At 62.9% G+C, this 113,138-nt stretch carries 110 protein-coding genes, 1 tRNA gene and 1 pseudogene (1 of these 112 running past the window's edge); 68 read left to right on the top strand and 44 right to left on the bottom strand.

Going from position 1 to position 113,138, the window contains the following annotated elements; genetic code table 11:
* From ACTJK4_RS22620 to tatC, 27 genes are all read left to right on the top strand, one after another.
* Positions 1-2,703, top strand: partial view of a glutamate synthase-related protein gene (locus ACTJK4_RS22620; RefSeq protein ID WP_440819029.1) — the 3' portion only. It extends 2,010 nt beyond the left edge of the window; 2,703 of the gene's 4,713 nt are visible here — the last part of the coding sequence; its start codon lies off the left edge, out of view; it ends in the stop codon at positions 2,701-2,703.
* Between the two features lie 141 nt (positions 2,704-2,844).
* Positions 2,845-4,308 carry a glutamate synthase subunit beta gene (locus ACTJK4_RS22615; RefSeq protein WP_045203035.1) on the top strand — a complete coding sequence of 488 codons (1,464 nt, stop codon included), beginning with the start codon at positions 2,845-2,847 and terminating at the stop codon, positions 4,306-4,308.
* A gap of 177 nt (positions 4,309-4,485) precedes the next feature.
* Entirely contained in the window at positions 4,486-5,535 is a 1,050-nt protein-coding gene (locus ACTJK4_RS22610) for a Bug family tripartite tricarboxylate transporter substrate binding protein (protein WP_440819028.1), read from the top strand.
* Positions 5,536-5,803: 268 nt separating this feature from the next.
* A complete protein-coding gene (locus tag ACTJK4_RS22605; protein WP_440819026.1) occupies positions 5,804-6,637 on the top strand; it encodes an ABC transporter ATP-binding protein in 834 nt (277 codons plus the stop codon).
* A complete protein-coding gene (gene mlaE, locus ACTJK4_RS22600; protein ID WP_045203038.1) occupies positions 6,634-7,401 on the top strand; it encodes a lipid asymmetry maintenance ABC transporter permease subunit MlaE in 768 nt (255 codons plus the stop codon). The genes ACTJK4_RS22605 and mlaE overlap by 4 nt, the downstream gene beginning before the upstream one ends.
* A gap of 37 nt (positions 7,402-7,438) precedes the next feature.
* The gene (gene mlaD, locus ACTJK4_RS22595) at positions 7,439-7,960 is read left to right on the top strand and encodes an outer membrane lipid asymmetry maintenance protein MlaD (RefSeq protein WP_024977847.1); all 522 of its coding nucleotides are present in this window, start codon (positions 7,439-7,441) and stop codon (positions 7,958-7,960) included.
* Between the two features lie 3 nt (positions 7,961-7,963).
* Complete coding sequence (locus ACTJK4_RS22590; RefSeq protein WP_232041172.1) at positions 7,964-8,767, top strand: MlaA family lipoprotein; 804 nt, start codon at positions 7,964-7,966, stop codon at positions 8,765-8,767.
* A 152-nt stretch (positions 8,768-8,919) separates the two neighbouring features.
* Positions 8,920-9,555 (top strand): MlaC/ttg2D family ABC transporter substrate-binding protein, encoded by a 636-nt coding sequence (locus tag ACTJK4_RS22585; protein ID WP_232041171.1) that lies wholly within the window; start codon positions 8,920-8,922, stop codon positions 9,553-9,555.
* 74 nt (positions 9,556-9,629) lie between these two features.
* Positions 9,630-9,941 (top strand): STAS domain-containing protein, encoded by a 312-nt coding sequence (locus tag ACTJK4_RS22580; protein WP_232041170.1) that lies wholly within the window; start codon positions 9,630-9,632, stop codon positions 9,939-9,941.
* Positions 9,942-10,191: 250 nt separating this feature from the next.
* Positions 10,192-11,157 carry an ABC transporter ATP-binding protein gene (locus ACTJK4_RS22575; RefSeq protein ID WP_232041169.1) on the top strand — a complete coding sequence of 322 codons (966 nt, stop codon included), beginning with the start codon at positions 10,192-10,194 and terminating at the stop codon, positions 11,155-11,157.
* Positions 11,154-11,942 (top strand): ABC transporter permease, encoded by a 789-nt coding sequence (locus tag ACTJK4_RS22570; RefSeq protein WP_112183459.1) that lies wholly within the window; start codon positions 11,154-11,156, stop codon positions 11,940-11,942. Before ACTJK4_RS22575 ends, ACTJK4_RS22570 begins: the two co-directional genes overlap by 4 nt.
* Before the next feature lie 59 nt (positions 11,943-12,001).
* A complete protein-coding gene (locus ACTJK4_RS22565) occupies positions 12,002-12,238 on the top strand; it encodes a BolA family protein (protein ID WP_440819023.1) in 237 nt (78 codons plus the stop codon).
* Positions 12,239-12,336: 98 nt separating this feature from the next.
* The gene (murA, locus tag ACTJK4_RS22560; RefSeq protein WP_440819021.1) at positions 12,337-13,602 is read left to right on the top strand and encodes a UDP-N-acetylglucosamine 1-carboxyvinyltransferase; all 1,266 of its coding nucleotides are present in this window, start codon (positions 12,337-12,339) and stop codon (positions 13,600-13,602) included.
* Positions 13,603-13,621: 19 nt separating this feature from the next.
* Positions 13,622-14,311, top strand: a complete 690-nt coding sequence (hisG, locus tag ACTJK4_RS22555) for an ATP phosphoribosyltransferase (protein ID WP_009241938.1) — start codon at positions 13,622-13,624, stop codon at positions 14,309-14,311.
* Positions 14,308-15,636 (top strand): histidinol dehydrogenase, encoded by a 1,329-nt coding sequence (hisD, locus tag ACTJK4_RS22550; RefSeq protein WP_316881430.1) that lies wholly within the window; start codon positions 14,308-14,310, stop codon positions 15,634-15,636. The genes hisG and hisD overlap by 4 nt, the downstream gene beginning before the upstream one ends.
* A gap of 16 nt (positions 15,637-15,652) precedes the next feature.
* Positions 15,653-16,777: a histidinol-phosphate transaminase gene (hisC, locus tag ACTJK4_RS22545; RefSeq protein ID WP_440819020.1), complete on the top strand. Its 1,125-nt coding sequence runs from the start codon at positions 15,653-15,655 to the stop codon at positions 16,775-16,777.
* The gene (gene hisB / locus ACTJK4_RS22540) at positions 16,774-17,364 is read left to right on the top strand and encodes an imidazoleglycerol-phosphate dehydratase HisB (RefSeq protein WP_004634601.1); all 591 of its coding nucleotides are present in this window, start codon (positions 16,774-16,776) and stop codon (positions 17,362-17,364) included. Before hisC ends, hisB begins: the two co-directional genes overlap by 4 nt.
* A 55-nt stretch (positions 17,365-17,419) precedes the next feature.
* The gene (locus ACTJK4_RS22535) at positions 17,420-18,043 is read left to right on the top strand and encodes a MarC family protein (RefSeq protein ID WP_440819018.1); all 624 of its coding nucleotides are present in this window, start codon (positions 17,420-17,422) and stop codon (positions 18,041-18,043) included.
* 8 nt (positions 18,044-18,051) lie between these two features.
* Positions 18,052-18,705, top strand: a complete 654-nt coding sequence (gene hisH, locus ACTJK4_RS22530) for an imidazole glycerol phosphate synthase subunit HisH (protein WP_440819017.1) — start codon at positions 18,052-18,054, stop codon at positions 18,703-18,705.
* Positions 18,706-18,781: 76 nt separating this feature from the next.
* Complete coding sequence (gene hisA / locus ACTJK4_RS22525; protein ID WP_004634607.1) at positions 18,782-19,525, top strand: 1-(5-phosphoribosyl)-5-[(5-phosphoribosylamino)methylideneamino]imidazole-4-carboxamide isomerase; 744 nt, start codon at positions 18,782-18,784, stop codon at positions 19,523-19,525.
* Positions 19,526-19,572: 47 nt separating this feature from the next.
* The gene (gene hisF / locus ACTJK4_RS22520; RefSeq protein WP_232041163.1) at positions 19,573-20,349 is read left to right on the top strand and encodes an imidazole glycerol phosphate synthase subunit HisF; all 777 of its coding nucleotides are present in this window, start codon (positions 19,573-19,575) and stop codon (positions 20,347-20,349) included.
* Complete coding sequence (hisI, locus tag ACTJK4_RS22515) at positions 20,346-20,768, top strand: phosphoribosyl-AMP cyclohydrolase (protein WP_232041162.1); 423 nt, start codon at positions 20,346-20,348, stop codon at positions 20,766-20,768. Before hisF ends, hisI begins: the two co-directional genes overlap by 4 nt.
* The gene (locus ACTJK4_RS22510; RefSeq protein ID WP_232041161.1) at positions 20,761-21,135 is read left to right on the top strand and encodes a phosphoribosyl-ATP diphosphatase; all 375 of its coding nucleotides are present in this window, start codon (positions 20,761-20,763) and stop codon (positions 21,133-21,135) included. The genes hisI and ACTJK4_RS22510 overlap by 8 nt, the downstream gene beginning before the upstream one ends.
* Before the next feature lie 31 nt (positions 21,136-21,166).
* Positions 21,167-21,541, top strand: coding sequence for a DUF4870 family protein (locus tag ACTJK4_RS22505; protein ID WP_102067507.1), 375 nt, complete (start codon positions 21,167-21,169; stop codon positions 21,539-21,541).
* 62 nt (positions 21,542-21,603) lie between these two features.
* Entirely contained in the window at positions 21,604-21,855 is a 252-nt protein-coding gene (tatA, locus tag ACTJK4_RS22500; protein ID WP_232041160.1) for a Sec-independent protein translocase subunit TatA, read from the top strand.
* An 18-nt stretch (positions 21,856-21,873) separates the two neighbouring features.
* The gene (tatB, locus tag ACTJK4_RS22495; protein ID WP_004634619.1) at positions 21,874-22,386 is read left to right on the top strand and encodes a Sec-independent protein translocase protein TatB; all 513 of its coding nucleotides are present in this window, start codon (positions 21,874-21,876) and stop codon (positions 22,384-22,386) included.
* A 61-nt stretch (positions 22,387-22,447) separates the two neighbouring features.
* The gene (gene tatC / locus ACTJK4_RS22490) at positions 22,448-23,251 is read left to right on the top strand and encodes a twin-arginine translocase subunit TatC (protein WP_260804105.1); all 804 of its coding nucleotides are present in this window, start codon (positions 22,448-22,450) and stop codon (positions 23,249-23,251) included.
* An 88-nt stretch (positions 23,252-23,339) separates the two neighbouring features.
* Here the strand turns inward: tatC and ACTJK4_RS22485 are convergent, their stop codons facing one another.
* The 5 genes from ACTJK4_RS22485 to ACTJK4_RS22465 all read right to left on the bottom strand — a co-directional run bounded on the left by ACTJK4_RS22485 (position 23,340) and on the right by ACTJK4_RS22465 (position 29,773).
* Positions 23,340-24,425 (bottom strand): ABC transporter ATP-binding protein, encoded by a 1,086-nt coding sequence (locus ACTJK4_RS22485; protein ID WP_252694997.1) that lies wholly within the window; start codon positions 24,423-24,425, stop codon positions 23,340-23,342.
* On the bottom strand, positions 24,418-26,229 hold the full coding sequence (locus ACTJK4_RS22480; RefSeq protein WP_232041157.1) for an ABC transporter permease: 1,812 nt from the start codon (positions 26,227-26,229) through the stop codon (positions 24,418-24,420). The genes ACTJK4_RS22485 and ACTJK4_RS22480 overlap by 8 nt, the downstream gene beginning before the upstream one ends.
* A gap of 87 nt (positions 26,230-26,316) precedes the next feature.
* On the bottom strand, positions 26,317-27,423 hold the full coding sequence (locus tag ACTJK4_RS22475) for an ABC transporter substrate-binding protein (RefSeq protein ID WP_232041156.1): 1,107 nt from the start codon (positions 27,421-27,423) through the stop codon (positions 26,317-26,319).
* Positions 27,424-27,545: 122 nt separating this feature from the next.
* On the bottom strand, positions 27,546-29,075 hold the full coding sequence (locus tag ACTJK4_RS22470; RefSeq protein ID WP_440819012.1) for a sensor histidine kinase: 1,530 nt from the start codon (positions 29,073-29,075) through the stop codon (positions 27,546-27,548).
* A complete protein-coding gene (locus tag ACTJK4_RS22465; RefSeq protein WP_440819011.1) occupies positions 29,072-29,773 on the bottom strand; it encodes a response regulator in 702 nt (233 codons plus the stop codon). The genes ACTJK4_RS22470 and ACTJK4_RS22465 overlap by 4 nt, the downstream gene beginning before the upstream one ends.
* A gap of 120 nt (positions 29,774-29,893) precedes the next feature.
* Here ACTJK4_RS22465 and ACTJK4_RS22460 point away from each other — a divergent pair, with 120 nt between their 5' ends.
* On the top strand, positions 29,894-31,036 hold the full coding sequence (locus ACTJK4_RS22460) for an ABC transporter substrate-binding protein (protein ID WP_433865446.1): 1,143 nt from the start codon (positions 29,894-29,896) through the stop codon (positions 31,034-31,036).
* A gap of 334 nt (positions 31,037-31,370) precedes the next feature.
* The gene (locus ACTJK4_RS22455; protein ID WP_232041152.1) at positions 31,371-32,477 is read left to right on the top strand and encodes a porin; all 1,107 of its coding nucleotides are present in this window, start codon (positions 31,371-31,373) and stop codon (positions 32,475-32,477) included.
* A 421-nt stretch (positions 32,478-32,898) separates the two neighbouring features.
* On the opposite strand, the gene ACTJK4_RS22450 is transcribed toward ACTJK4_RS22455, so the two are convergent.
* On the bottom strand, positions 32,899-34,113 hold the full coding sequence (locus ACTJK4_RS22450; protein ID WP_260804110.1) for a Do family serine endopeptidase: 1,215 nt from the start codon (positions 34,111-34,113) through the stop codon (positions 32,899-32,901).
* A 19-nt stretch (positions 34,114-34,132) separates the two neighbouring features.
* Between ACTJK4_RS22450 and ACTJK4_RS22445 the strand changes: the two genes are divergently transcribed.
* Positions 34,133-34,879 (top strand): Nif3-like dinuclear metal center hexameric protein, encoded by a 747-nt coding sequence (locus tag ACTJK4_RS22445; protein WP_440819008.1) that lies wholly within the window; start codon positions 34,133-34,135, stop codon positions 34,877-34,879.
* Positions 34,880-34,891: 12 nt separating this feature from the next.
* Here ACTJK4_RS22445 and mscL read toward each other — a convergent pair whose 3' ends face one another.
* On the bottom strand, positions 34,892-35,320 hold the full coding sequence (gene mscL, locus ACTJK4_RS22440) for a large conductance mechanosensitive channel protein MscL (RefSeq protein WP_232041149.1): 429 nt from the start codon (positions 35,318-35,320) through the stop codon (positions 34,892-34,894).
* Positions 35,321-35,565: 245 nt separating this feature from the next.
* On the opposite strand from mscL, the gene petA reads away from it, so the two are divergent.
* From petA to ACTJK4_RS22410, 6 genes are all read left to right on the top strand, one after another.
* The gene (gene petA / locus ACTJK4_RS22435; RefSeq protein WP_009241960.1) at positions 35,566-36,174 is read left to right on the top strand and encodes a ubiquinol-cytochrome c reductase iron-sulfur subunit; all 609 of its coding nucleotides are present in this window, start codon (positions 35,566-35,568) and stop codon (positions 36,172-36,174) included.
* Complete coding sequence (locus ACTJK4_RS22430; RefSeq protein WP_232043059.1) at positions 36,174-37,577, top strand: cytochrome b; 1,404 nt, start codon at positions 36,174-36,176, stop codon at positions 37,575-37,577. The genes petA and ACTJK4_RS22430 overlap by 1 nt, the downstream gene beginning before the upstream one ends.
* Before the next feature lie 37 nt (positions 37,578-37,614).
* The gene (locus tag ACTJK4_RS22425; protein ID WP_024977815.1) at positions 37,615-38,358 is read left to right on the top strand and encodes a cytochrome c1; all 744 of its coding nucleotides are present in this window, start codon (positions 37,615-37,617) and stop codon (positions 38,356-38,358) included.
* 150 nt (positions 38,359-38,508) lie between these two features.
* Complete coding sequence (locus tag ACTJK4_RS22420; RefSeq protein ID WP_004634649.1) at positions 38,509-39,120, top strand: glutathione S-transferase N-terminal domain-containing protein; 612 nt, start codon at positions 38,509-38,511, stop codon at positions 39,118-39,120.
* A 72-nt stretch (positions 39,121-39,192) separates the two neighbouring features.
* Positions 39,193-39,690, top strand: a complete 498-nt coding sequence (locus ACTJK4_RS22415) for a ClpXP protease specificity-enhancing factor (protein ID WP_232041148.1) — start codon at positions 39,193-39,195, stop codon at positions 39,688-39,690.
* A gap of 29 nt (positions 39,691-39,719) precedes the next feature.
* Positions 39,720-39,795: transfer RNA gene (locus tag ACTJK4_RS22410), tRNA-Thr, on the top strand.
* A 61-nt stretch (positions 39,796-39,856) separates the two neighbouring features.
* Here ACTJK4_RS22410 and ACTJK4_RS22405 read toward each other — a convergent pair.
* Entirely contained in the window at positions 39,857-40,288 is a 432-nt protein-coding gene (locus tag ACTJK4_RS22405; RefSeq protein ID WP_440819004.1) for a nuclear transport factor 2 family protein, read from the bottom strand.
* A 108-nt stretch (positions 40,289-40,396) separates the two neighbouring features.
* Positions 40,397-40,726 carry a hypothetical protein gene (locus ACTJK4_RS22400; protein WP_260804113.1) on the bottom strand — a complete coding sequence of 110 codons (330 nt, stop codon included), beginning with the start codon at positions 40,724-40,726 and terminating at the stop codon, positions 40,397-40,399.
* 467 nt (positions 40,727-41,193) lie between these two features.
* Between ACTJK4_RS22400 and ACTJK4_RS22395 the strand changes: the two genes are divergently transcribed.
* The 8 genes from ACTJK4_RS22395 to ettA all read left to right on the top strand — a co-directional run bounded on the left by ACTJK4_RS22395 (position 41,194) and on the right by ettA (position 51,164).
* A complete protein-coding gene (locus ACTJK4_RS22395; RefSeq protein ID WP_260804114.1) occupies positions 41,194-42,606 on the top strand; it encodes a carbohydrate porin in 1,413 nt (470 codons plus the stop codon).
* A gap of 224 nt (positions 42,607-42,830) precedes the next feature.
* The gene (locus ACTJK4_RS22390; RefSeq protein WP_260804115.1) at positions 42,831-43,037 is read left to right on the top strand and encodes a hypothetical protein; all 207 of its coding nucleotides are present in this window, start codon (positions 42,831-42,833) and stop codon (positions 43,035-43,037) included.
* 45 nt (positions 43,038-43,082) lie between these two features.
* Entirely contained in the window at positions 43,083-44,726 is a 1,644-nt protein-coding gene (locus tag ACTJK4_RS22385) for an NRAMP family divalent metal transporter (protein ID WP_440819002.1), read from the top strand.
* Between the two features lie 632 nt (positions 44,727-45,358).
* Positions 45,359-46,345, top strand: coding sequence for a ubiquinol oxidase subunit II (gene cyoA, locus ACTJK4_RS22380; RefSeq protein ID WP_232041142.1), 987 nt, complete (start codon positions 45,359-45,361; stop codon positions 46,343-46,345).
* A 9-nt stretch (positions 46,346-46,354) separates the two neighbouring features.
* On the top strand, positions 46,355-48,334 hold the full coding sequence (cyoB, locus tag ACTJK4_RS22375) for a cytochrome o ubiquinol oxidase subunit I (RefSeq protein WP_440818999.1): 1,980 nt from the start codon (positions 46,355-46,357) through the stop codon (positions 48,332-48,334).
* Between the two features lie 3 nt (positions 48,335-48,337).
* Complete coding sequence (gene cyoC / locus ACTJK4_RS22370; protein ID WP_232041141.1) at positions 48,338-48,979, top strand: cytochrome o ubiquinol oxidase subunit III; 642 nt, start codon at positions 48,338-48,340, stop codon at positions 48,977-48,979.
* A complete protein-coding gene (locus tag ACTJK4_RS22365) occupies positions 48,980-49,348 on the top strand; it encodes a cytochrome o ubiquinol oxidase subunit IV (protein WP_232041140.1) in 369 nt (122 codons plus the stop codon).
* Positions 49,349-49,496: 148 nt separating this feature from the next.
* Positions 49,497-51,164 (top strand): energy-dependent translational throttle protein EttA, encoded by a 1,668-nt coding sequence (gene ettA / locus ACTJK4_RS22360; protein ID WP_232041139.1) that lies wholly within the window; start codon positions 49,497-49,499, stop codon positions 51,162-51,164.
* Positions 51,165-51,281: 117 nt separating this feature from the next.
* Here ettA and ACTJK4_RS22355 read toward each other — a convergent pair whose 3' ends face one another.
* From ACTJK4_RS22355 to ACTJK4_RS22335, 5 genes are all read right to left on the bottom strand, one after another.
* Positions 51,282-51,506, bottom strand: a complete 225-nt coding sequence (locus tag ACTJK4_RS22355) for a CDGSH iron-sulfur domain-containing protein (protein ID WP_440818997.1) — start codon at positions 51,504-51,506, stop codon at positions 51,282-51,284.
* Between the two features lie 10 nt (positions 51,507-51,516).
* Positions 51,517-52,005, bottom strand: a complete 489-nt coding sequence (locus ACTJK4_RS22350) for an aminoacyl-tRNA deacylase (RefSeq protein ID WP_316881446.1) — start codon at positions 52,003-52,005, stop codon at positions 51,517-51,519.
* 169 nt (positions 52,006-52,174) lie between these two features.
* The gene (locus tag ACTJK4_RS22345) at positions 52,175-52,483 is read right to left on the bottom strand and encodes a hypothetical protein (RefSeq protein ID WP_045203072.1); all 309 of its coding nucleotides are present in this window, start codon (positions 52,481-52,483) and stop codon (positions 52,175-52,177) included.
* Positions 52,484-52,674: 191 nt separating this feature from the next.
* A complete protein-coding gene (mdoH, locus tag ACTJK4_RS22340; protein ID WP_440818996.1) occupies positions 52,675-55,263 on the bottom strand; it encodes a glucans biosynthesis glucosyltransferase MdoH in 2,589 nt (862 codons plus the stop codon).
* Positions 55,236-56,822: a glucan biosynthesis protein G gene (locus ACTJK4_RS22335; RefSeq protein WP_440819063.1), complete on the bottom strand. Its 1,587-nt coding sequence runs from the start codon at positions 56,820-56,822 to the stop codon at positions 55,236-55,238. Before ACTJK4_RS22335 ends, mdoH begins: the two co-directional genes overlap by 28 nt.
* Positions 56,823-57,132: 310 nt before the next feature.
* On the opposite strand from ACTJK4_RS22335, the gene ACTJK4_RS22330 reads away from it, so the two are divergent.
* Positions 57,133-57,873, top strand: coding sequence for a hypothetical protein (locus ACTJK4_RS22330; protein ID WP_232041135.1), 741 nt, complete (start codon positions 57,133-57,135; stop codon positions 57,871-57,873).
* A gap of 121 nt (positions 57,874-57,994) precedes the next feature.
* Entirely contained in the window at positions 57,995-58,165 is a 171-nt protein-coding gene (locus tag ACTJK4_RS22325; protein WP_175537192.1) for a hypothetical protein, read from the top strand.
* Positions 58,166-58,187: 22 nt separating this feature from the next.
* Here the strand turns inward: ACTJK4_RS22325 and ACTJK4_RS22320 are convergent, their stop codons facing one another.
* The 6 genes from ACTJK4_RS22320 to hemA all read right to left on the bottom strand — a co-directional run bounded on the left by ACTJK4_RS22320 (position 58,188) and on the right by hemA (position 63,263).
* Entirely contained in the window at positions 58,188-58,811 is a 624-nt protein-coding gene (locus tag ACTJK4_RS22320; protein ID WP_313903715.1) for a UbiX family flavin prenyltransferase, read from the bottom strand.
* A gap of 19 nt (positions 58,812-58,830) precedes the next feature.
* Entirely contained in the window at positions 58,831-59,142 is a 312-nt protein-coding gene (gene grxD, locus ACTJK4_RS22315) for a Grx4 family monothiol glutaredoxin (protein WP_024977796.1), read from the bottom strand.
* Positions 59,143-59,210: 68 nt separating this feature from the next.
* Positions 59,211-60,113 (bottom strand): peptide chain release factor N(5)-glutamine methyltransferase, encoded by a 903-nt coding sequence (gene prmC, locus ACTJK4_RS22310; RefSeq protein ID WP_440818993.1) that lies wholly within the window; start codon positions 60,111-60,113, stop codon positions 59,211-59,213.
* A 100-nt stretch (positions 60,114-60,213) separates the two neighbouring features.
* Positions 60,214-60,582, bottom strand: a complete 369-nt coding sequence (locus tag ACTJK4_RS22305) for a hypothetical protein (protein ID WP_440818992.1) — start codon at positions 60,580-60,582, stop codon at positions 60,214-60,216.
* A 181-nt stretch (positions 60,583-60,763) separates the two neighbouring features.
* On the bottom strand, positions 60,764-61,846 hold the full coding sequence (gene prfA / locus ACTJK4_RS22300) for a peptide chain release factor 1 (protein WP_440818990.1): 1,083 nt from the start codon (positions 61,844-61,846) through the stop codon (positions 60,764-60,766).
* 109 nt (positions 61,847-61,955) lie between these two features.
* Positions 61,956-63,263, bottom strand: coding sequence for a glutamyl-tRNA reductase (gene hemA / locus ACTJK4_RS22295; RefSeq protein ID WP_116576406.1), 1,308 nt, complete (start codon positions 63,261-63,263; stop codon positions 61,956-61,958).
* A gap of 222 nt (positions 63,264-63,485) precedes the next feature.
* Here hemA and ACTJK4_RS22290 point away from each other — a divergent pair, with 222 nt between their 5' ends.
* Positions 63,486-63,728: a GlsB/YeaQ/YmgE family stress response membrane protein gene (locus ACTJK4_RS22290; RefSeq protein WP_232041130.1), complete on the top strand. Its 243-nt coding sequence runs from the start codon at positions 63,486-63,488 to the stop codon at positions 63,726-63,728.
* Between the two features lie 32 nt (positions 63,729-63,760).
* Here ACTJK4_RS22290 and ACTJK4_RS22285 read toward each other — a convergent pair whose 3' ends face one another.
* The 4 genes from ACTJK4_RS22285 to ychF all read right to left on the bottom strand — a co-directional run bounded on the left by ACTJK4_RS22285 (position 63,761) and on the right by ychF (position 69,962).
* The gene (locus tag ACTJK4_RS22285; RefSeq protein ID WP_316881451.1) at positions 63,761-65,719 is read right to left on the bottom strand and encodes a hybrid sensor histidine kinase/response regulator; all 1,959 of its coding nucleotides are present in this window, start codon (positions 65,717-65,719) and stop codon (positions 63,761-63,763) included.
* A gap of 25 nt (positions 65,720-65,744) precedes the next feature.
* Positions 65,745-66,212: a response regulator gene (locus ACTJK4_RS22280; RefSeq protein ID WP_024972795.1), complete on the bottom strand. Its 468-nt coding sequence runs from the start codon at positions 66,210-66,212 to the stop codon at positions 65,745-65,747.
* A 26-nt stretch (positions 66,213-66,238) separates the two neighbouring features.
* Positions 66,239-68,527, bottom strand: coding sequence for an ATP-binding protein (locus ACTJK4_RS22275; RefSeq protein WP_440818987.1), 2,289 nt, complete (start codon positions 68,525-68,527; stop codon positions 66,239-66,241).
* A 340-nt stretch (positions 68,528-68,867) separates the two neighbouring features.
* On the bottom strand, positions 68,868-69,962 hold the full coding sequence (gene ychF / locus ACTJK4_RS22270; RefSeq protein ID WP_440818986.1) for a redox-regulated ATPase YchF: 1,095 nt from the start codon (positions 69,960-69,962) through the stop codon (positions 68,868-68,870).
* A gap of 524 nt (positions 69,963-70,486) precedes the next feature.
* Here ychF and ACTJK4_RS22265 point away from each other — a divergent pair.
* The 7 genes from ACTJK4_RS22265 (at position 70,487) to ACTJK4_RS22235 (ending at position 82,905) form a co-directional block, all read left to right on the top strand.
* The gene (locus ACTJK4_RS22265) at positions 70,487-71,272 is read left to right on the top strand and encodes a tyrosine-type recombinase/integrase (protein ID WP_440818984.1); all 786 of its coding nucleotides are present in this window, start codon (positions 70,487-70,489) and stop codon (positions 71,270-71,272) included.
* Positions 71,273-71,370: 98 nt separating this feature from the next.
* Positions 71,371-71,817, top strand: coding sequence for a hypothetical protein (locus tag ACTJK4_RS22260; protein WP_440818982.1), 447 nt, complete (start codon positions 71,371-71,373; stop codon positions 71,815-71,817).
* A 108-nt stretch (positions 71,818-71,925) separates the two neighbouring features.
* Positions 71,926-76,905, top strand: a complete 4,980-nt coding sequence (locus ACTJK4_RS22255; RefSeq protein WP_440818980.1) for a DEAD/DEAH box helicase — start codon at positions 71,926-71,928, stop codon at positions 76,903-76,905.
* Positions 76,906-77,382: 477 nt separating this feature from the next.
* The gene (locus tag ACTJK4_RS22250) at positions 77,383-78,294 is read left to right on the top strand and encodes an AbiTii domain-containing protein (RefSeq protein ID WP_440818979.1); all 912 of its coding nucleotides are present in this window, start codon (positions 77,383-77,385) and stop codon (positions 78,292-78,294) included.
* A 551-nt stretch (positions 78,295-78,845) separates the two neighbouring features.
* Positions 78,846-80,897 carry a phage NrS-1 polymerase family protein gene (locus ACTJK4_RS22245; protein WP_440818977.1) on the top strand — a complete coding sequence of 684 codons (2,052 nt, stop codon included), beginning with the start codon at positions 78,846-78,848 and terminating at the stop codon, positions 80,895-80,897.
* Between the two features lie 626 nt (positions 80,898-81,523).
* Positions 81,524-82,159: a hypothetical protein gene (locus ACTJK4_RS22240; RefSeq protein ID WP_440818975.1), complete on the top strand. Its 636-nt coding sequence runs from the start codon at positions 81,524-81,526 to the stop codon at positions 82,157-82,159.
* 146 nt (positions 82,160-82,305) lie between these two features.
* Positions 82,306-82,905 carry a recombinase family protein gene (locus ACTJK4_RS22235; RefSeq protein WP_440818973.1) on the top strand — a complete coding sequence of 200 codons (600 nt, stop codon included), beginning with the start codon at positions 82,306-82,308 and terminating at the stop codon, positions 82,903-82,905.
* On the opposite strand, the gene ACTJK4_RS22230 is transcribed toward ACTJK4_RS22235, so the two are convergent.
* Entirely contained in the window at positions 82,900-83,142 is a 243-nt protein-coding gene (locus ACTJK4_RS22230; protein WP_440818971.1) for a helix-turn-helix domain-containing protein, read from the bottom strand. The two genes, ACTJK4_RS22235 and ACTJK4_RS22230, sit on opposite strands and share 6 nt — an antisense overlap.
* Positions 83,143-83,267: 125 nt before the next feature.
* On the opposite strand from ACTJK4_RS22230, the gene ACTJK4_RS22225 reads away from it, so the two are divergent.
* The 5 genes from ACTJK4_RS22225 to ACTJK4_RS22205 all read left to right on the top strand — a co-directional run bounded on the left by ACTJK4_RS22225 (position 83,268) and on the right by ACTJK4_RS22205 (position 87,569).
* Entirely contained in the window at positions 83,268-84,266 is a 999-nt protein-coding gene (locus ACTJK4_RS22225; protein ID WP_440818969.1) for a lysozyme inhibitor LprI family protein, read from the top strand.
* A complete protein-coding gene (locus tag ACTJK4_RS22220) occupies positions 84,176-84,838 on the top strand; it encodes a YbjN domain-containing protein (protein WP_440818967.1) in 663 nt (220 codons plus the stop codon). Before ACTJK4_RS22225 ends, ACTJK4_RS22220 begins: the two co-directional genes overlap by 91 nt.
* 168 nt (positions 84,839-85,006) lie before the next feature.
* The gene (locus ACTJK4_RS22215) at positions 85,007-85,906 is read left to right on the top strand and encodes a hypothetical protein (protein WP_440818965.1); all 900 of its coding nucleotides are present in this window, start codon (positions 85,007-85,009) and stop codon (positions 85,904-85,906) included.
* Entirely contained in the window at positions 85,903-86,343 is a 441-nt protein-coding gene (locus tag ACTJK4_RS22210) for a hypothetical protein (protein ID WP_440818963.1), read from the top strand. Before ACTJK4_RS22215 ends, ACTJK4_RS22210 begins: the two co-directional genes overlap by 4 nt.
* A 155-nt stretch (positions 86,344-86,498) precedes the next feature.
* Positions 86,499-87,569 carry a restriction endonuclease gene (locus tag ACTJK4_RS22205; protein ID WP_440818961.1) on the top strand — a complete coding sequence of 357 codons (1,071 nt, stop codon included), beginning with the start codon at positions 86,499-86,501 and terminating at the stop codon, positions 87,567-87,569.
* On the opposite strand, the gene ACTJK4_RS22200 is transcribed toward ACTJK4_RS22205, so the two are convergent.
* The 3 genes and pseudogenes from ACTJK4_RS22200 to ACTJK4_RS22190 form a co-directional block, all read right to left on the bottom strand.
* Positions 87,547-88,200 (bottom strand): DUF6988 family protein, encoded by a 654-nt coding sequence (locus ACTJK4_RS22200; RefSeq protein WP_440818959.1) that lies wholly within the window; start codon positions 88,198-88,200, stop codon positions 87,547-87,549. The two genes, ACTJK4_RS22205 and ACTJK4_RS22200, sit on opposite strands and share 23 nt — an antisense overlap.
* 178 nt (positions 88,201-88,378) lie before the next feature.
* A pseudogene (locus ACTJK4_RS22195) lies at positions 88,379-88,477 on the bottom strand (GTPase); the annotation flags it as partial.
* A gap of 118 nt (positions 88,478-88,595) precedes the next feature.
* Positions 88,596-89,504, bottom strand: a complete 909-nt coding sequence (locus ACTJK4_RS22190; protein ID WP_440818957.1) for a DMT family transporter — start codon at positions 89,502-89,504, stop codon at positions 88,596-88,598.
* 358 nt (positions 89,505-89,862) lie between these two features.
* Between ACTJK4_RS22190 and ACTJK4_RS22185 the strand changes: the two genes are divergently transcribed.
* Complete coding sequence (locus tag ACTJK4_RS22185) at positions 89,863-90,240, top strand: flagellar protein FliT (RefSeq protein WP_232041125.1); 378 nt, start codon at positions 89,863-89,865, stop codon at positions 90,238-90,240.
* A gap of 29 nt (positions 90,241-90,269) precedes the next feature.
* Here the strand turns inward: ACTJK4_RS22185 and ACTJK4_RS22180 are convergent, their stop codons facing one another.
* Genes ACTJK4_RS22180 through ACTJK4_RS22170 form a run of 3 tightly spaced genes read right to left on the bottom strand, consistent with a single transcriptional unit; the run spans position 90,270 to position 91,503 of the window.
* Positions 90,270-90,743: a lytic transglycosylase domain-containing protein gene (locus ACTJK4_RS22180; protein WP_232041124.1), complete on the bottom strand. Its 474-nt coding sequence runs from the start codon at positions 90,741-90,743 to the stop codon at positions 90,270-90,272.
* A gap of 21 nt (positions 90,744-90,764) precedes the next feature.
* Entirely contained in the window at positions 90,765-91,103 is a 339-nt protein-coding gene (locus ACTJK4_RS22175) for a hypothetical protein (protein ID WP_232041123.1), read from the bottom strand.
* 10 nt (positions 91,104-91,113) lie between these two features.
* On the bottom strand, positions 91,114-91,503 hold the full coding sequence (locus ACTJK4_RS22170) for a hypothetical protein (RefSeq protein WP_316871586.1): 390 nt from the start codon (positions 91,501-91,503) through the stop codon (positions 91,114-91,116).
* A 366-nt stretch (positions 91,504-91,869) separates the two neighbouring features.
* Between ACTJK4_RS22170 and ACTJK4_RS22165 the strand changes: the two genes are divergently transcribed.
* From ACTJK4_RS22165 to ACTJK4_RS22145, 5 genes are all read left to right on the top strand, one after another.
* Positions 91,870-93,165: a UbiH/UbiF family hydroxylase gene (locus ACTJK4_RS22165; RefSeq protein ID WP_260804128.1), complete on the top strand. Its 1,296-nt coding sequence runs from the start codon at positions 91,870-91,872 to the stop codon at positions 93,163-93,165.
* A gap of 46 nt (positions 93,166-93,211) precedes the next feature.
* The gene (locus ACTJK4_RS22160; protein WP_045203090.1) at positions 93,212-93,958 is read left to right on the top strand and encodes a DsbC family protein; all 747 of its coding nucleotides are present in this window, start codon (positions 93,212-93,214) and stop codon (positions 93,956-93,958) included.
* Between the two features lie 78 nt (positions 93,959-94,036).
* Positions 94,037-95,053 carry an acrylyl-CoA reductase (NADPH) gene (acuI, locus tag ACTJK4_RS22155; RefSeq protein WP_316881458.1) on the top strand — a complete coding sequence of 339 codons (1,017 nt, stop codon included), beginning with the start codon at positions 94,037-94,039 and terminating at the stop codon, positions 95,051-95,053.
* A gap of 67 nt (positions 95,054-95,120) precedes the next feature.
* Entirely contained in the window at positions 95,121-96,977 is a 1,857-nt protein-coding gene (locus tag ACTJK4_RS22150; protein ID WP_440819061.1) for a M61 family metallopeptidase, read from the top strand.
* 18 nt (positions 96,978-96,995) lie between these two features.
* Positions 96,996-99,212 (top strand): FUSC family protein, encoded by a 2,217-nt coding sequence (locus ACTJK4_RS22145; RefSeq protein ID WP_232041119.1) that lies wholly within the window; start codon positions 96,996-96,998, stop codon positions 99,210-99,212.
* Positions 99,213-99,569: 357 nt separating this feature from the next.
* On the opposite strand, the gene ACTJK4_RS22140 is transcribed toward ACTJK4_RS22145, so the two are convergent.
* The 9 genes from ACTJK4_RS22140 to rpe all read right to left on the bottom strand — a co-directional run bounded on the left by ACTJK4_RS22140 (position 99,570) and on the right by rpe (position 107,288).
* Positions 99,570-100,361: a uracil-DNA glycosylase gene (locus ACTJK4_RS22140; protein WP_440818954.1), complete on the bottom strand. Its 792-nt coding sequence runs from the start codon at positions 100,359-100,361 to the stop codon at positions 99,570-99,572.
* Positions 100,358-101,017, bottom strand: a complete 660-nt coding sequence (locus ACTJK4_RS22135; RefSeq protein WP_440818952.1) for a CYTH domain-containing protein — start codon at positions 101,015-101,017, stop codon at positions 100,358-100,360. Before ACTJK4_RS22135 ends, ACTJK4_RS22140 begins: the two co-directional genes overlap by 4 nt.
* A 10-nt stretch (positions 101,018-101,027) precedes the next feature.
* Positions 101,028-101,831, bottom strand: coding sequence for an indole-3-glycerol phosphate synthase TrpC (gene trpC / locus ACTJK4_RS22130; RefSeq protein WP_232041116.1), 804 nt, complete (start codon positions 101,829-101,831; stop codon positions 101,028-101,030).
* Between the two features lies 1 nt (position 101,832).
* Positions 101,833-102,870: an anthranilate phosphoribosyltransferase gene (gene trpD / locus ACTJK4_RS22125; RefSeq protein WP_440476224.1), complete on the bottom strand. Its 1,038-nt coding sequence runs from the start codon at positions 102,868-102,870 to the stop codon at positions 101,833-101,835.
* Between the two features lie 13 nt (positions 102,871-102,883).
* On the bottom strand, positions 102,884-103,315 hold the full coding sequence (locus ACTJK4_RS22120) for a lysozyme inhibitor LprI family protein (protein ID WP_232041115.1): 432 nt from the start codon (positions 103,313-103,315) through the stop codon (positions 102,884-102,886).
* Positions 103,315-103,884, bottom strand: coding sequence for an aminodeoxychorismate/anthranilate synthase component II (locus tag ACTJK4_RS22115; protein ID WP_232041114.1), 570 nt, complete (start codon positions 103,882-103,884; stop codon positions 103,315-103,317). Before ACTJK4_RS22115 ends, ACTJK4_RS22120 begins: the two co-directional genes overlap by 1 nt.
* A gap of 16 nt (positions 103,885-103,900) precedes the next feature.
* Positions 103,901-105,433, bottom strand: a complete 1,533-nt coding sequence (trpE, locus tag ACTJK4_RS22110; RefSeq protein ID WP_232041113.1) for an anthranilate synthase component I — start codon at positions 105,431-105,433, stop codon at positions 103,901-103,903.
* 401 nt (positions 105,434-105,834) lie between these two features.
* A complete protein-coding gene (locus tag ACTJK4_RS22105; RefSeq protein WP_440818949.1) occupies positions 105,835-106,566 on the bottom strand; it encodes a phosphoglycolate phosphatase in 732 nt (243 codons plus the stop codon).
* Entirely contained in the window at positions 106,563-107,288 is a 726-nt protein-coding gene (gene rpe / locus ACTJK4_RS22100) for a ribulose-phosphate 3-epimerase (protein WP_004636669.1), read from the bottom strand. Before rpe ends, ACTJK4_RS22105 begins: the two co-directional genes overlap by 4 nt.
* A gap of 131 nt (positions 107,289-107,419) precedes the next feature.
* On the opposite strand from rpe, the gene apaG reads away from it, so the two are divergent.
* The gene (apaG, locus tag ACTJK4_RS22095) at positions 107,420-107,794 is read left to right on the top strand and encodes a Co2+/Mg2+ efflux protein ApaG (RefSeq protein ID WP_232041110.1); all 375 of its coding nucleotides are present in this window, start codon (positions 107,420-107,422) and stop codon (positions 107,792-107,794) included.
* 7 nt (positions 107,795-107,801) lie between these two features.
* Here apaG and ACTJK4_RS22090 read toward each other — a convergent pair whose 3' ends face one another.
* Positions 107,802-108,035: a hypothetical protein gene (locus ACTJK4_RS22090; protein ID WP_232041109.1), complete on the bottom strand. Its 234-nt coding sequence runs from the start codon at positions 108,033-108,035 to the stop codon at positions 107,802-107,804.
* Between the two features lie 74 nt (positions 108,036-108,109).
* Here ACTJK4_RS22090 and mltA point away from each other — a divergent pair, with 74 nt between their 5' ends.
* Positions 108,110-109,252 carry a murein transglycosylase A gene (mltA, locus tag ACTJK4_RS22085; protein WP_260804138.1) on the top strand — a complete coding sequence of 381 codons (1,143 nt, stop codon included), beginning with the start codon at positions 108,110-108,112 and terminating at the stop codon, positions 109,250-109,252.
* Between the two features lie 6 nt (positions 109,253-109,258).
* Here mltA and paaK read toward each other — a convergent pair whose 3' ends face one another.
* The 3 genes from paaK to paaG form a co-directional block, all read right to left on the bottom strand.
* Positions 109,259-110,563, bottom strand: coding sequence for a phenylacetate--CoA ligase PaaK (gene paaK / locus ACTJK4_RS22080; protein WP_440818947.1), 1,305 nt, complete (start codon positions 110,561-110,563; stop codon positions 109,259-109,261).
* Between the two features lie 203 nt (positions 110,564-110,766).
* Positions 110,767-111,234 carry a hydroxyphenylacetyl-CoA thioesterase PaaI gene (paaI, locus tag ACTJK4_RS22075; protein ID WP_343620772.1) on the bottom strand — a complete coding sequence of 156 codons (468 nt, stop codon included), beginning with the start codon at positions 111,232-111,234 and terminating at the stop codon, positions 110,767-110,769.
* Positions 111,235-111,238: 4 nt separating this feature from the next.
* Positions 111,239-112,027: a 2-(1,2-epoxy-1,2-dihydrophenyl)acetyl-CoA isomerase PaaG gene (gene paaG / locus ACTJK4_RS22070; RefSeq protein WP_440818946.1), complete on the bottom strand. Its 789-nt coding sequence runs from the start codon at positions 112,025-112,027 to the stop codon at positions 111,239-111,241.
* 83 nt (positions 112,028-112,110) lie between these two features.
* Between paaG and ACTJK4_RS22065 the strand changes: the two genes are divergently transcribed.
* Positions 112,111-112,887, top strand: a complete 777-nt coding sequence (locus ACTJK4_RS22065; RefSeq protein ID WP_440818944.1) for an enoyl-CoA hydratase — start codon at positions 112,111-112,113, stop codon at positions 112,885-112,887.
* Positions 112,888-113,138 lie beyond the last annotated feature (251 nt).

The following is a 113,138-nucleotide window of genomic DNA, read 5'->3' as shown; positions in this document are numbered from 1 at the left end:
CTGCGCACGAGCACGGGGCTGGTCGTCGAAACGGGCTCGGCCCGCGAAGTGCACCACTTCGCCCTGCTTGCCGGCTATGGCGCAGAAGCCGTGCACCCGTATCTGGCGATGGAGACGCTGGCCGAATTGGCGCCGGGCCTGGGCCTGACCGCCGAGAAAGCCATCTACAACTTCACCAAGGCGATCGGCAAGGGCCTGCACAAGGTGATGTCCAAGATGGGCATCTCGACGTACATGTCGTACACCGGCGCGCAGATCTTCGAAGCGATCGGTCTGTCGCGTGAACTGGTCGACAAGTACTTCCAGGGCACCGCATCGAACGTCGGCGGCATTGGCATCTTCGAGGTGGCCGAGGAAGCGCTGCGCCTGCACCGTGACGCCTTTGGCGATGCGCCGGTGCTGGCCAACATGCTGGACGCCGGCGGCGAATACGCCTACCGCGTCCGCGGCGAAGAGCACATGTGGACGCCGGATTCGATCGCCAAGCTGCAACATGCGACGCGCGCGAATTCGTACCAGACGTACAAGGAATACGCGAACCTCATCAACGATCAGAGCAAGCGCCACATGACGCTGCGCGGTCTGTTCGAGTTCAAGGTGGACCCGGCACGCGCGATTCCGCTGGAAGAAGTCGAACCGGCCAAGGAGATCGTCAAGCGCTTTGCGACCGGCGCCATGTCGCTCGGTTCGATCAGCACGGAAGCGCACACCACGCTGGCCGTGGCGATGAACCGCATCGGCGGCAAGTCGAACACCGGCGAAGGCGGCGAAGATGAGCGCCGCTACCGCAACGAACTGCGCGGCATTCCCATCAAGCAGGGCACGAAGCTGTCGGACGTGATCGGCCGCGAAGTGGTCGAGCGCGATCTGGAACTGCAAGAAGGTGATTCGCTGCGCTCGAAGATCAAGCAGGTGGCGTCGGGCCGTTTTGGCGTGACGGCCGAGTACCTGGCTTCGGCTGATCAGATCCAGATCAAGATGGCGCAGGGCGCAAAGCCTGGTGAAGGCGGTCAGCTGCCCGGCCACAAGGTGACGGATTACATCGGCAAGCTGCGTTACGCGGTGCCGGGCGTTGGCCTGATCTCGCCGCCGCCGCACCACGACATTTACTCGATCGAAGATCTGGCACAGCTCATTCACGACCTGAAGAACGTGAATCCGCGTTCGGACGTGTCTGTCAAGCTGGTGTCGGAAGTGGGCGTCGGCACGGTGGCAGCAGGTGTCGCCAAGGCCAAGGCCGATCACGTGGTGATCGCCGGTCATGACGGCGGTACCGGTGCCTCGCCGTGGTCGTCGATCAAGCATGCCGGCACGCCGTGGGAGCTGGGTCTGGCCGAGACGCAGCAGACGCTGATGCTCAATGGCCTGCGCAACCGCATCCGCGTGCAAGCCGACGGCCAGATGAAGACCGGCCGTGACGTGGCGATTGGCGCGCTGCTGGGCGCGGACGAGTTTGGCTTCGCCACCGCACCGCTGGTGGTCGAGGGCTGCATCATGATGCGCAAGTGCCACCTGAACACCTGCCCGGTGGGTGTGGCGACGCAGGATCCGGTGCTGCGCAAGAAGTTCTCGGGCAAGCCCGAGCACGTGGTGAACTACTTCTTCTTCGTGGCCGAAGAAGTGCGCGAAATCATGGCGCAACTGGGCATTCGCACGTTCAACGAACTGATCGGCCGCGCGGACCTGCTCGACACGAAGTCCGGCATCGAACACTGGAAGGCCCGCGGCCTGGACTTTGCGCGCATCTTCTACCAGCCGGCCAAGAAGGAAGGTGAGCCGTGCTACCAGGTCGATGTGCAAGACCACGGTCTCGATCGCGCACTGGATCACCAGCTCATCGAGAAGGCCAAGGCTGCGATCGAGAAGGGCGAGCGCGTGTCGTTCATCCAGCCGGTGCGCAACGTCAACCGCACCGTGGGCGCGATGCTGTCGGGCGAAGTGGCCAAGCGCTACGGCCATGAAGGTCTGCCTGATGACTCGATCCACGTGCAGATGCAGGGTACGGCTGGCCAGTCGTTTGGCGCGTTCCTGGCGCATGGCGTGACACTGGACCTGGTGGGCGACGGCAACGACTACGTGGGCAAGGGCCTGTCGGGCGGCCGCGTGATCGTGCGCCCGCCGCACGAGTTCCGCGGTGAGCCGACCAACAACATCATCGTCGGCAACACCGTGCTGTACGGCGCGCTAGCCGGTGAGGCGTTCTTCAACGGCGTGGCCGGCGAGCGCTTTGCGGTGCGCAATTCCGGGGCCACCACGGTGGTGGAAGGCACGGGCGATCACGGGTGCGAGTACATGACCGGCGGTACCGTCGTCGTGTTGGGTACCACCGGCCGTAACTTCGCGGCAGGCATGTCGGGCGGCGTTGCCTACGTCTATGACGAAGACGGCCTGTTCGACAAGCGCTGCAACACGGCGCAGGTCGCGCTGGAATCGGTGCTGTCGGCAGCCGACCAGGAGAAGGCGCATACCCCGTCGACCTGGCACAAGGTGAACGGCGAGCGCGTGCTCGACGAGCAACTGCTCAAGGCGCTGGTGGAAAAGCACTTCCGCTACACCGGCTCCGAGCGTGCCAAGGAGCTGCTGGCCGACTGGAACAACGCCCGTCGCCGCTTCGTCAAGGTCTTCCCGACCGAGTACAAGCGCGCGCTGGCCGAGATGTACGAACGCGAACAGGAAGCCGGCCGCGAACAGATCGCAGCCTGATTCCCGTCGATTTGGGGAATGGTTGATCCGCGCGATTGGCCATTCGCCACCACCGAATACAACGCAACCTCACAAGACAGGCTCGACTGCCTGGCTGGCGCGACTGTGCCGGCAGAGCAGCATCGGGTCAGGAAGGACACCATGGGCAAGGCGACCGGTTTTCTCGAATTTCCCCGCCAGAACGAGGCATACGAAGCGCCCGAAGCGCGCGTGAAGCATTACAAGGAGTTCGTGTTCGCGCTGGCGGACAACGAAGCCAAGATCCAGGGCGCGCGCTGCATGGATTGCGGCATTCCGTTCTGCAACAACGGCTGCCCCGTCAACAACATCATCCCGGACTTCAACGACCTGGTGTATCGCCAGGACTGGAAGACGGCGATTGAAGTGCTGCACTCCACCAACAACTTTCCCGAGTTCACGGGCCGCATCTGCCCGGCACCGTGCGAAGCGGCTTGCACGTTGGGCATCAACGAACTGCCGGTCGGCATCAAGTCGATCGAGCACGCCATCATCGACAAGGCGTGGAAAGAAGGCTGGGTCGCGCCGCAAGTGCCGAAGCACAAGACTGGCAAGACCGTGGCCGTGGTCGGCTCCGGCCCTGCAGGCATGGCTGCAGCGCAGCAACTGGCGCGCGCCGGTCACGATGTGACGCTGTTTGAAAAGAACGACCGCATTGGCGGCCTGCTGCGCTACGGCATCCCCGACTTCAAGCTGGAAAAGGCACAGATCGACCGCCGCATGCAGCAGATGGAAGCCGAAGGCGTGACCTTCCGCACCGGCGTGATGGTGGGCGACAAGACGGTGCCGGCCGGCATCACCAACGACGCGCGGGAGATGATCTCTGCCGACGACATCCTCAAGCAATTCGACGCTGTCGTGCTGACGGGCGGTTCGGAAGTGCCACGCGATCTGCCGGTGCCGGGCCGTGATCTGGACGGCGTGCATTACGCGCTCGAATTCCTCATCCCGCAAAACAAGGAAGTGGCCGGCGATGCGCCGAACCCGATTCGCGCCGATGGCAAGCACGTCATCGTGATCGGCGGTGGCGACACGGGCTCGGACTGCGTGGGCACGTCCAACCGCCATGGCGCCGCATCGGTCACGCAGTTCGAACTGCTGCCGCGTCCGCCCGAAGAAGAGAACAAGCCGCTGGTGTGGCCGTACTGGCCGATCAAGCTGCGCACCTCGTCGTCGCACGATGAAGGCTGCGAGCGCGACTGGTCGGTCGCTACCAAGGCGCTCATCGGCGAGAACGGTCGCGTGACGGGCCTCACCGCCGTGCGCCTGGAGTGGAAGGACGGCAAGATGGCCGAGGTTGCAGGCAGCGAGTTCACGCTCAAGGCCGATCTCGTGCTGCTCGCGATGGGCTTTACCAACCCGGTCGGCGGCGTGCTGGATGCCTTTGGCGTGACGAAGGATGCGCGCAACAACGCGCGTGCCGCCACCGAGGGCGACAACGCCTACGCGACCAACGTGCCGAAGGTCTTCGCTGCCGGTGATGTGCGCCGCGGCCAGTCGCTCGTGGTGTGGGCTATCCGGGAAGGCCGCCAGGCCGCCCGCTCGGTTGATGCGTTTCTCATGGGCCATTCGGAACTGCCGCGCTGACCACGCGGTTGACCGTCTGACTCAGGCCCGCCTGCCTCGGCGGGCTTTTTTGTTTGTGACACGCGTGTTGTGGCGGCAGCGTCATGCCTCATGGTTTACGTCGACATGGTTTACATGAGTGCAGGGCGGACGGGCGGATTTCTAGAATGAGATCTCCCCGTGATCCCCGACCACCTCATGCGACCTCGTGCCCGCAATGTGCGTGCAGATGTGCCCCACGCGCCGGATGAGCCGCATATGCCGGACCGGCAGCGGCGGCGCACGCTTGCGTGGCTGGGCGTGCTGCCGGCAATGCTGACGTCGCCCGCGCATGCATTGCTGCAAGGGTATCCCTCGCAACCGCTGCGTCTGGTCGTGCCCGCGGCGGAAGGCAGCGCGTTTGATGCGCTGGCCCGGGCACTGGCGACGCAACTGCAGCAGCAGGTCGGCCGCGAGGTGGGCGTCGAAGATCGCCCGGCAGCCAATGGCATGGCCGCCGGCGAGGCCGTCGCCCGCGCGCCGTCCGATGGCCATACGCTTCTGCTTCAACAGACCACGTTCGTCGCCCAGCCCGCGCTGGAACCGGCATCGTATGACCCGCTGCGCGATTTTCAACCGGTAGCGATGGTGGCTACGCTGCCGCTGTTTCTCGCCGTCGATGCGCGCTTGCCGATCTACTCCATCACCGATCTGCTTGCGCAGGCGCGCGGCGAGTCCGTCACGGTCAATTGCGGCTCGGATATCGTCGGCACGTGGTCGCATCTCGTCGCCGAGCAGTTTGTGCGCGACTACGCTTTCCACGCGCCGCACGTGGCCGTTCGCGGTGAAGCCGGGCTCGTGCAGCAGATTCTGGCTGGGCGCATGACGGCATGTTTCGCCTGCTATCCGAGCGTGGCGGCAGCCGCGGCCAATGGCCAGCTGCGGTTGCTCGGGGTGACAGGCGGGGCGCGCTCGCGCTTCGCGCCCGCTGTGCCGACGCTGCGCGAAGGCGGTCTCGCCGGATTCGATCGCAGCGCCTGGATCGGCACCTTCATGCCGGCGCGCACACCCCGGCTTCTGTCGATGCGCGCGGCGGCAGAACTGCGTCGCGCCGTCGCTTCCGGAGATGTCCACGCTACGTTGCGCGCAGGCGGCTTCGAGCCGGAATGGGATGCCCCCGACACGTTCGCCCAGGCCGTGCGCCGTGATGCCACGCATTGGCAAGGGGTGATTCGCCAAGCCGACCTACGCCTGGATAGCGGCGAATAGGGCACTTTCGTTTCTGCCCGCGCCGCCAAGACCGACTTCGCAGGCGCACCACTTTCAGCATCCCGCAAGACCCGAAAACCCATGGCGCGGCGAACAAGCCACACAAACTGTCGGTAAGAAAGGCGTGACTGACGGGCTACGCGGGTTTCCACCTATAATGGCGGGCCGCGCGAAGCCGCCCTTGTTGGCGGGTCTGCGGTCGTCAAGACAACGAGATGCGGCAGCATGAAGCCGCCAACCTGCCGAGCCCTCTGCACCGACCTCCACCGTGTCCACCCAGCCTTCCAACGCCGTTGTCGAACTCGATCAGGTCGATTTCGCCTATCAGCCAGGCGCGCGGCGCATCCTGTCCGGCCTGTGCATGCGCGTGCCCAAGGGCAGGGTGGTGGCCGTCATGGGCGGGTCCGGCTGCGGCAAGACGACGATTCTGCGGTTGATCGGCGGCCAGGTGAGCGCCGCCGCCGGCACTGTGCGCGTACACGGCCAGGACATCGGCGCCATGGACAAGCGTGCGCTGTACGCGGCGCGCCGCCAGATGGGCATGCTGTTCCAGTTCGGGGCACTGTTTACTGATTTGTCCGTCTTCGACAATGTGGCATTTCCACTGCGCGAACATACCGAGCTGCCCGAAGCCCTCATCCGCGATCTGGTGCTGATGAAACTCAACGCGGTCGGCCTGCGCGGTGCACGCGACCTGATGCCCTCGGAGATTTCCGGCGGCATGGCGCGGCGCGTGGCATTGGCGCGGGCGATTGCGCTGGATCCGTCGCTCATCCTCTACGACGAGCCGTTCGCGGGGCTGGATCCGATCTCGCTGGGTTTGACCGCGTCGCTCATCCGCAAGTTGAACGACGCGCTGGGCGCGACCAGCATCATCGTCTCGCACGACGTGCAGGAGACGTTCCACATCGCCGATTACGTCTATTTCATTGCCAACGGCGGTATTGCCGCCCAGGGCACGCCGGCAGAGCTGACCGCGTCGACCGATCCGTTCGTCCGCCAGTTCGTGCACGGCGAGGCGGACGGCCCCGTGCCGTTCCACTATCCTGGGGCGCCGCTGGCCGATGACTTCGGTCTGGGAAAGAGCGGAGGCGCGCAATGATTTCCGCCATCGGTCGCTTCGTTCTGGTGCTGATCAGCCGCTTCGGCTATGCGGCGCGCACGTTGATTTCGCTCATCGGTGCTTCCGGCGACGTGCTGCGCCGCCCGCGCCTGGTGATCGAGCAACTGCGCTTTGTCGGCAATGATTCGTTCATCATCATTGCCGTATCGGGGCTGTTCGTTGGCTTCGTGCTTGGCTTGCAGGGATACAACACGCTCAACCGCTACGGCTCCGAGCAGGCGCTGGGCCTGCTGGTGGCGCTGTCGCTGGTGCGCGAACTGGGGCCGGTGGTGACGGCGCTGCTCTTTGCCGGCCGCGCCGGTACCTCGCTCACGGCCGAGATTGGCCTGATGAAAGCCGGCGAGCAACTGATCGCCATGGAAATGATGGCCGTCGATCCGCTGGCCCGCGTGCTGGCGCCGCGCTTCTGGGCGGGCTTCATTGCCATGCCGCTGCTGGCGGCGATTTTCAGTGCGGTCGGTATTCTGGGCGGATACTTCGTCGGGGTCGGGCTGATTGGCGTAGACCCCGGGGCGTTCTGGTCGCAGATGCAGGCCGGGGTGGATGTCATGGACGACGTGCTTAACGGCGTCATCAAGAGTGTCGTGTTTGGTGTGGCGGTTACCTTCATTGCGCTGTATCAGGGCTATGAGGCCAAGGCCACGCCGGAAGGCGTCTCGCGCGCGACTACCCGGACGGTGGTGATCGCGTCGCTCACCGTGCTGGCGCTGGATTTCGTGCTCACGGCACTGATGTTCAGCTGAGCCGCCGGTTGTCGTTAGCGTTCAACGAGAAAAGATCATGCGTAAAAGCGTCCTCGATTTCTGGGTCGGCCTGTTCGTACTGGTGGGCATCATTGCGCTGCTATTCCTGGCGCTCAAAGCGGGCAATATGAGTTCGTTCTCGTTTGCCAAGACTTACCAGGTGAAGGCCGCCTTCGACAACATCGGCGGGTTGAAGGTGCGGGCTCCGGTCAAGAGTTCGGGGGTGGTGGTCGGCCGTGTGTCGCAGATCCTCTTCGACGACAAGAGCTACCAGGCCATCGCGGTGCTCGACATGGATCAGCGCTATCAGTTTCCGAAAGACAGTTCGGCCAAGGTCCTGACCTCGGGTCTGCTGGGCGAGCAATACATCGGTATCGAGCCGGGCGGCGACTCGGCCATGCTTGCTAGCGGCAGCAAGATCACGATGACGCAGTCGGCGGTGGTGCTGGAAAACCTGATCAGCCAGTTCCTGTACAGCAAGGCTGCGGATGCCGGTGCCGGCAGCGCAAATGGCAGCGCCGGCGGAGCCAAGCCGGCTGAGGGCAGTGGGAGCAAATAAACCATGAAAACAACGACATCCATCCGTACGCTGCGCAGCTTTGCGCTGGCCGTGGCTGCTGGCGCAACGCTGCTGGCTGGCTGTGCGACGGGGCCGAATGCCAATCCGGCCGATCCGATCGAGCCGTTCAACCGCGAAGTCTTCCGTATCAACGAGGACCTCGACAAGGGCGTGCTGAAGCCGGTCGCGCAAACGTATGTCGATGTGGTGCCGTCTCCGGCGCGCACGGCAGTGTCGAATTTCTTCTCGAACGCGGGCGATGTCTATTCGGCCGTCAACAATCTGCTGCAGTTGAAGGGCACGGCCGCGCTGGAAGACACCATGCGCGTGGCGATCAATACCGTGCTGGGTCTGGGTGGCCTGATCGACATTGCGTCGGACGCCGGCCTGCCCAAGCACAAGGAAGACTTCGGTCAGACGCTGGGTGTGTGGGGCGTGCCGTCGGGCCCGTACGTCGTTTGGCCGCTGCTCGGGCCCAGCACCGCGCGTGACACCGTGGGGTTCCTGGTCGACTGGCAGATGGATCCGCTCACGTACTGGCACGACAGCGCAGTCACTTACTCGCTGGCCGCGCTGCGCGTGGTGGACGTGCGCGCGAACCTGCTTGGGGCCAGCAATGTGCTCGAACAGGCCGCTGTCGACAAGTACACGTTCCTGCGCGATGCCTACCTGCAGCGCCGTCGCTACCTGATCTATGACGGCAACCTGCCGGAAGATCAGGACAACAAGACCTCGCCGGATACCGGTGACGCCACGGTCTCGCCGTACCAGCGCTTTACCCCCAACTGGCCGGTGTTCCGTCGCTGATCGACACACGTAACAAGGTCGCCTCAAAGGTGACAAGGCGTAAAACTGGCCGGCCCGCACGAACTTGCCTGCGGGCGGTCTGTTCTAATCGCCAACAAGATTGTGGCGAACGCGCTGCAAGCGACCCGAAAATCACACTATAAGGACGCGATATGTTGAACAAGCTCCTCCGCTCCCTGTTTGCCGGACTCACCCTGACGGCTGCCGTTGCAGCCGCGCCGGTCCACGCCCAAGAAGCTGATGCACAGACCACCGTCAAGACGGCAGTGGACGACGTGCTCACCACCATCAAGAGCGATCCGGAACTGCGCGGCGGCAACATGAGCAAGGTGTTCCAGCTCGTCGACCAGAAGATCGTGCCGCGTGCCGATTTCAAGCGCACCACGCAAATCGCCATGGGCCGATTCTGGAACCAGGCATCGCCGGAGCAGCAACAGCAGATCCAGGAAGGCTTCAAGACGTTGCTCATCCGCACTTACGCCGGCGCGCTGTCGAACGTGAAGAACCAGACCGTTTCGTACAAGCCGTTCCGTGCAGCAGCAGATGACACCGACGTGGTGGTGCGCTCGACCGTGAACAACAACGGCGAGCCGGTGGCCCTGGACTACCGCCTGGAAAAGACGGCCGGTGGCTGGAAGGTGTACGACATCAACATCAGCGGCCTGTGGCTGTCTGAAACGTACAAGAACCAGTTTGCCGATGTCATCAGCAAGCGTGGCGGCGTGGCCGGCCTGGTGAGCTTCCTGAACGAGCGCAACTCGCAGCTCGAGAAGGGCCCGGCAAAGTAAGCAGCCTTCCGGTAGAATCGATGCAGCGGTCAACTCTGGCCGCTGTTTCTTTTTCTGACGTATCCATTTCCACCATGTTGACCTTGTCCGGCCCGCTGACTCACCGCGAAGCGCCGCGCGTTCTGCGCGAGGGCGAGGCTCAGCTCGGCCAAGCGCGCGAAGCCGGCAATGCCGCGCTGCACGTCGATTGCGCTGGCTTGTCGCAGGTCGATTCTTCTGCGCTGGCGGTGCTGCTGTCGTGGCAGCGCACGGCACAGAGCGCCGGTATCGTGCTCGATATCGCAGGCGCTCCGCAGGCGCTGTCCAACCTCGCCACGCTTTACGGCGTGGAGTCTCTGCTGGCCGTCGCGCCAGCCCTTGCTGCCCCCCATCACGCTCGACATTGACGCGGCGTCCGGTGCGGGGCGCGGGGTGATGCCCCCGAACCCGTCATCGCGATGCCGCGCTCCGGCCGAGGCGTCGCGCGCGCCCTGGCATTCGCGGTTTGGCGTCGCAGGGTGCGGCGCCGTGAGTTGGTGCAGTTCCCCTATAATTCTGGGTTTGTCGCTCTGCCGCTGCCATGTGCGGCATCCGCGGCCGTCATGATCGTGTCGATCCACGGCCTCGATATGCGCAGAGTAGTTCACTTTGTCGGCCATGAAAGCCATCGAAATCGCTGACGTCCGCAAGCGCTACAAGTCGTTGCAAGCGCTAAAGGGCGTGAGCCTGTCTGTCGAGCAGGGCGAGTTTTTCGGCCTGCTGGGCCCCAACGGCGCGGGCAAGACCACGCTGATCTCCATCCTCGCTGGCCTGAATCGTGCCGATTCCGGCCACGTGCGCGTGCTTGGTCACGACGTTGTCACCGACTACCGCATGGCCCGCCGCAAGCTCGGCGTGGTGCCGCAGGAACTGGTGTTCGATCCGTTCTTCACGGTGCGCGAAACGCTGCGCCTGCAGTCGGGCTACTTCGGCCTGACCAAGAACGACGACTGGATCGACGAGGTCATGGCCAACCTGGACCTGACCAACAAGGCCGACGCCAACATGCGCGCGCTGTCGGGCGGCATGAAGCGCCGCGTGCTCGTGGCGCAGGCGCTGGTACACCGCCCGCCCGTGATCGTGTTGGACGAGCCGACCGCCGGGGTGGACGTCGAGTTGCGCCAGACGCTGTGGAAATTCATCTCGCGCCTGAATCGCGAGGGCCACACTGTCGTGCTGACCACGCATTACCTGGAAGAAGCCGAATCCCTGTGCGACCGCATCGCCATGCTCAAGTTTGGCGAAGTGGTGGCGCTCGATCGCACGGCGAATCTGCTGTCGCAATTTGCCGGGCTGCAACTGGTGCTGAGCTTTTCGAAGGGAGCGCTGCCCGCGTCGCTGGAAGGCCTGCGCTTGCCGGGCAACCACGGCGAGCGTGGCGTGCGCCTGCGCTTGTCGGGCTATGGCGAGGTCGAACAGATTCTCGCTACGTGCCGCCTCGCCGGCTGTGAGATCGACGACATGGAAGTCGCCAAGGCGGATCTGGAAGACGTGTTCGTGCAGATCATGCGCCGCGAAGGTGGCTTGCCCGTGGGGCCTCAGACGCCCGCCATTCCCGATTCTGCGCTGGAGCCCGCTGCATGAACGCCATTCCCGAGAGCTTGCCGGGCCGCTGGGTCGGTTTCCGCACGCTGTTGTACAAGGAAGTGCTGCGCTTCTGGAAGGTGAGCTTCCAGACCGTGGCCGCGCCGGTGCTGACCGCGCTGCTGTATCTCCTGATCTTCGGCCACGTGCTGGAAGACCGCGTGAAGGTGTTCGACCAGTTGAGCTACACCGCTTTCCTGGTGCCTGGTCTGGTGATGATGAGCGTGCTCCAGAACGCGTTTGCTAACAGCTCTTCGTCGCTCATCCAGTCGAAGATCACCGGCAACCTGGTGTTCATCATGCTGCCGCCCCTGTCGCACTGGGAGATGTTCGGTGCGTACGTGTGCGCGTCCGTCATTCGCGGTCTGGCGGTGGGTACGGGCGTACTGGTCGTGACGACCTTGTTTGCGCATCTGCACTTCGCGCAGCCGCTGTGGATCATCGTGTTTGCTGTGCTGGGCGCGAGCGTGCTCGGCACGCTGGGGCTGATTGCCGGTATCTGGGCTGAAAAGTTCGATCAGCTTGCGGCGTTCCAGAACTTTCTGATCGTGCCGGCCACCTTCCTGGCGGGCGTGTTCTATTCGATTCATTCACTGCCGCCGTTCTGGCAGGCGGTGTCCCACGCCAACCCGTTCTTCTACATGATCGACGGCTTCCGCTACGGCTTCTTCGGCGTGTCCGATGTGCCGGTGACGACGAGCCTCGGCGTGATGCTGATCGCGTTGGTCGTGGTGGGGGGAGTGGCCCTGCAGATGCTGCGCACGGGCTACAAGCTGCGCCATTGATGCGTCGATAACAAAACGAACGACGCTCACCCTAACGTTTTGCAGGAGAAGGGACGGCTATGTTGCCCACACCCGAACAAGTCAAGCAGTACATCGAAATCGGCCTGCCGTGCGAGCACCTCGAAGTCGAGGGCGACGGCCAACACTTTTTTGCCACCATCGTCAGCGCGCAATTTGAAGGCAAGCGGTTGATCCAGCGTCACCAGCTCGTTTATGCCGCGCTGGGTGAGCGGATGCGCGCGGAAATCCACGCGCTGTCCATGAAGACGCTCACCCCGGCGGAGTGGCAGTCCTGATGGCCGAGCTTGATCCCACCCCGGTTACCGTTTCAACCGATTCCGACCTTGCGCTCGCCGAGCGCTCTCCCCAAAGTGATCGACGAGACGTCTCGCTCATGGACAAACTGCTGATCGAAGGCAATGGCCCGTTGTCGGGCGAAATCCGCGTGTCTGGCGCCAAGAACGCCGCGCTGCCCATCATGTGCGCCGCGCTGCTGACGGCCGAGCCGCTGGCGCTGAGCAATGTGCCGAACCTGCAGGACGTGCGCACGATGCTCAAGCTGCTGCGCCAGATGGGCGTGGAAGGCGTGCTCGACGGTCACAACCTCACGCTCGACGCCGCGACCATCCACACGCCGGAAGCTTCGTACGACTTGGTGAAGACGATGCGTGCGTCGATCCTGGTGCTGGGCCCGCTGCTGGCGCGCTTCGGCCATGCGCGTGTGTCGCTGCCGGGCGGTTGCGGCATCGGTGCGCGTCCGGTCGATCAGCACATCAAGGGCCTGCAGCTGATGGGCGCCGAGATCGTCATTGAGCACGGTTACATCGAAGCCAAGCTGCCCGAAGGCGCCAAGCGGTTGCGTGGCGCGCGCATCGTCACCGACATGGTGACGGTGACGGGCACTGAAAACCTGCTGATGGCCGCCGCACTGGCCGACGGCGAAACGGTGCTGGAAAACGCCGCACGCGAGCCCGAGGTGACCGACCTCGCCAATCTGCTCGTGAAGATGGGCGCGCGCATCGAAGGCATCGGCACCGACCGTCTGGTGATCCAGGGCGTTGAAGCGCTGCACGGCGCTGCGCACACGGTGATTGCCGATCGTATCGAAGCTGGCACGTTCCTGTGCGCCGTGGCTGCGGCCGGCGGTGACGTGACGCTGCGCGGGGTGCCGCCTGGCATTTTGGATGCCGTGCTCGACAAGCTGCGCGAAGCCGGTGTGACGCTCACCACAGGCGACGATTGGATCCGCGTGCAGATGGCGGGCCGCCCCAAGGCAGTGAGCTTCCGTACGTCGGAATACCCGGCGTTCCCGACCGACATGCAGGCGCAGTTCATGATGCTCAACGCCATTGCCGAAGGCTCTGCCACGGTAACGGAGACCATCTTCGAAAACCGCTTCATGCACGTGCAGGAACTCAACCGCCTGGGCGCCAATATCGTGATCGATGGCAAGACGGCCGTGGTGACGGGCGTCGAGCAATTGTCGGGCGCAACCGTCATGGCGACCGACCTGCGCGCCTCGGCCAGCCTCGTCATTGCCGGTTTGATCGCGCAAGGCGAGACGCTGGTCGACCGCATCTATCACCTTGATCGCGGCTACGACCGCATCGAAGACAAGCTGTCCGCTGTCGGCGCCAAGATCCGCCGCATTCAAGCGTAAGGTAAGGAACCCGCCGGCCATGAACGCATTCCAGTCCGCCTCCAACCAGCTCACGCTGGCGCTGTCCAAAGGGCGCATCTTTGAAGAGACGCTGCCGTTGCTGAAGGCTGCCGGCATCGAGGTGACCGAAGATCCGGAAACCTCGCGTAAGCTGATTCTGCCGACCTCTGACCCGGCGTTGCGCGTGATCATCGTGCGCGCTTCGGACGTGCCGACCTACGTGCAATACGGCGCGGCGGACTTCGGCGTGGCCGGCCGCGACGTGCTGATGGAGCACGGCATGGCGGGCCTGTATGCGCCCATCGATTTGAACATCGCTCGCTGCCGCATGTCGGTGGCGGTGCCCAAGGGCTTCGATTACGCCAACGCGGTGCGCCAAGGCGCACGCCTGTCGGTGGCGACGAAGTATCTGAATACCGCGCGCGAGCACTTCGCCAAGAAGGGCGTGCACGTCGACCTGATCAAGCTGTATGGCTCGATGGAGCTGGGCCCGCTGGTGGGCCTGGCTGACGCCATCGTCGACCTGGTCAGCACGGGCGGCACGCTGCGCGCGAACAACCTCGTCGAGGTGGAAGAGATCGTGCAGATCTCGTCCCGACTCGTCGTCAACCAGGCTGCGCTGAAACTCAAGCGCGACCGGCTGGCGCCCATTCTCGACGCTTTCGAGCGCGCCTCTGCGACGGACGCGCGCGTTGGGGAAGCCGCATGAGCCTGACCATCCGTAAGCTGGATTCGGCCGACGCCGGATTCGCGGCGCAACTGCGCCAGGTGCTCGCTTTCGAGGCGAGCGAAGACGAAGCCATCGACCGCGCCGCCGCGCAGATCCTGGCCGACGTGAAGGCGCGCGGCGATGCCGCCGTGCTGGAAGCCACGCGCCGCTTCGACCGCATCGAAGCCGACAGCGTGGCCGCGCTGGAGCTGTCGCCGGCCACCCTGCAAGCCGCGCTCGATGGCCTGGAGCCCAAGCGCCGCGCGGCGCTGGAGGCCGCTGCCGCCCGCGTGCGTGCGTATCACGAAAAGCAGAAGCTTGAGTGCGGCACGCACAGCTGGGAATACGCCGAAGCTGACGGCACGGTGCTCGGCCAGAAGGTAACGCCGCTCGACCGCGTTGGCATTTACGTGCCCGGCGGCAAGGCGGCGTACCCGTCGTCGGTACTGATGAACGCGATTCCGGCGCGCGTGGCCGGCGTCAAGGAAATCGTCATGGTGGTGCCCACGCCAGGCGGTGTGCGCAACGAGCTGGTGCTGGCTGCGGCTTGCATTGCCGGCGTGGACCGCGTGTTCACCATCGGCGGCGCGCAGGCGGTGGGTGCGCTCGCTTATGGCACCGATACCGTCCCCGCCGTCGACAAGATCGTCGGCCCGGGTAACGCCTATGTGGCCGCTGCCAAGCGTCGCGTGTTTGGCACCGTTGGCATCGACATGATTGCCGGTCCGTCGGAAATCCTTGTCATCTGCGATGGCACGACCGATCCGGACTGGGTGGCGATGGACTTGTTTTCGCAAGCCGAGCACGACGAGCTGGCCCAGTCGATCCTGCTGTGCCCGAACGCCGAGTTCATCGCGCAGGTGGAAGCCAGCATCAACCGCCAACTCGAAGAGATGCCGCGCCGCAGCGTGATTGCAGAATCGCTGTCTGGCCGTGGTGCGCTCGTCAAGGTGCGCGACATGGAAGAGGCGTGCGACATCGCCAACGACATCGCGCCGGAGCATCTGGAGATTTCGGCAGAGAACCCGCGCCAGTGGGCTGAGCGCATCCGCCACGCCGGCGCGATCTTTCTCGGCAAGTACACCAGCGAATCGCTGGGCGATTACTGCGCGGGCCCGAACCACGTGCTGCCCACTTCGCGCACGGCGCGCTTCTCGTCGCCGCTCGGCGTGTACGACTTCATCAAGCGTTCCAGCCTGATCGAGGTGAGCGAAGCCGGCGCGCAGATGCTGGGTGAGATTGCGGCCGAGCTGGCCTACGGCGAAGGCCTGCAGGCGCATGCCCGCAGCGCCGAATATCGCCTGCAACGTCCCACGTCCGAATAACGCCCGCCGCACAACGATGACCGCCACCGCTCCGGCCCAAGCCTCTCTGGATGACCTGCTCGCCCGCATCGTGCGCGACGACGTTCGCGCCATGGGTGCGTACCACGTGCCCGACGCGACCGGCATGGTCAAGCTGGACGCGATGGAGAACCCGTATCCTCTGCCGGCAATGCTGCGCGACGCATTGGGCAAGCGCCTGGCCGAAGTCGCACTCAATCGCTACCCGGTGCCGACCGCCGACGCGCTCAGGGCACAGCTCAAGCAGGTGATGCACGTGCCGGCCGGCGCCGAGGTGCTGCTGGGCAACGGTTCGGACGAGATCATCAGCCTGATCGCCATTGCCGCGGCCAAGCCGGGCGCGACCGTGCTGGCGCCGGTGCCGGGCTTCGTGATGTACGCGATGTCGGCGCAGCTGCTGGGCCTGAACTTTGTCGGCGTACCGCTCAAGGCCGATCTGACGCTCGACCGTGAAGCCATGCTGGCCGCCATGACCGAGCACCAGCCTGCCGTCATCTACCTGGCGTATCCGAACAACCCGACCGGTAACCTGTTCGACGCGGCCGACATGGACGCGATCATCCGCGCGGCTCGCGGCCCGGTGTGCCAGAGCCTGGTGGTGGTCGACGAGGCCTACCAGCCGTTCGCGCAACACAGCTGGATGCCGCGCCTGCGCGATTTCGATCACCTTCTGGTGATGCGCACCGTCTCGAAGCTGGGCCTGGCCGGTATCCGCCTCGGCTACGTGGCAGGCCACCCGAAGTGGATCGCCGAGTTGGACAAGGTGCGCCCGCCGTACAACGTGAATGTGCTGACCGAGGCCACCGCCCAGTTCATGCTTGAACACGTGGACGTGCTGGATGCCCAGGCAGCGACCCTGCGCGCCGAGCGCACCAAGCTGATCGATGCACTGTCGGCCCAGCCCGGCGTGACGGTCTTCCCGAGCGCGGCAAATTTCATCCTGCTGCGCGTGCCCGATGCCGCCGCTTTGTTCGAGCGCCTGCTCAATCGGCGGATTCTGATTAAAAACGTCAGTAAAATGCACCCGTTGTTGACCAACTGTCTGCGCGTGACGGTCAGCAATCCCGAAGAAAACGCGCAATTTATCGATGCCTTTGCCGCATCGATGCAGGAAGCCCCATGAGCCGCCGTGCCGAGGTCACTCGCAACACCTCTGAAACGCAGATCCGCGTCGCCCTTGATTTGGACGGCACGGGCAAGCAGACGCTGAACACCGGCGTCCCCTTCCTCGACCACATGCTCGACCAGATCGCCCGTCACGGCATGGTCGATCTGGACGTTTCGGCCACCGGCGACACCCATATCGACGACCACCACACCGTGGAAGACGTCGGCATCACGCTGGGCCAAGCCGTCGCCAAAGCCATCGGCGACAAGAAGGGCATCGTGCGCTACGGCCACAGCTATGTGCCGCTGGACGAAGCGCTGTCGCGGGTGGTCATCGACTTCTCCGGCCGTCCGGGCCTGGAGTTCCACGTGCCGTTCACGCGCGCACGCGTCGGCAACTTTGACGTGGACCTGTCCATCGAATTCTTCCGCGGGTTCGTCAACCATGCCGGCGTGACGCTGCATATCGACAACCTGCGCGGCGTCAACGCGCACCACCAGATCGAAACCGTGTTCAAGGCCTTCGGCCGTGCGCTGCGCATGGCGGTCGAGATCGACCCGCGCGCTGCCGGCACGATTCCGTCGACCAAGGGCGCACTGTAAATCACTGCGTCGGCCTGGCCGCGCCTACCCGACTCCCAAACCGGCCGCCGATCCGATGGATCTGACAAAAAGCTTTTTCTCGCTGCTCGCCCTGATCAACCCGATCGGGGCGATCCCGTTCTTCATCAGCCTGACCGAGAGCCAGACAGACGAAGAGAAGCGCCGCACCATCAAGGTCGCGTCGATTTCGGTGGCGATCGTGATCGGCCTGTCGGCGTTGCTCGGCGAGCAGATCATCAGCTTTTTCGGGTTCTCGGTTGGCTCGCTCCAGGTTGGCGGCGGGATCATCATGATCATGATCGCGCTGAACATGCTCAATGCGCAGACCAGCCGCACCAAGGCCACGCCCGAAGAAGAGGACGAGGCCGGCGCCAAGGCCAGCATTGCCGTTGTGCCGCTGGCGATTCCGCTGCTCACGGGCCCAGGCTCAATCAGTACGGTCATCGTCTATGCCGGCAAGACCAAGCATTGGTGGGACCTGTTGCTCCTGGCGGGGGTCGGTGTTGCGATCGCAGTTGTGGTCTGGATCGTGTTGCGCGCGGCCGAGCCGATCGCCCGCGTGATCGGTCGCACCGGCATCAATGTCGGTACGCGGTTGATGGGCTTGATCCTGGCGGCGCTGGCCGTGGAATTCATTGTTGATGGGCTGAAAACCCTGTTGCCCGTACTGAGGGCCTAAGTTAAGTCATGACTAAGATCGCAATCGTCGATTACGGCATGGGCAATCTGCGCTCGGTAGCGCAAGCCCTGATGGCCGTTGCTCCAGAGGCCGATGTGCGCATCAGTGCGCAAGCGGATGAAATTCGTTCGGCCGACCGCGTGGTGCTGCCGGGGCAGGGCGCCATGCCCGATTGCATGGCCGCGTTCGACCAGTCGGGCCTGCGCGACGCTGTGCTGGAGGCATCGCGCAGCAAGCCGATGCTTGGCGTGTGCGTGGGTGAGCAGATGCTGCTCGAGCGCAGCACCGAGGCGCGCCCGGGCCAGCAGTTCACCGAGGGGTTGGGCCTCATCAAAGGCGATGTGGTCCGCTTTGACCTGGACGGCCAGTTGCAGCCGGACGGCTCACGGTACAAAGTGCCTCAGATGGGCTGGAACCGCGTGCACCAGAGTCGGGCCCACGCCCTCTGGGAAGGTGTGGCGGATCAGAGCTACTTCTATTTCGTGCACAGCTACTACGCCCGGCCTGCCAACGCCGACGAATCGGTCGGAGAGACCGAATACGGCGTGCGGTTTACCTCCGCCATCGCCCGGGATAATATTTTTGCAACACAGTTTCACCCGGAAAAAAGTGCGCAAGCCGGCCTGCAGATCTACCGGAACTTTGTGCACTGGAATCCGTGACGCCCGCCGTGGCGTCGCAATCGAATCCATTTTTCGCCCTTTTTAATCTTTTCCCCTCAACTCTGTCGTCACGCTTATGTTGCTCATCCCGGCCATCGACCTGAAGGACGGTCAGTGTGTGCGCCTCAAACAAGGCGATATGGATCAAGCCACCGTATTCTCGGAAGACCCTGCAGCCATGGCGCGGCATTGGGTCGAGCAGGGTGCGCGCCGCTTGCACCTTGTCGATCTGAATGGCGCTTTCGCGGGCAAGCCGCGTAACGAGGCGGCTGTAAAGGCCATCCTCGCCGAGGTGGGCGATGAGATTCCCGTGCAACTCGGCGGCGGCATCCGCGATCTGGGCACCATCGAGCGCTGGCTCGACGATGGCTTGTCGTACGTAATCATCGGCACGGCGGCGGTCAAGGACCCGGGTTTTCTGCGGGACGCATGCACGGCGTTCGGCGGTCACATCATCGTCGGGCTCGATGCCAAGGACGGTAAGGTGGCGACCGACGGCTGGAGCAAGCTCTCCGGCCACGAAGTCGTTGACCTCGCCAAGAAGTACGAAGACTACGGCGTCGAAGGCATCATCTACACGGATATCGGCCGCGACGGCATGCTGCAAGGCATCAACATCGATGCCACCGTCAAGTTGGCACAGTCGGTGAAGATTCCCGTCATTGCCAGTGGCGGCCTGTCGAACCTGAAGGACATCGACCACCTGTGCGCGGTCGAAGAGCATGGCGTGGAGGGCGTGATCTGTGGTCGCGCGATCTATTCCGGCGACCTGAACTTCAAGGAAGCTCAAGCCCTTGCGGACAAACTCGGCGCGGCCTGATTGTTGATCCAGCCGTGCACAACGGGCGCTCCGGCGCCCGACTCATCATGCTAGCCAAACGAATCATCCCCTGCCTGGACGTGACCAACGGCCGGGTGGTCAAGGGCGTCAACTTCGTCGAATTGCGCGACGCCGGCGACCCCGTCGAAATCGCACGTCGCTACGACGAGCAGGGCGCCGACGAAATCACCTTCCTCGACATCACGGCCACGTCGGACGGGCGTGACCTGATGCTCGGCATCATCGAAGCGGTGGCTTCGCAGGTGTTCATTCCGCTGACGGTGGGCGGCGGTGTGCGCGCGCTGGAAGATGTGCGCCGGCTGCTCAATGCGGGTGCGGACAAGATCAGCATGAACTCGTCGGCGGTGGCGAATCCGCAACTGGTTTCTGACGCCAGCGCCCGCCACGGCGCGCAATGCATTGTCGTGGCCATCGACGCCAAGAAGGTGTCGGCTGAAGGCGAGGCTCCGCGCTGGGAAGTTTTCACGCACGGTGGCCGCAAGGGCACGGGCCTGGACGCGGTGGCATGGGCACGTGAAATGGCGCAGCGTGGCGCCGGCGAAATCCTGCTTACCAGCATGGATCGGGACGGCACCAAGGCTGGCTTCGATCTGGAACTCACGCGCGCCGTGTCGGACGCCGTGCCGGTGCCGGTCATCGCCTCGGGCGGCGTGGGCAATCTGCAGCATCTGGCAGACGGCATCCAGCAAGGTCACGCCGATGCGGTGCTGGCCGCCAGCATCTTCCATTACGGGGAATACACCGTCGGTCAGGCCAAGCAATTCATGGCGGAGCATGGCATTCCAGTACGGATCGGACTATGAGCAAGAAGTGGCTGAACAAGGTCCACTGGGACGACAACGGCCTGGTGCCTGTGATCGTGCAGGAACAGGGCAGCAATGACGTCCTGATGTTTGCCTTCATGAACCGTGAGGCACTGCAGAAAACTGTGGAATCCGGCGAGGCCGTGTTCTGGTCGCGCTCGCGCAAGCGCTTGTGGCACAAGGGCGAGGAGTCCGGCCATATCCAGAAGGTGCACGAAATCCGCCTCGACTGCGATGAAGACGTAGTCTTGCTCCGCGTCACACAAATCGGCGGCATCGCCTGCCATACTGGGCGCCACGCGTGCTTTTTCCAGAAGTTCGAAGGCAATGTGGAAGACGGCGATTGGCACACCGTCGAGCCGGTGCTGAAGGACCCTGACGACATCTACGCCGGCAAGCCCGGCCACAATCATGAGTGACACCCTGCGCCGCCTGGGCGAGGTGCTCGAATCCCGCAAGCTTGCCAATGGCGGCGACCCGGAAAAGAGCTACATCGCCCGTCTGTTCAACAAGGGCGACGATGCCATCCTCAAGAAGATCGGCGAAGAGGCCACCGAGACGGTCATGGCCGCCAAGGACGCCCGCGCCGCAGGCATGACCGACGAGGCGCGCAGCAAGGTGGTCTACGAAGTGGCGGACCTCTGGTTCCACACCATGGTGCTGCTGTCGCATTTCGACCTCACGCCGGACGACGTCGTCAATGAACTGGCGCGCCGGGAAGGGCTTTCCGGCCTGGAAGAAAAGGCGCTGCGCAAGTCGCAGGCGCGCGACGCGGCGGGTGACTGACTACGGTGGCGAATCGTCGCAGGGAGGCAGCGTGGACAAATACGGAGCAGCAGTGGTGGTGACGGATGACGCGGAGCGCCTGGCAGGGCTGCGTCGTCTGACGCATATCCTGTATGCGCTCTACGCCATTTTTTGGCTGACCGGCGGTATCACTGCATTGATTGCCATCATCGTCGGGTATGTTAAGCGCGACGATGTGCGCGGCACGCTGTATGAGTCGCACTTTCGTTGGCAAATCCGTTCGTTCTGGTGGTGCGTACTGTGGGGTGTGATCGGCGTGCTGCTCATTCCCGTGGCCTTCATCGGCTTTGCCGTCCTGTGGGCTCTGGGCATCTGGATGCTGTATCGTATTGTGAAAGGTTGGCTGTATCTGAACGACAGCAAGCCGATGTACGCAAATCCGTAAAATCAACCAATGGCGTCGCCACCGTTGCGGCGCCACCAGCCGTATTTACGTGGGAGTAGGACATGGGTTCCTTTAGCATTTGGCATTGGCTGATCGTGCTGGTCATCATCATGATGGTGTTCGGCACGAAGAAGCTGCGCAATATCGGTTCGGATCTGGGCAGCGCCGTGAAGGGCTTCAAGGACGGCATGCGCGAAGGTCAGGAAGACAAGCCCGCAGGCTCGCCGCAACAGACAGCCGGCCAGCCGCCGCGCGAGCTGCACGATTCGACGACGATCGACGTCGAAGCGCGCGACAAGTCCAAGCAAGGCTGAACCGACGCGCGCTGACCGATGATCGATCTCGGCATTTCCAAGCTGGCGCTGATTGGCATGGTAGCGCTCGTCGTTATCGGGCCGGAGCGTCTGCCCAAGGTGGCGCGCACCGCTGGCGCCTTGCTTGGCCGCGCGCAGCGCTACATCGCCGACGTGAAGGCCGAGGTCAGTCGCGAAATCGAGCTTGAGGAGTTGCGCAAGATGCGCACCGACTTCGAGCAGGCCGCGCGCAATGTCGAGCAGACCATCCACCAGGAGGTCAGCAAGCACACGACCGAAATCAACGAACGCCTGAACGAGGCGCTTGGTGATCCTGCGCACACGGCAACCTCCGCTCCAGACTGGCGCCCGGCACCGGGCAAGTCGCGCAATGGCCGCAACAGCTGGCGCAATAAGCAACTTTCGATGCCCAAGTGGTACCGCCAGAAGCAGGGCGTGCGCATGTGGGCGCAATCGGGTGCGGCGCGCGTCAAGCGTCATCGTCCGCCCATCGTTGCAGCACAGTCGCGTGCGCGCTCCTTCTTCGAATGATCTTTCGGGCGCGTGCCGTGTCTGCGGTGCCGCGTCCTGACTTCCCTCTCTCCCATCCGACATGAGTGCCGCTCCGCTCGATCCGCAAGAGTCGCCCGAGGACGGCGCGCAGGAAACCTTCATTTCGCACTTGGTCGAGTTGCGCGAGCGCATCGTCAAGGCAGGTGCAGGCGTGCTACTGGTCTTTCTGGGCCTGGTCTACTGGGCGCCGGATATCTTCAACCTGTTCTCGCGGCCGCTGATCCAGGCGTTGCCCAAGAACGGTCACATGATCGTGACGGACGTCACCGGCTCGTTCTTCGTGCCGATGAAGGTGACGCTGCTGGCCGCCTTCCTGATTGCTCTGCCTTGGGTGCTGTACCAAATCTGGCGCTTTGTGGCGCCAGGGCTGTATACGCACGAGAAGCGGATGATCATGCCGCTGGTGATAAGCACCTACGTGCTATTCCTGTGCGGTGTGGCGTTTGCGTATTTCCTGGTGTTCCCGACGGTGTTCAAGGTGATGGCGCACTACAACGCGCCGCTGGGTGCCGAGATGTCCACCGACATCGACAAGTACTTGAGTTTCGCCATGACCACGTTCCTTGCCTTCGGCATCACCTTCGAGGTGCCGGTGGTCGTGATGGTGCTTGTGCGCTTTGGCATCGTGAGCCTGGATAAGCTGCGGCAGGCGAGGCCATACGTGGTGGTGGGGGCGTTCGTGATTGCCGCGGTGGTGACGCCCCCGGACGTGATGTCGCAGTTACTGTTGGCTGTGCCGCTGTGGTTGCTGTACGAGCTGGGGCTGATCTTGGCGGCAATTTTCCTGCGTCAGGCCACGGCTGCGGAGAACAATCCCGAGCACTTGCCGGTGGTGAAGGACTGACAGGCCGACCCCAGCGTCAGCCAAAGAAAAAAGGCAGCCGAAGCTGCCTTTTTTTGTTGCCGATGAATCTGCAGTTGCTGCTGTTGCTTCAGGCAGCATACAGCCAGAACTGTTCGCGCGGGAAGGTCAGTGCGTACTTGCCGTCGCTCGGGGCGCTGGCGGAGTAGGCGCGCAGGCCTGTGCCCGTTGCGCCGCTGTCGTCGGTGGCGCGGAACAGGCATTCCCAACGGTCGCCCAGGTACATGCGCGTTGCGAGCGGCAGGTGGATGGTGTTGTCGGCGTTGTCGACACCCACGCGCACCTGCTCGAGGCGGATCACTCCGTGCGCTGAGGCACCCGGCTTCAAATCCCCGCGCGCAACACCCCACAGCGACCAGCCGCCGGTCTCGTCCACCAGGCGGGCCATGCCGTCACGCACTTCGGCGATCTTGCCGTTGATGCGGTTGTTGCTGCCCATGAACTCGGCGGTGAAGAGCGTTTCGGGCGCGCCGTACATCTGCTCGGGCGTGCCTTGCTGTTCGATCACGCCGTTGTTCAGCAGCAGGATGCGGTCGGACATGGCCATTGCTTCGCTCTGGTCGTGCGTGACCATCAGGGCCGAAAGGCCCAGGCGGACGATCAGCTCGCGCAGGAAGGCGCGGGCTTCTTCGCGCAGTTTGGCGTCGAGGTTCGAGAGCGGCTCATCGAGCAGGATCACGGGCGGGTTGTAGACCAGCGCACGGGCGATGGCCACGCGCTGCTGCTGGCCACCGGAGAGCTGGCTCGGGAAACGCTCGCCCAGATGGCCGAGGCCCAGTTGCTGCAGCACCGCCTGCACGCGTTCCTTGATCTGCGCGGCAGGCGTCTTGCGCAGCTTGAGCGGGTAGGCGACGTTCTCGGCCACGGTCTTGTGCGGCCACAAGGCGTAGGACTGGAACACCAGGCCCAGGTTGCGCCCTTCGGCCGGAACGTCGAGCTTCTTGGCGCCGTCGAACATGACCCGATCGCCGATCTTGACGGTGCCCTGGCTGGCCTGTTCGAGGCCGGCGACAGCACGCAGCAGCGTGGTCTTGCCCGAACCAGATGGGCCCAGCAGCGAGACGACCTCGCCCTTCTGCAGCTGCATCGAGACACCCTTGAGAACCGGGTTGTTACCGTATTGCAGGTGCAGGTCGTTGACAGTGAGTTCAATCATGGAGCTTCACTCCGAAACGCAGTGCGATGCCGAGGCCGACGGCCACCAGCACGATATTGACGAAGGACAGTGCGGCAACGATATCGATGGCGCCGCCCGCCCACAGGGAAACCAGCATCGAGCCGATCGTCTCGGTGCCCGGCGACAGCAAATACACACCGGTCGAGTACTCGCGCTCGAAAATCAGGAAGATCAGCAGCCAAGCACCGAGCAGGCCGTAGCGCGTGAGCGGCACGGTCACATCGCGCGTGGTGCGGGCGCGGGTGGCGCCCACCGAGCGTGCGGCTTCTTCCAGCTCCGGGCCGACTTGCAGCAGCGCGGCCGAGATCAAGCGCAGGCCATAGGCCAGCCACACCACCGTGTAGGCGATCCACACGCTGAAGATCGTGCTGCGCAGGTCGCGCAGGCTCGGCACGACGTTTTCGATGATCCAGTTGGCAAACGGCAAGCCGCTGTCGGTCAGGCCGGTCTCGATCCAGTTCGGTACGAACAGGAACACCCACAGGAAGGCCAGGCCAGCCAGCAGACCGGGAATGGCACGAGGCACCAGCACGCTGTAATCGAGGAAGCGCGTCCAGCCATCCGGCTTCCGGTGCATGGCCAGGCCGATACATGTGTAGCAGCCGACCGCCAGCGCGCCGCCGATCACGCCGATCAGCACCGTGTTCACCATCGCCCGCAGGAACTGCGGCTGCTCGAAGATCTGCTGGAATGCCGTGGTCGAGAACGCCTCGGCCAGCGACACGCCTTCACCCCAGTTCGACACGAAGGCGCGCAGCGCGATACCCGAGAGCGGCACCACCACCGTCACGAAGAACCACAGCACTACCACCGCCCACGCCGGCCAGCGCCAGCTGCCAAGCGGCAGCGGACGGCTGCGCGTGACCTTGCCTTTGACGGTGACAAAGCGGTTGGCCGACTTGAGCATGTAGCGTTGCAGCAGCACCAGCGGGAACGTCACCATCACGAGGCAGACCGCCACGGCGGCCATCAGGTGATACGCCGGCGTGCCGAGCTTGTTTGTCAGCTTGTATAGATACGTCGCCAGCACCAGGTGGCCTTCCGGATCGCCCAGCACGAGCACGAGGCCGAACACCTCGAAGCCCAGGAACGTCACCAGCACGGCTGCGTACAGCAAGGCAGGGCGCACCATCGGCAGGCTCACGTTGAGCGCCACCGACAGCGGCGATGCCCCTGCGATACGCGCGGCTTCTTCCACGTCCGAACCGAGGCTGCGCAGCGCCGACGAGACATACAGATACACGTGCGGCACGTGCGTCAGGCCGGCAATGATGATGATGCTCGTGAACGAATACACGTTCCAGGGCACACCACCAAACAGGCTCTTGAACCACACGGTGTAGAAACCCACCGGGCCGGCGGACACCACGTAGCCGAACGCCAGCACCATCGGCGAGACGAACACCGGAATCATCAGCAGCGGTTCGAGAACGCGGCGGCCGGGCAAGTCCGAGCGCACCATCAGGAACGCCAGGATGCCGCCAAGCGGCACCGAGATCACCGCCAGGCCGAAAGCGAGCGCGGTGGATTTCTCAAAGGCCTGCCAGAAATCGGAGTCCGTAAAGATGAAGCGATACGCATCCAGCCCCGCCAGCGCGTCGGGCATGAAGAACGGCGCAGACAGAAAGCTCTGGTAGAAGATCAGCGCCAGCGGCGTGAAAATCGCCAGCGCGGTAAGCAGAATGACCACGCCGCGCGGCAAAGCCTGTCCCACACGCGTCCAGGGCGAGCGCTTGAGGGTGACTTGGCGAGCGGCGGCACGGTCTTGCGCTAGAGAACGCATGGTGCCTCCAGGAGGAGCCGGCGCCAGGTACGGCTGGCGCCGGCAGGTCGGTCAGATGAGAGGGGTGCCGATGATCAGCGGATCAGATCAACGGCCGGCGGCGGTGCGCCATTGCTTGATGAAGTCCAGGCGCTTCTTGGGTTCCAGGAACGCCAGGATCGATTCGTCAACCGGAATCGGCTTGATGCTGTTGCCGAGAATCTTCTTCAGGCCGGCGGCGGTCGCTTCGCCTGTCACGTCTTCACGCAGCGAGTGCAGATCCGACTTGTTGGCGAGGATTTCCTGGCCACGCTTGGACAGGATGTAGTCCAGCCACAGCTTGGCCGCGTTCGGGTTCTTCGCCTTCTTGGCGATCATCGCCACGCGCGATACCACCAGCGTGTAGTCCTTCGGATAGACGATGCCGATCGACGGATCCTTCTTGGCGCGTGCAATCGCGTACGAACCGAGGATGTTGTACGCCACCAGGTTTTCGCCCGAGGCCACCCGCTCCATCATCGTGCCGGTGGAGGACTGCAGCACCAGGTTCGGGCCCACGGCCTTGACGAAGTCGAAGTACTGAGGCGAATCCAGATTGTCTTGCGCAGCCATCATGAAGCCCACGGCCGACTTCTCGATGTCGTAGGTCGTGACCTTGTTCTTGAAGCGCTCGGGCTGGCTGGCGACCAGCTTCGCGAAATCGGCGTGCGTTTGCGGCACTTCCGAATCCTTGATCAGGCGCTTGTTGTACAGGAACACGGCCGGCTCATACGTCGTGCCGTATGCGATGCCCTTGTGGACGGCCCACTTCGGCAGGTTCGGCACTTCGGGCGAGTCGTACTTCATCGCGTAGGTCTGCGCGAGCTTGAGCTGCGAGTCCATCGACGAGTTCCACATCATGTCAGCCGAGGCGCCACCGGCAGCCTGCTCGCTGATGAAGCGGTTGTACAACTCGCTGCTGTTCATGTCGTTGTACTCGACCTTTACACCCGGGTAGAGCGACTCGAAATCCTTGATCAGCGGATCTGCAGCCTTGGTGTCGGTTGTCGCATACACCACTACCTTCCCTTCCTTCTTGGCGGCGGCGATGGTGTCGGCGTAGCTGGCGGGGTAGCCGGCCGGAACTTGCGCGAAGGCGGCGGCGCTGAGGGTCAGTGCGGCTGCTGCAATCGAAGCGAGAGCGGCGTGCGCAGGCGTAAAGCGTCCACGAAGCATGAGTTTGTCTCCTGTTTGCTTGTGATGGCGTGGGGCCGGCTACTTATGGCTTGTTGCTCGTAGCTCGGACGGATGGCCCCAGGTGCGGCGGATTATAGAAATCGCGCGCTTTCGCCACGCTTTCATTGTGGCTGCTGCATCGCAGCATGTTCAGAGGGGAAGGCCGCAGTCGCCAGCGGCACGCGAATCCGCGCCGACAAACCGACGCCGCCGTGCTCATTCGGCTCGCCGTCGGCCAGCTCGATGTGTCCGCCGCTACGCGCAGCATAGGCCCGCGCGATGGCCAGACCGAGGCCGGAACCTTCGGCGGCATAGCGAGCATCTTTGGGCGCCGCTTTGGGTTTACCCGAACGACTTCCACCCTCGTGCGCACGGCGAAAGCGCTGGAACGCGTGCGCGCGCTCGTCGGCGTTCATGCCGGGCCCGGTGTCGTCCACGCAGACCAGTGCGGCATCGCCTTCGGCCATGGCGCGTACGGTGATGCGTCCGCCGGCCGGCGTGTAGCGGATGGCGTTGTGCACGAGGTTGGAGAGCGCTTCGCGCAGGAAGGCCGGATAGCCATTGACGGGCAGTGCCATGACGAGGCCGCCGTCGTCCCACCCGAGGTCCTGCTGTTTTTCACGCGCCAGCGGCAGTGCGTCGACCACCACGTCGCGTGCCAATTCACCAAGATCGAAGGTTTCGGCCGGCGCATCCTGTCCCGCATGTCGTGCGCGGGCGAGGGCGAGCAATTGCGTGGTCAGCCGGTTCGTCGACTGCAGGCGCGCGATGATCGCGGACAGGCTTTCGCGCACCCGCGCCGGGTCGGTTTCGCGCAGCGCGTATTCGGCTTGCGTGAGCAGCACGGCCAGCGGCGTGCGCAACTGGTGGGACGCATCGGCAAGGAACTGGCTTTGCGCCTCTGCAAGCTCGGCGTAGCGATGAATGTGGTGATTGATCGCGTCGACCAGCGGCCGCACTTCGGCGGGCACATCCGTGGCGTCGAGCGGACGCAGGTCATCTGACGCCCGCACGCCGATGCTGCGTGCCAGGCGATTGAGCGGGCGCAGCGCGACGGTCACGCCGAGCCACAACAGCGCGGCGCTTACCGCCACCAGCGCCGCATCGCGTAGCAGCGTGCCGCGCCACACCGCCTGCTGCAGCGCGCGCCGCGTCTCGATGGTTTCCGCCACCTGAATGACGATGCGCGCCGGCAGCCCCGGCTGGTAGAGCGGCTTGGCCACGGCGGCCACGCGCACGGGCTCGTCGTGGTACATCGCGTCGTAGAAGAGCGGGGTGTCATTTTCCAGCCGCGTGACGGGCAGCGGCAGATCGTCGTAACCGGTCAGCGCGGCTTCGGGCGCCTTGCCGGGTAAGGGCTCGAAAGCGACGCGGTAATAGACATTGCTCTGCGCGGTCGATTCGAACATCGACAGCGCCACATACGGCACGTTGACCTGCACCTGCCCGCGCTCGATCGTCACGCCGTTCTCGATGGCGCGGACCGAGCCGAGCAGGGCGCGGTCGTACGCGCGATCGGTCGCGCTACGCAGCGCCTGGTACGCCGAGACGATGTCGATGGCCAGCACCCCCACCAGCCCAGGCAGCAGCAACCAGAGCAGCGTGAGTTTCAGGCTGCGCGGCAGCCGAAGCCAGGCAAGCCGCAGCATCATGCGCTGCTATCGCCGGCGGCGGGCGCTTCACCATAGCCGGTTTCGAGCAGGTAGCCCAGCCCGCGTACGGTGACGATCTGCACGCCCGTGCCCGCCAGCTTCTTGCGCAGGCGGTGCACGACCACCTCCACGGCGTCGGGGCTCGAATCGCTGTCCAGGTTGAAGACCTTGTCGAACAAATGCACCTTGCTGATCGGCTGGCCGGTCTTGTGCAGCAGCGCCGACAGCGCGGCGTGCTCGCGCGGCGTGAGCGACAGCGGCTCACCAGACAGCAGGAATGCCTTGCGTCCGGTGTCGAACTCCAGCGGCCCGCAACGCAGACGTGGGAACGCCCGGCCGCGGCTGCGGCGGATGAGCGCCATCAACCGCGCCTCCAGCTCGGACAACGCAAACGGCTTGGTGAGGAAATCATCAGCGCCGGCATTGAGGCCGCGCACGCGCTCATCCAGCGCGCCCTGCGCGGTGAGGATCAATACCGGCGTGCGGTCGTCGCGCGCGCGCATGTCGGCCAACACGGCAAAGCCATCCTTGCGCGGCAAGCGCAGGTCCAGCACCACCGCATCAAATTCTCCCGAGCCGAGGAACGCCTCCGCGATGACGCCATCCGCGGCGCGCTCGATCACGAAGCCGCTTTGCGCCAGCGCGCGCGCCAGCCATGCGGCCAATTCTTCCTCATCCTCCACCAGCAAAATCCGCATCGGGTGTCTCTCAATATCGTTCTGGCTACTTTTTCATGATAATGCGTGGCGCCCTGATCTCGGCCACATCGCCGATCACACCGTCCACCTGATGCGCAGCACAGTTGCGCTTCAACAGGCATGTCGTCCATCCTCAATTCCCGTCGCCGCTGGCTTTGTCAGACCGCCGCATTGCTGGCTGCAAGCGGCGTCGTCGCGCGTGGGGCGCAGGCGCAGTGGCTGGCCCGCCCGGCGCCGGAGCTGCCGTCGTACTACCCGCGCGATTACGGCGCGATGGTCGACGCCGCGCGCCGCGAAGGCCGTGTCACGGTGTATTCCACGACAGATTTCTCCGCCGCGTACCCGCTGATCCGCGCCTTCGAAACGCGCTACCCCGGCATCACCGTCGACTACCGCGAGCAAAACAGCGACGACATTTACCGCCGATTTCTCGCTGAATTCGCTGCCAAATCGCCGGGCGCCGATGTGGTCTGGAGTTCGGCCATGCCCGAGCAGTTCAAGCTGGTGAACGACGGCCACGCACTCTCGTACGCATCGCCCGAAAGGCCGTACCTGCCGTCGTGGGCCATCTGGAAGAACGAGGCGTACGGCACGAGCTACGAGCCGGTCGTCTTCGTCTACAACACGCGACAGCTGCCGGCGGAGTTGATTCCTTCCACCCACGCCGACTTCGCCCGCATTCTGAATGGCCATCGTGACTTGCTGCGCGGCCGCGTCGCCTCGTACGACATCGAGCACTCCGGCTCGGCCTTCCTCTTTGCCGCCGAAGACGCGCGCACCACGCCGGTATTCTGGGATGTTGCCAAGGCATTGGGTGGCGTCAACGTCAACTTGTACATCACGACGGCCGCGATGCTGGAGCGCGTCGCCTCCGGCGAAAGCCTGCTCGCCTACAACGTGATTGGCTCATACGCCGCGCGCTACGTCGATCGCAATCCGGCCCTCGCCATCAAGATGCCGACCGACTACACCCTGGTGGCCACGCGCGTCGCCTTCATCGCGCGGCGCGCTGCCCGCCCGAATGCCGCGCGCCTGTGGCTCGACTTCATGCTCTCGCGCGATGGCCAGAGCGTGATGGCGGATCGCGCATTCCTGTTTTCGCTGCGCCAGGACGTTGAGACCGGCCTCACGGCCAAGCGCCTGCTCGCCGAACTTGGAAATACGCACCGGCCCATCCCCGTTGGCCCGGGTTTACTCGCCCATCAAGATCAGCTCCGCCGTGCCGATTTCCTAAAGCGATGGCATGCCGCACTCGGTCGATAAAAAGAGAATAAAAGACCACTTTTTGCTGTAACGTGGTGCGAAGGCGACAATTCAGAACCGTCACAGACTCCCCAAATTTGTTCGGCGGGAAGAGGGTGACAATCGCCCGCCAACCCCAGTGCCATCGCGCAAAAAGCGGGTCGCGCCCCCCTCTCAATGGGGTCCGGCGCGTGTTGCCCATGAGCAACAACTTGGCCGCAAATCGCGGCCCAGAGCCAGAAAGGGTTTCCGGAATCAGTCAACGCTGGCACATAATGCGGTCAGACGTGAGGTATCTGCGTCGTCCATAAGGACAGTCAAGATTTCCCAATCAGTTGACAAGGAAAGTGTCGATATGAAGATGAAACTGTTTGCAGCTGCTGTTGCAGCTCTGGCCGCCGGTGGCGCCTATGCACAATCCTCCGTGACCCTGTACGGCGTGGTCGACGCTGGTCTGACCTACGCAAACAAGGTGCCGGGCGCAACCGCTGGTTCCAGCGGCTCGCGTTTTGGCCTGGATTCGGGCGGCCTGTCGGGCTCGCGTTGGGGCCTGCGTGGCGTTGAAGACCTGGGCGGTGGCCTGAAGGGTATCTTCAACCTGGAAAGCGGCTTCAACCTGGACACCGGCACGTCGGCTCAAGGTGGCCGTCTGTTCGGTCGTAACGCTTACGTCGGTCTGCAAGGCCAGTGGGGTCAGCTGACCCTGGGTCGTCAGCAAAACCTGCTGTACGACTTCTCGCTGATGTATGACCCGATGGCAATCGCCACGCGTTACTCGCTGGCCTCGCAAGACCAGTTCTTCGCTGGCCGTGCTGACAACGCCGTCAAGTACGTTGGCACGTTCGGTGGCCTGAGCGTCTCCGGTCTGTACTCGTTCAACTACAACGGCAACGAAGTGGCTGGCAGCAACAAGACCGGCCGCGAGTGGAGCCTGGGTGCTAACTACGCTGGCGGCCCGCTGGGCATCGGCGCAGTGTACGACCAGACCAACTCGACGACCGTTGGTAGCGACAACCGCGAACAACGCGCCACGATCGCTGGCACGTACGCTTTCGGCCCGGCCAAGCTGTACGCTGGCTACCGTTGGTACAAGGCTAACTACGCAACTGTTGCTGGCAACGGCAACCTGCGTTCGAACCTGTACTGGGCTGGCCTGGGTTACCAAGCTACTCCGGCTCTGTCGCTGACGGGTACGGCTTACTACCAACAGTTCAAGAACAGCGGTACGGGCAACCCGTGGCTGTTCGTGGTCGGCACCGACTACGCTCTGTCGAAGCGCACCGACGCCTACTTCAACGTGGCCTATGCTAAGAACAGCGGCGGCTCGGGTCTGGGCGTGATGGGCCTGAACGACGCCAGCTACGCTGGTACGACCCTGACGGGCGGCAACCAAGTGTTCTCGGGCCCGAACAACAGCAACAACCAGTTCGGCGCTACGGTTGGCGTGCGTCACAAGTTCTAATTTGACGCGCTCGTAAGGGCGCATCGAATTAAACGGTTAAACGCCGATTCCGAAAGGAGTCGGCGTTTTTCTTTGTGCGAACGATCCGTAGCGCGCCTCCATGCTTGAAACTCTGCCGAGGGATGGCTCGGCTGGTGTGCAAGCTTTGGCTGATGACGCGAGCGGAGGCGAGGGGAGGTAGGCCGTCTCGCTTGCCGTCTTACGGCGGCGCCCGCTCGGGTGAGACGACGCCGCCCCAGCGGAGCGTGACGAAGGCAGTTCGCAGCAATGTCGCGCAGCTATTGGTCTGATCGCTTGTTGAGCGAGCGCGCCCGCGTCAAGGTGGCTCGCCCCCTCAGCATGCTGGCTTGATGCTCAAGCGTGCGCCCACAAAAAACGGCGGCACATCTGGCCGCCGTTCGTGTATTCCGAAATCTGCTGCTTACTGTGGTTCTTCGTCGTCCTGCGAAGGCATTGGTACGTTGCGACGCGTCGGCGGGGGGCGCTTACCGACAACGATGGTCAGTTCTACCGCCTTGCCTTTGCGTGAAACCGTCACCTTAGCTTCCGCGCCGGGTTGCAACTGAGCGATGCTGTTGAGCAGCGCCGTCGTATCCAGGATCGGCTCACCGTTGACGCTGGTGAGAATGTCTCCGGGGCGCAGGCCCGCCTTGTCTGCGGGGCCGCCTTGAACCACGGCGGCAATCAGCGCGCCATCCTTGCGCGACAAGCCAAACGACTCGGCGATTTCCGGCGTCACATCCTGCGGCTCTACACCGATCCAGCCGCGCACCACGCTACCGGTCGAGATGATCGATTCCATCACCTGCTTGGCCAGCGACACCGGAATCGCAAAGCCGATGCCAAGCGAGCCGCCCGAGCGCGAGTAGATCGCCGTGTTGATCCCGAGAAGGTTGCCGTCGGCATCGACCAGCGCGCCGCCGGAGTTGCCGGGGTTGATCGCGGCGTCGGTCTGGATGAAGTTCTCGAAGGTGTTGATGCCCAGATGGCTGCGACCCAGGGCGGACACGATCCCCATCGTCACCGTCTGGCCCACGCCGAACGGATTGCCGATGGCGAGCACCACATCGCCAACGCGCACATTCTCCAGTCGGCCCAGGGTGATTGCGGGCAGATTGGGCAGATTGATCTTGAGGACGGCCAGGTCGGTTTCCGGATCGGAGCCGACCACTTTGGCGTTGGTCTTGCGGCCGTCGGTCAGGGCGACTTCGATCTCGTCGGCGCCGTCCACCACGTGGTGGTTCGTTAGAATGTAGCCTTCCGAACTGACGATCACGCCTGAGCCGAGGCTGGCCGTGGGTTCTTGGCGCTGCTCAGGAGCGCGGTCGCCGAAGAAGAACCGGAACCACGGATCAGCGCTGGCTTGCGGGTTGTTGCCACGCTTTGGCGCATTCTTGCTGCTGAAGATGTTGACCACCGCCGGCATCGCCACCTTGGCGGCTTCCGCGTAGGAGTTGCTGGAGGTGCCGCCGTGGCCGATCGGCGCGACTTCCTTCAGCGCGACGATGGGCGAGCCAGATTGCACTGCGACCTTGCCGCGCTGCAGCCAATCAGGCTTGAGCGTGGCGATCACAAACCAGACGGCCAGGACGACCGTGACGGCTTGCGCGAAAAACAGCCAAAAGCGGCGCAACATAGAGCGAAATTGAGTCCAAATGGATCGAAAAGAACTTGAATTGTACTTGAACGACCTGTTGCAGGCGGCCCGTTTTCGGGACTATTGCCCCAACGGTCTGCAGGTGCAAGGGCGCAACACCGTTACCCATATCGTGACGGGGGTGACCGCAAGCCTTGCGCTGATCGAGGCTGCCATTGATGTGGGCGCCGATGCCATCCTCGTGCATCACGGTTACTTCTGGAAGGGGGAGGACGGCCGTGTTGTGGGTCAGAAGCGTGCGCGCCTGAAGCAACTTCTGGCGCACGATCTCAACCTGTTTGCATATCATCTGCCGCTCGATGCGCATCCTGAGCTGGGCAATAACGCGCAGTTGGGTGCGTTGCTGGGCATGTCGCCCCAGGGCCGGTTTGGCGACGATGAACTTGGCTGGGTTGGTACGCTTGCCGCAACGACAACGCTGGGCGCTTTCGCGCGCACGGTGTCAGCAAAGTTGAACCGGGCTGCGCTGGTGATCGGCGAGGAGGATCGCCCGGTGCGCACAGTGGGTTGGTGCACGGGCGGTGCCCAAGGCTGGTTTGATGCTGCCGTGGCTGTCGGTGTGGACGTGTATTTAAGCGGTGAAGCGTCGGAGCAGACCACGCATCTCGCGCGCGAATCGGGGGTTGCCTACATTGGTGCGGGGCACCACGCTACCGAGCGCGGTGGCGTTCAAGCGCTCGGCAATCATCTGGCCGAGCGCTTTGGCGTGGGTCACACCTTCATCGATATCCCGAATCCGGTGTGATTCGACTTCCGATTACGGCTTGTTCTTCAGGCTGTCGCGAATCTCGCGCAGCAGGAGGATGTTTTCGGGCGTTTCGGCGGGCGCAGCCGGCGGGTTGGCGTCGATTACGCGCGTGATGGCGCGCACCATCAGAAAGACGATGAACGCCAGAATCAGAAAGTTGACCGCCACGGTGATGAAGTTGCCGTAGGCGAAGACCGGCACGCCTGCCTTCTTCAGATCGACAAGGGTGTGCGGCACTCCCGCCGGCGCCTCTGCCAACTGGATGAACAGGTTCGAGAAATCGAGCTTGCCAACGATACGGCCGATCAACGGCATGATCAGATCATTGACGAGTGAATCCACGATTTTGCCGAACGCCGCACCGATGATCACACCCACTGCCAGGTCGATCACGTTGCCGCGCATCGCGAATTTCTTGAAGTCTTGCATCAGTGCCATCGGTTTTCTCCGGATTGTTTGATTCGAGACAAACGGTCAAGCTAACGAACGGTTGACCTGAATTGTTGAAAGCGAGGCTGCAAGAGCCATGCCAAAGCCTTGTCAGCATTGGGCTGGCGGGCGATCGGCGTGTTCACTATATCCGTAACCGCTGCGCCCGGCGACCGCTATCGTTCGCTCGGTACGCTCGGGTATAATTTTTGGTTGACGCGAATCTATCTTGATTTCTCATCCTGGGGTCTTGAATGAGTGACCAGCAAAACGTGGACAAAGGTCGCCGTAATCTATTGATTGCGACGTCCGTGGCTGGTGGTGTGGGAGGGGTTGCAGTTGCGGCCCCTTTCGTTTGCACATTCGCACCATCTGAAAAAGCCCGTGCAGCGGGCGCGCCCGTAGAGGCCGACGTGAGTGACCTGGCCCCCGGCCAGATGAAGGTGGTGGAATGGCGCGGCAAGCCGGTCTGGCTGCTCAAACGCACGCCCGACATGCTGGAATCGCTCAAGAAGACCGATAACGAAGTCGCCGACCCCAAGTCCGACGTGCCCTTCACCATGAAGACGCCGGACTACTGCAAGAACGAAACCCGCTCCCGTGCCGAGCATAAAGACCTGCTGGTCGTGGTCGGCATCTGCTCCCATCTTGGTTGCTCCCCGTCTGGTCCGTTTCCCGCGGGTGCCAACGTGCAGCTCGCCGGAGACCCCGGCTTCGTCTGCCCGTGCCACGGCTCCACGTTCGACCTGGCTGGCCGCGTGTTCAAGAACAAGCCCGCGCCGCAAAACCTCGACGTTCCGCCGTACATGTTCCTGTCCGACACGAAACTGGTGATCGGTAAAGACGAGAAAGGAGAGGCTTGATCATGGCCGAGAAGAAGGTGGAGACAACCGGGCTGCTGGGCTGGATCGATGCACGCTTCCCGGCATCGGAGCTGTGGAAGGCGCATCTGTCGGAGTACTACGCGCCGAAGAATTTCAACTTCTGGTATTTCTTCGGATCGCTGGCGCTGCTGGTGCTGGTGATCCAGATCGTCACCGGCATCTTCCTGGTGATGAACTACAAGCCGGACGGTACGCTCAACGCCGCCGGCATCCCCGTCGCCTATGCGAGCGTGGAGTTCATCATGCGCGAGGTGCCGTGGGGCTGGCTGGTGCGCTATATGCACTCGACCGGCGCTTCGGCGTTCTTCATCGTCGTGTATATGCACATGTTCCGCGGCATGCTGTACGGCTCGTACCGTAAGCCGCGTGAGTTGGTCTGGATCTTCGGCTGCCTGATCTTCCTGTGCCTGATGGCCGAAGCCTTCATGGGCTATCTGCTCCCATGGGGCCAGATGTCGTACTGGGGCGCGCAGGTCATCGTGAACCTGTTCTCCGCCATCCCGCTGATCGGCCCGGACCTGTCTCTCTGGATTCGCGGCGACTACGTGGTGTCTGACGCGACGCTGAACCGCTTCTTTTCGTTCCACGTTATCGCGGTGCCGCTGGTGCTGCTGGGCCTGGTGGTGGCGCATATCATCGCGCTGCACGAAGTGGGCTCGAACAACCCGGACGGCGTCGAGATCAAGGCCAAGAAGGACGAGCGCGGCATTCCGCTCGACGGCATTCCGTTCCACCCGTATTACTCGGTGCACGACGTTGTCGGCGTCGCGGTCTTCCTGTTCATCTTCAGCGCGATCGTGTTCTTCGCGCCGGAAATGGGCGGCTACTTCCTGGAAGCCAACAACTTCATCCCGGCAGACTCGCTGAAGACACCGCCGCACATTGCACCGGTCTGGTACTTCACGCCGTTCTATTCGATGCTGCGCGCGACCACGTCGGACTTCCTGCCGTGGCTGTGGGGCTTCATCGCGATCATGCTGGGGCTGCTGTTCGTGCGCTCCAAGAGCATGAAGGTCAAGGGTGTCGCGGTGGCTGTGGCCGTGATCCTGGCGCTGGGCTTCGCCTTCATCGACGCGAAGTTCTGGGGTGTGGTGGTGATGGGCGGCTCGGTGGTGATCTTCTTCTTCCTGCCGTGGCTGGACCAGTCGCCGGTCAAGTCGATCCGCTATCGCCCGGGCTTCCACAAGACGCTGCTGATTGTCTTCGTGATTGCCTTTGCGGTGCTGGGCTATCTGGGTATCCAGCCGCCGAGCCCGGTCGGTTCGATCATCTCGCAGATCGGCACCATTCTGTACTTCGCGTTCTTCCTCGCGATGCCGATCTGGAGCCAGATCGGGACGTTCAAGCCAGTGCCTGAGCGCGTCACGTTCACGCCGCACTGATAGAGCCCGCGCACAAGGACCCATGAAGGACACAAGAATGAAAAAGCTGCTTGCGATTTTCGCCTTGGCCGGTCTCGTGTTTGCCGCGCCCGTGATGGCCAATGAGGGCGGCGTGCCGCTCGATCCGGCGCCCAACCAGTCCAGCGACACGTCTGCGTTGCAGCGCGGCGCCAAGCTGTTCGTCAACTACTGCCTGAACTGCCACGGCGCCAGCGCCATGCGCTACAACCGCCTGCGCGACATCGGTTTGAGCGAGGAGCAGATCAAGCAAAACCTGCTGTTCTCGTCAGACAAGGTCGGCGACACCATGCACATCGCCATGGACCGTGAGGACGCGAAGAAGTGGTTTGGTGCCGTACCGCCGGACCTGTCTGTCATTGCCCGCGCGCGCGGCAGCGACTGGCTCTACACCTACCTTCGTACGTTCTACCGTGACGACACGCGTCCGACTGGCTGGAACAACCTGGTCTTCGACAAGGTCGGCATGCCGCATGTGCTGTGGGAGCTGCAAGGCCAGCAAGTGCCCAAGTACGCCGAAGTGAAGTCTGAGCACGGCGAGGCCGAGAAGAAGCTCGTCGGCCTTGAAGTGACGGTTCCGGGCAAGATGAACAAGGTCGAATATGACCAGGCAGTCGCCGATCTGGTCAGTTATTTGGACTGGATGGCTGAGCCTGCCGGCAACCTGCGCAAGCGCCTCGGCGTCTGGGTATTGTTGTTCATTGGCGTGTTCTTCGTGCTGGCCTGGCGCCTGAATGCGGCCTATTGGAAGGACATCAAGTAAAATCCGTGTTTTCCGGGCAAGGGCTAGGCCGGTGGAGAACTGGCTCTAGCCCTTTGCCTTTTCGCTTTTTGTGCCGTGGCGATGTCATTTGTCGTCACGGTTGTACCGTCATAGGGCCGCCCCCGGCCCATGCGCCAAGGAACTACAACCATGATGGTCTTGTACTCGGGCACCACTTGCCCGTTCTCGCAGCGTTGCCGCCTCGTCCTGTTCGAGAAGGGCATGGATTTCGAGATTCGCGACGTCGATCTCTTCAACAAGCCGGAAGATATCGCGGTGATGAACCCGTACGGCCAGGTGCCCATCCTGGTTGAGCGCGACCTGATTCTTTACGAGTCGAACATCATCAACGAGTACATCGACGAGCGCTTCCCCCACCCGCAGCTGATGCCGGCCGATCCGGTACAGCGCGCCCGCGCCCGCCTGTTCCTGTTCAACTTCGAGAAGGAACTGTTCACGCACGTCTCCGTGCTCGAGAACGAAAAGGGCAAGGCTGCCGAGAAGAATCACGAGAAGGCACGTGCTGCCATCCGCGACCGCCTTACGCAGTTGGCCCCGATCTTCCTGAAGAACAAGTACATGCTGGGCGAAGAGTTCTCGATGCTTGACGTGGCGATTGCGCCGCTGCTGTGGCGTCTGGACCACTACGGCATTGAGGTCTCCAAGAACGCGGCCCCGCTGATGAAATACGCTGAGCGTATCTTCAGCCGTCCGGCGTATATTGAAGCGCTGACGCCGTCGGAAAAGGTCATGCGCCGCTGATTGCCGCCGGGTCGCCAGTCTCGCTCGGGTTGCTCCTGTGCGTGGCCGCGCCCAACGGTCACTGATTTCATCATGTCGGAAACCTCCACCAAGCCCTATCTGATCCGTGCCATCTATGAATGGTGCACGGATAACGGCTTCACGCCGTACATCGCTGTCTTCGTCGACAAGAGCACCAACGTGCCGCGCGAGTTCGTCAAGAACGACGAAATCGTGCTGAATGTGAGCTTTGACGCGACCAGCCAGCTCGACATGGGCAACGAGTGGATCACGTTCCACGCGCGGTTCTCGGGCGTGTCACGCAAGATCGAAGTGCCGATCGAAAACGTGCTCGCCGTGTATGCGCGCGAGAACGGGCAGGGTATGGCATTCCCGGTAGAGCGCAGCACGCCGACGACACAGGCCGCAACCGAACGTGAGAACAATCCGCCGCCCAAGCTGGCCGCGGTGGACTCCGAATCGGTGCCTGCGCCCGTCCCTGTCGAAGCCGAAACCGGCCCGGAAGACGACCCGACGCCGCCGAATGTGCCTCGCATTGGGGGCAAGCCTGCGCTAAAGGTCGTCAAGTAACGCGTGTTAGGTTAGAATCGCGTTTCTTTGCCGGCTTAGCTCATCTGGTAGAGCAGTTGATTTGTAATCATCAGGTGGCGGGTTCGAGTCCTGCAGCCGGCACCAGCATCACGAAAACGGTCTCCCTTGCGGAGGCCGTTTTCTTTTGTCCGGCCGGCTTAGTCTGCTAAACGCGCACTTCTTTCCCAAAGATGCACGTCCAGCCCCGCATCGTGTCCATGTACTCGCGCACCCGGGCGATCCGCTCGCCCTCCAGCACGAAGACGAAGCAATAGGTGTTGTCGTAGCGTCGGCCGTTCGCCAGCGTGGCCCGCATGCGTTCCTCCACGATCACCGTTTCGTCATTGGCGTGGATCGCGCTGACTTCTACCAAGACATCGGCGACGAAAAGCTTCGGGAACGTGACCGTGAGGAAGTGCACGATGGCGTCGCGCCCGATCATGTGATGCGTGCAGTCGAGCGCAATGGCGGTGGCGTTACCCTCGGGAGCGAGCCATTGCGCGTCTGGCGTGAAGCAGTCGGCAATGCGGGCGGCATCGCGTGACGCGAATGCACGCCACGCATCTATGACGATGTCTTTGCTGGTTCGAGACGTCATGTGCGGCATGGAAGAGCAGGATTTACGTCGATCCTAATGTCTGCAAACCTCGCTGGCGCGCCAGTTTCGGACCACTCCCTGTTCGCCTGCGATCCAGCTCCGCGAGCCTTAACCGCGCCGCACCCAGATCACTTTGCCGCCCTGAATGCCCAGATTGCGTCGTTCTTCGCGGTAATCCATGGTGCCGGGCAGGGCTCTGCCATCGCGCTCGCTAATGCGCCAGAGGCAGCCGTTGAGCAGGGCAGCGGCGTCCTGTTCGGATTTGCCGATCAGGGCGTTGTCAGGACCTGCGGCCGCCTGGCAAGTGGCCGTGGCCGGTGTGTGTTCGGTCACCTTGGATTCGGCCCCGCTCCTGGTCTGTTCCGAGCCTGCCGTCGAGCAGCCGACCATGCCTGCTATTGCCGCGATCATAGTGAGCAGCGTTGCTAAGCGCGTCACACAACCTCCGTCTGATATCGCTGTGGCGAGCGCCCCCTCGTGATGCGCTCGATCGTGATTGCAGTCTACCGATGTCGACTTGCGAGGCGCCTCTCATCGCGTTGTTGCCGCCGCGCAATGGGCTTCGTGACACCTCCAAGAAAACGCTTGCCGCCGTCAACGAGACTTTGTTACTCTGCGCCCCGTCACAGCTACGGAGACTATCTCCATGGACAGTTGTTCTAGTCGATCCTCGATCGCACATTGAACGGCTAGACAGTCTCGGCGCATCGCTTCGCGCCTCACCACTGCCTAGCCGTATCGCACGGCAGGCGGTGGCGCTTGAGTAGGTTCTCTGCGCAAGTCCCTTCCTGAATTCGATTGTTGTATCCGGCACAGCCGCATGGCTGCGTGCGTTTGCGCGCGCCATGACGCGGCGTGGCCGGCGTTCGCCTACGCCTGTCAGAGAAACGGGCGGGGGAGGTCTCATGCTGTTTCTCTCGATGCTGGAGTACGTTTGGGTGGCGGTGCGTCCGCTGGTTTGGGTTCGCGTGCTGATGGGCGTGGCAGCCATTGTGTCGGTGAAGTCGATGGCGCATGCGGCGGACGTACCCGCTTCAGCGGTTGACGTCCCACGCATCGCCAGCGGCGAACTGGACGACCGTTTCGGTTTCCATGGCCAAACCACCTACGTGTGGCAACGCAAGCCAGCCTTCAACGCTGCATACAGTGGCGGCAACAGCCTTGGCGCCGCGCGCGCCAAGAGCTATTCCTTCACGGCCACGCTCGACCTGGGCATGCGCTTATGGAAGGGCGCCGAGTTCCACTTCAACCCCGAGGTCGCGCAGGGCGTGGCGTTCTCAGAGCTGCATGGCCTTGGCGGCTTGCCAAACGGGGAACTGGCCAAGACGGCCGGGACGAATCCAACGCTGTACCGCGCCCGCGCTTTCCTGCGCCAGACGTGGGGCCTGGGTGGCGACACGGAAAAGGTCGACGCCGATTTCAACCAGTTCGCCAACGTCGTCGACAAGCGCCGTGTGGTGCTGACAGCCGGCAACTTCGCGGTGCCTGATGTCTTCGATGCGGTGTCGTATGCGCAAGATCCGCGCACCCAGTTCTTGAACTGGTCGTTCATGGCGCATCCGTCGTTCGACTATCCCGCCGATGCGCGTGGCTACAACTGGGGCGTGGCGCTTGAGTACGTCGACAGCGAGAACGGTTGGGCCGTGCGCGCTGGCCGCTTCCTGCAGCCGGAACAATCGAACGGTTTGCCGCTCGACACGCGGTTCCTCAAGCACTACGGCGACATCCTCGAGCTGGAGAAGCGCTACACGCTGTTCGGTCAGGAAGGCACGGCGCGGTTGCTCGGTTGGCGAAACCAGGCGCGCATGGGCCGATTCGACGATGCGATGGCGCTTGGCGCCGCCACAGGTGCGGCGCCCGACGTCGGACTGGTGCGCAAGGCGCATGCAAAGCTGGGCGTTGGCATCTCGTTCGAACAGAAAGCCGGTGACAACCTCGGCCTGTTCGCACGCCTGAATTGGTCGGACGACAAGACCGAGACGTACGCCTTTACCGAAGCTGGCCGGAGCGTGTCGTTTGGTGGATTGCTCAAGGGTGCCGCTTGGCGCCGTGCGAACGATGTGCTGGGCGTGGCCGTCGCGGTGAACATGCTGGGGCCGGATGACCGCGCCTATTTGGCCGCAGGCGGCAGCGGCGCGTTCCTTGGCGATGGCGGCTTGAACTATGGCCACGAGCGCGTGCTGGAACTGTTCTACAGCCTGCAGGTAACCAAAGTCCTGGCGATCAGCCCCGACTTCCAGCTCATCCAGAACCCGGGCTACAACCGCGATCGCGGTCCGGCCAAGTTCGTGGGCGTTCGCGTCCACGCCGAGTTCTAACCGTAGGAGGACCCATATGGACAGTCCGAGTCGACCTTACCGAACGTCTTCTTTTCCCTAGGCGAGTCCGCCGCACGGTTGTTCCTTGCTGCTGACTTGCCGCCCTGGCAAGGCAGCGGTGTCTGCATCGCTCCTTGATCGTTTCGACTATGCCGCTGCGTGTATGCAACGCATGCGGCGATGGCCGCGTGCCGTGCATGTGCGCACGCGGTGAGGAGAGTGTCATGCGCAAATTCAATATTCCCGCGCGTCGTTTCTCGGCGATCGCACTGCCGTTCAGTTCGCCGTTTGTGCAGGCGCGGGCCGGTGCGCCCGGGCGCGCCGACGCTGCGTCGACCACGTCCAACCGGCGTGCCGGTGACGGCGGCCAAGCGTTTTCCAACCAAGGCTATGCGGCGGCGGCCATCCGGCTTTCGCGCACCTATTGGTAGTTCAACGGCGGGTAATCCGATAACACAACACAAACGGAGTTCGATATGGCCCAATTCGCTTCGGGCATCGACGCACCACCACGTCACGCCGCGCTCGACGATGCTCACGTGGGCGATATTCGCGGCGCGCTCGGCACCATCGCGCATCACGATACGGGCGCCCGTAACAGCTGGCGCGCGCGCTTGCGAACGCTGCTCGCCATCCTCGGGCCTGGCCTGATCGTGATGGTCGGCGACAACGACGCCGGCGCCTTCGGCACGTACACACAGGCCGGGCAGAACTACGGCACCACGCTGCTGTGGACGCTATTGCTGCTCATCCCCGTGCTGTACGTGAACCAGGAGATGGTGCTGCGCCTGGGCGCCGTCACGCGCGTTGGCCACGCGCGGTTGATCTTTGCGCGCTTCGGCAGGTTCTGGGGCAGCTTCTCCGTCATCGATCTGTTCCTGGTGAACGCGCTGACGCTCGTGACGGAGTTCATCGGCATCAGCCTCGCGCTCGAGTATCTCGGCATTCCGCGACATTGGGGCGTGTGCGCGGCGGCGGTTCTGGTGATGCTGGCCGCGTCCACCGGAGATTTCCGCCGCTTTGAGCGCTTTGCGCTGGTGCTGGTGGCGGGCAGCCTCACGCTGATCCCGGTGTTCGTGATGGTGCATCCGCCGATGGGGCAGGTGGCGCGCGACTTCTTCGTGCCGGCGCTGCCCGCCGGTGCGCCGCTTGCCGAGGTGATGCTCCTGATCATCGCCATCGTGGGGACGACGGTGGCGCCGTGGCAGTTGTTCTTCCAGCAAAGCTACGTGATCGACAAGCGCATCACGGCGCGCTTCATCCGCTACGAGCGTGCGGACGTTTGGCTCGGCATCGTCCTCGTGATCGCCGGCGCGGTCGCGATGATCGCTTTCAGTGCCCAGGCCTTCCACGGCACGCCGGAGTTCGGCAATTACACCGATGCGCTCGGCACGGCGCACGGCCTGGAGCGCCACTCGGGCCGCTGGGCCGGCGTGCTGTTTGCGATTGCGTTGCTGGACGCCAGCATCATCGGCGCCTGTGCGGTCTCGTTGTCGACTGCCTATGCGATTGGCGACGTGTTCGCCGTCCGGCATTCGCTGCATCGCAAGCCGACGGAGGCCAAGGGCTTTTATGCCGTGTACTTCGGCCTGACGTTGCTGGCCGCAGGGCTGGTGCTGACGCCGGGCGTGCCGCTCGGTCTGCTGACCAATGCGGTGCAATCGCTGGCAGGGGTGCTGTTGCCAAGCGCCACGGTGTTCCTGCTGCTGTTGTGCAACGACAAGGCCGTGCTAGGGCCTTGGACGAACGGCCGCGCGATGAACATCTTCACCGGCGGTGTGGTGGCTGTGCTGGTGATGTTGTCCGTCATCCTCACGGCCGCCGTGCTCTTCCCCAGCATCGGCGAATTCGAGATCGGCGCCATCCTACTCGGCGGGTCGCTAATCGTGGGGGTGATGTCGCTCGTGCTGTGGCGTATCGAGCGACGTACCCATCGGCCGCACCATCCGCGGCGCGTGAGTGTGCTGGACCGCGACCACTGGACCATGCCATCGCTTGAGCAGCTTCCGCCTGCGCGCTGGACGCCACTCAAACGCACCTGGATGTTTGTGCTGCGCGGTTACCTCGTGGTGGCGGCAGGGCTGGTTCTGGTGAGGATTGTTGGGCTCCTCATCCAGTGACGCAGTCCTGTGAGGGCGAGGGGAGCCACCCGGGTGGCTCCCCAAGATGAGAATTGTTCTTATTATTCGCTGCCTATTTGGGCGCACATCTGGGGATAACGTCGGGTGCGCGCCACTGTGGCTGATTGTCGCAGTGCAACAACAGGCACTTTCGATTTGCTTACCCGCAAAGCCACGTAAACCCTAGCCGTACGGCGAGGGCATCACTTGTCAATCGACGCCGTTTTCTATTTGCCTGAGCACATAGCGCGATCCGGAGCGCCATCTGGCGGTAAGATCGCGCCCGCATTCCACTCCCAACCGCGCTCCCCCAACGGGCGCATGACGTAGTGCCTGCTCCGACCTTTTACGCCCCCGATCTGTCGTCCGCCGCTTTGTGCGACGCGGCGGCGCTCGACTTCGCCCATGCCCGGCATGAGCGAAGCCCGCCTCGCCAACTGAGGGCGTTGGGTTCAGCTTCTCCCTGACCGGCGCCTGATGTGATCGAAGATCCGCTGCCGCACCTCACCTGTACTCGGGGCGCCGGTAGTTCGGTCTTCTCTCATTTCCCGCGTTTTTCCGCCTGTGGCCGCTGTCTGGGCTGCTGGGCTCCCGTGATGTCCGGAAGCATCGCCGGCGCAATTGTGCAAGACATGAAGAACACACTCGTTCCACATATGAAGCGGCTCCTCGCCGCAAGCCTCCCGCTCCTGCTGGCGGGCTGCAACCTGACGGTCCTGGACCCGAAGGGGATGATTGCGGCTGAAGAAAAGACGCTGATCCTGGTGGCGACCGGCCTGATGCTGCTGGTGGTCATCCCCGTGATCGTGCTGACGCTGGTGTTTGCGTGGAAGTACCGCGCGTCCAACACCCGCGCCCGCTACGAGCCGGACTGGTCGCACTCCAACGCCATCGAGGCTGTGGTGTGGCTGATCCCCTGCCTGATCATCATCGTGCTGGGCGTGATCACCTACAAGTCCACGCACGCGCTCGATCCGTACAAGCCGATCGAATCGGATGTGAAGCCCATCACGGTCGAGGCTGTTTCGCTGGATTGGAAGTGGCTGTTCATCTATCCGGAACTCAAGATCGCAACGGTCAATCAGCTCGCATTCCCGGCCAACACCCCGATCAACTTCAAGATCACGTCCGACACGGTGATGAACGCGTTCTTCATCCCGCAGCTGGGCAGCCAGGTGTATGCCATGGCGGGCATGCAGACCAAGCTGCACCTGATCGCCAATGAGACCGGCGTGTTCGACGGCATGTCATCGAACTACAGCGGCTCGGGTTTCACGGGCATGAAGTTCAAGGCCACGGCCATGACGAACGAAGAGTTCGATGCCTGGGTCAAGCAGGTCCGTGAGTCGTCGCAGAACCTGACCAAGGAAGGCTACGCCGAGCTGTCCAAGCCGAGCGAGAAGGTGCCGCCGGCGGTGTACGCATCGGTCGACCCGACCCTGTATCACAGCATCCTGCACAAATACATGGACAAGATGGGCGAGGGCGACAAGGTCCTGACGCTCGACGAGGCGCTCGAAGGCGCCAACTGCACGACGGCCACGGCTGAGGCGGCAACGCGTCCGCTGCCGGTGCAGTCAGCCCTGCCTGCGCCGAAGAGCGCGGCCAAGAATTCCTAGGAGTTGACGATGTTTGGCAAGTTGAGTCTGGAGGCCATTCCGCTGCACGAGCCCATCGTGGTCGTGACGGTGTCGGCCATTCTGTTGGGTGGCGCTGGCCTGTTCGGCCTGATCACCTATCTCAAGAAGTGGACCTACCTCTGGAATGAGTGGATCACCTCGGTCGATCACAAGAAGATCGGCGTGATGTACTGCATTCTGGCCATCGTGATGCTGCTGCGCGGCTTTGCCGACGCCATCATGATGCGCTCGCAACTGGCGGTTGCCTCGGGCGGCGGTGCCGGCTATCTGCCGCCTGAGCACTATGACCAGATCTTTACCGCGCACGGCGTGATCATGATTTTCTTCATGGCCATGCCGCTGATGACGGGCCTGATCAACCTGATCGTGCCGCTGCAGATCGGCGCGCGCGACGTGGCATTCCCGTTCCTGAACACGCTGTCGTTCTGGCTGGCTGCCGCAGGTGTGGTGCTGATCAACGTGTCGCTCGGCGTGGGTGAATTTGCTCGCACCGGCTGGCTGGCGTACCCGCCGCTGTCGGAGCTGGCGTACAGCCCGGGCGTGGGGGTCGATTACTACATCTGGGCGTTGCAGATATCAGGCCTCGGGACATTGCTGACCGGCGTGAACTTCGTCGCGACCATCTTCAAGATGCGCGCGCCGGGCATGACGCTGATGCGCATGCCGATCTTCACCTGGACCGCCCTGTGCGCCAACATCCTGATCGTGGCCGCCTTCCCGGTGCTGACCGTGGCGCTGGCGCTGCTGGGCGCCGACCGCTATCTCGACATGCACTTCTTCACGAACGGCGGTGGCGGCAACGCCATGCTGTATGTGAACCTGATCTGGATCTGGGGCCACCCCGAGGTGTACATCCTGATCCTGCCGGCCTTCGGCATGTTCTCGGAAATCGTCTCGACGTTCTCGCGCAAGAAGCTGTTCGGCTACACGTCGATGGTGTGGGCGACCGCCGGCATCACCGTGCTGTCGTTCCTGGTGTGGCTGCACCACTTCTTCACCATGGGCTCGGGTGCGAACGTCAACGCGTTCTTCGGTATCGCGACGATGATCATCTCGATCCCGACGGGCGTGAAGATCTTCAACTGGCTGTTCACGATGTACCGCGGCCGCGTCGAGCTGAACTCGATGATGCTGTGGACGATCGGCTTCATGATCACCTTCGTGATCGGCGGCATGACTGGCGTGCTGCTGGCCGTGCCGGGCGCCGACTTCCTGCTGCACAACAGCCTGTTCCTGATCGCTCACTTTCACAACACCATCATCGGTGGCGTGGTGTTCGGTTACCTGGCTGGTATCACGTACTGGTTCCCGAAGGCCTTCGGCTTCAAGCTGGACGAGAAGTGGGGCAAGCGCGCCTTCTGGTGCTGGTTCGTGGGCTTCTACACCGCCTTCATGCCGCTGTACGTGCTCGGCTTCATGGGCATGACGCGTCGTCTGAACCATACCGACAACCCGGCATGGCAGCCGTGGCTGATCGTCGCCGTGATCGGCGCCGCGATCATCGCCTGCGGTATCGCTTCGCAGCTCATCCAGATCTTCGTGAGCATCCGCAACCGTCACGCGCTGGCAGACGTGACGGGCGATCCGTGGGGCGGCCGTACGCTGGAATGGGCGACGTCGTCGCCGCCGGCGCACTACAACTTCGCCCGCGTGCCGGTCATCCGTGACATCGACGCTTTTGCCGACATGAAGGCACGCGGCGAGGTGCTGACGCAGGTCGCACCGAGCTACGAGAAGATTCACATGCCGAAGAACACCGGCGCCGGCTTCTTCATCGGCATGTTCTCGATCGTGATGGGCTTCGCGCTGATCTGGCACATCTGGTGGATGGCCGTGCTGGGTCTGGTCGGCATGATCGGCAGCTTCATCCTCCGCAGCAACAACGACGACATCGATTACTACGTGCCCGCTCACGAGGTTCACGAGACCGAGTCGGCCTACTTCCAACGTATCGGTTCGCAGGCATAAACCATGGCTTCCAATGTTCTAGACGGTCACGCCGCGCACGGTCACGCGCACGGCCACGACCACGCGCATGACCATGCGCACCACCACGACGCCGCAGACACCAAGGTCTTCGGCTTCTGGGTGTACCTGATGAGCGACTTGATCATCTTCGCGTCGCTGTTTGCCACGTTCTGCGTCCTGCGCGGCGCGACGGCAGGCGGCCCGACGGGCAAGGAGCTCTTCGATCTGTCGTATGTGGCAATCGAAACCGGCATCCTGCTGGTGTCGTCCATCACCTACGGCATGGTGATGATCAGCCTGCAGAACGGCCGCAAGGATCAAGTGATGCTGTGGCTGGGCATCACGCTGCTGCTGGGCGCCGCGTTCGTTGGTATGGAAATCAACGAGTTCCACCATCTGATCGCCGAAGGCGCGGGTCCGAGCCGCAGCGCATTCCTGTCGTCGTTCTTCCTGCTGGTCGGCACGCACGGCCTGCACGTGGCGAGCGGCATGCTGTGGATCATCGTCCTGATGTGGCAGATCGCTGCCAAGGGCCTGACCCCGACCCAATCCACACGCCTGTCGTGCCTGAGCCTGTTCTGGCACTTCTTGGACGTGGTGTGGATCGGCGTGTTTACCGTCGTGTATCTGCTGGGAGCGATGTAAATGGAACAGACCAACGTTTCGACGGGCATTTCCCACGATGATGCCCACGGTCATTCGGCTGGCGGCGCCGGCCATGCCACCGTCAAGGGCTACCTGATCGGCTTCGTGCTGGCGGTGATCCTGACCGCCATCCCATTCAAGATGGTGATGGACGGCGGCTACTCGCACCAGACGGTGCTGGTGACGGTGATGGCCCTGGCGGTCGTGCAGATCGTCGTGCACCTGATCTATTTCCTGCACCTGGACGGCTCGTCCGCCCAGCGCTGGAATGTGATGGCCTTCCTGTTCACGCTGCTGATCCTGGCGATCGTCGTTGTCGGCTCGCTGTGGGTCATGCATAACATGAACGCCAACATGATGACGATGTAACGAGGCCTGGCCTCTGTTGCATTGGAAGGGCGCCCTGGTGGGCGCCTTTTCTTTTGCTCGTGCGGCCTTGAGCCCTGGGTTTGCCACGCCCCGGCTTTGTTAAACTCGCCGGGTTCCCCATTTCTGCGTTTCCCCCCGCAATTCCGCCATGTCACAGTACGTTTTCACCATGAACCGCGTGGGCAAGATCGTTCCGCCCAAGCGCCAGATCCTCAAGGACATCTCGCTGTCGTTCTTCCCGGGCGCCAAGATTGGCGTGCTGGGCCTGAACGGCTCCGGCAAGTCGACCGTGCTGAAGATCATGGCCGGCCTCGACAAGGACATCGAGGGCGAAGCCACGCCGATGCCCAACCTGAACATCGGTTACCTGCCGCAGGAGCCGCAGCTCGATCCCGCCAAGACTGTGCGTGAAGAAGTGGAGAGCGGCCTGGGCGAAGTGATGGATGCGCAAAAGCAGCTCGAAGCCATCTACGCCGCGTACGCCGAGGAAGGCGCTGACTTCGACAAGCTGGCCGAAGAACAGGCGCGTCTGGAAGCCATCATCGCCGCCGGCTCCGGTGACAACGTCGAACTGCAGCTGGAAATTGCCGCCGACGCACTGCGCCTGCCGCCGTGGGACGCCAAGATCGAACACCTCTCGGGCGGTGAAAAGCGCCGCGTCGCGCTGTGCAAGCTGCTGCTCTCGCGCCCCGACATGCTGCTGCTCGACGAGCCGACGAACCACCTGGATGCGGAATCGGTGGACTGGCTCGAGCAGTTCCTCACGCGCTTCCCGGGCACCGTGGTGGCCGTGACGCACGATCGCTACTTCCTCGATAACGCCGCCGAGTGGATTCTCGAACTCGACCGTGGACACGGCATCCCCTGGAAGGGCAATTACAGCTCGTGGCTTGATCAGAAAGAGACGCGCCTGAAGCAGGAAGAATCGAGCGAATCTGCGCGCCAAAAGGCGCTGAAGAAAGAACTGGAATGGGTGCGTCAGAACCCGAAGGGCCGTCAAGCCAAATCGAAGGCGCGTCTGGCTCGCTTTGACGAGTTGAACAGCCAGGAATACCAGAAGCGCAACGAAACGCAGGAAATCTTCATCCCGGCCGGCGAGCGTCTGGGCAATGAAGTGATCGAGTTCACCAACGTCAGTAAGAGCTATGGCGATCGCCTGCTGATCGACAACCTGAGCTTTACGATTCCGCCGGGCGCGATCGTCGGCATCATTGGCCCGAACGGCGCCGGTAAGTCGACGCTGTTCCGCATGATCACGGGCAAGGAGCAGCCGGATTCGGGCACCATCAAGATCGGCCCGACCGTCAAGCTGGCTTACGTTGACCAGAGCCGCGATGCGCTTTCCGCAGACAAGACTGTCTTCGAAGAAATCTCGAACGGCTCGGACATCCTCACGGTGGGCCGGTACGAGACGCCATCGCGCGCCTACATCGGCCGCTTCAACTTCAAGGGTGGCGATCAGCAGAAGCACGTCGGCACGCTGTCGGGTGGCGAGCGTGGGCGCCTGCATCTGGCCAAGACGCTCATCTCGGGCGGCAACGTGCTGCTTCTGGATGAACCGTCGAACGACCTCGACGTGGAAACGCTGCGTGCGCTCGAAGATGCACTGCTCGAATTCGCGGGCTGCGTGATGGTGATCTCGCACGACCGCTGGTTCCTCGATCGCATCGCCACGCACATCATCGCGTTCGAAGGCGATTCGCACGTCGAATTCTTCCCGGGCAACTACCAGGAATACGAAGCCGACAAGAAGAAGCGTCTGGGCGAAGAAGGCGCCAAGCCCAAGCGTATCCGCTACAAGCCCGTTACGCGCTAGGACGGCTCGCCGGCCTACTGTGCGACCCGATCTCGGTCCTCGATGCTCGCCGTACTCATGTACGGCTGCGCTTCTCAGACCGATTTTGGGGCCGCTCGCTACGGCCTTCGAACCATCCTATGGCGCTTCTTCAGGCGCAGGCGCGTCGAGGTCGCTGTCAAACTCGACGCGCTTGTGCGAGCCGTCACAGAACGGCTTGTTCAACGAGTGCCCGCAGCGGCACAGCCATGCTTGGCCTCCCTCCACCGGTAATTCGCGTCCGCCCTGGGTGACGATCCGGAAGCTTCCCTTGATGTGATACGGCCCGTCGTTGCGGACCGTGATGACGACATCGTCGGCCATGTTGGCCTCCTCAGAAGAGGATGCCCTGCATGCGATACGCGAAGTGAGCGGGCTTGGCGTCGCGCATCAAAGCCATGAATTGATCCATGTCCATATGCACGACGTTTTCGTGGTCGCCAGCTTCGAAGTAGACGTCGCCGTGGGTCATCAGGCTGCTGTCGATGTAGGTTGGCATGCCGTAGGCCATGCCCACGGGCGGAACGGCCCCTGCATCACAGTCCCGGAAGACTTCGCGCAACTCCGATTCATCGGCCAGCGTGAGGTCCATGCGGCCCGATTCCTTTTGCAGCTCGGCCAGATGCAGGTGATACGTCGACGGCAATACGGCCGCGACATAGCCAAGTTTGTCTTCTAGCAGCAGCGTCTTGGCCAGACGGTCGCCGGGGACATGCGCAGCTTGCGCGGTTTCGGTGCTCGTGTGGGTATGCGGATGGCGAATCACCTCGTACAGGCAGCCCTTGCTGCGCAGGCAGCCGTCGAGGGTGCTGGAGATCGACATGGCGTCCTCCCGTGTGCTGTGCGGCCGGCGGCGGGATTGCTGTGGCCGCTACGTCAGCATAGGTCGGTTTGCGGATTGCGCAGGCATTCGAGCGTACAAAAGCAACGGGCCACTCATGTGAGCGGCCCGTGTGGCGATGTAGCTTTCTGTTCGCGCCAAGCGTCAGGCGTTAGCGGTCCCAGCCGCGGTGCCAGCCGTGGTCGTGGCGCCATTCGCGCTCGCGCCACTCGTGACGGCGCCATTCGCGTTCACGCCAGTCGTCGCGGTCGCGATAGTAGCCGCCATAGACGACGGGTGCAGGGGCATAGACCGGCGCCGGGCGATACACCACGGGCGGCGGCGCATAGACAGGGGCCGGGGCCACGTACACCGGCGCAGGCACGCCGATCGACACGCCGACGTCCACATGCGCCAGCGCCGCCGTCGAGGCGCACAGCGCGGCGCCACCCAGAACGAATGCGAGCAGTGTGCGTTTCATGATGCTTCTCCTTACGGTTGCGAGGCCGGGGCCGATGTGCCGTCGACTTCGTGTATCAAGTTCGTGATGCCATTCTATGAACCACCGGGCGCTTCAGGTGATACGCAAATCCTACGGATGTAACGGGAAGTAAAACGCCCCACCGGCAAGATGCTGGCGGGGCGCGGGATTTCCACGAGGGCACGCCTCGTTCAGCCCTGTGCAGCCTCCCAGGCCACTCGCTGTTCCGGTGACGACCACACCGCCAGGTGCAGCGCCGACAGCGCGAACGGATCTGACAGCAATACCAGCTTTTGCTTGCCTGTGAGTTTGTCCGGACCCACCTCCAGTGCGTGACGCACGTGTGCCTCCCGCACGGCAATCAGCCGCCGGTCGTGCGGAAAACGGGCCGTGCCGATCGCGCACATCAGCGCATTGGTGACGGGGTCGACCACGGCTTGGCGGAAGTCTGGCATCGGCGGCGCATTGCGCAGGTGCTTGCGTGTGGCGCGGAGCTCGCGCGGCGGGCGCACTTCCTCGGGGATCATGAACAGACGCAGCCGTCGCATGCGGCGGCCCAGGCTCACACGGCTGGAGAATACCGACAGCGGAATCGACACGATCAGCGCGCCCACGACTGGCGACAGCCACCACAGGAAGCTCGGGTTCAGCCAATAGACGATGGCGGCCCAGACGATGCCGATCACGGTGTGCAGGCCGTGGCGGCGTACAGCGTCGCCCCAATGCGTCTGCGCGTCTTCGCGCGGCGGTGACTTCCAGTGCACCTTCCAGCCGAGGAAGGCGGCCGTCACGAAGCGTGTGTGGAACAACATGCGCACCGGCGCGGCCAGCACCGAGAACGCCGCCTCGATCGCCATCGACAATGCCAGGTGGATCGCCCCGCCAAAGCGCTTCGGCCCCTGTGCCCACAGCACAAGCACGCTGAGGATCTTCGGCAGGAACAGCACGGTGGCCGTGGCGGAAAACAGCGCGGCGGCCTTCTCCGGATGCCACTCCGGCCAGATCGGGAAGAGCTGGCGCGGCTGCGTAAAGTATTCCGGCGCGATCAGCGTGTGCTTGGCCAGCAGGGCAGTCGACAGGATCAGGAACAGGAACCACAGCGGCGCAGACAGATACGCCATCACCCCGGTGATGAACACCGCGCGGTGCACACGGTGGAAGCCTGGTGCGCCGAACAGGCGGAAGTTCATCAGATTGCCGTGGCACCAGCGGCGGTCGCGGCCCAGCTCGTCAAGCAGGTTGGGCGGCATTTCTTCGTAGCTGCCGTCCAGGTCGTAGGCGATCCACACGGCCCAGCCGGCACGGCGCATCAGCGCGGCTTCGACAAAGTCGTGCGACATGATCTCGCCGGAAAGCGAGCCCTTGCCCGGAATCGGCGCCAGCGCGCAGTGCTTGATGAATGGGTCCAGCCGGATGATGGCGTTGTGGCCCCAGTAGTGCGATTCGCCGAGCTGCCAGTAGTGCAGGCCAGCAGTGAACAGCGGCCCGTACACACGCGTTGCGAACTGCTGGATACGCGCATACAGCGTGTCGCGGCCAGCGGCGCGCGGCGCGGTCTGGATGATGCCCGCGCTGGGCGCACCTTCCATCAACTGCACCAGGCGCGTCAGGCAATCGCCGCTCATCACGCTGTCGGCGTCGAGCACGATCATGTAGCGGTATTTGCCGCCCCAGCGCCGGCAGAAATCATCAATGTTGCCGCTTTTGCGCTTCACGCGGTGGCGGCGCCAGCGGTAGAAGATGCGACCGAAACCATCGAGCGCGCGGCAGATATGCAGCCACGCATCGGCTTCTGCGGTGCGGATATCCGGGTCGCCTGAGTCCGACAGCACGAAGAAGTCGAAATGCTCCAGATGCCCCGTGCGCTGCAATGATTCGTACGTCGCGCGCAGCCCTGCAAACACGCGCTGCACATCTTCATTGCAGATCGGCATGACGATGGCCGTGCGCGCATCGTCCGGAATCGTGGCGTCCGGCGTGGCCCGGCGCGAGATGACGAAGCGGTCGCCGTGGAAGGCCAGCAGCAGAAAGCCCGTGATGGCCGTCCAGAATCCCGCCGACACCCAACAGAACAGCACCGCGAACAGCACGATGATGATGGCTTCGAGCCAGTCGGCGCCGTGGTACGGCAGCACCGTGCTCATCGCCCAGGTGGCAGCGATGGTCTGCGCGATCATCAGAGCGAGCAGCGTCAGACGTCGGCGTGAGCCGACGAAGCGCCAGATGCCTTTCGGGTCCGGCGAGTCGGGTGCCTCGTACGGCACCGGCTTCTTGCCGCCATGCATCCAGCGGTCGATGGCCTTGCGCGTGCGCCAGATCGGCCCGAGCACCCATGGCCACGGCACCATCGAGCGACGCGCGGGCGTGGGCCCGGTATCCAGGTGGATGCGGCCTTGGCTGTCGTGCTCAAGCGGCGGCGCCGGCTCGGCAGAGGGCTCCGTCGATGCGGCATCGGCGCGCGTGGCGCCATAGGCCGCATCCAGACGCGAGCCTACGGAGGCGTAGGCCGGTGCATCGGCGTCGAGCGAGGTCGTCTGAGCGGGGTCGAGCCTGGCCAGCGCGCGATGCAGCTTGGCGAGCGCCGCTGCATCGTCGTCGGCGGCTGTGATGCCTGCGTTGCGCAGCAGCGCAGCACGCGCATCAGCCGCCAGCGGCAGCGCCCCAAGGTAATGGTCGGCCACAGACTGCGCTGTGGCAGGGGTGGTGGAGGGGGCGGTGCCAGCGGCACCGTCAGTCTGGGCTGTCGTCACATTCAGCCCGGAGGTAACAGGTAGCTCCACGTCTCAGAAAGTCCGGTGCCGCCGCTGCGCAGGTAGCCGCGCATTTCGACGGGTTTATCGTCGTCGACCCGCTTCAGGCGCACAGTCACGCGCCATCCGCCGGTCGCGGTGTTGGGTTGGCCGAAGATCGATTCGATCTTGCCGTTGGCATCTGCCGAGAATACGGGCTCGACCGGCGCATTGGGCGGAAGCTTCGCCAGCGCGGGGCCTTCAAAGTCGACCACGAAAGCGATCGTATCGTCGGGCTTGCGCTCGTCGGGGCGCTTGGTTGTCCAGCCGTGTGAGCGGCGCGTCTGCGTCACCCACGCCAGCGCAGGCTTCTTGTCAGCGTCCTTCTGCCACAGCAGGCGGTATTCGAGATTGAACGGCTGATGCGGCTTGGGCGGGTTTTCGGGCACCCAGTAAGCGACCACGTTGTCGTTCGTCTCGTCTGGCGTCGGAATCTGCACCAGCTCCACTCGGCCCGCGCCCCATTTGCCGACGGGCTCGACCCACGCGCTCGGGCGCAGTTCGTAGCGGTCGCCGATTTCCTGGTAGCTGGAGAACGCGCGGTCACGCTGCATCAGGCCGAAGCCGCCGGGGTTGGTCGTCCCGAACGAGCTGACCAGCAGGCGCTTGGGGTTCGTCAGCGGACGCCAGATCCATTCGCCTGTGCCGGAAAGCACCGACAGGCCGTCGGAGTCATGCACTTCGGGGCGGAAATCCAGCGCCGGTGCCGGCTGGTTCTCGCCAAAGAAGAACATGCTGGTGAGCGGCGCGATGGCCAGCTTGCTCACGTTCTCGCGCATGTACAGCTGCGCCTTGACGTCGACCGCCGTGTCGCTGCCCGGCTTGATGACAAAGCGGTAGGCACCCGTGGCGCGGCGCGAGTTGAGCAGCGCGTAGATCGTCAGCTCTTTCGCGTTGGCGGCAGGCCGATCGATCCAGAAATCGGTGAAGCGGGGGAATTCCTCGCCCGAATTGAGCGCGGTGTCGATGGCCAGCCCACGCGCGGACAGGCCGTAGACCTGCCCCTTGCCGATACCGCGGAAGTACGACGCGCCCAGGAACACGATGACCTCGTCCTTGTATTTGGGCGTGTTCATCGGATAGTGCACGCGGAAGCCGGCAAAGCCGAGCTTCTGCAACTGCTTCGGGTCGAGCTTGACCGGACCGTAATCGAACAGGCGCGGATCGAAGCGGATTTCGCGCACGCCGGCGGGCGACACCTCGTTGATCTTCACGGGCTGGTCGTAGTAGGACCCCTCGTGGAAGAAACCGAGTTCGAATGGCAGCTTGTCGCGACGCCAGTAAGCCTGATCGGACTTGAAGCGGATTTCGCGGTACTGGTCGTAGCGCAGCTCGCGGAGTTCGCGGGGCAGGGTGTCGGCGGGCGCCTGGTAGGGCTTTGAGGCCAGTTGCTTGGCGCGTACGGCCACATCGTTGAAACCGAAGGCCAGCGCAGCATGCGCCGAAGCCAGCGCCAGCAGGCCCACGGCCAGCCGCGCATAGCCGGCTACCGAACGGGTGCGTGCCGCGCGAGCGGCCCCCGGCGTGCGGGAGGAAACAGCGGAGGGAATGTTCAAAATGAGATCGCGTCTATGCGGCGGGCCGAGGAACGTGACGCTTCGGTCCTGCCGGTCATTCGTCTGTGCCGCCGAGATTTTACCCGCCGTACCTTTGCGAGATCAAAACCGGCAACATTTTGATAATGTTTCTGGCCGTATCGGGCCGACATCCGCGTCAAATGGCGTGTAATCAGGCGGTCTTTGGCGGGTCAGCCGTTCGGTTGAGGGGAACGCGCAGCGTCGGCCGGCAGTCAGAGCTGCTTTCCTGGGTGCCGGGATTTCCGCGTGGCACACTCTCGGCTTTTTCCTCCATGGAGTTCGCATGACCTGCTGGACGCGACGCGCCACTGCAATCGCCGCGCTTGCCTTTTCGACCTCGTTGCTCGCGCCTGTGGCGTTTGCTGCACCCGCAGCCAAGGCGGCTCCAAAGGCTGCGGCGCCTGCCAAGGCAGTGCGCGATCCCGGCGACGTAGCGGTGCTGCTGGATACCTTCCCGCTCGGCAAGCCTCTGCGCAAGCTGCCCTCGTGCGAGGACGTACGCGCGAATGGCGGCAAGGATGTCGCCGAATATTGCTCGGATGCGCTTGAATCGCATGGCCGCACGCGCTCGCTGGGCGTGCCTCAGGCATCGCGCCCCGAGTTGATGGACGGGCCGCAGGCCGTGCTCCTGATCGACCAGGATGGCAACATCGCCGGCATGTTCGTGCCGACGCGCGGCGTCGATACCGAGCAGCGCGTCTTCCAGGCGCTGTCCGATCGTTACGGCAAGCCTGCGCAGGAAGGCAAGGCGCCGCTCAAGCTCAAGTCTGGCAAGACGGTCGATTCGCTTCGTGCGCGCTGGGCAGGCCATCAGACCATCATCACGATGTACGCGATTCCCGAAGAGCCGCAGAACGGCACGGTGGAATTCCTTTGGGCACCGCGCGCCGGGGCGGTCATGGATCAGATGCGTGCGGAAGTCGATCCGAATGCACCCAAGCCGGCTCCTGCGTCCGGTGTGGCGGCCTCGGCACCTGCAGCAATGGCCAAGCCCTCTGCAGGCAAACCGGCGCCTAAGCAGTGAACTTACGAACACACGTTCGTAGTTTTCGGTTACACCGCTTACACCCGCATGACGCTGGCGTCGCTCGCGTCGGCTTATAACGTCCACGTGGCTCCACTAGCGGGGCCGAAGGACGCTAATCATGAAAATCGTGGCTCTGGCCTTGTTGGCCGCGACGCTTGGGGGCTGTGCGGTGTATCCGGCACCGGTGGCCGTGGCACCTGCGCCGGTCTATGTTGCACCGGCTTATCCGGCCTATTACGGCGGCTATTGGGGTGGACCTTCGGTGTACTTCAATTACCACCACCGCTGATCGGCCGTTGGCTGATCAGCGTCTAGTCTGCTGAACGCAGGCCCGGCCAGCCGGGCGCCAACGTCTGCGGCAAGCCAAGCAGGTCCAGCACGCGCCCGACCGTGTGGTCGACGAGGTCGTCGATCGTCTTGGGGCGCTGGTAAAAGCCCGGTACGGGCGGGAACACGATTCCGCCCATCTCGGTGACGGCCGTCATGTTGCGCAGGTGCGCCAGATTCAACGGCGTTTCGCGCACCATCAGGATGAGGCGACGACGCTCCTTGAGCGTGACGTCGGCCGCGCGCGCAATGAGATTGTCCGACAGGCCGTGCGCAACGGCCGCCAGCGTCTTCATCGAGCAGGGCGCCACCACCATCGCTTCGGCAGCAAAGGAACCGCTCGCGATGGTCGCGCCGATATCGCGCACGTTATGCACGACGTGCGCCAGCGCTTCCACTTCTTCGCGTGCCATGTGCAGCTCGTGCTGCACGTTCATCAGCCCTGCGGGCGACATCAGCAGGTGCGATTCCACCCCCGCCGATTCGCGCAGGCCCTGCAGAATCTGCAGCAGCCGCACGCCGTAGATTGCCCCGGACGCCCCCGTGATGGCCACGATGATGCGGCGCACAGGTGGCGTCTGGACTGTGGCGTTCACGGGCAAGGTCACGCTGAAACGAGAACGCAGCTCAAGCAGCCAGCAGCGGCTGCAGCTCGCCGCTCTGGTACATCTCCATCATGATGTCCGAGCCGCCGATGAATTCGCCCTTGACGTAGAGCTGCGGAATGGTCGGCCAATTGGCGTAGTCCTTGATGCCCTGGCGGATTTCGTCGTCTTCCAGCACGTTGACGGTGTGCGGCCGATCCACGCCGCAGGCCTTCAGGATCTGGATGGCGCGGCCCGAAAAGCCGCACATCGGAAATTGCGCCGTGCCCTTCATGAAGAGGACGACGGGGTGGCCTTTGACGATCTGGTCGATCTTTTCGTGCGTGGTGCTCATGGGGAGACTCGATTGGGTGAGGGGCGACAGCCTGGTTTTTGGGCTGACATCCACATTGGAAAACCCGTCTATTTTAGCGAGGAACGCGCACCGGCGTTTTGATCCAGCCACTGCCCGCCACTGCAGCGGTCATGGCCGGCCAGGTCTTGCACAGTGAAGACGTTGGCGAAGCCGGCGCCGCGCAGCAGTGCGCGCACGGGTTCGCCCTGATCGTAGCCGTGTTCGAGCAGCAGCCAGCCGCCCGAGGCAAGCCGCGCAGGCGCCCCTGCGACGATGCTGCGCAGGTGTCGCAGGCCGTCATCGTGGTCGGTGAGGGCGTTGGCGGGTTCGAAGCGCAGATCGCCCTGATCGAGATGCACGTCGGTGGCCGCAATGTAAGGTGGGTTGCTGGCGATCAGGTCGAAGGCGGGCGGCGCATCGGCGTCGGCCAGCGCGCCATACCAGTCACCCAGCGCAGCCCGGAAGTTGGTTGCGCCGAGCGTCTTGGCGTTGTCGATCGCCACGGCCAGCGCATTGGCGGAGGCATCGGTGGCCCACACGCGCGCGTCGCGTCGCGCCAGTGCAATTGTGATGGCAATGATGCCGCTGCCCGTGCCCATGTCGAGCACGGCCGGTGCATCGCGTTCTTCCAGGCGGTCCAGCGCCTGCTCGACCAGCAATTCCGTATCGGGGCGGGGAATGAGCACGGCCGGCGTGACCTTGAACGTGCGGCCGAAGAATTCACGTTCGCCCAGCAGATAGGCCATCGGCTCGCCGGCCAGGCGGCGTGTGGCGAGGTCGCTGATTCGCGCGCGCGCGGCGACGTCGATGGCGCAGGTGTCTTGCGTGATGAGTTGCACGCGCGACAGGCCCGTCACGTGCGAGACCAGCATGCGTGCTTCCAATGCAGGCAAGCCGGCGCGTGCCAGCGCCGTCAGCGCATCGGACACGCAAGCCAGGGTTTCGGGCGAAATGACGGGAACAGACGACACGGCAACAGACCAGCAGCGAAGATCGGGGCGCACAAAATAACACGGGCCCGGCCAATGTGGCGCGGGCCCGCGAGCGGGTCGGTGCGGTGGAGCGGGGAGCTTACTGCTTGGTTGCGTCCTTGACCTTGTTGGCCGCTTCCTTGGTGGCGTCAGCGGTCTTGTCTGCAGCAACCTTGGCCGCGTCCGCCGTCTTGTCGGCTGCGGTCTTGGCGACCTCCTTGGCCTGCGCCAGCGCGCCCGAAGCGGAGACTTGCGCATCCGAAGCGGCTTGCGAGAGTTCCACCTTGGCGGCGTCTGCAGCCTTGGTCACGGCGGTGCCGGCGTTGTCGAGCGCCTGTTTGGCGGCGTCTTTCGATTGCTCCATCGCGCTCTTGGCGGCCTGGTCGGTGGCGTCGTCTTTCTTGCCGCAGGCGGCCAGGCCCAGTGCGAGGGAGGTAGCGACAGTGATGGCCAGCAGTTGGGTACGCATTGCGATTCTCCTAATCGTGATGTTGCCGCGCTTGTTGGTGAGTGCGCGCCGGATGCGACCGGCGATGCACTCGGCGTGATCGAGATCGATTATAGGAACGCAAGACCGGCGCGCCATCGCGCAAAGCTGTATCAAACGCAAGCGGATGTTACGGAGGGCGCGCTTTTTAACGATTGAGCGCTCAGGCCTCTTCCCCGAGCGCCGCAAGCTGCTCCGCTTGGTGCTCAGCCGCCAACGCACCGACCAGTTCATCAAGGTCGCCGTCCATGATGGCGTCGATCTTGTACAGCGTCAGGTTGATGCGATGATCGGTCACGCGGCCCTGCGGGAAGTTGTACGTGCGGATGCGGTCGGAGCGGTCGCCCGAGCCGATCAGGCTCTTGCGGGCGCTGGCTTCCCTGGCTTGCGCTTCGCGCTCCTGGCGATCCTTCAGGCGCGCAGCCAGCACTTGCATGGCGCGGTCCTTGTTGCGGTGCTGGCTGCGGTCGTCCTGGCACTCCACCACCAAGCCGGTCGGCAAGTGGGTGATGCGCACGGCCGAATCCGTCTTGTTGATGTGCTGGCCGCCCGCACCGGACGCGCGGAACGTATCGATGCGCAGGTCGGCCGGGTTGATCTGGATGTCGGCCAGCGCATCGGCCTCGGGCATGACGGCCACGGTGCAGGCCGACGTATGGATGCGCCCCTGCGCCTCGGTTGCCGGCACGCGCTGCACGCGATGGCCGCCCGATTCGAACTTCAGGCGCGAGTACGCACCTTCGCCCACCAGCCGCGCGATCACTTCCTTGTAGCCACCCAGGTCTGACGGCGATTCGCTCACGATCTCCACCTGCCAGCGCTGCCGTTCGGCGTAGCGCGTGTACATGCGCAGCAGGTCGCCGGCAAAGAGCGCGGATTCATCGCCGCCCGTGCCGGCGCGGATTTCCACGAAGATGTTGCGATGGTCGTTCGGGTCTTTGGGCAGCAGCAGGCGTTGCAGCTCGCCTTCGAGAGATTCCATCCGCTCACGCGCCGCGCGGAGTTCGTCCTCGGCAAACGCCTTCATGTCCGGATCGGCCGCCAGCTCCTGCGCAGTGGCGATGTCTTCCTCGGCCTGCTTCCACGCGGCAAATTGCGCGACCACGGGCTCCAGCTCGGCATGTTCGCGCGTGAGCTTACGGTATTGGTCGAGATTGGCGGTGGCGTCTTCACGCGCAAGCAGCGCGTTGATTTCGACGATGCGCTCGGCCAGTTGGTCGAGCTTGGACAGCATGCTGGGCTTCATTCGGGCAGTCGCGGAGGGAAACGCTGGAAGCGAAGGCGGCGCATGATACCGCGCCAGACATTGCGCGCCCGTCGTGAAAACATGCGGCGCGCGTGCGATGCGCCGGCCGCTAGCGCTCGGAGTGGCTGGACTGGCGGAACAGCGCCGGCAGCAGGTCGATGAGTTGTTCGCGGCCTTCGCCCTGCGCGTGGTTGAGCGCATGCGTGGGGCCGTGGAGGAATTTCTTGGTGAGCGCCTGCGACAGCGCTTCAAGCACAAGCGCCGGGTCATCGCCGCGCGCGAGCATGCGCTGGGCGCGTTCCAGCTCACCCTGGCGCAGCGTTTCGGCCTGCGCGTGCAGATCCCGGATGACGGGCACCACGCTGCGCGCATCGAGCCAGTGCATGAAGTTCAGCACGCGCGTTTCGATGATGGCCTCGGCCTGCGCCACGGCGGCCTGCCGCAGCGCGTTGCCCTCGCGCACGATGGCGCCCAGGTCATCCACGGTGTAGAGGAACACGTCGGACAGGCGTGCGACTTCAGGTTCGATGTCGCGCGGCACGGCCAGGTCGACCATGAACATCGGGCGGTGGCGGCGCTGCTTGATGGCGCGCTCCACGGCGCCCAGACCGATGATGGGCAGGGTGCTGGCCGTGCATGAAACAACGATGTCGAACTCGGCAAGCTTGGTTGGCAGTTCGGCCAGGCGCACGGCGCGCGCGTTCAGGCCCTGGTTCGACAGCGATTCGGCGAGCTTCTCGCCGCGTTCCAGCGTGCGGTTGGCGATCACCACCTCACGCGGCGTCTGCGCGGCGAAGTGCGTAGCGCACAGCTCGATCATCTCGCCGGCGCCAATAAACAGGACGCGCTGATCCGCGATCGACTCGAAGATGCGCTGCGCCAAGCGCACGGCGGCGGCGGCCATCGACACGGAATGCGCGCCGATCTCTGTCGTGCCGCGCACTTCCTTGGCCACCGCAAAGGTGCGCTGGAATAGCTGATTCAGGTACGTGCCCAGGGCGCCCGCTTCGGTGGCGGTGCGCACGGCGTCTTTCATCTGGCCGAGGATCTGCGTCTCACCCAGCACCATGGAATCTAGCCCGCTGGCCACGCGGAACGCATGGCGTACCGCCAGCGATTGCCCGAGCGAATACACGTGGGGTGCGAGTTCACCGGGGTCGATGTTGTGGTGCTGTGCCAGCCAGCGAATCGCATGCTCGTGCGCGGTCTGCTCGGGCAGGTTGCCGTCGGTGGCGCAGTAGATTTCGGTGCGATTGCAGGTGGAGAGGATGGCGGCTTCGGCCGTGCTTCTGAGGTGCGGCAGGTGCTGGCGCAGCGTGCCCAGCGCGGGCTTGAGCTGCTCGAGCGGAAACGCCACCTTCTCGCGCAGGGAAAGCGGCGCAGTGTGGTGGTTGATTCCAAGCGTCAGCAACTGCATGTGGGGCGGCCGGTTAAATGGGGACGGCACGAATTTTGAGCACTGTGAATTATAACGCCCGGCCCCCGGATGAGCAGGACCCAGGTCAAATCTCGTGGCATGTGTGGACGAATGTCGATTATTCGTCACGCACCGCGTGGTGGGCCACCGTGGCCTTCTGCAGCGTCCTGCGCTAAGGTACGCGTCCAGTTGAATCGCTCAAGGGCAATACGGAGAACAGGCATGGGGTGGATCGGGCCGCTATGGATCGGGCTGGCGGTGGGCGTGGCGGCGCGTTGGCTGCATCCCGCAGGCAAACGCCTGGGGTGGGCGGCTGCGCTGGTGACGGGTGCGATTGGCGCGTTGTTTGGTTACTACAGCGGCCAGTTTGCCCACCTCTATGCCGACGGGCAGATCATGGCCTGGACGGCCGCCGTAGTGGGCGCCCTGCTGCTGCCCGCAGCGTGGGGCCTATTGCGCCGCTAGGTGGCGAGTGGACTGCGGCGTTCTGGCGCGGTTCAGCCCGCTCCCACGCCGGCAGTGCGCGCATCGCGCGCGGCCAGGTAGCCGGCCATCAACGTTTCCAGCCGCTTGAAGTCCACCGGTTTGGTCAGGTGATCCGTAAAGCCCGCGTCGCGGCACCGGGCGATGTCTTCTTCCATGCCGTAGCCCGTAATTGCAATCGATGGTGCGGCTTGCCGCTCGGCAAAAACGCGCACCACATCCAGGCCGCTGCCGTCCGGCAGGCCAATATCGCTGATCAGCAGATCAAACGTGCCAGATTCAGCAGCCTGCATGGCCGTGCGCGCGCCGTTGGCCACGGCGACGCTGTGGCCGAGAATCTCCAGCATCTGCGACATGGCTTCGGCCGTATCGGCGTTGTCTTCCACCAGCAGCACATGCAAGCCGCGCGTCGGCTGGGCACGTGGCAAGGGCGGCGAGGGCGGTGTCTCGGGCTGCACCCTCTCGGTCGCCAGGGGCAGCGTAAGCGTGAACGTGGCGCCCTCGTGGCGCCCGGCGCTCTCGGCAATCAATGAGCCCTCGTGCTTCTGCACCAGCGCGTAGGCAATCGCCAGGCCCAGGCCCAGCCCGCCAAAGCGCTGGGTGATCGATGCATCAGCCTGTTCGAACGCCGAGAAGATACGCGGCAGTGCGTCGAGCTCGATGCCGATGCCATTGTCCTTCACGGCCACGGCCACGGTGGAGGGCGATGGGTTCCAGACGCGCACCTCAATGGCGCCGCCTTCGGGTGTGAACTTGACGGCGTTGCGCACCAGGTTCCAGATCACCTGCTGGATGCGCGCACCGTCGGCATACAGCCGGCTGCGGCCCGCCTCGAAGCGCGTCTTGAGCGACAGCCGCTTGGCCTGCATGTCGTTGCGCGACATCTCCAGCGTGCTCTCCAGCAGCGGATACAGATCGACCAGCGCAAAGCTCACCGCCAGCTTGCCGCGTGCAATGCCGGTGATGTCGAGCAGGTCGTCGATCAGGCGCGCTTCCAGCTCGGCATTGCGGCGCACGACTTCGAGTTGCGCGACCACATACGCCGGCAAATCCTGGCGCAGTTCCAGCAGATGCACGGCGGTCAGGATGGGCGTGAGCGGCGTGCGCAACTCGTGCGAGAGCACGGCCAGGAAGTGGTCCTTGGCGTGGTTGGCCGTCTCGGCTTCTTCCTTTGCACGGCGCAGGGCGTCGGCAGCGATGCGCTCTTCGGTGGAGTCGCGGATGATCTTGGAGAAGCCGACCAGTTGCCCCGTCTCGTTGTGGATGGCGGTGACCACGCTTGATGCGTAGAACGGCGTGCCGTCCTTGCGCAGCATCCAGCGGTCGTCGGTGAGGCTGCCTTCGCGGCGCACGCGTTCGAGCTTGCGCTGGAATTCCCCCGCCTCGCGCGCGGCCTGCGGATACAGAATCTCGGCCGACTTGCCCAGGATGTCTTCGCGCGCATACCCGAGAATGCTGCGCGATGCCGCATTCCAGGTGCGCACGATGCCCTGCGGGTCGAGCGAGAGCACGGCGTGCTCCTTGAGCGCGTTGATCAGCAGGCGGAAGTGCGTTTCCGCCTCGCGCAGGGCGGCTTCGGCGGCGATGCGCTGGCGGCGCTCGGCCGCTTCGGCCAGCGCGCGCAACAGCACCACGGGCAAGCGCTGCAGGCGCTGTTTGATGACGTAATCGGTGGCGCCGCGCTTGAGCATGTCCACCGCGTGCTCCTCGCCCAGCGCACCCGATACGAAGATGAACGGCGTTTGCGGCGCCATGCGGCGCGCAATATCGAGCGCCTCCGCCCCCGTGAACTGCGGCAGCATGTAGTCGGCCAGGATGGCGTCGAAGGTCCGTTCGCTGAGCTGGGCGATGAAGTCGGTCTCGTTGTCGACCAGCGTGGTGTCGGCCTGCAGGTTGGCGGTTTCCAGCCGCGCGCGCGTCAGTTCTGCGTCGAGCGGATTGTCTTCGACCAGCAGCAGTTGCAGATTGGGCATGGCGGCGAATGCTCCGGATTGGCGGCTAGCTCGCCGGCAGCAACGTGCGGCGTGCCCGGGTGGAGCCGGGCGGCGGTTCGTTGAGCACCGCCCAGAATACGCCGAGGTCGGCAATCGCATCGACAAACGCGCGGAACTCGACCGGCTTGACCACATAGGCATTGACGCCCAGTTCGTAGCTGCGCAGGAGGTCGGTTTCTTCGCGCGACGAGGTGAGCATGACCACCGGCAGGCTCTTGAGCGCCGGCGTTGCGCGAATCTCGGCCAGCACTTCCAGCCCGTCGACCTTTGGCAGCTTCAAGTCGAGCAGCACCACGGCCGGGTTGCCCGGTACGCGTTGCGCGTACAGGTTGCGTGCGTGCAGGTAATCCAGCGCTTCGGCGCCGTCGCGGGTGACGACCACATCGTTGGCAAGCTGGCTGCGCTCCAGCGCCAGCAGGGTCAGCTCGAGGTCGTTTGGGTTGTCTTCGACGAGCAGGATGGGTTTGAGCATGGTGACAATGAACGTGGAAAGAACGATCAGGCATCGCGAGTCATGGGTGTGCGGAGGCCTGCCTCCGATGCCGCCTGCGGGTCGGGCGCGCGCGGCAGCGCGAAGTAGAACGTCGCGCCGCGGTCAAGTTCGCCCTCGGCCCAGGTGCGGCCGCCATGGCGGTCGATGATGCGCCGTACATTGGCCAGACCAATGCCGGTGCCCTCGAACTCATCCATGCGATGCAGCCGCTGGAACACGCCGAACAGCTTGGCCACGTATTCCATCGAGAAGCCCACGCCGTTGTCGGCAATGCGCACGATGGTTTCGGCGTCGGTCTGTTCGGCGTCGATATGGATCCGTGCCGGATCACGGTCACGCGTGTATTTGATGGCGTTGGAGAGCAGGTTGCGCATCGCCAGTTGCAGGAATGCCGGGTCGGCGCGCACCACGGGCAATGCGGCGATGTTCCATTCGATATGGCGGCGCCCCTGGTCGATCGTCAGGTCGCGCACCACGCCGCGCACGAGCTGCGTGAGGTCGACATCGGTCAGGTGAAGTGCGCCGCGTCCCATTTGCGAGAAGGTGAGCAGGTCGTCGACCAGCTTGCCCGCAAAGCGCGACGACTCCGAGATCGTCTGCAGAAAATGGCGCCCACGCGCCGAGACATGCTGGCCTTCCATCTCGTCGAGCAGTTCGGCATAACCGGCGATATGGCGCAGCGGCGCGCGCAAGTCATGTGAAACGGAATACGAAAACGCTTCCAGTTCGTGATTGGCGCGGCGCAGCTCGCTCGTCAATTCCGCGGCCTCTTCAGCGCGGCGCAGCACGATGTTCAGGACGGCGTAGCGGAACTCCGCGGCGGTTTCCACTTCGCTCGTGCGCCAGGGGCGCGAGGTGTGGGCGATGTGTTCTTGCCAATGGCGCGTGTGGCCGAGCATGTGCCCCGTCTCGTGGTCGGTGGCCATGTCTGGCACGTTGCCTGCCCAGCGTACGGTGTGCGGGGTTTCAGGGCGAAACCACAGCACATAGTGACGATGCAGTTGGGACACCTGCACGGCCAGCACGCCGCTGGCTTGAGGTAGCAGCGCGGCGCCGTCCGGATAGGTGGCGGCCAGGCGGTCGGTGTGGAAGACCTCGCCGGGGTGCTCGTTGGCCAGCCATTCGGTCAGGCGCAGGATGCCATCTTCGTCAGGCGCGGCACCGATGCGCACGCACTCTCCCTGGCGCACGATGGCGGCGCCGCTGGCCGAGGCAAAGCGCAGCAGGTCGGCGGGATGTTCGATCAGGCCATCCTGGAAATGGTCACGATCGGCCATGGCCGCCAGCAGACGCACCAGGATGCGCCGCAGTTCCAGCCGGTGGGCGATCTCGGCGCGGTCTTCCTTCGCTTCGACCTGCAGCGACAGAATCTGCGCCAGGTGTTCGCATGCCGTGCGCACTTCAAACGACAGCGAACAGGGCGTCGCATGGTGGCAGGCGATCAGGCCCCAGAGATTGCCCCGCACCGTAAGTGCCAGCGTAAGCGAGGCTTTGGCGCCCATGCGGCGCATGGCTTCGCGCTGCCCTTCGGACGCGGCGCGCAGGGCCGCGTACGTCAGATCAGTCGTGCGCCCCGTGGACGGATGCAGAGGCGGCACCAGACCCACCGGCGTATCGTCCACGTCTGCCACCAGGCGCAAGGGGTTGTGGTTATACAGGCTTTGCAGTTCGGGCGTCATGCCCGCGCCGGACAGGTGCGTGCCGACCAGCGTCTCATAGGCCGCGTCGCGCGCCTCTGCGAGTGCCAGCAAGGAACCATCGCGGTCAATGCGGTAGATCGTGACGCGGCCAAAGCCGGTCAGGCGGCGGACTTCGCGCGCGGCCAAGTCCGTCAGCGCATCGACCGTGCTGGCCGCTTGCAGGCTGGCGACGAACGTGCGCACCAGGGGATACATCGATGCAAACGCGCCGTCGGCCGCACGCGCGGCAGGTTCCAGCTCCAGGATCAGCGTGCGCTTGTGCCGGTGCGTCACCGCGTCGAGCGCGTGGCCGTGTGGCGTCTGCAGCGTGCCGATATACAGAGGATGGCCGTCGATGCTGTGTGTGCCCAGGGCGCGCTCCAGCACTTCGCGGCCGGCGGTGCCGATCACACGGTCGACGGGTGCGTGCAGGGCAGTGGCCAGTGGCGTACCCAGGGCCGCCTCCAGGTTTTCGCTCGCCTGATGGATGCGTAAATCCGGTTCGGACAGGCACAACAACACTCCGCGCGACTGGATGGCGGCGTTGCTGCCAATACCGATGGCGTCGTCGATGTCGTCCACTACGGACAAGGGCGGAGGCGATTGCGAACTCATGGCGTCGGGCGAGTGCGCCGCCCCGATGGCCTTGGCTGAATGCCTGGCGGGGCGGCGGGCTGCCCCGGGCGGAAGCGGCCTGCCGGGGGTTCAGCGTATTTGCCTGGTTCCTACGCAAGCGACGTGCCCGACACGCGAAAACGGCATGGCGATGCGCCCCGTCGAGCACCAAAGCTGCGTTATCGGCCCTTCCTGCATGTAAAAAAGTGATCCTGGATCGCCACAACGTTACAAGGCTGGCCGGTACCCGGGATGCCCTGTTGCCCAGGCTTGCATTTTCGCGTCGCCCATGAAAAAGCCCCGCAGCGATTGCGGGGCTTTTTCGTTGCGCTTGTGCCGGTCAGACGTTGAACAGGAAGTGCAGCACATCGCCGTCCTTGACGATGTATTCCTTGCCTTCGGCGCGCATCTTGCCGGCTTCCTTGGCACCTTGTTCGCCCTTGAACTGGATGAAATCGTCGTACGAAATCGTCTGAGCGCGGATGAAGCCGCGTTCGAAGTCGGTGTGGATGGCCGCAGCAGCGCGCGGGGCCGTGTCGCCGATGTGGATCGTCCAGGCGCGCACTTCCTTTACGCCGGCGGTGAAGTAGGTCTGCAGGCCGAGCAGCTTGAAGGCCGCGCGGATCACGCGGTTCAGGCCTGGCTCCTCCATGCCGATGTCGGCGAGGAATTCGGCCTTGTCGGCGTCATCCAGATCGGCGATTTCGGCTTCGATGGCGGCGCATACGGCAACCACCGGCGAATTCGTCTGCGCGGCGTAGTTGCGCACGGCGTCCAGGTGCGAGTTGTTCTCGAAGCCGTCTTCGCGCACGTTGGCAACGTACATGGTCGGCTTGGCGGTAATCAGGCACAGCGGCTTGATGGTTGCCCACTCGTCGTCGGTCAGGTTCAGGCCACGCACCGGCTTGGCTTCGTCCAGCACCTTCTGGGCTTTCTCCAGCACGGCGACCAGCTTGGCGGCTTCCTTGTCGTTGCCCGACTTGGCGGCCTTGGTGTAGCGCTGCAACGCCTTTTCGACCGTACCCAGGTCGGCGAGGGCGAGTTCGGTATTGATGACTTCGATGTCGGCGATCGGGTCGACCTTGCCGGCGACGTGGATCACGTTTTCATCTTCGAAACAGCGCACCACGTGCGTGATGGCATCCGTCTCGCGGATATTGGCCAAGAACTGGTTGCCCAGGCCTTCACCCTTGGAGGCGCCCGCCACCAGGCCCGCAATGTCGACGAACTCGACCACCGCCGGCAGCACCCGCTCGGGCTTGACGATGTCGGCCAGCGCTTGCAGGCGGGCGTCCGGTACTTCCACCACGCCTACGTTGGGCTCGATCGTGCAGAACGGGTAGTTCTCGGCAGCGATGCCGGCTTTGGTCAGGGCATTGAACAGGGTCGACTTGCCGACGTTCGGCAGACCGACGATGCCGCATTGGAGGCTCATTTAAAACCTTTGTAAATCAATGGTTTGCGACTGTCATGTGTACTGCTTGGTGCCCGGTGAACGCCGGTCAGCGACAGTCGATGGTGAATTCGGAAAAGTGACGAACAAGCACGGATCGGGGCATTGGCTCAACGATTTTGTGCGAGTTTTGTACACGAAAAATGGGGATTGTAACTCTATCGGACGCCTTGATTCGTAAGGGTTTGGGGAAGGCTGGAACCGTCTGGCGGGATCGGACTTTGTGCGGCCTTTGTCTAAGAATCGGTGCACGTACCAGCACGTTTGTTGTTGCGACCAGCGTCGGCGGACGGCAAGTGCGGGTTACTCTGGGGCGATGGCCGCTGATCACGGCGGACGAAGCCCGCGAATTGGCGCTGCCAATCCTTCGGCAGTGCCGGTCCGGTGAATACACCGTTTCCCCTGTCAGGGTTCGGCTGCCAACGCTGCGGGAAGCACTTGGGGAGTACGCACAGGCCAAGAAGGTGAAGCCGTCCAGCCTTGCCCGATACGAATCAGTACTGAGAATGCACTTCGCAGATTGGTTCGACAGGCCGGTATCTGCGATGAAGGATTCGGCCTTCGGGGATCACTGCCACCGATTCGCTCAGACCAAAGGGGCCGCACTGGTCGATTTGGGGCGAGGAATCATTGGATCTATCCTTCGGTTCCTCAATGCCGTGCACGGCGTGGAAGTGGCAAATCCCTTTGTCCGGTTAGGTGCTGCCGGACTGATGCCGGATAGACCGCAGCCCCGAGCAAGAAAACTGAATGAAAGCGGGCTTCCGGTGTGGAGCCGTGCAGTGGATTCTCTACCGGAGACGCAACGAGACTACCTGCGGCTGCTGCTTCTCACCGGGCTTCGCAAAAATGAAGGAAGTGGCATCCGACGACGGGATGTTGATCTGGTGGCAGGTGTGCTGCTGATACCGGAGACGAAAGGCAGGAAGCCCCATACATTGCCCATAACCGAGCATATGCGGGAGATTCTTGGTCGCCGTTGCAATGGACTGGACCCGGACCAACGGTTGTTCGATGGGCTTTCGGCAGACCACGTGACGGAGATGGCGCAGCGGGTTGGGGCACCGGACTTCACGCTGCATGACTTGAGAAAGCTGATTGCCAGCGTGGGCGCAAGGATGGGGATCGGAGATGCGCAATTACGTAGGATTCTTGGTCATGCTCCAAAGAGGGGAGATGTCCTGCACAGACACTATGTCGAACTGAGCGCATTGGACGTAGCCGAACCGCTAACCGGCATCCAGAGGGCGATCACGGACCTTGTTGGCGGCGGATTGGCGCACGACCATTGATTGGGACCAATGGTAGCTACGGCTGTCGTTGCTACCACCGATCACCGGTTTGATCTGCGAGATGCGCCGGTTCACATCCTCGTCATTGGAGGTATCCCATGACACGTCCCGGTAGGAAAAGGAGAAGCGACGAGCTTCTATATCGTTCGGGCGAAATCAAGCGGCTCCATGCCAGCTTGAGTGTTCGCGCAGACAAACCTCGGTCATTGCCGCCAGAACGGAAGACCATGCTCACCGTAGACATCGAAGGTGAGTTCACGGAACCGGTAGCGGGAACTTCGCAGTTTTCCATCATGGCCTACGTCGATGCGAACCCCGTCATCGGGCAGACGGAGGTGCCAGCGATTGGTGCGTTCACTGCCATCAAACCGGTGCTACGGGGCGGTATCGACCTATCCCCGAGTGAATTCCAGTCTTTGCTGACGATGGCGGCTGCCGGAATGCTGCGATCTTGCTACTTGGTGTTCACCAAGCCTCGTTACCGGTCGGCTTTGATCGTCACCGCCGACTTCAATTCGAAGGCGGTGGACGAACTCGATGAATAATCGGTGCCCGTAGGTATGCGCCCTGATATTCGCAGGTGGGTAGTAGGCCGGAAGGCATAATGTCATCCTCGCGGCCTCCAAGCCCAAACTCCTTGCGACAAAGCGTATATGACCGCTCTCGAACAGCTTCTCGACACCTTCCGTACCGCAGCAGTCACCGAACGCGAGAAAGGGACCTATTTCGAAGAGTTGATCGTCTGCTACCTGCGCAACGAAGCCACTTACCGCGACCTGTACAGCGACGTGTGGACCTATGCGGAATGGGCGGACTTGCAGGGTCTGGACAAGCGGGACGCCGGTATCGATCTTGTGGCGAAGACACAGGGCACTGGCGAATACCATGCCATCCAATGCAAGCTGTACGCACCGGACTATAAGGTCCAAAAGAGCGACATCGACAGCTTCTTCACGGCATCGGGCAAGAAACCGTTCACTCGCCGGATCATCGTCGCCACGACGAATCATTGGAGTGACCACGCCGAAAACGCCCTCTATGACCAGCAGCCACCGGTCAGCAAGATCGACCTGACCGCCCTTGAAGAGAGTCAGATCGATTGGTCGCAGTACCAGCCGAAGGCGGCCACGCCGGTAATCAAGGCAAAGAAGCAGTTGCGGGATCACCAGAAGAACGCCTTGAACGCCGTTGTTCACGGTCTAGCGAACGCCGACCGGGGCAAGATGATCATGGCCTGCGGGACCGGGAAGACGTTCACCAGCCTGAAGATTGCCGAAGCCTTGGCCGGTGCAGGCAAGCGGGTTCTGTTCCTTGTTCCAAGCCTGTCCCTGTTGTCGCAGACCCTGACCGAGTGGACGCAAGAAAGCGAGGTGCCACTTCACAGCTTCGCCGTCTGTTCGGACAGCGACGTGGGCAAGAAGCGCAAGAAAGAGGACGACATGGTTCAGACCTTCGTCCACGAACTGCGTTACCCGGCCACCACGGATTCGTCCCGGCTGGCGGCGGAGATGGCGAAGCGGCATGACGTATCGCACATGAGCGTTGTCTTCAGTACTTATCACTCCATCGACGTGATCAGTCGCGCCCAGAAGGAATTTGGGCTGGCCGATTTCGACCTGATCGTCTGCGACGAGGCACATCGCACGACCGGGGTTTCATATGGTGGTGACGATGATGAAAGTCATTTCGTCAAGGTACACGACGGAGACTTCATCCGGTCCACCAAGCGGCTTTACATGACCGCTACCCCACGCATCTACAGTGACGCCGCCGAGATTCAGGCTGAACGTGACAATGCACGGCTGTACGGCATGAACAATGAAGAATGGTACGGCAAGGAACTGTTCGTCATCACATTCTCCGAAGCCGTCAGACGCGGGCTGTTGGTCGATTACAAGGTAATCGTGCTGGCCGTCGAGGAAACCCACGTCAATAGCCGTTTGCAAGCGTTGTGGAAGGATGAGAACAACCAGTTGAAGGTGGACGACGCTGCGAAGATCGTCGGCTGCTGGAAGGCGCTATCGAAGCAAGGGCTGACCGAAGACTTGATCGGTGATGGCGACCCGATGAAGCGTGCCGTGGCTTTCTGTCAGGTCATCGAGGTTTCGAAGGGTGCGAAGACGCACAAGGTCAGTTCGAAACAGATCGCCGGGATGTTCCAATCGGTCGTTGAAGCGTATCAGGACAGCGAGGAAACGGAAGAGTTCGAACAGGTGGCGCGACTTCACTGCGAAGCGGAACACGTAGACGGCGGGATGAACGCCAGCGAGAAGGAAGCGAAGCTGGCTTGGCTGAAAGCCGAGACGCCGGAGAACACCTGCCGCATCCTCAGTAACGTTCGCTGTTTGTCCGAAGGTGTTGACGTTCCGGCGCTGGATGCCGTGCTGTTCCTGACACCGCGTAACTCGCAGGTGGACGTGGTGCAGTCCGTGGGGCGCGTCATGCGGAACGCACCGGGCAAGAAACGGGGGTATGTGGTGTTACCGGTGGTGATCCCGGCAGGCGTTGAACCACATGCAGCCTTGAACGATAACAAGACCTATGCCGTCGTCTGGCAAGTCTTGCAGGCATTGCGGTCGCATGATGATCGGTTCGATGCGATGGTGAATAAGCTAGACCTGATCGGCAAAGACACCAGCAAGATGGAAGTTATCGCCGTCACGGACAAAATCCAGAAGAAGCAGGGAAAGAAGATCAGCGGCGACAAGGCCAAGGATGCCGCGAAGGGCGGATTCACCATCGGTGAACCTGCCAAGCGACGCACGCCGCAGGAAAATCTTGAACTGCAATTCGAGATCGGTGAGATCGAGAAGGCCATCTATGCCAAGCTGGTGCAGAAGGTCGGCAACCGGCACCATTGGGAAGATTGGGCCAACGACATCGCGAAGATCGCCCGGACCCACATCGACCGCATCTCAATCATCGTTGAAGACCCGGCTAACACCAAGGAACGAGCAGCGTTCGAAGCGTTCGCCGAAGAACTGCGTGACGACCTGAACGGCAGCATCACGGACGGCGAGATTATCGAGATGTTGGCGCAACATCTCATCACGAAGCCAGTGTTCGATGCCCTGTTCGAAGACTACAGCTTCGCGAGGCACAACCCGATGTCGCTGGCGATGCAGGGCGTGTTGGACGTGCTGCAAGAACACCGATTGGACAAGGAAGCCGACACGCTGGAACGGTTCTATGAGAGCGTGAAGCTGCGTGCGGAAGGCATCGACAATGCAGCGGGCAAGCAGAAAATTGTTGTGGAGTTGTACGACAAATTCTTCCGCAATGCCTTCCCGAAGATGACCGAACGGTTAGGTATCGTCTATACGCCGGTCGAAGTGGTGGACTTCATCATCCACAGCGTTGCCCATATCCTGCAAGCAGAGTTCGGCCAGACTCTAGGCAGCAAGGGCGTGCATATCATCGACCCTTTTGTGGGCACTGGCACGTTCATCACGCGTCTGCTGCAAAGTGGGCTGATCAAGCCAGAGGAACTGCCGCACAAATACAAGCATGAGCTTCACGCTAACGAAATTGTGTTGTTGGCATACTACATTGCCGCGATCAATATCGAGGCTGTGTACCACGGAATCGTGGGCGGCGAATACCTGCCCTTCCAAGGCATCTGTTTGGCGGACACCTTCCAGATGTACGAAAAGGAAGACATGGTGGACGCATTGTTAGCGCAAAACAGTGCTCGTCGCAAGCGCCAGAAGAAGCTCGATATTCGCGTGATCATCGGCAATCCACCGTATTCTACGGGCCAAGCAAACGCGAATGACAATAATCAGAACGTCGAATATCCGCATTTGGACAGTCGCATTCGCTCGACCTATGCTGCCAAGTCAAGCATCACGATGGTGAGGTCGCTTTACGACAGCTATATTCGTGCAATTCGATGGGCATCCGACCGCTTGGGCAACAGTGGCGTGATTGCTTTCGTAACCAATGCAGGTTATCTAGATGCCAACTCCGCCGACGGCTTGCGCAGGACGTTGGTAGACGAGTTTTCCAGCATCTATATCTTTCACTTGCGCGGCAATGCTCGTACTTCTGGTGAAATGCGCCGGAAAGAGAAGGACAACGTGTTTGGTATGGGCAGTCGTGCCCCAGTTGCTATCGCAGTGCTTGTCAAGAATCCTGATGCGGCGAAACATGGAGAGATATATTTCCATGACATCGGCGACTACCTGAACCGCCAAGAAAAGTTGGAAAGAATCAGCGGCTTCGCCAGCGTCGGCGGGATCACTGAGGCTGGGGGCTGGCAAACGGTCACTCCCGATCAACATGGGGACTGGCTGAATCAGCGGGACAATAGCTTTGGCGACTTCATTGCGATAGGCGACAAAAAAAGCCGTGTGCCGAAACTGTTCGAGAATTACTCACAGGGCGTCAAAACGAACCGGGACGCTTGGGTTTTCAACTACTCCAAAACCGCGCTTTCTGACACTATTCGTCGAATGGTGAATTTCTACAATGACGAGGTGGCACGGTATCACGCAGCCCGTGATACCGGTGATCGACCTGATCTTGACAAGTTCCTTGCCTTCGATAGAACCAAAATCGCTTGGGCGGACGATTTCAAGCGTTACTTACAGAAAGGTCGCTTACTTGACAGCGACACGTCCCATTTGGTTCGCGGCTTGTATCGTCCGTTCGCGAGGCAGTGGCTATTCAGTAGCAAGTATCTGCTGTGGAGTCGTTACCAGATGCCACGCATTTTCCCTGATGCGACATCAGAGAATAGAGTCATTATGATCAAAGGGAACTGGACTGGAAGCAGCCAGATAGCATTGATGACTGATGTGCTTCCATCGGACCCATCAGATGGCGGCGCTCAGTGCTTCCCACTCTATCTTTACCATGAGAACGACGATGACGATTCAACTGAAGCCTCACAGTCCGGTCTATTCGACCCGCCAAGTATCAAAATTAACGGGAACCGACGCCATGCATTGACGGACGAGGGTTTGACGCATTTTCAAGCTGCCTATCCCGGTGAGGAGTTCAGCAAGGAAGATGTGTTCTACTACGTCTACGGCCTGCTGCACTCACCTGACTATCTTGAGCGCTATGCCGACAATCTCAGCAAGGAACTGCCGCGCATTCCTTGTGTGAAGACTGCTGCCGACTTCTGGGCTTTCTCGAAGGCTGGTCGCAAGCTGGCGGACCTGCACGTCAACTACGAGACGGTCGAGAAGTACCCGTTGCAGATCGAAGGCGGCGGACTACTTCTGACCGATGCCGACTACCGTGTCGAGAAGATGCGGTATGGCAAGAACGGCAAGGACAAAGACCTGACCACGTTGATCTACAACGACAAGATCATACTGACCGGCATCCCGCTGGAAGCCTACGACTACGTGGTCAACGGCAAACCGGCGCTGGATTGGGTCGTGGAACGCCAGTGCGTCAAGACCGATAAGGACAGCGGCATCGTCAACGATGCCAACGATTGGGCTGTGGAGACTATGGGCAACCCACGTTACCCGCTGGAACTGTTCCAGCGGGTGGTGACGGTCAGTCTGGAAACTATGAAGATCGTCCGGTCGTTGCCACGTCTCGATATTCAGCAGCCGGGACCGACTGTCGGACAGTTGCTGGAAGCGAAGGATGAACCGGACGCGCTGACTGCGTGACCGGACACTATGGTCAGCGTCTATCACTGTCGATGCTGACCATTGGTCAGTGGTCCCTGATGGTGCCAGCGACACTTAAACTGCTGTGCCGCACACTGTCGCGCCGCACCGTTGGTAGTAGACCGGACCGAACCAGTGTTCGCCGTGGTCCCGCAATGGTGCGTGCAGTACCAATTGGATGCCAGACCTGTCGCCTGACACTGGTCCAATGGTGTTGGGGTACCAATTGCGCGATTGGTGACACCAATCATCCCGCGCAGTTGGCCGCATTGGTGCCCAGATGGTGGCGGTCACTGTCGCCGGTGAGGTCTGACAGTGGACCTCACGGTTGGCACTGCCACAGTGGTACACCCATATGGTCCGGGACAGTGGTGTCCGACTGTCCGCTAGGACTGATTCGATCAATGGGGTCCGGCATCCATCTGAAACCACGTCCTTCACGTAGAATTAACCACCGGGTTCGACGCAAGATCGGAGATGCAACTGCTAAAAGACATCGTCACGCGATTGAGCGACAAGGACGGCTCGCTGACGGACGCCCTTTTGAAAACTAAGGTGTTGATGCATCGCATCGGGCATAAGGAGCTTGCCGGATGGGTGAACGACGAACTGAACGGGTACGCGGCGGATAAGCCTGTGCCGGATTACCGCACCATTCCAACACGGCTTCATGGCAACGTGGCCAACTTGGCGTGGCGGTACAACAAGACGCAGTTGCCAACCCTGCATCTACCGAAAGACGTGCGAGAAAGGTTTTGCGTTGAGAAGCTGCGTCAGTCCATTCAGGTATTGGAGCAACTATCGAGGTCCGATTGTTCTCTGAGCAGGCCCATTGCTCCCGAATGGTATCCCATGCTCGCCAAGGGCGCGATTGAATCCAGTTTCCACATCGACAGTGCGTGGGTGCAGTTCGAACCTACACAGATTGTCAACGCGTTGATTGAGGTTCGCTCCCGATTACTGGATTTCGCTCTCAACCTACAAGGCGAGCTAGGCGACGTCCCGGAGGACAATATGAAAGAAGCGGCGCAGGGCATTGATGCTGCCGGGATGTTCGCATCGGCGGTGTTCGGCGACAACGTGACAGTCGTGATTGGGAACAGTAACGAAACCACGACTACGAACTCCGTGACCAAGGGCGACTTCGCAGCATTGGCGAAGGCCTTCAAGTCCACGGGCGTTAGCGACGCTGACATAGCGGAATTGCAGACCTCAGTGAGTGATGATGACCCGAAGGCTGTAGCTGAGGCAAAGCAGTTCGGCCCGAAGGTGAAGGTTTGGATGGCGAAGATGTCAGAGAAGGCAATCAGCGGCGCGTGGACCATTGGGATCGCCGCTGGTGGGAAGCTACTGGCCGATGCCCTTGGTGGCTATTACGGTATCAAGTGACCGACTGGCCGGAAGGGCACAAGCCGGAATTCACTTCTACACCTCTTCACAGTTTCTTTCTTGTGACTGACTGGCGCTGGAAGCGCACCACAGAATAGGCGTCGCGTCAAGAATGTCATTGACAAAACTGCCTCAGTCGTGAGATAATGTGCGCTACATTGAAATTGTTCGCGCCTTTGGCTGAACACTACTGAGTGGCTTCTGCCACAACGCTTCGACCGTTCTGGTCAAGCGTCTATATGAATTCCCCTTAGCAGTACCGGCTGTTCTTGGGCTTGGTGCGTCTTCGCATTGCGCATGGCATTCGTGCGTCTGCGGCGACCATCCGCCCCCAAGAACTCAATCAAAACCTGAGGCTTCCTTGCCGTCTGGTCGCGTTCGTGCGCCATACGGTGTGTCCGTTCGCACCTGTTCGGTCGATCTGGTGAGGAAACTCCGCCCCGTGGGGCAATCCGTACAACACAAATGTTTATTTACAACTCGAACACAGCTTTTTCTCAATTGCATTGCAGCGCGCCGATCATGATGGCGACGTTCTCCCGAGGTGCTGAATGATGTCGGCACTTCCGCTCGAATTGAAGCCTGAAGTCGTGCCGGTCAATTTCGACGGCATTCCCGCCAGTCTCAGGAATCATCCCCATTGGGTTCTGTGGCGTTTCGAACAAACAGAGAATGGCAAGTGGACGAAGCCGCCATACCAAGTCAGTGGTCGGTACGCCAAGCCCGATGATCCGGCAACGTGGGCGACCTTCGATGAGGTGCGTGCCGCCTATCAAGCTGGCGACTTCGATGGTATCGGTATCAATCTTCGCGATGATCTGGTCGGTGTTGACCTTGACCATGTTCTCGACGCATCCGGCGAACTCGAACCACTGGCAGCCGAGATCGTTGGGCGGTTCCACGGGACATACATGGAAAAGTCGCCGAGTGGTGATGGCCTCCACATTCTTACCTATGGCACGTTTGGCCGATTCGGCAAGGGCACTGAGCACAAAAACTTTGAATGTTACGGTGAAGATAGCAAACGCTATTTCACGGTTACGGGCTATGAACTGAGCGACGGGGCCGACATCACTGACCAGCCAAAAGCCCTCGACTGGCTGTATCGAGCGCATTTCAATAAATCCACGGCGGCGGATGCGAACGTGGCGCAGAAGACCGACAGCGGCGCTGCGAACGTGGCCCAGAAGACCGACAGTGGTGTTGCGAAAATTCTGGATGATGCCGTCATTTTGGCAGACGCGGTGAAAGCCGGTAGCGGTGAACGGTTCCGTAAGCTGTTCGATGACGGCGATTATTCCGATTACCCAAGTCAGTCTGAAGCGGACTTGGCGCTGGCGAACATGCTGGCGCGCTTCACTCTGGACAGTGGGCAGTTGGATCGTCTGTTTCAGGTGTCCGCGCTATTCCGACCTGAGAAGTGGAACAAGCCACATTCCGGTGATGGCAAGACCTATGGGCAGATGACTATCGAGAAGGCCCTGTCCGGTCAGAACGCAGGAACGGGTATCCAGACCGCAGGCAAAACTTCGACAGATAGTCCGCACAACTATGAATTTGTCCGTGCTTCCGACTTCATGGGCGAAACGACCAAGACCGAGTGGTTGATCGATGGCGTCTTGGAACAGAACACGACGTGCATGCTGTTCGGCGCATCCGGCAGCGGAAAAAGCTTCGTCGCGATGGATTGGGCTTGTTGCGTGGCGACCGGCACCGATTGGCACGACCAAGAAGTGGAATCTGCTCCGGTCTTCTACATTGTCGGTGAAGGACTCAACGGATTCCGCCGAAGATTGAAGGTCTGGGAGAAGATCAACGGCGTCTCTTTGGAAGGTAAGCCCTTCCACCTGTTAAAGCATCCTGTTCCACTCTCTGACCGTGACAGTGCCCGCGATCTTTCGAACGCAATCGCTGGGCTGGTCTCGAATGAAAAGCCGTGCATGATCATCATCGACACGCTGGCCCGCAACTTCGGCGATGGGGATGAGAACAGCAACTCCGAAGTGAATCGCCTGATGAGCAACATCGATACGCATCTGCGTATCCCGTTCAATGCGTCAGTCGTGCTGGTTCATCACTCCGGGAACAACGAGAAAGATCGGGCACGCGGTGCGTCGGCCTTGAAGGCAGCAATGGACCATGAATATCGCGTGGATCGACGCAGTAGCGGTGATCGTGTTCTGCAATGTACCAAGATGAAGGATGGCCCCGAGGACTTCGAATTCCACTTTCAGATCGAGAACGTGTTCTTAGGCGGTGATGAAAGTGCCGGTGCCGGCGCCTTGATTCCTCTTGATGAGCAGACGAACAAGAATGGCACAGGCGAGAAGCTAAGAAAGCCAGTGAAGACTTGCCTTCAGGTGCTTATGGACATTACCGATCCCTTTGGTGTTCCACCAAGCCCTGAATTGGTGAAGGCCGAAGGCATGTTCGCTCCGGCCCTTGTGGTTCACGAAGATAAATGGATGCCAGCGGCCATCGATGCAGGTATCAGTAAGGGCGTGCCGGCTTCACAGAAAAAAGCATTTGACCGCGCAGTTGACCAACTGGTGAGGGCGAACCTAGTCGGCAAACACGGCGATTACTACTGGGCCAAAAGATAGGACTTCGCGGACAAGCGGACAAACAAGGAATACCAGTTTGTCCACAAGGACGAAACCAGTGACCTATTCCGGACAGACAGAGACACACCCCTATAGGGGTGTCCTGTTGTCCAAAGGTCGGGATCAAGAAAGAGACCGGACAGTAACTATTTTTTTCTTTTTTGTGGCTATTTGGCGAAGAGAGAGTACGCCGCGTCCGTCCGGTCCGCAGGTGGCAGGTCATGTGTTCGCGAAGGGGCGACCGCAGATCGCTACAACCAGTGACCAACTGGTCCCGAATGGGTATGCCTTTGGCGAACCGGACCACGGGTGGTTCGATATATGACTGGCTTGGTCCCAAAGGGAACTGGTGTCAACGAACCAACGCAAGAAGAACTGCCGGAATGCGGTCAGGGCGTGCAAGCATTTTCTGGGTCGATGATTGTGGTGGTCAGCCGCCATTCATCGAGGGTTCCGGTTGTGGCTTTCCCTGTGGGCGCCAATGATGCCGTCGGCCAGCTTGTGTGCCAGAACGAGCGAGAGAATGTTCGCGTGGGGCACATGACCAACCGGCTATCGATATACACCGTAATATGCCGGACCTCCGGATTGGGACCAGTACATACCAAGAACAAGTGAAACCTAACATGCCGAACCTGAACATTTCGTCCGAAGCAGCAGACACACTCTTCAACGCTTTCAATATTGCGCTGATAGTCGGCGCGATCATCGTCGCAGCAGCCACGATGGGTGCGATCTGGACCGGTAAGATCAGAGATCACTACTCCGACCTGCGTATCAGTAACAACGAAACGGAAACCGCACAGGCACGTTCTGATGCCGCGCATGCGAACCAAGCGGCAGCCGTCGCGAACAAGGCCGCTGCTGATGCCTCCCTACACGCGGCAGAAGTGGAAAAGCAGAATATTGAACTGCGCCGGAAATTTGCGAATCGGCGCATTACGGCTGAACAGCATCGGGCGTTGGTCGCGATCTTGTCCAAGCGCCCTAGCAGTTTCAACATAGAGGCGATGAGTGATTCCGAGTCTGGACTGTACGCCGCTGACATCCTGAAGACGTTCACGGATGCGGGTTGGGTTGTGGATAAGAAGGAGTTCCCTATGGGGGTCATATGGACCGGCCTGAACGTTTTTCTAAGCGGTGATCCGGCAACCGCCGAAATTGCGAAGGCTTTGCGCGATGCGGGCATTCCGTTCAGCATCGGGAACCAACACAGAGACAAAGCAACGATTATGGTGGGCGGGAAGCCTCCGGTGTTCTGAGATGTGACTTCGGCAAACAAACGGTTCAACGTGTCCGAAACCGTCCACTGTCGGACACCAAGTGCATGCATGTCCAAAATATAGCTTGCAGGTATTTCGGACAGGTAGTACTATTCGTACTCCCATTTCGGACATATGAGGTGCCGATGTCACGACTGTTTGCGTATTGCCGTGTGTCCACCTCGGACCAGACCACCGAGAACCAAGTCAAAGAAATCGAAGCGGCAGGGTTCGCTGTTGCCAAGCAGCGGATCATTTCCGAAACGGTGTCCGGTTCGGTGGCTGCATTGGAACGCAAGGGGTTCTCCAAGCTGCTGGACAAGCTGGAAGACTCTGACGTTTTGATCGTCACCAAGTTGGATCGCCTTGGGCGCAATGCCATCGATGTGCGATCCACGGTCGAACGTCTGGATGCGGCTGGCGTTCGCGTCCACTGCTTGGCCCTTGGTGGGGTGGACCTGACCAGTGCGGCTGGCAAGATGACGATGGGCGTGATCAACGCCGTCGCCGAATTCGAACGCGACCTGCTTATCGAACGTACTCAGGCCGGTCTTCGTCGTGCGAAGGCTGAAGGCAAGGCGTTTGGTCGGCCATCAGCATTGTCTGAAGAACAGCGTACTGCGGTCTTGGAACGGCTGGGTGCCGGGGTGCCGGTTGCCCAGATTGCCCGTGACATGAAGACCAGCCGTCAAACGATCATGCGGGTTCGGGAAGCCGTGACCGCGCAATCTGCGGCTACCTCATAAGCCCGCTTCGGCCATCAATTCGGTCAAAGTCATCCCAAGGGCGTTCGCCAGTCTCTTCAACGTCAGCGTGGCGGCGTTGTTGGTACCGCGTTCCACACGTCCCACATAGCTGCGGTCCACATCGGCAAGCAGCGCCAAAGTTTCCTGCGACATGTCTTTCGCTTCGCGCAGACGGCGAATCGCGTCTCCAAGTGCGATTAATGACGGGTCCTTGCGTTGATCGGTGCGAATTGGCATGCCCGCATCGTGTGCGGTATGATGCCGCGCTGACGACGGACCATGGTCCCCATAAAAGGAGAGCCGACCGAAGCTAACCAAGGTGGGGATGGCCGGGGTAATCAGAAACTTGTGGGGAGGGGTATATGAAGAAATGTCCGTTTTGTTCGGAAGACATTCAGGACGCAGCGATCCGCTGCAAGCACTGTGGCGCAGACATTGCAGCCGCCGAAGCCGCAGCAGCAGAAGCCGAGTTCTCGGATGGGCTTGGTTGGGGCATTGGTATCTTCTTCGGCGTCGTAGGTGCCGCCGTCCTTGGCTATGTGGCCTATCGGGTGTTCGGCAGTGGACAAGCACGTGCGGCTGTTTTCATCGGCGGGTCCGCAGTGGCGTACCTGATCATCGCACCGCTGGCATCTCGTCTTGGCGATTTGTTCCGGCAGTATGCGAAGCCGGATGTCATCATTGCTCGGAATGCCTCGGATTTGGCATCAGAGAAGCTGTTCTGGGAACTTGGACCTCAGTGCATTGCGCCTTTGGCGGCATTGGTTATTCTCGTGCTTGCGCTGTCCAACATGATGCCGTTGCAGCAAGTCTTGCACGCGACGTTTAGTTCGACCCCGGCGACGACTACGCAGGCTGCGCAGACATCAGATGAACCTGCCAGTCCCACCGCTGCACCGGTCGATGCTGACAATCGCGCAGCACAAGTGGCAGCGCAGCAGCAAGCCATTGCTGTGCCAAATTCTGGACAGCAGGCCGTTGCATCGACGGAGCAGGAAGCTGCGGCGCCGGTTTCAACTGCACCAGCATCGCCAGCAGCACCGGCACCTGAGGTCAAGGAAGTGCAGACCGCTGCCACCGCCGCACCTGTAGCCCCGGAGAAGGCCGTGATCGAGGCCAGCTTTGACTGTAGTAAGGCGGCGTCAAAGATCGAACATCTGATTTGCTCATCGCCCGATACTGCATCTGCGGATGTGCGGCTTGCGAAGGCTTGGGCGGCTGCCAAGGCGAAATCCACGAATGTGAATGCCCTGAAGGCGCAGCAGATTGAATGGATGAAGCAAGAACGGAACGCCTGCTCCGACGCAGCATGCTTGTTGAAGGTGACAGAGGATCGAATCCAGAAGCTGTCGTCGTTGTAACCGCCGACCGCACGACCAACAATCAAGGATGCCCATCGGCATCCTTTTTTTGTCACCACTTGCCATCCAAACCGGAGAGCCTATTGACCAAAATTTTTGCTGAATCCGACATCACCATCGACACCCTTGTCGCCCACATCCGCGACAGTGGCTTGGTTCCCCACGAAGTGCAGCCTGACGGCATCTGGATACGGTCGCCAAAGGGGTTGGGATTCCGCATCTCCATCATTGAAGACAGAAAATTCATACGGGTCAGCACCTTTTTGCCGCTGAACCGACTGGCACCCATCGACCGGAAGCATGGACTGACACGGCGCCTAAATGAGAACGTGTTCTTGCCGACCTTTACCATCGATCAAGACGGCGACCTGACCATCATGTACGTTCTGCCATATGAGCATGGGTTGATCGCCGGAAACTTCGTGGCACTGATCAACCGGTTCGGTTCGATGCTGGAATATGTTGTCCAGTCCAATAATCAAGATGGACTGATTGATTTCGGTGCGCCGGGCGCTGTGCTGGCCACGACTGAAGGTGAGAGCGGTACAACTGGCAGTAAATTGCTGCATTGACTCGTCGATGTGGTGATAGGAGCCGCCTAATCGGGGGTCGTTTTATAGAAACTAAAGAAGTTCGCAGTTTCCTCGGTTCCTCCCCTCCGACGGAGGGGGCGCTTGTCGCCGTGAATCGCTGTTGCTCTTCCGGTGATAGGATTCGCGACGCGAGTCAGACAAACATGGGTGTCAGATCAACGCCCGATTTTTTTGTCCAAGCCGGAGAACGCTTTGCCACGCCGAAAGTATAGGGTTGGCCTGTATCAGGCTTCCCTTCAACAAGATGCACCTCAAGATATTCAGAACGACCTCTTCGGTCGGTTTGGTGCGAACCCGCCGGTTGTACATCAATACGGCGACGTGAGCTATCACCTAGTGGTTGATCTGATAGGGCACGGCATATACCGAGGGGAACTGAAACGGTACGCGGACGACGATTTGCCGCATGCAGGCATACCAAACGGCCCGGAGCGAGAGTTGGAAATGCAGGCCCATGAAATGACCATCGAGAGAAATCATTTCATCTACTATCAGAATCGCAGGGTCATCGTTTGGCAAGAGAACCGTCGTGGCGGACCTGTAAGCGCGCTTGCGCGGTACCTGAGTAGTTCACTGAACAGCACAATTGCTTTTTACCCGGTCCTAACCCAGCAGGCGACGCTTGATCTGTTGCTGCAAAATCATCGGCCCAAAGCACTTGAATTTACCGTGGCGCGTCCCCTCAATCCTCAGTTGTACCAGAACGCCGGTGATACAGGTCGCGTCATGGGTCTTTTGGCGGGGATCGGCGGTTTGACTGGGTCCTTTCGGATCAGCGCAAACGGTAGGGGGCTACGCGGTCACCTTCTCGACGCGGTCCGTGCGCTCAACCTTGGCCGGGAACTGGTGGCGTCGGGGCACGCTTCGAAAGTTCGGCTTGAGGTCGAAAACGTTGATCATCCAATCGATCTCATGGCAGATCGGCTCAAGAGCGAAGTGACCGTAAACACGCAAGGGCGGTATCCCGTACCGCAAGAGTTATACGCAGCACTATCTGGTGTCAAAGACGACTTTGAAGGCCAACTAGTCGGGATTTTTGGACAATGATCATTGGCATCGGTGCATGGATCGCTGGCTCGGCACTTGTCTGGATATGCTTGGCGCGCTGGCCGATAGCGGATGAGGCACTGCTTCACGGCCTTGCGAACGGCTATGCATCGACTGCCGGAACAATGCTAGGTTTTGTTCTGGCGATGATCACCGTCTTAATTTCAATGTCGGACCGGAGACTAATCCGCAACATGGCCCGCACGGGCCACTTTGTACGGTTACTGGGCAAGCTCTACGGGTGCGCCATCTATTTTGGCCTCGCGCTAATCATTGCCTTTCCGCTGATGGTCATGAAGTGCGATCTTCTGCGCATGGGTATTGCATTGACTTCGGGGCTGCTGGTTTCTGCCGCTATGCAACTGATAATGGTGGGCTTCCGGCTCTGGGGCGTGCTCAAACTGATCAGTGGGTCGTTCACCGGGCCGCTCGAATAGCAACGTCCATCGTGTTCTACCTCAGCCGCCTTCCGAGCGGATACTACCGCCGATTCAAGGCGGTTTTTGTATTATTGGCCCGCTGATAACCGATCATGCATGCGGCTGGATGACGTTCAAAACGGGTTTCGGGGGATGCTGTGACAAGGATGTGGATGATCCGGGCCGATGGTGGCCGTCTGTACGGCGATTTTCGCCAGAAGGGCATCGCTGGTATCGGGTGGACCCAGCTTGCGCACCATGCCAAGCCCGGCATGACGAAGAAGGAACTGGCCGATCTGCATCTATCCATTGCGCCGGAAACGAAAGAAAAGATGGCGGTTTCAGTGGCGTCGCAGGTATGGCGCTTCATGAATGAGATTAAGGTCGATGACTTGGTTGTCACGTACTCGCCAGCCAACCGCACCTACCTTATCGGAAAGGTGACTGGTGCATGCGAAAGCCGGGCTGATCTGACGGACGCGGGCATGCCATTGGCGCGAACGGTTGTGTGGCAGGACAGGGAGGTCAACCGCAATGATTTGACTGATGCTGCCAAGACCAGTCTCGGATCAATGCTGGCGGTGTTTGTGGTGCCCACGTTCGCAGCGCACGAACTGCTTGGCACAGCCGCTGATCAGCCGGTTCAGCACACCCCGGAAGCATCCGAGGACCCAGCGGAGATTGATCCACCGTCACAGGTGGAATGGTCCCTTGATGCGCTTCAGCAACTGGAATGGAAACGATTCGAGATGCTGTGCGTCTGGTACTACGAAGCGATGGGTTTTACCGTCGAAACGGTGCCGCAAGGGGCCGATGGCGGTGTCGATGCAACCCTGTACATGAAGGGGAAGCCTGATCCCATCGCACTGGTCCAGTGCAAGGCATGGACAGCGCCAGTCAAGGTGGCGCCGGTCCGGGCGCTTGGCGGCGTCATGCATACCAAGAGGGTCAAGCGGGGTATTTTCTGGTCACTGACAGGTTTCATCGGCCAACCGGTGCAGGACTATGCCAAAGAAGCTGGTATCCAGTTGCTGGATGGTGCGGGCATTGTTGAACGCATCCGTGCTTTGGATGCCGGGAAGCGCGATGAATTGCTGACACGGGCGTTCGAAGGTGATTACCAGACGCCGACCTGTGCGGCTTGCGGGATCAAGATGGTGGTCCGCCAAGGTGATGGCGGGTCGTTCTGGGGGTGCCACAACTACCCGAAGGGGTGTCGGGTCAAGATTGCACGTGCGGCGTGATGATTGGTACGCAATCCGCAAAGTCCATGTGCAATTGGCGGACGGTGCGCATGTTTCCTTGGGGATCGTCAGTGAGAATGGCGGTCAACTGCGCGGCAATGCAGACAAGTGCGTTGGAGTTCCGCATTGCGTCAATTGCCAACTGCACAGGAAAGCCGGTGAGCGTTCTTGCCAGTGGGTGAATTCCACCATGTGTGTAGCTACTCAGGGCTTTCCACGACACATCTTTAAATTGACGAAGTTGGCCAACAATGTGTGCCGGAGCTTCACTGGCATCCAGTTGCTTCAGCATTTCCGCCAATATCGGCCCTTCGTTCGCCCTGCGCGCACTTTCGACGGTCAGGGGTTCACTGAGCTTGTCCACCCAATTGCCCGTGGCGGCGTGAAGTAGCCAAATGCCACGAACGAGGGATTCGTACTGAGGGCGCAGCAGGGATAGCGCGGAAGTACCTAGACCGTTGCCAATTAGCATCAGTGCACCCCGTGCGTGGTCCAGTGACAGCAGCCCGGCCTGAAATGAGACGACGCAGCGTTTTTCTGGGAAGGGCGCAAGACGGTTCACATGGTCAGCTACGGCTTCATGGAACTGTGTCGTCCGGTTGAGCGCGGTAGATAGCTGTGCCTCAGTCATCGGCTGGACTTGTTCGTGATAGCTCCAATTGGCATTGGATGTTGCGGCAAAGTATCATCGAACTCCACTCATCTGAGTGGAAGGTACGTCACGATTTTTGTGCGAGTTTTGTCACGGAATTCCGCCGTGAGCCTCTAAGTCCTTGATTCCAAAGCTAACGTTGACCAGATGGTTACAACGGGTAGTTCTCGGCAGCGATGCCGGCTTTGGTCAGGGCATTGAACAGGGTCGACTTGCCGACGTTCGGCAGACCGACGATGCCGCATTGGAGGCTCATGGTGAAAAAGGCTCTAAATCAAGGGGTTGCGTGACGCGGGGGAGGCGGCAGCACAGTGGAATCCGGGCTGTGCGCGTCGTTCACGGAAAGGCGTGATTGTAACCGCTCCGGCTCGGGTCTAGCCCCGGGATGCGGCTTCGGCGGGCTTGCGTTGCGTGCGGCTGGCCAGCACCAGCGCAATGCCGCCGAGGATGGCGGCGGATGCGGCAGCCAAGCGCGGGGTCAGCGGCTCCGCCAGGAACAGCACCGCCCCGAACGCCGCAATGGGCGGCACCGACAGTTGCACCGCCGCTGCACGGATCGCCGACAGCCCTTTGAGCGCGGCGTACCAGATCACATAGCCGATGCCCGAAGTGAGCGCGCCGGAGGCAAGCGCGAGCAGGATACCGGCCGGGCTCGCGTGTGCGCGGTCATACAGCAACATGCTCAGCGCGAGAGCCATGGGCGCGGCGCGCAGGAAGTTGCCGGCAGTGGCAGCCAGCGGATTGTCGAGCCCGCGACCGCGCAGCGAATACACGCCCCAGGCGATGCCCGCCACCGTCATCAACGCGGCACCCAGTGGCGTCGGGGCTGTCACGCCGGGCGATACGAGATAGACGAGCCCACCCGCCGCCAGCGCAAAACCCGCCCAACCCAGGGCCTCAAACCGTTCGCCGGCACGCAGGCCGGCCGCCAGCATGGTGAGCTGCACCGCGCCAAACAGAATCAGCGCGCCGGTGCCTGCGCTCAGCGTCAGATACGCAAACGAGAAGAAGACGACATAGACGAAGAGCATCGTCGCGGCGGCCCAATCAACACGGGCTAGCGGTGCCCGCCCCGCGCCTGCCCGCCTCGCGCCTGCCCGCGCAAGGACGGCCAGCACGACGGCGCCCGACACGAGCCGGATGCTGGAAAAGCTCGCCGCATCGATGGCCGCGTGTTGAAGCGCCAGCCGGCACAGCAGCGAGTTCGACGCAAACGCCACCATGGTGATGCTGGTGAGCAGCACTGTGCGCAGGCCGGGGTGCCCGACATTCGTCTGGTCCATGTGAGTTCTCATGTGGTGGGCAATCGGCCTCCGCGCGATGGCCAGCCAGTGGCGCGATGTCCTCATTCTAGAGTGCGGCTTTGGGCAAACAAGGCGCTTCCCGGCGGCATGGACGAGGGGGGCGAAGGCGTTACGGGCCCCGTTACGCGTTACGTTCCAGAAACGTAACAACTTCGCTTGAAACGGCCGTTTTTCGGGCCTGCGACGCCCGCCATCAGATGTCCTCCGTATCCTGCGGGGCCAAGCCGGCAAAGGCTTGAGCGCCATTTCCGCGCGAGTGGGAAACGGCTGCGCGCCGGCCGGGCATGCCTATTGCACTGGCTTCCCGCAAACAACACGTTTGATTCTGGAGCACAGCATGTCCTGGACCGTCGCTACCGCCGCCCGCCCGATCCATACGGTTTCCGACAGCGCCGGCCTGTTTGCCTGCTACGAGGCCATCGCGAGCCTGTCCGAAGACATGGTGGACGCTGCCGAACGCGGCGATTGGGATGAGGTAAGCCAGCTGGAGCGCGAATGCGCGGCCCACATGGAGCGCCTGGGCCACGGCCTGCGCCCGGCCTTGTCGCACGAAGAAGTGCAACGCAAGCGTGACCTGATGATGCGTATTCTGGCTAACGACGCCCGCGTGCGTGCGCTGGTCTGCCCGCGCCAGGATGAACTGATGCGCTTGGTCAGCGGCGAGCGCCGTGCCATTGGCGCACGTCAGGCGTACGCCGCCGTCTCGTACTACTGAGCCGCAGAGCGGTTCCGGGCCGGACCGAATCAGCGGTCGGCCCGCAATTCTCCCCACGACATCAGCACCCGCTGGATGCTGCGCGCATAGGCGTCGCGGTGGACAGGCGTTTCCGAGTGGTACGCGCCGATGGCCCGCCACGTGTTTCCATGGCGAACCATTTTTTGCTTGAGCAGCCACGCCGCCACGAACACGTTGACGCAGGCGTCGGTCAGCGCGCGGCGCGGCACGCCGTAGCGGGCCAGCGTACTGAAGTGGATCGAGTTGATCTGCGCCTGGCCGATGTCGACCGAGCCGTCGGCATTTCGGTGGATGGCGCCCGCATCGCCCTTCGATTCAAACCACACGATCGCGCGCAGCACCGTCGGGTTGACGCCCTGATAGGTGCCGGCCTGCTCGAAGCAATCGCCCGAAGCGGCGTGCGCTGCAACGCTGGAGGCGGCCAGCACAAGCGCCGCAACAACGCGGCTGCAGCTCAAACGAAGAGGGCGGGCGAGGGGCATGGCGGCTCCGGCGGTTTCTGATTACTTCTGCAGGGCCACTTCAAGCTGCCGCTCGATACCGGCCAGATACGTATGCGATGCGTCGGAGACCACCATGCGCGGCACCGGCTCGGTAGCCTTGCGCCACTGGGTGGCCACGACCTTGCGTTTGCCGCCGCGCGTATGCACGGCGGGCGCGGCTTCGATATCGGCCCCGCCGCCCGGTGGCAGCATCGCCAGCGAGGGCAAGGGCGGATAGACGCGGTCGGGCGCCGCGGCTGTCGTCGGCATCAGTGCGTCGGGTGGCGCGGCAAAGGCCGATACGGTCGGGATCGCCAGCAGGCCAACGGTGAGGGGGAAGAACAGATGGGTCATACGCATGACGGTCCTCTTAATCCTGCGTGCGGATCGTCACGCTGTAGGGCTGGCTGGCGCTGACGGTCAGGTTTTCCAGGCGGACGTAGCCGGCGCGCTGCGCGGGCACGCCGTTCCATAGCGCCTGGTTCAGGTAGCGGAAATCCTGCGCTAGCGCGGCCACCTGGATCGTCGCGGGGCGTTTTTGCGCAGCGGCCAGTGCCCCTGCCTTGGTCAGCACGGCGGTCAGTTGCGGGTCGTGTGCGCCGAGTGCATCAGGCGGGATGGCGAAGGTCATGACTTCGCCGGCGGGCGCGGTGCGGGCCACCGGCGCAGGCGGCTGGGCAGGCATTTGCGCACAGCCGGCCAGTGCCAGCAGGGCGGCCAGCGTCAGCGAGAGGGTGGAGCGTTCGGAGAAAGTCCACATGGCGATGAGGAATGCGTGGATCGGACCCGCACTGTATCGGCGGGTCGCGCGGGTCAAAACGTCGAATTACCCGGCTTTTATCGTCCATCCCGACGAATGGCTTGAGCGGCTGAATTCGGGTGGAAACGGCATCACATCGCGGGTTTGCGACCAGGCGAATTGCCTCGCACATATGCGGCGCAATCGGCATATTGGCGCCGCATATGTGCGCTGCGCGCTGCAATAGGTTTGGGTGGCGCCAGCGTCTCGCCTCAGGGCGGGTAGGCGTAAACACCGAGCAGCGGTGCGGCGCAGCCAAGTGTCGGCCGTGACACATTTGCGCGGCCACAAGGCTGGGCCACCCCTCGCCGCTATAATCGGCGCACCATGAATACACCCGCGTTTTCCTCTTCCAAGGCTGTGCCCAAGGAGGCAGCGCCTTACCACTTGGCCGTGGTGGGCGGCGGCATCGTCGGGCGCGCCTGCGCGCTGCGGCTGGCGCAGATCGGCTTGCGCATCGCGCATATCGCCCCGCCCGCTCCAGCCTCCGCACCGGTCGGGCCGGATGCCTGGGATGCGCGTGTCTACGCGTTCTCGTCCAGCTCCCAGGCGTTGCTGGAGCAGTTGCGCATCTGGCCAGCGCTCGACATGACGCGCGTGCAGCCTGTGCACGACATGCGGATCTTCGGCGACGACGCTGCCGCACGCGGCGAGCATGCCCACCCCGACCTCCATTTTTCCGCCTACGCAGCCGGCACGCCCCAACTGGCGTGGATTGCTGAATCGTCGCTGGTCGAACGCGCACTGGAAACCGCGCTGCGCTTCGCCCACACGGTGCAGACGTTCCCGCACGCCGCCACCGGCTTCGAAATGGAAGCCGATGCCGTAAAGCTGACGCTGGCCGACGGCCAGACGATCCGCGCGGAATGCGTGATCGGCGCCGACGGCAAGCATTCGTGGGTGCGTCAGCAGGCTGGCATCCAGGCTGAAGCGAAGCCGTATCGCCAGCTTGGCGTGGTCGCCAACTTCCAGGCCGAGCGCTGGCATCAGGACACCGCGTGGCAATGGTTCCTGGGTGCGTCCGCCGAGCAGGCTGCCGCAACGGATGACACTGCCCCGTTGCGCGGCGAGATCCTCGCGATGCTGCCGCTGCCCGATCGGCGCGTGTCGATGGTGTGGTCCGCCAGCGAAGACCACGCCCGCGAGCTGCTCGCGCTGTCGCCGGAGGCGCTGTGCCGCGCGGTGGAAGCCGCGGCCGGTGGCGCCATCGCCGCACGCTTTGGTCGTCTGTCGAACATCACGCCTGCGCAGGGCTTCCCGCTCGTGCTGCAACACGCCAGCCGGGCCGTCGCGCCGCGCGTGGCGCTGGTGGGCGATGCGGCCCATGTGATCCATCCGCTGGCTGGGCAGGGCATGAACCTCGGGCTGCGGGATGTGTCGGAAATTGGCCGCGTGATGGCGGAACGTGAAACCATGCGCGATCATGGCGATCTCAGGTTGCTGCGCCGTTACGAGCGTGCCCGCCGCGAAGATCTGCTTTCGCTCACGGCCGCCACTGATGGACTGCACAAACTGTTCGCCCTGCCGGGCGCGCTGCCCCGCACGGTACGCAACGCGGGGATGCGCATGGTGGGCATGACGCCATTTATCAAACGCTTGTTGATCAAGCACGCACTCGGCTGAGGCAGTCTCAGCGGGTTTGTGGTTTTTCGGGGTTCCAGGAGTCGTTATGTCGTTTCGTATTCGGGTGGCGGCCATCGCCTCTGCGGTGGCAGTGGCAGCTATTGGCGCAGGCTATGTGTTGAGCGCCGGTGCCGCCGAGCCCGCCTTGGACAAGGTCAAGGCCACGGTACAGAAGGCCCTGGGCCCGAACGTGGAGATCAAGAGCGTCACCAAGTCGCCGCTGGCCGGCCTGTACGAAATCAACCTCGGCAGCCAGGTTGTCTACAGCGACGCCACCGGCCGCTACGTGCTCAACGGCGACTTGCTCGACACGCAGACCGCCACCAACCTCACGCAAGAGCGCCTGGCCGAGCTGAACCGCGTGAAGTGGTCGGACCTGCCGCTGGACCGCGCGGTGAAGTGGGTCAAGGGCAACGGTGCACGCAAGATCGCCGTGTTCTCCGATCCGAACTGCCCGTACTGCCACAAGCTGGAGCAGATGCTCACGCAGGTCGACAACATCACGGTCTACACCTTCCTGTTCCCGATTCTGTCGGAAGACTCCAACACCAAGGCTAAGCAGATCTGGTGCTCGGCCGACCGGGCCAAGGCCTGGCGCGACTGGATGACCGCCAAGACCGCCCCGGGCGGCGCCGGCACCTGCGACACGCCGCTGGAGGCCAACCTGAAGTTGGGTCAGCAGCTCAACGTGACTGGCACGCCTGCCATCATCTTCCCGGACGGCACCCGGGCCCCGGGCCTGATCGATGCGGCCACGCTGGAGCGCAAGTTCGCCGCGCTCAAGAAGTCGTAATTCGCACGAAGGAAGCGCCGGTCGATCCGGCGCTTTTTCTTTGGGCGCTTGCATTCACCTCACCCTCGGAGACTTGGCATGTCGTTTCGCGCGCTGATGCTGGAAAAGCAGGATGGCGGGCCGCTGGCCCACATCGTCAACCTTGATGACGCGGCGTTGTCCACGCCCGAAGCGCTTGCCAACGACGTGACCGCTGGCGACGTACTGATCCGCGTGGACTGGTCGACCATCAATTACAAGGACGGCCTGGCCATCACCGGCAAGGGCCCCGTCGTGCGCAAGTGGCCGATGGTGGCCGGTATCGACGGCGCGGGCGTCGTGCTCGATTCGTCGCATCCGGATTGGCGGACCGGCGATGCGGTTGTGCTCAACGGCTGGGGCGTCGGCGAGACGCACTGGGGTTGCCTTGCCCAGCAGGCCCGGCTTTCCGGCGATTGGCTGGTGGCACTGCCGGCGGGGCTCGACGCGCGGCAAGCCATGGCGATCGGCACGGCGGGCTACACGGCGATGTTGTCCGTGCTGGCGCTGGAGCGTGCCGGCGTGAAACCCGGCGACGGCGAGGTCCTGGTGACCGGCGCGTCGGGCGGCGTAGGCTCGATCGCCATCGCGCTGCTCGGCAAGCTGGGCTACCGTGTGGTGGCGTCCACCGGCAAAACGAGCGAGGCCGATTTCCTGCAGGCGCTGGGCGCGACGGATGTCATCGACCGCGCAGAACTGTCTGCCCCGGGCAAGCCGCTGCAGAAGGAGCGCTGGGCTGCGGTGGTCGATTCGGTGGGCTCGCACACGCTGGTCAACGCGTGCGCACAGGTGCGCTACGGCGGCGTCGTCACGGCGTGCGGGTTGGCGCAGGGGATGGATTTTCCGGCAACCGTCGCGCCGTTCATCCTGCGCGGCGTGACGCTGTACGGGATCGACAGCGTGATGGCGCCGCGCGCGCTGCGCCAGACCGCGTGGCAGCGCTTGGCCGCCGATCTGCTGCCCGATCGCCTGGCCGCCATCACGCGCGAAGTGACGCTTTCCGAGGCCATCGACGCCGCCCACGACATCGTGGCCGGCAAGATGCGCGGGCGCGTCGTGGTCAACGTCAACCGATAGGCTGGCAGGCGGGTTTGCGGACGATTTGCCTTCGGCAGCGTGGGATGGCAACGCTACAATGTCCGCCATGAAGCCGATCCGCTACACCATCGCCCCCGCCGCGCCCGAGGCGCACGTTTTCACCGTCACCGTCACGGTTGACGCGCCCGACGCTCAGGGCCAGCGTTTCTCGCTGCCGGCGTGGATTCCGGGCAGCTACATGATCCGAGAGTTCGCACGCAACATCGTGCGGATCGAGGCATCGTCGGCTGACAGGCCGGTGCGCCTGACCAAGGTCGACAAGCACACGTGGTGGGCCGCCCCCTGCAGCGGCCCGCTGACGGTTTCATACGACGTCTATGCGTGGGACCTGTCGGTCCGCGCGGCGCATCTGGACGCCACGCACGGTTTCTTCAACGGCACGTCGGTGTTCCTGCGTGTGGAGGGGGCGGACGACCAGCGTTGCGTCGTCGACATCCAGCCGCCCGCCGGAGATGCCTACCGGGGCTGGCGCGTGGCCACCGCGCTGCGCGAGGCCACCGGCCGCGTCCAGGGCAAGGCCGGCGCCAAGCGTTACGGCTTTGGCTGGTACGAAGCGGCGGATTACGACGAGCTGATCGACCACCCGGTCGAGATGGGCACGTTCGAGCTGGTGTCGTTCGAGGCCTGCGGCGCGCAGCACGACGCCGTCTTTACCGGCCGCGTGCCCAACCTCGATCTGGAACGCATCGCCCGCGACTTCAAGCGCATCTGCGAAGCGCAGATCCGCCTGTTCGAGCCCCACACCGCCACGGCGCCGTTCCTCGACAGCAACCGCCGCTACGTCTTCATGACGATGGTCACCACCGACGGCTACGGCGGCCTGGAACACCGCGCCAGCACTGCGCTGATGTGCGCGCGCAATGACCTGCCCGTCGCCGGCCGCGACGAAACCACCGAGGGCTATCGCACCTTCCTGGGCCTTGTCAGCCACGAGTATTTCCACACCTGGAACGTCAAGCGCATCAAGCCGGCCACCTTCGTGCCGTACGCACTCGACCGCGAGGTCCACACACCGCTGCTGTGGCTGTTTGAAGGTTTCACGAGCTACTACGACGACCTGATGCTGGTGCGCTCGGGCCTGATCTCCGAAGCCCAGTATCTGGAGATGCTCGGCAAGACGTGGAACGGCGTGCTGCGTGGCAGCGGCCGACTGAAGCAGAGCGTGGCAGAAAGCTCATTCGACGCCTGGACGAAGTATTACCGTCAGGACGAAAACGCGCCCAACGCCATCGTCAGCTATTACACAAAGGGCTCGCTGGTGGCGCTGGCGCTGGACCTGACGATCCGCACGCAGACCCACGGCGAACGTTCGCTCGACGACGTGATGCGCGCCCTGTGGGTGACATACGGCCGTGATTTCTATGCCGCCGGCCACACGCAGCGCGGCGTGACCGAAGCGGGGCTGATCAGCCTGATGGAAGAAACCACGGGTGTGCGCCTGCGCACGCTGGTGCGCCAGTTGAGCGAAGGCCGCGACGACCCGCCGCTGCCCGCGCTCTTCAAGGCGATGGGCGTGAGCGCCACGCGTAAGGCCGCCGATACGGCGCTCGCGCTGGGCGTCAAGACCGCCGCAGAGAACGGCTTCGTCAAGCTGCAGCAGGTCTTCGACGATAGCCCGGCGCAGCGCGGTGGTTTGTCCGCCGGCGATCTGATCGTTGCGGTGGACGGCCTGCGCGTGCCGGCGGGCCAGCTCGACAAGACGCTCACGCGCCATCGCGCCGGCGATACCGTGCCGGTGCACGTGTTCCGTCGCGACGAGCTGATGACGCTGAACGTGACGCTCGCCGCCGATGCGACGCCGCAATTCACGCTGGCGCTCGCGACGGAGCCGTCGCCGCTGCGCTCGTCCTGGCTGGGCAAGCGGGCGGCGGCGCGCAAGGTGGCGCGCGGCAAGTCGGCCTGACGCGCGTCGCCTGACCCGATGGATTACGTCCACGATCCGCGCACGTTCCTCTACAGCCATTACGTCTCGCGCGGCATCCGTACTGCCACCGGCGTGATCGGCCTGACGCTGCTCGCGTTGCTGGTGATGGACCTGCAGGGCGCGATGGTGGTGTCGATCGGCGCGCTGTGCACGAGCCTCATGGACTTGCCCAGCCCGCTGCGGCACAAGTTCAACGAGATGATGGCGTGCGTGCTGCTGACCACCGCCGTCACGTTTCTCGTAGCGGTGGTGACGCCGTACGCCATCCTGCCGGTGGTGATCGTGGTGGTGAGCTTCCTCGCGGGGCTCATGGTGGCGTACGGCAACAAGACGATGCCGCTGCAGTTTGCGGCGCTGTTCGTCATGACGCTCACGTTCACCGAGGAATTCGCTTTTCGCGAAGCGGTGGAACACACCCTGCAGTTCTTCCTCGGGGCCATCGGCTACATGGCTTTTGCGATGGCGGTGGCGTGGGGCCAGCGCCGCCGCATCAAAGAGCAGGTGCTGGCCGAATGCCTGTACGAACTGGCTGTGTACGTGGAGCGCAAAGCCGGCTTCTACGACGCGTCCAAGGATTTCGACGAACAGTTCAATGCGCTCGTGCGCCAGCAGATTTCGGTGGCCGACAAGCAGCAGGTGGCGCGCGATTTTGTTTTCCGCGACAACCGCACCGCCAGCGACGGGCGCCTCGTGCAGATCCACATGCGGATGCTCGACATCTACGAGTACCTGCTGTCGTCCAACACCGATTACCCCGTGCTGCGCCAATGGCTGGCCGATGCCGAGGTGATGCGCCTGCTGCGCGACGTGATCGAACGCATGCGCCTGGACATCGAAGGCGTCGCCTATGCCGTCGGGCGTGATCGGCCATCGCCCACGCCGATGTCGTATGACCAGGAGATGGCCGCCATTGAAGGCGCGCTGCACGAACTGCAACACAACCACCATGGCGTGCCCATCGAAGCCATCGCAGCGCTGGAGGAATCGGTGGCCACGGTGCGCGGCGCGATCCGCCTGATGACGCAGTTGCATGCCGCCACCGACACGCAGGTCGAGCCGTCGCAGGTGCTGCTGCGCCCGGATATGACGCCGTTCCTCACACGCCAGAAGTACGAACTGCGCCTGGTGCTGGAAGAACTGACCTGGCGGTCTCCGGTGTTGCGCTTTGCGCTGCGCATCTCGATGGCGGTGGCTGCCGGTTTATGGATTGCCGACCACCTGCCCTATGCGTCGCACGGCTACTGGGTGTTGCTGACGATTGTCGTGATCCTCAAGCCGACCTTCAGCATGACGCGCCAGCGCAACTTTGATCGGGTGCTTGGCACGCTGATCGGCTGCGTGATCGCGGCGGTGATTCTGCGATTCACCCATTCGACGTGGATCCTGATGGGCGTGCTGTACCTGTCCACCGCCGCCAGCGCGGCGTTCGTCACCGTGCGCTACCGCTACACGGCCATTGCCGCCTGCGTGCAGGTGCTCATCCAGATCAACCTGCTGCTGCCGGGCAGCAAGGGCGCCATTGGTGAACGGCTGGTCGATACGCTGATCGGGGCAGCCATCGCCACCGCCTTCAGCTACGTCCTGCCCGCCTGGGAATACCGCAACCTTCCCAAGCTGGTGGACGACGTGCTGCGCACCAACCGCCGCTTTATCGAGGCCGCGCGCGAGCTGCTGCTCGGCACGCTCAAGGACGATTTCGCCTATCGCGTGCAGCGCAAGCAGTACATGGAATCGCTCACGGGGCTGATTTCGGCCTTCGCGCGCATGCTGGACGAGCCCAAGAGCCGCCACCGCGCCGTCGACAACCTCAACCGCTTCATCGTCCAGAACTACCTGGTGGCCGCGCATGTGGCGGCGGTGCGCATCCTGATGCGTCAGCGCGCGCAGGAACTGGACGAAGCCGACACCCGCGCGTTGGTCGAACAGACCGCCGAAGCCGCGCTCGAAAGCCTCGCGCGCGCCAAGGAACGTTTCGACCAGGCCGTGCATGAAGGCGGTTGGGGCGTGCGTCCGCGCGATACGCAAGAACTGGGCGCTGCCGACTTCGCCGACAAATCCGCCCGTTCCCGCATGGTGGATGCGGCAGCAGAATCGGATTCGCTATCGGCGATGCACTTGCTGGAGCGGCGCCTGCAGGCCCTGCGGGCCGATACGGCCAAGATTGCGCTGCGCTGCGGGGCGTTGGGGCGGGCGCTGCGTATTTCGAAGGACTAGGTGCGGCCGGGCTGCTGAAAAGCCTTCGCACGGGCGGCGATCTTCCACCACGACTGCTCTGAGCCTCGGACCCTCGACGACGGCGGTCAAAGCGCGGAAGACGAGCTATAGACAGTCGACATCCGGTATCCCGGCGTCAAAGGTCAGCCTCCGAAGGCCGAAATTGAGCCTCGGAGAGTCGAAGTCGAGCCTCGGAGAGTCAAACTCGAGCTCCGGAGAGTCGAGCTCGAGTCTCGGAGAGTGGAGCTCAGCCCCCGGGGAGTCAAAGTCGAGCCTTGGAGAGTCGGACTCGGCCGCCAGACAGTCAAGGCCGGCGCTTGGCGGCTCGTCGATGGGGCTGCATGGTCCGCGCGCGGCTCACGCGGCTTGCGGTTTCAGCCAATCGATGGTCGGTTGATGCTGCGCTGCCAGCCAATCATTGGCCGTCTTGAAATGCCCGCACCCCAAGAACCCGCGATGCGCTGACAGCGGCGACGGGTGCGGCGCCTCCAGCACCAGATGCCCGTCCGACAGCAGCGCGCGCTTGGCCTGCGCGTGGCTGCCCCAGAGCATGAACACGCGCTTGTGACCGACGCGCGCGAGCTGCTCCAGCAGGCAATCGGTAATGCGTTCCCACCCGCGCTTGGCGTGACTTGCGGCCTGGCCTTGCTCGACGGTGAGCACCGTGTTCAGCAGCAGCACGCCTTGTTGTGCCCAGCCTTCCAGGTTGCCGGAGGTGCCGGACAGCTTGCAGCCGAATTCTGCTTCGATTTCCTTGTAGATATTGCGCAGGCTTGGCGGCACGCGCACGCCGGCCGGCACCGAAAACGCCAGCCCATGCGCCTGCGGAATCTCGCGGCCATCGACGGTGCCCGTGCCGTGATACGGATCCTGGCCGAGGATGACGACGCGCACATCGTCCACCGAGGTCAGGTGCAGCGCGCGAAAGACATCCGTCGGAAAGATCGGCTTGCCCGCTGCGCGCTCGCCATCGACAAAGGCGCACAACTCGGGCCAGTTGGCCTGCGCGATGCAAGGCGTGAGGATCGCCTTCCAGTCGGCGGGCAGGGCGTCGAACTGTTGGGCCAGCGGGGTGAAACCCTCGGCGCTTGTGTCCACTGCAGGTTCATCGAAGAGGGCGGCTTGCGCCGGATTGGCGCGTCGCGTCACGGCTGGCTCCCAGTGGCTTTCGCGCGCAACTGGTAGCCGCGTTGCGCCTTGCTGATGTCGAGTGGCGTGAGGCCGGTCACGGCGGCGCGCAGCGTCTGCGTCCAGGCGTGCAGGCGCTCGGCAATCGCGTCTTCGGCGAGCGTGCTGCCGGCGGCGGGCTTCCACTCCAGTTCCAGTTCATCGATCGGCTCGCGTGCCTGGGTGCCGGGGATGAGGATGGCGCCGGCGTCCAGCGCGATCTCGATCTCGCCTCCATCCGTTGCGACACGCCACAGGCGGCGCGTGAAGTCGGTGCGGAACAGCGGGGCGAGTGCAGCCGCGTGTGGCCGGACATGGTCGGCGGCTTCGGCGGCGTTGTTTGCGACGAAGGCATCGACGGACAGTGCATCGCTCTGCAGCGGCACTTCCCATTCGTGGCGGGCGCTCAAACCGGACGTACTCACTGCTGCGGTTTTCAGCGTTTGCAGCCATTGGCTGCCCTGACGGCGCACGCGCAGCGCGGCGCGGTTGCGTGCCAGCGCCTGGTCGGGTGTGTCGTAGTAGACGTTCGCCAATTCCACCGAGCCGGCGGCCTGCGCATGGGCGTCCAGCCAGCCGACCAGCGCGTCGTGCGTGCCGGCCGATACGGCCAGCTTCAGTTCAATCTCGCGGGCCATTGTGTGGCGCTCAGGCGAACAGGCGGGCCAGTTCGGCGCCCGGGTCGTCTGCACGCATGAAGGCTTCGCCGACGAGGAACGCGTTGACGGCGGCGGCGCGCATCTTGCGCACGTCGTCGGGCGTGAGGATGCCGGATTCCGTGACGACGATGCGATCGTCCGGCATGTGCTTGAGCAGGCCGAGCGTGTTGTCGAGCGACGTTTCGAACGTGCGCAGGTTGCGGTTGTTCACGCCCACCAGCGGCGTTTGCAGACGCAGTGCGCGGTCCAGCTCATGGCCGTCGTGCACTTCCACCAGCACGTCCATGCCGAGTTCGAGCGCGCACGCTTCGAGTTCTTCCATCAGGCCCTGGTCCAGCGCAGCGACGATCAGCAGGATGCAGTCGGCGCCCCACGAGCGCGCTTCGTACACCTGGTACAGGTCGACCATGAAATCCTTGCGCAGCACCGGCAGCGGGCAGGCGGCGCGCGCCTCGCGCAGGTAATCGGCGTGGCCCTGGAAGAACTGCTCGTCGGTCAGCACCGACAGGCAGGCGGCGCCGTGCTCCGCATAGCTGCGGGCGATGTCGGCGGGCTTGAAGTTCGGGCGCAGCACGCCCTTGGACGGCGAGGCCTTTTTCACTTCAGCGATGACCGCCGCGTTCCCAGCGGCAATCTTCTCGCGCATCGCCTTGGCAAAGCCGCGGGCCCCGAGCGTGCTGTCGGTGCGGTTGGCTTCGGCTTCGGCGCGCACGCTGGCGAGATCGCGGTGCTTGCGCGCGGTGGTCACTTCTTCGGCCTTCACGGCCAGGATTTTCTGCAGGATGTCGGACATATCAGGCTTTGAACTGGTTGGTGACGCGCACGAGTTCGTCGAGCTTGGCACGTGCCGCGCCGGAGGCGATCGCCTCGCGGGCCAGCTTCATGCCGTCGCCGATCGAGCCGGCGATGTTGGCCGCGTACAGTGCCGCACCGGCGTTGAGCGAGACGATCTCGCGCGGCGTGCCGGGCTTGTTCTCGAGCGCTTCGATCAGCATGGCTTTGGACTCGTCAGCGTCGGCCACCTTCAGGCTGCGGTTGGAGACCATCTGCAGCCCGAAGTCTTCCGGGTGAATTTCGTATTCGGTCACCACGCCGTCCTTCAGTTCCCCGACCAGCGTGGCAGCACCCAGCGACACCTCGTCCATGCCGTCCTTGCCGTAGACGACCACGGCGTGCTTGGCGCCCAGGCGCTGCATCACGCGCACCTGAATGCCGACCAGGTCCGGATGGAACACGCCCATGAGGATGTTCGGCGCGCCGGCCGGGTTGGTCAGCGGCCCCAGGATGTTGAAGATCGTGCGCACGCCCAGCTCCTTGCGGATCGGGGCGACGTTCTTCATGGCCGGGTGGTGGTTGGGCGCAAACATGAAGCCGATGCCCGCCGTCTCGATCGACTCGGCCACCTGTTCGGGCGTAAGCATGATGTTCACGCCCAGCGCTTCGAGCACATCGGCACTGCCCGACTTGGAGCTGACGCCGCGCCCGCCATGCTTGGCGATGCGAGCGCCGGCCGCCGCCGCCACGAACATTGAGGCGGTCGAGATGTTGAAGGTGTTGGCGCCGTCGCCGCCCGTGCCGACGATATCGACAAAGTGATCGGACACCTCAGCGGGTACATCAACCTTGGTGGCGAATTCGCGCATGACGGTGGCAGCGGCCGCGATTTCGCCGATGGTCTCTTTTTTGACGCGCAGCCCCATGGTGAGGGCGGCTGCCATGACGGGCGACATCTCGCCGCGCATGATGAGCCGCATCAGGTGCAGCATTTCGTCGTGGAAGATTTCCCGATGTTCGATACAGCGGACGAGCGCTTCTTGCGGAGTGATGGACATGGTCGTTCCGTATTCAGTTGGGCGCCGCCGGAGCCGCAGCCGGGGTGACCGGCTGTGCGGCGTCGCGCAAGGCGCCGATGCGCTCGCGCGAGAGATCGGCCTCGCATGCGGCTTCAGCCAGATCGGCATCGGGCGCATTGCGGGCCAGGCGGCGTTGCAGGTCGCATTCGGCCTGCCGGTAGAGTTGGTGTGCGCGTACGGTGCGGTCGAATGCCATGGCGGCGCCACGGTCCGTGCCGGGGTTGTCGGCAATGCGGGCGCGCAGCATGTTGCGACGTGCCGATTCAACAGCGGTCAGTTCGGCCAGTGCCGACTTGCGTGCGGCCTGCACGCAGCGGGCGACGTTCCCGGCTTCGGGCTGGGCGGCGCGGCAGGCTTCCAGCGTACCGGCCATCGCCGGCAGGCTTGCCATCATCGCCAGCGCTACTGCCCACGCGCCGCGCATCAGACGCGTTCCTTCAGGAAGTTGCCGAGCAGCGCGTGGCCGTGTTCCGACAGGATCGACTCCGGGTGGAACTGCACGCCCTCCACCGGCAGCGTCTTGTGGCGTACGCCCATGATCTCGCCGTCTTCGGTCCAGGCGGTGATCTCCAGGCAGTCCGGCAGCGTTTCGCGCTCGATCGCCAGCGAGTGATAGCGCGTCACCTTGAAATGCCGCGGCAGGTTGGCGAACACGCCTACGCCGGTGTTCTCGATGGTGCTGACCTTGCCGTGCATCACCTTCTGGGCGCGGATCACGCGTCCGCCAAACGCGTCGGCAATGGCCTGGTGCCCCAGGCATACGCCCAGGATGGGCACGCGCCCCGCAAAGTGCTTGAGCGCCGGAACCAGGATGCCGGCTTCGGTCGGCGTGCACGGGCCGGGCGACAGGCAGATGCGCTCCGGGTTCAGCTTTTCGATCTCTTCGATCGTGATCTCGTCGTTGCGATACGTGCGCACGTCCTGGCCGAGTTCACCAAAGTACTGGACGATGTTGTAGGTAAAGGAGTCGTAGTTATCGAGCATCAACAGCATGGTGGTCTCCTTAACCTCAGAAATCGGCGTCGAGGCCGTCTTGCACTTGCTCGGCGGCACGCAGCACGGCGCGCGCCTTGTGTTCGGTTTCCCTCCATTCGGCATCCGGGTCCGAATCGGCCACCACGCCGGCGGCAGCCTGCACATAGAGATTGCCGTCCTTGATGATGCCGGTGCGGATGGCGATGGCCAGATCCATCTCGCCCGAGAATGAGAGATAGCCCACCGCGCCGCCGTAGATGCCGCGCTTGACGGGTTCCAGCTCGTCGATGATCTCCATCGCGCGCACCTTGGGCGCGCCCGACAGCGTGCCCGCCGGGAAGGTCGCGCGCAGCACGTCCATGTTGGTCATGCCGGGCTTGAGGCGGCCTTCGACCGAGCTGACGATGTGCTGCACGTGCGAATACTTCTCGATGACCATCTGGTCCGTCACCTTGACGGAGCCGATTTCAGCGATACGGCCGATGTCGTTGCGCGCCAAGTCGATCAGCATGACGTGCTCGGCGATTTCCTTCGGATCGTTGAGCAGCTCGGTGGCGAGTTCTGCGTCGCGCTCGGGCGTGTTGCCGCGCGGGCGCGTGCCGGCCAGCGGGCGGATCGTGACGATGCGGGCGGATTCGTCTGCGCCGTTGCCGTTATTTTCAGCAGCCGGCACACGGCGCTCTTCCTGGCGCACCAGGATTTCCGGCGATGCCCCGACGATCTGCATGTCGCCGAAGTTGTAGAAGTACATGTACGGCGACGGGTTCAGCGAACGCAGCGCGCGATACAGCGACAGCGGCGCGTCGCGGAACGGCTTGACCAGGCGCTGACCGATCTGCACCTGCATCATGTCCCCGGCGGCGATGTATTCCTTGGCCTTGAGCACGGCAGTGATGTAGTCAGCCTTGTCGAACTCGCGGATGGTGTCGGTACGCACGGACGCCGACGTCACCGGGACGTCCACCGGCTGGTGCAGCTTGGTGCGCAACGCGCGCAGGCGCTGCTTGGCGCGTGAATAAGCTTCGGGCTTGGACGGGTCGGCGTAGACGATCAGGTAGAGCTTGCCGGACAGGTTGTCGATCACGGCCAGCTCTTCGCAGAGCATGAGCTGGATGTCGGGCAGTTGCAGATCGTCGGGCGGGGCGGTGTCGGCCAGGCGCGGCTCGATGAAGCGCACGGCGTCGTAGCCGAAGTAGCCGGCCAGGCCGCCACAGAAGCGCGGCAGGCCCGGGCGGAGCGCCACTTTCTGGCGGCGCTCGAACGCAGCGATGAAGTCCAGCGGGTTGCCTTCGTTCGTCTCCACCACCTTGCCGTCTGTCACGACTTCCGTGCGATTGCCCTTGGCGCGCAGCAGCGTGTGCGCATGCAGGCCGATGAAAGAGTAACGCCCGAAGCGCTCGCCGCCCACCACCGATTCCAGCAGGAACGTGTGCGTGCCGCGGTCGTGCGATTGCGCCAGCTTCAGGTACAGCGACAGCGGCGTCTCCAGGTCGGCCAATGCCTCGGCAATCAGCGGAATGCGGTTGTAGCCCTGGTCGGCCAGCGATTTGAATTCGAGTTCGGTCATGAGCGGTCAGGTCGATTCGCCAGGCGGGGCGGTTGCGCGCCCACCGGCATGCGTTCGGTCCACGGCAAACGCAAGAGCGTCAATGATGCCGTCGGAACGTTAGCAGAACATCAGGGATGGGAACGCGCGAACGTCGTAAAAGCGACCGTGCGATCCCGCAAGGGTCGTCCGCAGCCGATAGCGGGCCAGCGGAAGACCGGCGGGCGGTCAGCGTTTGGGGCAGGAGAAGCGAGGTGGTTTGGGCGGCGCGATTGTGACGCGCCAGAGTGCCGAAACCGGGGAAGAACGATCAGCAGCCGTGCAAACGCTTACGCCCGGACGAGGGCGTGCCAGGGCCGCCAGGGCCAAGCCCCCCGGTCACCACCAGCGTCGACGCGTTTGCGATTCAGGAACATGGATCGTCAGTTGGAAGCGGCAGAGATAGCGTTGTGTGGCTCTGCATGGGGCCGGATCAACTCGGCTGCCGCAAAAAGTGTGTCGACTATAGCATCGGCTCCCGCGGCCTGTATAGGCTGGCCGTGGTTGTAGCCATACGGTACCGCGAGCACGCGCATGCCGGCCGCACGCGCGGCCCGGGCGTCGTTTTCCGAATCGCCAATGGCCACGATTTCAGCCGGTGGCACGCCAAACGCCTCCGCCACGCGCAGCATGGGGTACGGATCGGGCTTGCGATATGGGAAAGCGTCGCCTGGGTAGACGAGGTCGAAATACGTGTTCAGGCCGAGCTGCGCGAGAAGCGGCTGCGTGAAATCGTGTGGCTTGTTTGTCACACACGCGAGGGCGACGCCCATGTCGCGCAGTGCGGTCAACCCTTCGAGGACGCCGCCGTAGACGGTCACGTGTTGGCCGTTGATGGCGATGTAGGCGCGCTGGTAAGCCTCCAGGCCTTCCGCAAAGCGGCTATTTGCCTGGGCCGGTGGCAAGCGCGCATCCAGTACGCGTCGCACGAGGTTTTCCGAACCTTTGCCGACGTAGCTGACGACTTCCTCGGCAGGCATGTCAGGCGTGCCGCCAAGTGCCTCCAGCATTGCGTTGATGGCGGCGTGGAAGTCGCCTGCCGTGTCCACCATCGTCCCGTCCAGGTCGATGATGACAGCGCGGACGGGGCCGGCGGGTAGCGCGCCCGTCGTCATGCCAGGGGTGCCAGCGCTTGGCGCAGCGCGCCCACGGTGCCGCGGTAGCCGCCATCCGCATCCGGCTTGCCGAACACGGCCGAACCCGCGACGAAGGTGTCGGCGCCGGCTTTGGCAATCTCGGCGATGTTATCTGCCTTCACGCCGCCATCGATCTCAAGCAGGATCTTGCGGCCGGTCTTGTCCTGGTATGCGTCGAGCTTCTGGCGCACGGCGCGCAACTTGTTCAGCGCTTCCGGAATGAACGATTGGCCGCCAAAGCCCGGGTTGACCGACATGATCAGCACCATGTCCAGGCGGTCCATCACATGGTCCAGGTAGTGCAGCGGCGTGGCCGGATTGAAGACGAGGCCAGCCTTGCAGCCGTTGTCGCGAATCAGCGCGAGCGAGCGGTCGATGTGCTCGGACGCCTCCGGGTGGAACGTGATCAGGTCGGCGCCGGCCTTGGCAAAGTCCGGGATGATGCGATCGACGGGGCTGACCATCAGGTGCACGTCGATCGGCACCGGCTTGCCGTCCTTCTGTGCGTGCGGGCGGATCGCCTCGCAGACGAGCGGCCCGACGGTCAGGTTCGGCACGTAGTGGTTGTCCATCACGTCGAAATGGATCCAGTCGGCGCCCGATTCGAGCACGCGGCGCACTTCTTCGCCCAGGCGGGCAAAGTCGGCGGAGAGGATGGACGGGGCGATGCGGAAACCGGACGGATCGATGGCTGCGGACATGATGGGAGACGGATAAGGCGCGCAGAAGCGCAAAGGAGGCCGCTATTTTAGCCGGATCGGCCGTCTGCCCGCGCCTTGCCGCTGCCACAGCCATGCCGCACAATGGGCGCCAATTCTGATTGTGGATCGACATGCCGAGCTACGAACTCACCGTCCAGGTCCGGACGCGCTATCTGCCGGAGCAATCCGAGCCGGAGCAGGGCAACTACGCCTTCGCCTATACCATCACCATCCGCAACACCGGTGACGTGCCGAGCCAGCTCATTTCCCGCCACTGGGTGATTACCGACGCCGACGAGCAGGTGCAGGAAGTGAACGGTCTGGGCGTAGTGGGCCACCAGCCGCTGCTGCCGCCGGGCGAATCGTTCGAATACACGAGCTGGGCGACCATCAAGACGCCCGTGGGTACGATGCGCGGCGAATACTTCTGCGTGGCCGAGGACGGTCACCGCTTCGAGGCGCCCATCCCCGAATTTGCGCTGGTGATGCCGCGCATGCTGCACTGATCGGGAATCAGGGCGCGTCGGATTTGGCCGGGTGCGAATTTTTCGGGGCGGCGCTGGTCGATTCCGAAGGCTTGGCAGCGTCGCTGTGGCGCGATGGATGCTCGGGTGGGGCACGCAGCGGGCGCGGGTGCTTCTTGGCGCCCGACATCGTCCAGATCACGACGAAGATGAGCAGGAACAGCGCCACGCCGGCCTCCAGGCCGAACAGCATCATCGGATGATTTTCAAAGAATTCGCTCATGGTCGACGGCGGGAAGCTCGGGTGGGAGGCATTGTAGCCAAGCCCGCGGCCGCATCGGACAGGATGGAACACGCATGACAGCAGCAACCTTCGACGCATTGACACCAGCACGCAACGCCACCCGTCGCCGCTGGGGCGGACTGGCCGCCGCTCTGGTCGCGGCCTTGCTTGCCGCCTGCACGAGCGGCCCCCCGCCGCGCGTCGAAACGCCGCAACCGCCCAGCGCCACGCTCGGCGGGCATCTGAGCCCCGCCACCTGGGCTGACGTGTCCGGCTGGACCGCCGATGACCTCGCCTCCGCCTGGCCCGCACTGCAATCGAACTGCCAGGCAATGAAGCGCCGCGCCGAATGGTCGCGCGTGTGCTCCGCCGGCCTGATGGTCGATGCTGGTGACCCGATTGCCATGCGCGTGTTCTTTGAAGACAACTTCACGCCGTATCGGGTCGTAAAGGACGACGGCACGGACAGCGGCCTCATCACCGGTTATTACGAACCGCTGCTGCGCGGTTCCCGCACCCGCCACGGGGCCTATCAGACGCCGCTGTACCGCATGCCGGCTGCGTGGCGCGGCAAGACGCTGCCGGCCCGTGCGCAATTGATCCGCAGTCCGGCGCTCCAGGGGCAAGAGATTGTCTGGGTGGACGACCCGGTCGAAGCGGCGTTCCTGCAGATCCAGGGCTCGGGCCAGGTCCAGTTGGAAGAGGGCGGCATCATGCGCCTGGGCGTGGGCGGCACCAACAACCAGCCGTTCCGGTCATTTGCGCGCTGGCTGCTCGACACGGGCGAAATCACACCGGTGCAGGCCACCATGCAGGGCATCAAGGCCTGGGCACGCGCCAATCCGGGCCGCGTCGAAGAGATGCTCAATATCAACCCGCGCTACGTGTTCTTTGCCGAGACGCCCGGCAACACGGGCGGGCCGATCGGCAAGTTGGGCGTGCCACTCACGGACGAGCGTTCGATTGCCGTGGACCCGACTTACATTCCGCTGGGCTCCCCGGTGTTTCTGTCGACAACCAAGCCGCTGTCGACCGATCCGATCCAGAAACTCGTTTTTGCGCAGGACGTGGGTTCAGCCATTCGCGGCGCCGTGCGTGCCGATTATTACTTCGGCCATGGCGATGCCGCAGGCGATCTGGCCGGGCGCATGAAGCAGGCGGGCCGCCTTTGGGTGCTCGTGCCGAAGGGTGGCAGCATCGGCGTGGCTACCCGCTGAGGCGGACTAACCGCGCCGCAAATCCACCACGCGGCGCGCTTTACCGACCGAGCGCTCGATCCCGCCGCTGGCCAGCGTCTCGATCGCGGCTGTCACACCAATCAACGACTTGATGTCGTGCGCCAGCTGACGACTCGCCGATTGGGCCGCATCCGCCGGCGCACCCAGTGCCGCCTCGATCCGCACCGTCAGCGTATCCAGCGGCCCTTCCTTGCCGAGCACGCACTGGTAGTGCGGTGACAGCGCCGCGTGCTTCAGGATCAATTCTTCGATCTGCGATGGGAACACGTTCACCCCGCGCACGATCATCATGTCGTCGCAGCGGCCGGTGATTTTTTCCATGCGCCGGAAGCCCGGACGTGCCGTGCCAGGCAATAGCCGCGTCAGGTCGCGCGTGCGATAGCGCACCACCGGCATCGCCTCCTTGGTCAGCGACGTGAAGACCAGTTCGCCGAATTCGCCGTCAGGCAGCACCTCGCCAGTGTCGGGATCAATGATCTCTGGATAGAAGTGGTCTTCCCAGATGGTCGGGCCGTCCTTGGTTTCGGCGCATTCGCTTGCCACGCCTGGCCCCATCACCTCCGACAGGCCGTAGATATCGACCGCTGAAAGCCCCATGCGCGCTTCGATGGCGCTGCGCATTTCGGGCGTCCATGGTTCGGCGCCGAAGATGCCGATCTGCAGGCTTGACGCGGCGGGGTCCATGCCCTGGCGTTCGAATTCGTCGGCAATTGCCAGCATGTAGCTGGGCGTGACCATGATGATCTGCGGCTGAAAATCGTGGATGAGCTGCACTTGTCGTTCGGTCTGCCCCCCGCCGAACGGGATGGCCGTCAGCCCCGCGCGCTCCACGCCGTAATGCGCGCCCAGACCGCCGGTGAACAGGCCGTAGCCGTAGCTCACGTGGACCTTGTCGCCGCGCCGTGCACCCGCTGCCCGGATCGAACGCGCCACCAACCCGGCCCACGTGTCGATATCCGCCAGCGTGTAGCCGACGACCGTGGGTTTGCCCGTCGTGCCCGACGACGCGTGGATGCGCGCGATCCGTTCCTGCGGCACCGCAAACATGCCGAACGGATAGTTGTCGCGCAGATCCGCCTTGGTCGTGAACGGAAACCTCGCCAGATCGCCAAGCGACCGCAAATCCGACGGATGCACGCCGGCCGCGTCGAACTTGGCCCGATAAGCGGGCACGTTCTCGTACGCGTGCGCCAGGCTGTGTTTCAAGCGTTCAAGCTGCAGTGCCTCGATGGCGTCGCGGCTGGCAGTCTCGATCGGATCGAGCGGCAGGTCGGTCGAGCGGGGGCGCATGCGGGTCTCCTCGGGGCGCCGTCGTGCGAACCTGCTCACGATCCTGCTGCGCGTCCCGATCTTGGCCCTGCGCTGCTCACTGTACCCAGGTACGGTGGCGCTTCGCGGGCCAACCTCTGGCCGCTCGCTACGGATCGTGAACAGGTTCTGAGGCGTCCTCTAATGGTGATGCGGTTTTGTGGGGGCTTTATATCGAGGTCGAACTAGGATTCTGGGCTGCCAGGGACCGGAATGACGTGGCCGCGAATCTGCGCAGACTTGCCGCGAAACATGGCGACCACCTCGCCGGCCTGGTTTGTCAGGCGTACGTCGTAGATGCCGTGGCGGCCGGACAAAACCTGCTCGGTTGCCTCGGCGACGAGCACATCGCCGCCATGCGCCGGGCGCAGGAATTCCACGCTGCACCCAGCCGCCACTGTGTTGTGGTTATGGCTGTTGCAGGCAAACGCGAAAGCCGAATCGGCCAGCGTGAAGATCAGTCCGCCATGGCAGGTGCGATGTCCGTTGAGGAATTCAGGCCGCACCGTCATGGAAAGCCGGGCATAGCCCGGTGCGACCGCCTCCACGCGCATCCCGAGCCAGCGGCTGCAGGCGTCGGCGTCATACATACTTTCGCAGGCCGCTTCAGCCAGCGCCTGTGCATCGTGGAGGGCCGTTTCCGTCACGCTGATGTCCTTATTCGCCAGTGAAATGCGCCACGCGCTTGTTGAGGAACGCGTCGACGCCCTCCGCGTAATCATGAGAGTTGCCGAGTTCGCGCTGTAGGTCGCGCTCCAGATCCAACTGGGCGTCGAGCGACTGAGTGGGCGCTGCGTGCATCGCGCGCTTGATGGCGGCTAGCGCCCGGGTCGGCTGCTTGGCGAGGTGGTCGGCCATGCAATTCACTTCCGTCATCAGGATCTTTGCGTCGTGATAGACGCCCCAGATCAGACCCCAGGCGAGCGCAGTCTTGGCGTCGAGCTTCTCACCCAGCATTGCCAGCCCCATCGCCCGCGCCACACCGATGCGCTGCGGCAGGAACCACGTCCCGCCCGAATCCGGCAATAGCCCGATCTTTACAAAGGCCTGGAGGAAACACGCATTCTCGGCGGCCATTACGATGTCGCACGCCAGCGCCAGATTCGCGCCCGCGCCTGCGGCCACGCCATTCACAGCGGCAATCACGGGCAGGGGCATGGCGCGCAGACGGCGCACCAACGGGTTGAATTGCTCGTCGATGAGCTGGCCCAGGTCGGTCATCTGCCCGGGCGTGAAATTGAGTTCGGAGAGATCCTGCCCTGCGCAGAAGCCGCGTCCCGCACCGGTCAGGATCAAGGCGCGGGCGCGCTGGCGCTCCACCTTGTCCAGCGCTTCGCGCAGTTCCCGGTGCATGCCGGCCGTTAAGCTGTTGAGCTGATCGGGCCGGTTCAGCGTGATGGTTGCCACGCGTTCATGCCAGTCAAGCAGAATGGTCGGGCTAGTCATCTTGTCTCCTCCTCGGTCATCGGTTCATTGATTAACCGACCGGTTGGTCGGCTAATATTACATCCATTCCAACTGGAGCTTCCATGTCCTACGAAAACATTCTGGTCGAAACGCGCGGCCGCGTCGGTCTTATTACGCTCAATCGTCCGAAGGCGCTCAATGCCCTCAACGATGCGCTCATGGATGAACTCGGCGCCGCGCTGCTTGCCTTCGATGCCGACGCCAACATCGGTGCCATCGTCATCACCGGCAGTGAAAAGGCGTTCGCCGCGGGCGCAGATATCGGCGCCATGGCCGATTACGACTTCGCCACGGTCTATAAGAACGAATACATCACGCGCAACTGGGAAACCATTCGCCGCATCCGCAAGCCGGTGATTGCCGCGGTGGCCGGCTACGCGCTGGGCGGCGGCTGTGAACTGGCCATGATGTGCGACATCATTCTCGCCGCCGATACGGCCAAGTTCGGCCAGCCGGAAATCAAGCTTGGCACCATGCCTGGCGCCGGCGGCACGCAGCGCCTGCCGCGTGCTGTCTCCAAAGCCAAGGCGATGGACCTCTGCTTGACCGCTCGCATGATGGGCGCTGAAGAGGCCGAGCGCGCCGGGTTGGTCTCGCGCGTCATTCCCGCCGACAAGCTGCTCGACGAGGCTATCCAGGCTGCGGAAACTATTGCAGGGTTCTCGCTCCCCACGGTCATGATGATCAAAGAGTCGATCAACGCGGCCTACGAGACTTCGCTCAGCGAAGGCGTACATCTTGAGCGGCGCCTGTTCCACTCCACATTTGCCACGGAAGACCAGAAAGAAGGTATGCGCGCGTTCGTCGAAAAGCGCGCCGCCACGTTCAAGCACCAATAACGACGGCCCAGCGGGGTGACTTCGGGAATACCCGAGTAACGGCATCGGGTATCCCGGGCCTCCTGTTGCGACTCCTTTACGGCCGCAATCCCATGCGTAGACAGGGCTGGCGGCTATTCTTCACGAGCGCGTCATCAGCCCGTCACGACAAAGGTGTTGCCAAGCTCCGGGAACCCGCCTATAGTTCGCCCCTCGCTGCAAAACACAGCGCCGAAACGCAAGTGGAGGTGGTGGTGTTGAGTGGTGGAGAA

Source organism: Ralstonia sp. 22111, from assembly GCF_052045895.1.
GTDB classification, from domain to species: domain Bacteria; phylum Pseudomonadota; class Gammaproteobacteria; order Burkholderiales; family Burkholderiaceae; genus Ralstonia; species Ralstonia wenshanensis.
This window is presented reverse-complemented; position numbering and strand designations above follow the sequence as displayed.

Bases quoted from the DNA above. Each gene is read 5' to 3' on its own strand.
- ACTJK4_RS22230 (WP_440818971.1), bottom strand. From the start codon at position 83,142: ATGCCAATTCGCACCGATCAACGCAAGGACCCGTCATTAATCGCACTT.
- ACTJK4_RS22090 (WP_232041109.1), bottom strand. From the start codon at position 108,035: ATGAGCGAATTCTTTGAAAATCATCCGATGATGCTGTTCGGCCTGGAG.
- ACTJK4_RS22445 (WP_440819008.1), top strand. From the start codon at position 34,133: ATGGATCGAAAAGAACTTGAATTGTACTTGAACGACCTGTTGCAGGCG.
- hisB (WP_004634601.1), top strand. From the start codon at position 16,774: ATGAGCCGCCGTGCCGAGGTCACTCGCAACACCTCTGAAACGCAGATC.
- ACTJK4_RS22570 (WP_112183459.1), top strand. From the start codon at position 11,154: ATGAACGCCATTCCCGAGAGCTTGCCGGGCCGCTGGGTCGGTTTCCGC.
- ACTJK4_RS22415 (WP_232041148.1), top strand. From the start codon at position 39,193: ATGTCGGAAACCTCCACCAAGCCCTATCTGATCCGTGCCATCTATGAA.
- hisD (WP_316881430.1), top strand. From the start codon at position 14,308: ATGAGCCTGACCATCCGTAAGCTGGATTCGGCCGACGCCGGATTCGCG.
- apaG (WP_232041110.1), top strand. From the start codon at position 107,420: ATGCCGAGCTACGAACTCACCGTCCAGGTCCGGACGCGCTATCTGCCG.
- ACTJK4_RS22180 (WP_232041124.1), bottom strand. From the start codon at position 90,743: ATGCCCCTCGCCCGCCCTCTTCGTTTGAGCTGCAGCCGCGTTGTTGCG.
- ACTJK4_RS22330 (WP_232041135.1), top strand. From the start codon at position 57,133: ATGACCTGCTGGACGCGACGCGCCACTGCAATCGCCGCGCTTGCCTTT.
- ACTJK4_RS22185 (WP_232041125.1), top strand. From the start codon at position 89,863: ATGTCCTGGACCGTCGCTACCGCCGCCCGCCCGATCCATACGGTTTCC.
- trpE (WP_232041113.1), bottom strand. From the start codon at position 105,433: ATGACCGAACTCGAATTCAAATCGCTGGCCGACCAGGGCTACAACCGC.
- ACTJK4_RS22585 (WP_232041171.1), top strand. From the start codon at position 8,920: ATGTTGAACAAGCTCCTCCGCTCCCTGTTTGCCGGACTCACCCTGACG.
- ACTJK4_RS22420 (WP_004634649.1), top strand. From the start codon at position 38,509: ATGATGGTCTTGTACTCGGGCACCACTTGCCCGTTCTCGCAGCGTTGC.
- cyoB (WP_440818999.1), top strand. From the start codon at position 46,355: ATGTTTGGCAAGTTGAGTCTGGAGGCCATTCCGCTGCACGAGCCCATC.
- mlaD (WP_024977847.1), top strand. From the start codon at position 7,439: ATGCGTAAAAGCGTCCTCGATTTCTGGGTCGGCCTGTTCGTACTGGTG.
- trpD (WP_440476224.1), bottom strand. From the start codon at position 102,870: ATGTCCATCACTCCGCAAGAAGCGCTCGTCCGCTGTATCGAACATCGG.
- ACTJK4_RS22485 (WP_252694997.1), bottom strand. From the start codon at position 24,425: ATGATTGAACTCACTGTCAACGACCTGCACCTGCAATACGGTAACAAC.
- ACTJK4_RS22260 (WP_440818982.1), top strand. From the start codon at position 71,371: ATGACACGTCCCGGTAGGAAAAGGAGAAGCGACGAGCTTCTATATCGT.
- ACTJK4_RS22160 (WP_045203090.1), top strand. From the start codon at position 93,212: ATGTCGTTTCGTATTCGGGTGGCGGCCATCGCCTCTGCGGTGGCAGTG.
- ACTJK4_RS22390 (WP_260804115.1), top strand. From the start codon at position 42,831: ATGCGCAAATTCAATATTCCCGCGCGTCGTTTCTCGGCGATCGCACTG.
- ACTJK4_RS22475 (WP_232041156.1), bottom strand. From the start codon at position 27,423: ATGCTTCGTGGACGCTTTACGCCTGCGCACGCCGCTCTCGCTTCGATT.
- ACTJK4_RS22580 (WP_232041170.1), top strand. From the start codon at position 9,630: ATGTTGACCTTGTCCGGCCCGCTGACTCACCGCGAAGCGCCGCGCGTT.
- ACTJK4_RS22145 (WP_232041119.1), top strand. From the start codon at position 96,996: ATGGATTACGTCCACGATCCGCGCACGTTCCTCTACAGCCATTACGTC.
- ACTJK4_RS22365 (WP_232041140.1), top strand. From the start codon at position 48,980: ATGGAACAGACCAACGTTTCGACGGGCATTTCCCACGATGATGCCCAC.
- cyoA (WP_232041142.1), top strand. From the start codon at position 45,359: ATGAAGAACACACTCGTTCCACATATGAAGCGGCTCCTCGCCGCAAGC.
- ACTJK4_RS22265 (WP_440818984.1), top strand. From the start codon at position 70,487: ATGCACTTCGCAGATTGGTTCGACAGGCCGGTATCTGCGATGAAGGAT.
- tatA (WP_232041160.1), top strand. From the start codon at position 21,604: ATGGGTTCCTTTAGCATTTGGCATTGGCTGATCGTGCTGGTCATCATC.
- ACTJK4_RS22425 (WP_024977815.1), top strand. From the start codon at position 37,615: ATGAAAAAGCTGCTTGCGATTTTCGCCTTGGCCGGTCTCGTGTTTGCC.
- paaG (WP_440818946.1), bottom strand. From the start codon at position 112,027: ATGACTAGCCCGACCATTCTGCTTGACTGGCATGAACGCGTGGCAACC.
- ACTJK4_RS22105 (WP_440818949.1), bottom strand. From the start codon at position 106,566: ATGACGACGGGCGCGCTACCCGCCGGCCCCGTCCGCGCTGTCATCATC.
- ACTJK4_RS22205 (WP_440818961.1), top strand. From the start codon at position 86,499: ATGATCCGGGCCGATGGTGGCCGTCTGTACGGCGATTTTCGCCAGAAG.
- murA (WP_440819021.1), top strand. From the start codon at position 12,337: ATGGACAAACTGCTGATCGAAGGCAATGGCCCGTTGTCGGGCGAAATC.
- hisA (WP_004634607.1), top strand. From the start codon at position 18,782: ATGTTGCTCATCCCGGCCATCGACCTGAAGGACGGTCAGTGTGTGCGC.
- ACTJK4_RS22235 (WP_440818973.1), top strand. From the start codon at position 82,306: ATGTCACGACTGTTTGCGTATTGCCGTGTGTCCACCTCGGACCAGACC.
- ACTJK4_RS22280 (WP_024972795.1), bottom strand. From the start codon at position 66,212: ATGCTCAAACCCATCCTGCTCGTCGAAGACAACCCAAACGACCTCGAG.
- hisI (WP_232041162.1), top strand. From the start codon at position 20,346: ATGAGCAAGAAGTGGCTGAACAAGGTCCACTGGGACGACAACGGCCTG.
- ACTJK4_RS22480 (WP_232041157.1), bottom strand. From the start codon at position 26,229: ATGCGTTCTCTAGCGCAAGACCGTGCCGCCGCTCGCCAAGTCACCCTC.
- hemA (WP_116576406.1), bottom strand. From the start codon at position 63,263: ATGCAGTTGCTGACGCTTGGAATCAACCACCACACTGCGCCGCTTTCC.
- ACTJK4_RS22590 (WP_232041172.1), top strand. From the start codon at position 7,964: ATGAAAACAACGACATCCATCCGTACGCTGCGCAGCTTTGCGCTGGCC.
- ACTJK4_RS22175 (WP_232041123.1), bottom strand. From the start codon at position 91,103: ATGCGTATGACCCATCTGTTCTTCCCCCTCACCGTTGGCCTGCTGGCG.
- grxD (WP_024977796.1), bottom strand. From the start codon at position 59,142: ATGAGCACCACGCACGAAAAGATCGACCAGATCGTCAAAGGCCACCCC.
- ACTJK4_RS22115 (WP_232041114.1), bottom strand. From the start codon at position 103,884: ATGCTGTTGATGCTCGATAACTACGACTCCTTTACCTACAACATCGTC.
- ychF (WP_440818986.1), bottom strand. From the start codon at position 69,962: ATGAGCCTCCAATGCGGCATCGTCGGTCTGCCGAACGTCGGCAAGTCG.
- tatC (WP_260804105.1), top strand. From the start codon at position 22,448: ATGAGTGCCGCTCCGCTCGATCCGCAAGAGTCGCCCGAGGACGGCGCG.
- ACTJK4_RS22250 (WP_440818979.1), top strand. From the start codon at position 77,383: ATGCAACTGCTAAAAGACATCGTCACGCGATTGAGCGACAAGGACGGC.
- ACTJK4_RS22305 (WP_440818992.1), bottom strand. From the start codon at position 60,582: ATGCGTACCCAACTGCTGGCCATCACTGTCGCTACCTCCCTCGCACTG.
- cyoC (WP_232041141.1), top strand. From the start codon at position 48,338: ATGGCTTCCAATGTTCTAGACGGTCACGCCGCGCACGGTCACGCGCAC.
- ACTJK4_RS22120 (WP_232041115.1), bottom strand. From the start codon at position 103,315: ATGCGCGGCGCGTGGGCAGTAGCGCTGGCGATGATGGCAAGCCTGCCG.
- mscL (WP_232041149.1), bottom strand. From the start codon at position 35,320: ATGGCACTGATGCAAGACTTCAAGAAATTCGCGATGCGCGGCAACGTG.
- ACTJK4_RS22535 (WP_440819018.1), top strand. From the start codon at position 17,420: ATGGATCTGACAAAAAGCTTTTTCTCGCTGCTCGCCCTGATCAACCCG.
- trpC (WP_232041116.1), bottom strand. From the start codon at position 101,831: ATGTCCGACATCCTGCAGAAAATCCTGGCCGTGAAGGCCGAAGAAGTG.
- ACTJK4_RS22385 (WP_440819002.1), top strand. From the start codon at position 43,083: ATGGCCCAATTCGCTTCGGGCATCGACGCACCACCACGTCACGCCGCG.
- ACTJK4_RS22470 (WP_440819012.1), bottom strand. From the start codon at position 29,075: ATGATGCTGCGGCTTGCCTGGCTTCGGCTGCCGCGCAGCCTGAAACTC.
- hisH (WP_440819017.1), top strand. From the start codon at position 18,052: ATGACTAAGATCGCAATCGTCGATTACGGCATGGGCAATCTGCGCTCG.
- hisC (WP_440819020.1), top strand. From the start codon at position 15,653: ATGACCGCCACCGCTCCGGCCCAAGCCTCTCTGGATGACCTGCTCGCC.
- ACTJK4_RS22135 (WP_440818952.1), bottom strand. From the start codon at position 101,017: ATGGCCCGCGAGATTGAACTGAAGCTGGCCGTATCGGCCGGCACGCAC.
- ACTJK4_RS22450 (WP_260804110.1), bottom strand. From the start codon at position 34,113: ATGTTGCGCCGCTTTTGGCTGTTTTTCGCGCAAGCCGTCACGGTCGTC.
- mltA (WP_260804138.1), top strand. From the start codon at position 108,110: ATGACAGCAGCAACCTTCGACGCATTGACACCAGCACGCAACGCCACC.
- rpe (WP_004636669.1), bottom strand. From the start codon at position 107,288: ATGTCCGCAGCCATCGATCCGTCCGGTTTCCGCATCGCCCCGTCCATC.
- ACTJK4_RS22395 (WP_260804114.1), top strand. From the start codon at position 41,194: ATGCTGTTTCTCTCGATGCTGGAGTACGTTTGGGTGGCGGTGCGTCCG.
- ACTJK4_RS22255 (WP_440818980.1), top strand. From the start codon at position 71,926: ATGACCGCTCTCGAACAGCTTCTCGACACCTTCCGTACCGCAGCAGTC.
- ACTJK4_RS22345 (WP_045203072.1), bottom strand. From the start codon at position 52,483: ATGAAACGCACACTGCTCGCATTCGTTCTGGGTGGCGCCGCGCTGTGC.
- acuI (WP_316881458.1), top strand. From the start codon at position 94,037: ATGTCGTTTCGCGCGCTGATGCTGGAAAAGCAGGATGGCGGGCCGCTG.
- ACTJK4_RS22285 (WP_316881451.1), bottom strand. From the start codon at position 65,719: ATGCCCAATCTGCAACTGCTGCTGGTCGAAGACAATCCGCTCGACGCA.
- ACTJK4_RS22240 (WP_440818975.1), top strand. From the start codon at position 81,524: ATGCCGAACCTGAACATTTCGTCCGAAGCAGCAGACACACTCTTCAAC.
- ACTJK4_RS22170 (WP_316871586.1), bottom strand. From the start codon at position 91,503: ATGTGGACTTTCTCCGAACGCTCCACCCTCTCGCTGACGCTGGCCGCC.
- ACTJK4_RS22220 (WP_440818967.1), top strand. From the start codon at position 84,176: ATGGATGAAGCAAGAACGGAACGCCTGCTCCGACGCAGCATGCTTGTT.
- ACTJK4_RS22290 (WP_232041130.1), top strand. From the start codon at position 63,486: ATGGGGTGGATCGGGCCGCTATGGATCGGGCTGGCGGTGGGCGTGGCG.
- ACTJK4_RS22510 (WP_232041161.1), top strand. From the start codon at position 20,761: ATGAGTGACACCCTGCGCCGCCTGGGCGAGGTGCTCGAATCCCGCAAG.
- ACTJK4_RS22210 (WP_440818963.1), top strand. From the start codon at position 85,903: ATGATCATTGGCATCGGTGCATGGATCGCTGGCTCGGCACTTGTCTGG.
- ACTJK4_RS22200 (WP_440818959.1), bottom strand. From the start codon at position 88,200: ATGACTGAGGCACAGCTATCTACCGCGCTCAACCGGACGACACAGTTC.
- ACTJK4_RS22245 (WP_440818977.1), top strand. From the start codon at position 78,846: ATGATGTCGGCACTTCCGCTCGAATTGAAGCCTGAAGTCGTGCCGGTC.
- petA (WP_009241960.1), top strand. From the start codon at position 35,566: ATGAGTGACCAGCAAAACGTGGACAAAGGTCGCCGTAATCTATTGATT.
- ACTJK4_RS22455 (WP_232041152.1), top strand. From the start codon at position 31,371: ATGAAGATGAAACTGTTTGCAGCTGCTGTTGCAGCTCTGGCCGCCGGT.
- ACTJK4_RS22325 (WP_175537192.1), top strand. From the start codon at position 57,995: ATGAAAATCGTGGCTCTGGCCTTGTTGGCCGCGACGCTTGGGGGCTGT.
- ACTJK4_RS22165 (WP_260804128.1), top strand. From the start codon at position 91,870: ATGAATACACCCGCGTTTTCCTCTTCCAAGGCTGTGCCCAAGGAGGCA.
- ACTJK4_RS22565 (WP_440819023.1), top strand. From the start codon at position 12,002: ATGTTGCCCACACCCGAACAAGTCAAGCAGTACATCGAAATCGGCCTG.
- paaK (WP_440818947.1), bottom strand. From the start codon at position 110,563: ATGCGCCCCCGCTCGACCGACCTGCCGCTCGATCCGATCGAGACTGCC.
- ACTJK4_RS22190 (WP_440818957.1), bottom strand. From the start codon at position 89,504: ATGGACCAGACGAATGTCGGGCACCCCGGCCTGCGCACAGTGCTGCTC.
- hisG (WP_009241938.1), top strand. From the start codon at position 13,622: ATGAACGCATTCCAGTCCGCCTCCAACCAGCTCACGCTGGCGCTGTCC.
- ACTJK4_RS22350 (WP_316881446.1), bottom strand. From the start codon at position 52,005: ATGTCGATCTCCAGCACCCTCGACGGCTGCCTGCGCAGCAAGGGCTGC.
- ACTJK4_RS22150 (WP_440819061.1), top strand. From the start codon at position 95,121: ATGAAGCCGATCCGCTACACCATCGCCCCCGCCGCGCCCGAGGCGCAC.
- hisF (WP_232041163.1), top strand. From the start codon at position 19,573: ATGCTAGCCAAACGAATCATCCCCTGCCTGGACGTGACCAACGGCCGG.
- ACTJK4_RS22355 (WP_440818997.1), bottom strand. From the start codon at position 51,506: ATGGCCGACGATGTCGTCATCACGGTCCGCAACGACGGGCCGTATCAC.
- ACTJK4_RS22610 (WP_440819028.1), top strand. From the start codon at position 4,486: ATGCGACCTCGTGCCCGCAATGTGCGTGCAGATGTGCCCCACGCGCCG.
- ettA (WP_232041139.1), top strand. From the start codon at position 49,497: ATGTCACAGTACGTTTTCACCATGAACCGCGTGGGCAAGATCGTTCCG.
- ACTJK4_RS22275 (WP_440818987.1), bottom strand. From the start codon at position 68,527: ATGAGTTCGCAATCGCCTCCGCCCTTGTCCGTAGTGGACGACATCGAC.
- tatB (WP_004634619.1), top strand. From the start codon at position 21,874: ATGATCGATCTCGGCATTTCCAAGCTGGCGCTGATTGGCATGGTAGCG.
- ACTJK4_RS22460 (WP_433865446.1), top strand. From the start codon at position 29,894: ATGTCGTCCATCCTCAATTCCCGTCGCCGCTGGCTTTGTCAGACCGCC.
- ACTJK4_RS22575 (WP_232041169.1), top strand. From the start codon at position 10,192: ATGAAAGCCATCGAAATCGCTGACGTCCGCAAGCGCTACAAGTCGTTG.
- ACTJK4_RS22225 (WP_440818969.1), top strand. From the start codon at position 83,268: ATGAAGAAATGTCCGTTTTGTTCGGAAGACATTCAGGACGCAGCGATC.
- ACTJK4_RS22615 (WP_045203035.1), top strand. From the start codon at position 2,845: ATGGGCAAGGCGACCGGTTTTCTCGAATTTCCCCGCCAGAACGAGGCA.
- mlaE (WP_045203038.1), top strand. From the start codon at position 6,634: ATGATTTCCGCCATCGGTCGCTTCGTTCTGGTGCTGATCAGCCGCTTC.
- ACTJK4_RS22065 (WP_440818944.1), top strand. From the start codon at position 112,111: ATGTCCTACGAAAACATTCTGGTCGAAACGCGCGGCCGCGTCGGTCTT.
- prfA (WP_440818990.1), bottom strand. From the start codon at position 61,846: ATGAAGCCCAGCATGCTGTCCAAGCTCGACCAACTGGCCGAGCGCATC.
- ACTJK4_RS22405 (WP_440819004.1), bottom strand. From the start codon at position 40,288: ATGACGTCTCGAACCAGCAAAGACATCGTCATAGATGCGTGGCGTGCA.
- ACTJK4_RS22465 (WP_440819011.1), bottom strand. From the start codon at position 29,773: ATGCGGATTTTGCTGGTGGAGGATGAGGAAGAATTGGCCGCATGGCTG.